This is a genomic window from Colwellia sp. SU-HH01172, assembly GCF_057553355.1.
The window spans coordinates 1-115,343 of sequence record NZ_BAAJMB010000003.1; the positions used below are offsets into that span (position 1 = coordinate 1).

At 39.1% G+C, this 115,343-nt stretch carries 101 protein-coding genes, 4 tRNA genes and 1 riboswitch (1 of these 106 running past the window's edge); of the genes, 41 read left to right on the forward strand and 64 right to left on the reverse strand.

The window, feature by feature from the left end; genetic code table 11:
* Positions 1-67: 67 nt before the first annotated feature.
* The 6 genes from gmhB to AC27JP_RS09485 form a co-directional block, all read right to left on the reverse strand.
* Complete coding sequence (gene gmhB / locus AC27JP_RS09460; RefSeq protein WP_487114389.1) at positions 68-616, reverse strand: D-glycero-beta-D-manno-heptose 1,7-bisphosphate 7-phosphatase; 549 nt, start codon at positions 614-616, stop codon at positions 68-70.
* Between the two features lie 99 nt (positions 617-715).
* Positions 716-1,477: an SDR family oxidoreductase gene (locus AC27JP_RS09465; RefSeq protein WP_487114391.1), complete on the reverse strand. Its 762-nt coding sequence runs from the start codon at positions 1,475-1,477 to the stop codon at positions 716-718.
* A gap of 123 nt (positions 1,478-1,600) precedes the next feature.
* The gene (locus AC27JP_RS09470; protein ID WP_487114393.1) at positions 1,601-2,725 is read right to left on the reverse strand and encodes an enoyl-CoA hydratase/isomerase family protein; all 1,125 of its coding nucleotides are present in this window, start codon (positions 2,723-2,725) and stop codon (positions 1,601-1,603) included.
* Between the two features lie 20 nt (positions 2,726-2,745).
* Positions 2,746-3,762, reverse strand: coding sequence for an oxidoreductase (locus AC27JP_RS09475; protein WP_487114395.1), 1,017 nt, complete (start codon positions 3,760-3,762; stop codon positions 2,746-2,748).
* Between the two features lie 181 nt (positions 3,763-3,943).
* Positions 3,944-5,737 (reverse strand): acyl-CoA dehydrogenase C-terminal domain-containing protein, encoded by a 1,794-nt coding sequence (locus AC27JP_RS09480; RefSeq protein WP_487114397.1) that lies wholly within the window; start codon positions 5,735-5,737, stop codon positions 3,944-3,946.
* A gap of 17 nt (positions 5,738-5,754) precedes the next feature.
* On the reverse strand, positions 5,755-9,150 hold the full coding sequence (locus AC27JP_RS09485) for a methylmalonyl-CoA mutase family protein (protein WP_487114399.1): 3,396 nt from the start codon (positions 9,148-9,150) through the stop codon (positions 5,755-5,757).
* Between the two features lie 259 nt (positions 9,151-9,409).
* Here AC27JP_RS09485 and AC27JP_RS09490 point away from each other — a divergent pair, with 259 nt between their 5' ends.
* On the forward strand, positions 9,410-10,276 hold the full coding sequence (locus AC27JP_RS09490) for an AraC family transcriptional regulator (RefSeq protein WP_487114401.1): 867 nt from the start codon (positions 9,410-9,412) through the stop codon (positions 10,274-10,276).
* Between the two features lie 92 nt (positions 10,277-10,368).
* On the opposite strand, the gene AC27JP_RS09495 is transcribed toward AC27JP_RS09490, so the two are convergent.
* Entirely contained in the window at positions 10,369-11,553 is a 1,185-nt protein-coding gene (locus AC27JP_RS09495; RefSeq protein ID WP_487114403.1) for an acetyl-CoA C-acyltransferase, read from the reverse strand.
* A gap of 371 nt (positions 11,554-11,924) precedes the next feature.
* On the opposite strand from AC27JP_RS09495, the gene AC27JP_RS09500 reads away from it, so the two are divergent.
* The 10 genes from AC27JP_RS09500 (at position 11,925) to AC27JP_RS09545 (ending at position 22,913) form a co-directional block, all read left to right on the forward strand.
* Entirely contained in the window at positions 11,925-12,317 is a 393-nt protein-coding gene (locus AC27JP_RS09500) for a MerR family transcriptional regulator (protein ID WP_487114405.1), read from the forward strand.
* Between the two features lie 114 nt (positions 12,318-12,431).
* Positions 12,432-13,601, forward strand: a complete 1,170-nt coding sequence (locus tag AC27JP_RS09505) for an isovaleryl-CoA dehydrogenase (RefSeq protein WP_487114407.1) — start codon at positions 12,432-12,434, stop codon at positions 13,599-13,601.
* 313 nt (positions 13,602-13,914) lie between these two features.
* Positions 13,915-15,522: a carboxyl transferase domain-containing protein gene (locus AC27JP_RS09510; protein WP_487114409.1), complete on the forward strand. Its 1,608-nt coding sequence runs from the start codon at positions 13,915-13,917 to the stop codon at positions 15,520-15,522.
* Positions 15,523-15,535: 13 nt separating this feature from the next.
* Positions 15,536-16,399, forward strand: coding sequence for an enoyl-CoA hydratase/isomerase family protein (locus AC27JP_RS09515; RefSeq protein ID WP_487114411.1), 864 nt, complete (start codon positions 15,536-15,538; stop codon positions 16,397-16,399).
* A 4-nt stretch (positions 16,400-16,403) separates the two neighbouring features.
* The gene (locus AC27JP_RS09520) at positions 16,404-18,416 is read left to right on the forward strand and encodes an acetyl/propionyl/methylcrotonyl-CoA carboxylase subunit alpha (RefSeq protein ID WP_487114413.1); all 2,013 of its coding nucleotides are present in this window, start codon (positions 16,404-16,406) and stop codon (positions 18,414-18,416) included.
* Positions 18,416-19,333 carry a hydroxymethylglutaryl-CoA lyase gene (locus AC27JP_RS09525; RefSeq protein WP_487114415.1) on the forward strand — a complete coding sequence of 306 codons (918 nt, stop codon included), beginning with the start codon at positions 18,416-18,418 and terminating at the stop codon, positions 19,331-19,333. Before AC27JP_RS09520 ends, AC27JP_RS09525 begins: the two co-directional genes overlap by 1 nt.
* Positions 19,334-19,392: 59 nt before the next feature.
* Positions 19,393-20,097, forward strand: coding sequence for a CoA transferase subunit A (locus AC27JP_RS09530; RefSeq protein WP_487114417.1), 705 nt, complete (start codon positions 19,393-19,395; stop codon positions 20,095-20,097).
* A 26-nt stretch (positions 20,098-20,123) separates the two neighbouring features.
* Positions 20,124-20,780: a 3-oxoacid CoA-transferase subunit B gene (locus AC27JP_RS09535; protein WP_487114419.1), complete on the forward strand. Its 657-nt coding sequence runs from the start codon at positions 20,124-20,126 to the stop codon at positions 20,778-20,780.
* A gap of 246 nt (positions 20,781-21,026) precedes the next feature.
* Positions 21,027-21,125: riboswitch (cyclic di-GMP riboswitch) on the forward strand.
* Positions 21,126-21,190: 65 nt separating this feature from the next.
* A complete protein-coding gene (locus tag AC27JP_RS09540; RefSeq protein ID WP_487114421.1) occupies positions 21,191-21,550 on the forward strand; it encodes a DUF3718 domain-containing protein in 360 nt (119 codons plus the stop codon).
* A gap of 211 nt (positions 21,551-21,761) precedes the next feature.
* Entirely contained in the window at positions 21,762-22,913 is a 1,152-nt protein-coding gene (locus AC27JP_RS09545; protein ID WP_487114423.1) for a patatin-like phospholipase family protein, read from the forward strand.
* Positions 22,914-23,017: 104 nt separating this feature from the next.
* Here the strand turns inward: AC27JP_RS09545 and AC27JP_RS09550 are convergent, their stop codons facing one another.
* Positions 23,018-24,985 carry a monovalent cation:proton antiporter family protein gene (locus AC27JP_RS09550; protein ID WP_487114425.1) on the reverse strand — a complete coding sequence of 656 codons (1,968 nt, stop codon included), beginning with the start codon at positions 24,983-24,985 and terminating at the stop codon, positions 23,018-23,020.
* Between the two features lie 410 nt (positions 24,986-25,395).
* On the opposite strand from AC27JP_RS09550, the gene AC27JP_RS09555 reads away from it, so the two are divergent.
* Positions 25,396-26,298: a GGDEF domain-containing protein gene (locus AC27JP_RS09555; RefSeq protein ID WP_487114427.1), complete on the forward strand. Its 903-nt coding sequence runs from the start codon at positions 25,396-25,398 to the stop codon at positions 26,296-26,298.
* A 9-nt stretch (positions 26,299-26,307) separates the two neighbouring features.
* On the opposite strand, the gene AC27JP_RS09560 is transcribed toward AC27JP_RS09555, so the two are convergent.
* The 18 genes from AC27JP_RS09560 to AC27JP_RS09645 form a co-directional block, all read right to left on the reverse strand.
* Entirely contained in the window at positions 26,308-26,946 is a 639-nt protein-coding gene (locus AC27JP_RS09560; RefSeq protein WP_487114429.1) for a hypothetical protein, read from the reverse strand.
* A 38-nt stretch (positions 26,947-26,984) separates the two neighbouring features.
* Positions 26,985-28,313 (reverse strand): DEAD/DEAH box helicase, encoded by a 1,329-nt coding sequence (locus tag AC27JP_RS09565; RefSeq protein ID WP_487114431.1) that lies wholly within the window; start codon positions 28,311-28,313, stop codon positions 26,985-26,987.
* Between the two features lie 108 nt (positions 28,314-28,421).
* A complete protein-coding gene (locus tag AC27JP_RS09570) occupies positions 28,422-29,858 on the reverse strand; it encodes an alanine/glycine:cation symporter family protein (protein WP_487114433.1) in 1,437 nt (478 codons plus the stop codon).
* Positions 29,859-30,121: 263 nt separating this feature from the next.
* Positions 30,122-32,650 carry a PAS domain S-box protein gene (locus AC27JP_RS09575; protein ID WP_487114435.1) on the reverse strand — a complete coding sequence of 843 codons (2,529 nt, stop codon included), beginning with the start codon at positions 32,648-32,650 and terminating at the stop codon, positions 30,122-30,124.
* A complete protein-coding gene (locus tag AC27JP_RS09580; RefSeq protein WP_487114437.1) occupies positions 32,647-33,813 on the reverse strand; it encodes a response regulator transcription factor in 1,167 nt (388 codons plus the stop codon). Before AC27JP_RS09580 ends, AC27JP_RS09575 begins: the two co-directional genes overlap by 4 nt.
* A 73-nt stretch (positions 33,814-33,886) precedes the next feature.
* Complete coding sequence (locus AC27JP_RS09585) at positions 33,887-34,801, reverse strand: diguanylate cyclase (RefSeq protein WP_487114439.1); 915 nt, start codon at positions 34,799-34,801, stop codon at positions 33,887-33,889.
* Positions 34,802-34,823: 22 nt separating this feature from the next.
* Entirely contained in the window at positions 34,824-36,548 is a 1,725-nt protein-coding gene (locus AC27JP_RS09590) for an ATP-binding SpoIIE family protein phosphatase (RefSeq protein WP_487114441.1), read from the reverse strand.
* A gap of 3 nt (positions 36,549-36,551) precedes the next feature.
* The gene (locus AC27JP_RS09595; protein ID WP_487114443.1) at positions 36,552-36,863 is read right to left on the reverse strand and encodes an STAS domain-containing protein; all 312 of its coding nucleotides are present in this window, start codon (positions 36,861-36,863) and stop codon (positions 36,552-36,554) included.
* 51 nt (positions 36,864-36,914) lie between these two features.
* Positions 36,915-38,093 carry a methyl-accepting chemotaxis protein gene (locus AC27JP_RS09600; protein WP_487114445.1) on the reverse strand — a complete coding sequence of 393 codons (1,179 nt, stop codon included), beginning with the start codon at positions 38,091-38,093 and terminating at the stop codon, positions 36,915-36,917.
* Complete coding sequence (locus AC27JP_RS09605; protein WP_487114447.1) at positions 38,080-39,168, reverse strand: protein-glutamate methylesterase/protein-glutamine glutaminase; 1,089 nt, start codon at positions 39,166-39,168, stop codon at positions 38,080-38,082. Before AC27JP_RS09605 ends, AC27JP_RS09600 begins: the two co-directional genes overlap by 14 nt.
* Before the next feature lie 15 nt (positions 39,169-39,183).
* A complete protein-coding gene (gene cheD, locus AC27JP_RS09610) occupies positions 39,184-39,849 on the reverse strand; it encodes a chemoreceptor glutamine deamidase CheD (RefSeq protein ID WP_487114449.1) in 666 nt (221 codons plus the stop codon).
* 29 nt (positions 39,850-39,878) lie between these two features.
* The gene (locus AC27JP_RS09615) at positions 39,879-40,727 is read right to left on the reverse strand and encodes a CheR family methyltransferase (RefSeq protein ID WP_487114451.1); all 849 of its coding nucleotides are present in this window, start codon (positions 40,725-40,727) and stop codon (positions 39,879-39,881) included.
* A gap of 6 nt (positions 40,728-40,733) precedes the next feature.
* Positions 40,734-43,391: a methyl-accepting chemotaxis protein gene (locus tag AC27JP_RS09620; protein WP_487114453.1), complete on the reverse strand. Its 2,658-nt coding sequence runs from the start codon at positions 43,389-43,391 to the stop codon at positions 40,734-40,736.
* 25 nt (positions 43,392-43,416) lie between these two features.
* A complete protein-coding gene (locus AC27JP_RS09625; RefSeq protein ID WP_487114455.1) occupies positions 43,417-43,920 on the reverse strand; it encodes a chemotaxis protein CheW in 504 nt (167 codons plus the stop codon).
* 10 nt (positions 43,921-43,930) lie between these two features.
* On the reverse strand, positions 43,931-44,458 hold the full coding sequence (locus AC27JP_RS09630; protein WP_487114457.1) for a chemotaxis protein CheW: 528 nt from the start codon (positions 44,456-44,458) through the stop codon (positions 43,931-43,933).
* Positions 44,458-46,602, reverse strand: coding sequence for a chemotaxis protein CheA (locus AC27JP_RS09635; RefSeq protein ID WP_487114459.1), 2,145 nt, complete (start codon positions 46,600-46,602; stop codon positions 44,458-44,460). Before AC27JP_RS09635 ends, AC27JP_RS09630 begins: the two co-directional genes overlap by 1 nt.
* 5 nt (positions 46,603-46,607) lie before the next feature.
* The gene (locus AC27JP_RS09640; RefSeq protein WP_487114461.1) at positions 46,608-46,970 is read right to left on the reverse strand and encodes a response regulator; all 363 of its coding nucleotides are present in this window, start codon (positions 46,968-46,970) and stop codon (positions 46,608-46,610) included.
* A 35-nt stretch (positions 46,971-47,005) separates the two neighbouring features.
* Positions 47,006-47,281: an STAS domain-containing protein gene (locus AC27JP_RS09645; RefSeq protein ID WP_487114463.1), complete on the reverse strand. Its 276-nt coding sequence runs from the start codon at positions 47,279-47,281 to the stop codon at positions 47,006-47,008.
* A 263-nt stretch (positions 47,282-47,544) separates the two neighbouring features.
* Here AC27JP_RS09645 and AC27JP_RS09650 point away from each other — a divergent pair, with 263 nt between their 5' ends.
* Positions 47,545-48,351 (forward strand): hypothetical protein, encoded by an 807-nt coding sequence (locus AC27JP_RS09650; protein WP_487114465.1) that lies wholly within the window; start codon positions 47,545-47,547, stop codon positions 48,349-48,351.
* 77 nt (positions 48,352-48,428) lie between these two features.
* Here the strand turns inward: AC27JP_RS09650 and pntB are convergent, their stop codons facing one another.
* Both pntB and AC27JP_RS09660 read right to left on the reverse strand, forming a co-directional pair.
* On the reverse strand, positions 48,429-49,832 hold the full coding sequence (gene pntB / locus AC27JP_RS09655; protein WP_487114467.1) for a Re/Si-specific NAD(P)(+) transhydrogenase subunit beta: 1,404 nt from the start codon (positions 49,830-49,832) through the stop codon (positions 48,429-48,431).
* A 10-nt stretch (positions 49,833-49,842) separates the two neighbouring features.
* Positions 49,843-51,381 (reverse strand): Re/Si-specific NAD(P)(+) transhydrogenase subunit alpha, encoded by a 1,539-nt coding sequence (locus AC27JP_RS09660; RefSeq protein ID WP_487114469.1) that lies wholly within the window; start codon positions 51,379-51,381, stop codon positions 49,843-49,845.
* Between the two features lie 279 nt (positions 51,382-51,660).
* On the opposite strand from AC27JP_RS09660, the gene AC27JP_RS09665 reads away from it, so the two are divergent.
* Entirely contained in the window at positions 51,661-52,182 is a 522-nt protein-coding gene (locus AC27JP_RS09665) for a gamma carbonic anhydrase family protein (protein ID WP_487114471.1), read from the forward strand.
* A 41-nt stretch (positions 52,183-52,223) separates the two neighbouring features.
* Here AC27JP_RS09665 and AC27JP_RS09670 read toward each other — a convergent pair whose 3' ends face one another.
* From AC27JP_RS09670 to rnm, 9 genes are all read right to left on the reverse strand, one after another.
* Positions 52,224-52,772, reverse strand: coding sequence for a YcgN family cysteine cluster protein (locus AC27JP_RS09670; RefSeq protein ID WP_487114473.1), 549 nt, complete (start codon positions 52,770-52,772; stop codon positions 52,224-52,226).
* Positions 52,773-52,805: 33 nt separating this feature from the next.
* The gene (locus AC27JP_RS09675) at positions 52,806-53,864 is read right to left on the reverse strand and encodes a lytic murein transglycosylase (protein WP_487114476.1); all 1,059 of its coding nucleotides are present in this window, start codon (positions 53,862-53,864) and stop codon (positions 52,806-52,808) included.
* Positions 53,864-54,169 (reverse strand): YcgL domain-containing protein, encoded by a 306-nt coding sequence (locus tag AC27JP_RS09680; protein WP_487114478.1) that lies wholly within the window; start codon positions 54,167-54,169, stop codon positions 53,864-53,866. The genes AC27JP_RS09675 and AC27JP_RS09680 overlap by 1 nt, the downstream gene beginning before the upstream one ends.
* 130 nt (positions 54,170-54,299) lie before the next feature.
* Complete coding sequence (gene rnd / locus AC27JP_RS09685) at positions 54,300-55,451, reverse strand: ribonuclease D (protein WP_487114480.1); 1,152 nt, start codon at positions 55,449-55,451, stop codon at positions 54,300-54,302.
* Between the two features lie 126 nt (positions 55,452-55,577).
* Positions 55,578-56,447: a 23S rRNA pseudouridine(2605) synthase RluB gene (gene rluB, locus AC27JP_RS09690; RefSeq protein ID WP_487114481.1), complete on the reverse strand. Its 870-nt coding sequence runs from the start codon at positions 56,445-56,447 to the stop codon at positions 55,578-55,580.
* Positions 56,448-56,589: 142 nt separating this feature from the next.
* Positions 56,590-57,150: an SMC-Scp complex subunit ScpB gene (gene scpB / locus AC27JP_RS09695; RefSeq protein ID WP_487114483.1), complete on the reverse strand. Its 561-nt coding sequence runs from the start codon at positions 57,148-57,150 to the stop codon at positions 56,590-56,592.
* Positions 57,151-57,181: 31 nt separating this feature from the next.
* Positions 57,182-58,051: a segregation and condensation protein A gene (locus AC27JP_RS09700; RefSeq protein WP_487114485.1), complete on the reverse strand. Its 870-nt coding sequence runs from the start codon at positions 58,049-58,051 to the stop codon at positions 57,182-57,184.
* Between the two features lie 42 nt (positions 58,052-58,093).
* Positions 58,094-58,714, reverse strand: a complete 621-nt coding sequence (locus AC27JP_RS09705) for an L-threonylcarbamoyladenylate synthase (RefSeq protein ID WP_487114487.1) — start codon at positions 58,712-58,714, stop codon at positions 58,094-58,096.
* Between the two features lie 39 nt (positions 58,715-58,753).
* Positions 58,754-59,626: an RNase RNM gene (gene rnm / locus AC27JP_RS09710; RefSeq protein ID WP_487114489.1), complete on the reverse strand. Its 873-nt coding sequence runs from the start codon at positions 59,624-59,626 to the stop codon at positions 58,754-58,756.
* Between the two features lie 387 nt (positions 59,627-60,013).
* Between rnm and AC27JP_RS09715 the strand changes: the two genes are divergently transcribed.
* The 6 genes from AC27JP_RS09715 to trpA are packed head-to-tail and all read left to right on the forward strand — an operon-like array spanning position 60,014 to position 66,891.
* Positions 60,014-61,714, forward strand: a complete 1,701-nt coding sequence (locus AC27JP_RS09715; RefSeq protein WP_487114491.1) for an anthranilate synthase component 1 — start codon at positions 60,014-60,016, stop codon at positions 61,712-61,714.
* Positions 61,714-62,397 (forward strand): aminodeoxychorismate/anthranilate synthase component II, encoded by a 684-nt coding sequence (locus AC27JP_RS09720; RefSeq protein WP_487114493.1) that lies wholly within the window; start codon positions 61,714-61,716, stop codon positions 62,395-62,397. Before AC27JP_RS09715 ends, AC27JP_RS09720 begins: the two co-directional genes overlap by 1 nt.
* A gap of 2 nt (positions 62,398-62,399) precedes the next feature.
* Positions 62,400-63,422: an anthranilate phosphoribosyltransferase gene (trpD, locus tag AC27JP_RS09725; protein ID WP_487114495.1), complete on the forward strand. Its 1,023-nt coding sequence runs from the start codon at positions 62,400-62,402 to the stop codon at positions 63,420-63,422.
* A 1-nt stretch (position 63,423) separates the two neighbouring features.
* Positions 63,424-64,815 carry a bifunctional indole-3-glycerol-phosphate synthase TrpC/phosphoribosylanthranilate isomerase TrpF gene (gene trpCF, locus AC27JP_RS09730; protein ID WP_487114497.1) on the forward strand — a complete coding sequence of 464 codons (1,392 nt, stop codon included), beginning with the start codon at positions 63,424-63,426 and terminating at the stop codon, positions 64,813-64,815.
* Position 64,816: 1 nt separating this feature from the next.
* On the forward strand, positions 64,817-66,058 hold the full coding sequence (gene trpB / locus AC27JP_RS09735; RefSeq protein ID WP_487114499.1) for a tryptophan synthase subunit beta: 1,242 nt from the start codon (positions 64,817-64,819) through the stop codon (positions 66,056-66,058).
* On the forward strand, positions 66,058-66,891 hold the full coding sequence (gene trpA / locus AC27JP_RS09740) for a tryptophan synthase subunit alpha (RefSeq protein WP_487114501.1): 834 nt from the start codon (positions 66,058-66,060) through the stop codon (positions 66,889-66,891). Before trpB ends, trpA begins: the two co-directional genes overlap by 1 nt.
* Positions 66,892-66,972: 81 nt before the next feature.
* Here the strand turns inward: trpA and AC27JP_RS09745 are convergent, their stop codons facing one another.
* From AC27JP_RS09745 to AC27JP_RS09765, 5 genes are all read right to left on the reverse strand, one after another.
* Positions 66,973-67,434: a hypothetical protein gene (locus AC27JP_RS09745; RefSeq protein ID WP_487114503.1), complete on the reverse strand. Its 462-nt coding sequence runs from the start codon at positions 67,432-67,434 to the stop codon at positions 66,973-66,975.
* 135 nt (positions 67,435-67,569) lie between these two features.
* The gene (locus AC27JP_RS09750; protein WP_487114505.1) at positions 67,570-68,421 is read right to left on the reverse strand and encodes a DUF6236 family protein; all 852 of its coding nucleotides are present in this window, start codon (positions 68,419-68,421) and stop codon (positions 67,570-67,572) included.
* A 291-nt stretch (positions 68,422-68,712) separates the two neighbouring features.
* Positions 68,713-70,395, reverse strand: a complete 1,683-nt coding sequence (gene glnS / locus AC27JP_RS09755) for a glutamine--tRNA ligase (RefSeq protein WP_487114507.1) — start codon at positions 70,393-70,395, stop codon at positions 68,713-68,715.
* 103 nt (positions 70,396-70,498) lie between these two features.
* Positions 70,499-71,551, reverse strand: a complete 1,053-nt coding sequence (locus AC27JP_RS09760) for a M48 family metallopeptidase (RefSeq protein WP_487114509.1) — start codon at positions 71,549-71,551, stop codon at positions 70,499-70,501.
* 427 nt (positions 71,552-71,978) lie between these two features.
* A complete protein-coding gene (locus tag AC27JP_RS09765; RefSeq protein WP_487114511.1) occupies positions 71,979-73,061 on the reverse strand; it encodes a YjgN family protein in 1,083 nt (360 codons plus the stop codon).
* Positions 73,062-73,378: 317 nt separating this feature from the next.
* On the opposite strand from AC27JP_RS09765, the gene AC27JP_RS09770 reads away from it, so the two are divergent.
* Positions 73,379-74,317: an alpha/beta fold hydrolase gene (locus AC27JP_RS09770; RefSeq protein ID WP_487114513.1), complete on the forward strand. Its 939-nt coding sequence runs from the start codon at positions 73,379-73,381 to the stop codon at positions 74,315-74,317.
* 225 nt (positions 74,318-74,542) lie between these two features.
* Positions 74,543-75,583: an energy transducer TonB gene (locus AC27JP_RS09775; RefSeq protein ID WP_487114515.1), complete on the forward strand. Its 1,041-nt coding sequence runs from the start codon at positions 74,543-74,545 to the stop codon at positions 75,581-75,583.
* Positions 75,584-75,738: 155 nt separating this feature from the next.
* Here AC27JP_RS09775 and AC27JP_RS09780 read toward each other — a convergent pair whose 3' ends face one another.
* Positions 75,739-76,422 (reverse strand): hypothetical protein, encoded by a 684-nt coding sequence (locus tag AC27JP_RS09780; protein WP_487114517.1) that lies wholly within the window; start codon positions 76,420-76,422, stop codon positions 75,739-75,741.
* Between the two features lie 134 nt (positions 76,423-76,556).
* Between AC27JP_RS09780 and AC27JP_RS09785 the strand changes: the two genes are divergently transcribed.
* A complete protein-coding gene (locus AC27JP_RS09785; protein WP_487114519.1) occupies positions 76,557-77,060 on the forward strand; it encodes a VOC family protein in 504 nt (167 codons plus the stop codon).
* 75 nt (positions 77,061-77,135) lie between these two features.
* Here the strand turns inward: AC27JP_RS09785 and AC27JP_RS09790 are convergent, their stop codons facing one another.
* Complete coding sequence (locus AC27JP_RS09790; protein WP_487114521.1) at positions 77,136-77,696, reverse strand: DUF4136 domain-containing protein; 561 nt, start codon at positions 77,694-77,696, stop codon at positions 77,136-77,138.
* A 572-nt stretch (positions 77,697-78,268) separates the two neighbouring features.
* Between AC27JP_RS09790 and AC27JP_RS09795 the strand changes: the two genes are divergently transcribed.
* Together AC27JP_RS09795 and ilvN are read left to right on the forward strand one after the other, a co-directional pair.
* Complete coding sequence (locus AC27JP_RS09795; protein WP_487114523.1) at positions 78,269-79,993, forward strand: acetolactate synthase 3 large subunit; 1,725 nt, start codon at positions 78,269-78,271, stop codon at positions 79,991-79,993.
* On the forward strand, positions 79,993-80,496 hold the full coding sequence (gene ilvN / locus AC27JP_RS09800; protein WP_487114525.1) for an acetolactate synthase small subunit: 504 nt from the start codon (positions 79,993-79,995) through the stop codon (positions 80,494-80,496). The genes AC27JP_RS09795 and ilvN overlap by 1 nt, the downstream gene beginning before the upstream one ends.
* A gap of 80 nt (positions 80,497-80,576) precedes the next feature.
* On the opposite strand, the gene AC27JP_RS09805 is transcribed toward ilvN, so the two are convergent.
* The 4 genes from AC27JP_RS09805 to rlmKL are packed head-to-tail and all read right to left on the reverse strand — an operon-like array spanning position 80,577 to position 86,638.
* Positions 80,577-82,373, reverse strand: a complete 1,797-nt coding sequence (locus AC27JP_RS09805; protein WP_487114527.1) for a DUF3466 family protein — start codon at positions 82,371-82,373, stop codon at positions 80,577-80,579.
* Positions 82,366-84,273 carry an ATP-binding cassette ATPase Uup gene (uup, locus tag AC27JP_RS09810; protein ID WP_487114529.1) on the reverse strand — a complete coding sequence of 636 codons (1,908 nt, stop codon included), beginning with the start codon at positions 84,271-84,273 and terminating at the stop codon, positions 82,366-82,368. The genes AC27JP_RS09805 and uup overlap by 8 nt, the downstream gene beginning before the upstream one ends.
* A 3-nt stretch (positions 84,274-84,276) precedes the next feature.
* The gene (locus AC27JP_RS09815; protein ID WP_487114531.1) at positions 84,277-84,507 is read right to left on the reverse strand and encodes a glutaredoxin family protein; all 231 of its coding nucleotides are present in this window, start codon (positions 84,505-84,507) and stop codon (positions 84,277-84,279) included.
* 1 nt (position 84,508) lies between these two features.
* Positions 84,509-86,638 carry a bifunctional 23S rRNA (guanine(2069)-N(7))-methyltransferase RlmK/23S rRNA (guanine(2445)-N(2))-methyltransferase RlmL gene (gene rlmKL, locus AC27JP_RS09820; protein WP_487114533.1) on the reverse strand — a complete coding sequence of 710 codons (2,130 nt, stop codon included), beginning with the start codon at positions 86,636-86,638 and terminating at the stop codon, positions 84,509-84,511.
* 350 nt (positions 86,639-86,988) lie between these two features.
* Here rlmKL and AC27JP_RS09825 point away from each other — a divergent pair.
* The 11 genes from AC27JP_RS09825 (at position 86,989) to AC27JP_RS09875 (ending at position 91,846) form a co-directional block, all read left to right on the forward strand.
* Positions 86,989-87,065: transfer RNA gene (locus AC27JP_RS09825), tRNA-Met, on the forward strand.
* A gap of 191 nt (positions 87,066-87,256) precedes the next feature.
* Positions 87,257-87,333: transfer RNA gene (locus tag AC27JP_RS09830), tRNA-Met, on the forward strand.
* Positions 87,334-87,511: 178 nt separating this feature from the next.
* A tRNA-Met gene (locus AC27JP_RS09835) sits at positions 87,512-87,588 on the forward strand.
* 191 nt (positions 87,589-87,779) lie between these two features.
* Positions 87,780-87,856: transfer RNA gene (locus AC27JP_RS09840), tRNA-Met, on the forward strand.
* Between the two features lie 355 nt (positions 87,857-88,211).
* Entirely contained in the window at positions 88,212-88,703 is a 492-nt protein-coding gene (gene moaC / locus AC27JP_RS09845; protein ID WP_487114535.1) for a cyclic pyranopterin monophosphate synthase MoaC, read from the forward strand.
* A gap of 10 nt (positions 88,704-88,713) precedes the next feature.
* On the forward strand, positions 88,714-88,962 hold the full coding sequence (gene moaD / locus AC27JP_RS09850) for a molybdopterin converting factor subunit 1 (protein WP_487115191.1): 249 nt from the start codon (positions 88,714-88,716) through the stop codon (positions 88,960-88,962).
* A 1-nt stretch (position 88,963) separates the two neighbouring features.
* On the forward strand, positions 88,964-89,419 hold the full coding sequence (moaE, locus tag AC27JP_RS09855; protein WP_487114537.1) for a molybdopterin synthase catalytic subunit MoaE: 456 nt from the start codon (positions 88,964-88,966) through the stop codon (positions 89,417-89,419).
* Positions 89,420-89,457: 38 nt separating this feature from the next.
* Positions 89,458-89,673, forward strand: coding sequence for a DUF1653 domain-containing protein (locus tag AC27JP_RS09860; RefSeq protein WP_487114539.1), 216 nt, complete (start codon positions 89,458-89,460; stop codon positions 89,671-89,673).
* A 164-nt stretch (positions 89,674-89,837) separates the two neighbouring features.
* A complete protein-coding gene (locus AC27JP_RS09865; RefSeq protein ID WP_487114541.1) occupies positions 89,838-90,080 on the forward strand; it encodes a hypothetical protein in 243 nt (80 codons plus the stop codon).
* A 265-nt stretch (positions 90,081-90,345) separates the two neighbouring features.
* The gene (locus AC27JP_RS09870) at positions 90,346-90,921 is read left to right on the forward strand and encodes a GNAT family N-acetyltransferase (protein ID WP_487114543.1); all 576 of its coding nucleotides are present in this window, start codon (positions 90,346-90,348) and stop codon (positions 90,919-90,921) included.
* 16 nt (positions 90,922-90,937) lie between these two features.
* Positions 90,938-91,846 (forward strand): tetratricopeptide repeat protein, encoded by a 909-nt coding sequence (locus AC27JP_RS09875; protein WP_487114545.1) that lies wholly within the window; start codon positions 90,938-90,940, stop codon positions 91,844-91,846.
* Here AC27JP_RS09875 and AC27JP_RS09880 read toward each other — a convergent pair.
* Complete coding sequence (locus tag AC27JP_RS09880; protein WP_487114547.1) at positions 91,843-92,826, reverse strand: NAD(P)H-quinone oxidoreductase; 984 nt, start codon at positions 92,824-92,826, stop codon at positions 91,843-91,845. The genes AC27JP_RS09875 and AC27JP_RS09880 overlap by 4 nt on opposite strands.
* A gap of 96 nt (positions 92,827-92,922) precedes the next feature.
* A complete protein-coding gene (locus AC27JP_RS09885; RefSeq protein ID WP_487114549.1) occupies positions 92,923-93,192 on the reverse strand; it encodes an acylphosphatase in 270 nt (89 codons plus the stop codon).
* A gap of 156 nt (positions 93,193-93,348) precedes the next feature.
* On the opposite strand from AC27JP_RS09885, the gene AC27JP_RS09890 reads away from it, so the two are divergent.
* From AC27JP_RS09890 to nhaD, 3 genes are all read left to right on the forward strand, one after another.
* The gene (locus tag AC27JP_RS09890; protein ID WP_487114551.1) at positions 93,349-94,539 is read left to right on the forward strand and encodes a class I SAM-dependent methyltransferase; all 1,191 of its coding nucleotides are present in this window, start codon (positions 93,349-93,351) and stop codon (positions 94,537-94,539) included.
* A gap of 229 nt (positions 94,540-94,768) precedes the next feature.
* Complete coding sequence (locus tag AC27JP_RS09895) at positions 94,769-95,017, forward strand: hypothetical protein (protein WP_487114553.1); 249 nt, start codon at positions 94,769-94,771, stop codon at positions 95,015-95,017.
* Between the two features lie 93 nt (positions 95,018-95,110).
* A complete protein-coding gene (gene nhaD / locus AC27JP_RS09900; RefSeq protein ID WP_487114555.1) occupies positions 95,111-96,355 on the forward strand; it encodes a sodium:proton antiporter NhaD in 1,245 nt (414 codons plus the stop codon).
* 286 nt (positions 96,356-96,641) lie between these two features.
* On the opposite strand, the gene AC27JP_RS09905 is transcribed toward nhaD, so the two are convergent.
* The 6 genes from AC27JP_RS09905 to AC27JP_RS09930 all read right to left on the reverse strand — a co-directional run bounded on the left by AC27JP_RS09905 (position 96,642) and on the right by AC27JP_RS09930 (position 104,175).
* Positions 96,642-96,941 carry a PilZ domain-containing protein gene (locus tag AC27JP_RS09905; protein WP_487114557.1) on the reverse strand — a complete coding sequence of 100 codons (300 nt, stop codon included), beginning with the start codon at positions 96,939-96,941 and terminating at the stop codon, positions 96,642-96,644.
* Positions 96,942-97,021: 80 nt separating this feature from the next.
* On the reverse strand, positions 97,022-100,954 hold the full coding sequence (gene hrpA / locus AC27JP_RS09910) for an ATP-dependent RNA helicase HrpA (RefSeq protein WP_487115193.1): 3,933 nt from the start codon (positions 100,952-100,954) through the stop codon (positions 97,022-97,024).
* 218 nt (positions 100,955-101,172) lie between these two features.
* On the reverse strand, positions 101,173-101,586 hold the full coding sequence (locus AC27JP_RS09915; protein WP_487114559.1) for a CBS domain-containing protein: 414 nt from the start codon (positions 101,584-101,586) through the stop codon (positions 101,173-101,175).
* Between the two features lie 169 nt (positions 101,587-101,755).
* Entirely contained in the window at positions 101,756-102,538 is a 783-nt protein-coding gene (locus tag AC27JP_RS09920) for a hypothetical protein (RefSeq protein WP_487114561.1), read from the reverse strand.
* A 46-nt stretch (positions 102,539-102,584) separates the two neighbouring features.
* Positions 102,585-103,043, reverse strand: a complete 459-nt coding sequence (locus tag AC27JP_RS09925) for a CreA family protein (protein WP_487115195.1) — start codon at positions 103,041-103,043, stop codon at positions 102,585-102,587.
* Between the two features lie 85 nt (positions 103,044-103,128).
* On the reverse strand, positions 103,129-104,175 hold the full coding sequence (locus AC27JP_RS09930) for an isoaspartyl peptidase/L-asparaginase family protein (protein WP_487114563.1): 1,047 nt from the start codon (positions 104,173-104,175) through the stop codon (positions 103,129-103,131).
* A gap of 198 nt (positions 104,176-104,373) precedes the next feature.
* On the opposite strand from AC27JP_RS09930, the gene AC27JP_RS09935 reads away from it, so the two are divergent.
* The gene (locus AC27JP_RS09935) at positions 104,374-105,183 is read left to right on the forward strand and encodes a crotonase/enoyl-CoA hydratase family protein (RefSeq protein ID WP_487114565.1); all 810 of its coding nucleotides are present in this window, start codon (positions 104,374-104,376) and stop codon (positions 105,181-105,183) included.
* A gap of 63 nt (positions 105,184-105,246) precedes the next feature.
* Positions 105,247-105,702, forward strand: coding sequence for a GNAT family N-acetyltransferase (locus AC27JP_RS09940; RefSeq protein WP_487114567.1), 456 nt, complete (start codon positions 105,247-105,249; stop codon positions 105,700-105,702).
* Positions 105,703-106,177: 475 nt separating this feature from the next.
* On the opposite strand, the gene AC27JP_RS09945 is transcribed toward AC27JP_RS09940, so the two are convergent.
* The 8 genes from AC27JP_RS09945 to recB form a co-directional block, all read right to left on the reverse strand.
* Entirely contained in the window at positions 106,178-107,041 is an 864-nt protein-coding gene (locus AC27JP_RS09945) for a TolB-like translocation protein (RefSeq protein ID WP_487114569.1), read from the reverse strand.
* 519 nt (positions 107,042-107,560) lie between these two features.
* A complete protein-coding gene (locus AC27JP_RS09950; RefSeq protein WP_487114571.1) occupies positions 107,561-108,076 on the reverse strand; it encodes a P-loop NTPase family protein in 516 nt (171 codons plus the stop codon).
* A gap of 59 nt (positions 108,077-108,135) precedes the next feature.
* Positions 108,136-108,336: a DUF2986 domain-containing protein gene (locus AC27JP_RS09955; RefSeq protein ID WP_487114573.1), complete on the reverse strand. Its 201-nt coding sequence runs from the start codon at positions 108,334-108,336 to the stop codon at positions 108,136-108,138.
* 131 nt (positions 108,337-108,467) lie between these two features.
* Positions 108,468-108,728, reverse strand: coding sequence for a DUF5062 family protein (locus AC27JP_RS09960; RefSeq protein ID WP_487114575.1), 261 nt, complete (start codon positions 108,726-108,728; stop codon positions 108,468-108,470).
* Between the two features lie 96 nt (positions 108,729-108,824).
* Positions 108,825-109,211, reverse strand: a complete 387-nt coding sequence (locus AC27JP_RS09965; RefSeq protein WP_487114577.1) for a VOC family protein — start codon at positions 109,209-109,211, stop codon at positions 108,825-108,827.
* A gap of 103 nt (positions 109,212-109,314) precedes the next feature.
* Positions 109,315-109,887 (reverse strand): DUF3087 family protein, encoded by a 573-nt coding sequence (locus AC27JP_RS09970; RefSeq protein ID WP_487114579.1) that lies wholly within the window; start codon positions 109,885-109,887, stop codon positions 109,315-109,317.
* Positions 109,888-109,957: 70 nt separating this feature from the next.
* Positions 109,958-112,057 carry an exodeoxyribonuclease V subunit alpha gene (recD, locus tag AC27JP_RS09975; RefSeq protein ID WP_487114581.1) on the reverse strand — a complete coding sequence of 700 codons (2,100 nt, stop codon included), beginning with the start codon at positions 112,055-112,057 and terminating at the stop codon, positions 109,958-109,960.
* Positions 112,050-115,343, reverse strand: the 3' portion of a protein-coding gene (gene recB, locus AC27JP_RS09980) for an exodeoxyribonuclease V subunit beta (RefSeq protein WP_487114583.1). The gene runs 366 nt beyond the window's last position; only the last 3,294 of its 3,660 coding nucleotides appear in the window; the start codon falls outside the window, past its right edge; it ends in the stop codon at positions 112,050-112,052. The genes recD and recB overlap by 8 nt, the downstream gene beginning before the upstream one ends.

Genomic DNA, 115,343 nt, shown 5'->3' on the forward strand with positions numbered 1-115,343 from the left:
TTTGAAATTAGTTACTAGATACTAGTTCATTGGAGTAAAAAACGCACAATAAGATGAGAAAATAATCTTAATTTATAAATGGACTAGCTTCGGTAAGTTTATTTATTCTAATCACACCTGCAAGTTGCTCTGAGGCATGTTCATCCGTGTAACGACTATCAACTAATATTTTACATTCTATACCGGCATTACTCGCTGCCTGCATATCAGAAATTTTATCACCAATAAAAATGCTTTCTTTAATATCAATAGTAAACTCTTGCTGTGCTTGCAAGATCATCCCAGGCGCTGGCTTTCTGCATTGGCACGGCATGACAAATTCATTAACACCTTTAGATGGGTGATGCGGACAATAATACACTTTAGTAACTGCTACGCCATGCCCAGCAAAAGCAGCAACCATCCACTGTGTTAGCTTTTCAAACATCGCAATATCATAAAAGCCTCGAGCAATACCCGCTTGGTTGGTAATAACAAAAATTTGATAACCTTTCTTGACTGCAGATTGACACAGTTCAAAAATACCATCAACAAATTCAAAGTCTTCTACTTTGTGGACATAACCGTGGTCGACATTAATAATGCCGTCTCTATCTAAAAAAAGTGCTTTGCTCATTTTAATTCAACTCAAAATTAACACGTAAAATAAATAAAAGACGAGAATAACTCGCCTTTTGTTTTGATTAACATGCTGTATCGAATGTAATACTCGAAACTACATGCAAAGGCCACCATCAATTTCAACAACACGGCCGGTGAAAAATTCGTTTTCAAAAATATAGTTAACCGTATGAGCAATTTCATCTGCTTCACCTAAACGCCCTACAGGTTTCATTTTCTCTAAGCGTTCACGCATTTCAGGTTTCATGGCGTCAGTCATGGCAGTGCGAATAACACCAGGGGCAATTGCGCCAACACGAATACCATGGCGTCCAAGCTCTCTAGCCCAAGTTACTGTCATTGCCACTACACCCGCTTTTGAAGCAGCGTAATTAGTTTGCCCCATATTACCGCCACGAGCAATTGATGACATGTTAATGATAACGCCTTTACGATTACCTTCGATCATATGAACCGCTGCTTCACGACCACATAAGAAAACACCCGTTAGATTTACATCAATAACCGATTGAAATTGATCTAACGACATTTTTTTACTAACAACGCCATCTTTGGCTTTAACGAACATACCGTCACGTAAGATACCGGCATTATTGATTAAACCATCGATGCCTGAGAAGTCTTGATTAATTTTTGCAAATGTTGTTACTACTTCGCTTTCATTGGTGACATTAGCTAGATAATACTTTGCTTGTGAGCCAGCTTCTTCAACCATAGCTACCGTTGCTTGCAGCTGCTCTTCGTTTAAATCTATCAAGGCTAATTTTGCGCCTGTTTTAGCTAGGCTTAATGCCATTGCGCGACCTAAACCTTGACCACCACCGGTGACAACAATAGTTTTATTGTTTAAATTCATTTCTAATCCTCTATATTCAATTTTATTTATATGTCGAACCCGCCTTAGCTAAACTTATATAAGAAGTTATTTACTATTATGTTGAGTAAGGCCAATTCAAACTAATTTATTTTGCTCGCTTGTTTATTCTCGAGCTATCGGGATAAAAAACCAATCGAGTAATTCTATTGGAATTTCTTTAATATCATCATATGCCCATTGCGGCCTTTTATCTTTATCCACCAATAATGCCCGCACGCCCTCACTAAATTCTTGATACTGACAACAGCGAAGGCTTAGATTTAACTCTGAAGAAAAACACTCTGCTAAGGTGAAGTGCTTACTCATCATTAATTGGCGGTAGATTATCATAGCTGAAAGTGGGCTGCCTTTTTTTAATTTCGCTTGTGCTCGTTGCAACCAATCATTATCCGTATTTAAAGCTAAAATGGCGTTATATACCTTAAGGCCACTATCAAATTTAGTGAGTTGTTCAATGGTATTTTGATGTTGTTTAATATTAGAAGGGATTGTTTTAAATGCTTCCAAGCTTTGCTTAGTAAAATGCTCAAGTGTTTGGTCAAGTAAAGTAAAGTTTTCATGCTCGCTCTGCCAAACTACTTCGCTTAAGCTTTGTAAGAAAGCCTCTTTCAAGCTGCTATTAATGGCAATATTTGCTAAACCAAGATCAAGCGCATCTACAGCGTTAAAAATTGCACCAGTCACTCCTAAAAATAAGCCAACATTATTAGGTAATTTATTGAGAAACCAACTTGCCCCTACATCAGGATATAAACCGATAGTAATTTCAGGCATTGCCAATAAAGATTTCTCGGTCACCACTCTATGGCTAGCGCCAGCGAATAAACCTATGCCTCCACCCATAATATAGCCATCACCCCAAACTAGAATGGGTTTGGTAAATTCATGAATAAGTTGATCAAGTTGATACTCTTTTGAAAAGAACTCTTGGGCAAGACTTTCAACAATAACTTGGTCACTAATAGCGGTTTCATTCGCGTCTCTTTCAGACTTTAGTGCGTGATACAAACTTACGACATCGCCACCGGCGCAAAACGCTTTGCCACCCGCACCTTGTAAAATCACCATCGCGATTTCTTCATCACTTTGCCAAGCGAGTAGTTGCTTGAGCAATAATTCAATCATAATCAAACTAAGCGCATTGAGTGATTGTGGTGAATTTAACTCAGCAATGGCTATTTTTTTATTATTACCAGCAGCGAGTTCACTAAAATTTACAAGTGACATAATTACTCTATATTCAATTGTTACTTATCTAGACTTGCATCAATTTCAACAACGGTTCTACCAGTAACTGTGCCATCAACATAAGCATCGAAAGCATTAGGTAAATCGGCGAACTTAATTGTTGTTGGTGAAATCAATGCCAACTTGCTAGGTTTAAGATCAGTGGCTAAGCGCTTCCAACCTTGCTCTCGCACGGATAATGGCATTTCAACTGAGTTAATACCCAATAAGCTAACACCACGTAAAATAAACGGCATCACGGTAGATTCCAATTTAAAGCCACCAGCTAAGCCAATCGAAGCAATATTGCCCCAAACATTAGTGGTACGAGTTAACCATGCCAGTGTATCGCCACCAACATTATCAATTGCACCACCCCACTGCGCATTTTCAAGTGGTTTTGAGCCCATATCGATATCATGACGATTGAGTAACTGGCTAGCGCCAAGCTCTTTCAAATAGGCTTCTTGCTCTGTTTTTCCAGTAAAGGCAATAACGTCATAGCCGATATTAGATAACATGTTGATGGCAAAGCTACCGACACCACCTGTAGCGCCAGTCACCACTATAGGTCCTCGCTCAGGAATTTGGCCATTATCTTCCATACGTTGGATGGCAATAGCCGCGGTATAACCTGCAGTGCCTAACGCCATAACATCACGTAAACTCATGCCATCAGGTAAATTCACCACAGAATTAGCTTTAACGCGGGCATATTCTGTATAACCGCCATCATATAGCTCTGATAATTGCGCACCACAAACTAAAACTTTATCACCTGATTGAAAGCGAGAATCCTCTGAACTTACCACTACGCCAGATAAATCAATACCACCAACCAAAGGATAAGTTCTCAGTATTCGACCTTTACCTGTCGCAGCAAGGGCATCTTTATAGTTAATATCTGAATAAGCCACTTTAATAACGACTTCACCTGCCGTTAAATCATCTAGGCCTATTTGTTCAAAGCCACTGCTAATGGTTTTATCATTTTTATGAATTCGAAATGCGGTAAACTCTTCAGGAACTGTTGACATGTGCTCACCTTACTTATCTTTATTTTTATGCTTCTGACAATTTTTTTTTGCCGATAAACAACTTCATTAACGTCTTATCAGCTAAACAAGACGTAATAAAACGGCATGGACTATGTTGCTATTAGCATTCTCTAAATTGAAGGCTAGCGCAATTAGACATTAGTCCCGCTTACCCTGCTTCTTAATGGTTATAATTAAACAACCCTTCCGGCATCGCCATCAAGGTTTTGCTACCTGCTTCAATTGACTTAATATGGCTATCAATTTTAGGTAATAAGCGCTCAATGAAAAACGCACCAACATACATTTTTGCTTGGTAGAATTCTTCACTCGGTTGCGACACTGACTTTTCAGCCATCATCGCCCACATATAGGCATAACTAACTAAGCCAAACGCGGCTAAATAATCAGTTGCTGATGCGCCCACCATATCTTTATCATTACTTTGCTCAGTAATAATTAAATCAGTTGCCGCCTTTAATTTTGCTAACGACTCACTTAACGGGTTAAGGTAAGGCAATAGTGCTTGATTACTAATATTTGCATTAACAAAAGCGTTTATTTCAGCGAAGTAACTTTCAAAAAACTGGCCTTTATTGGCAACAACTTTACGTCCAAGTAGATCAAGTGCTTGAATACCGTTGGTACCTTCATAAATTTGCGCAATACGGACATCACGAACCAATTGTTCTTGGCCCCATTCACGCACATAACCGTGACCACCAAAAACCATCTGCCCTAAATTACAGCTTTCATAAGCCATATCGGTCATAAATGCTTTTGCAACAGGTGTTAATAGTGCCACCAACTGTTCAGCTTGCTGTTTATCTTCTTGGTTCTCAGAAAACTTAACAATATCTAATTGTTTAGCAACGTAGGTTGAAAAACAACGCCCGCCTTCATTGTAGGCACGCATAGTTAACAGCATTTTACGAACATCAGGGTGAACGATAATTGAGTCGGCTTTTTTATCAGGTGATTTTTTACCGGTAGCGCTGCGACCTTGAATACGTTCAATAGCATATTCTGCGGCTTGTTGGTATGAGGTTTCAGCAGCGCCAACGCCCTGAATTCCCATACCTAAACGTTCATAGTTCATCATAGTGAACATGTAGTTTAAGCCTTTGTTTTTTTCGCCAACTAAATAGCCTTTAGCACCGTCAAAATTCATCACACAAGTTGCTGAGCCTTTAATGCCCATTTTGTGTTCAATTGAACCACAACCAACGGTATTTCTTTCGCCTAAACTGCCATCTTCGTTCAATAAAAACTTAGGTACCACAAACATTGAGATACCACGTGGCCCTTCTGGCGCACCCGGAATTTTAGCTAGCACTAAGTGAATAATATTCTCGGTTAAGTCTTGCTCGCCACCGGTAATAAATATTTTAGTACCGGAAACAGCAAAGCTACCATCGTCTTGCGCTTCGGCTTTAGCCGTCATAATGCCTAAATCACTGCCCGCGTGCGGCTCAGTTAAACACATAGTGCCAGCCCACTGCCCCGAATACATATTTTCTAAATAGGTTTGCTTCATTTCCGCTGAGGCATGAGCTGATAGCGCTAAGCAAGCGCCAGCAGTCAACATTGGATAAAGTGCAAATGAAATAGACGCAGACTGTGTCATTTCTTCAACAAATGATTGCAACATTTTCGGCATACCCATGCCGCCATGCTCTGGGTCGCCACTTAAAGCTCCCCAGCCACCGTCACAATAAAGCTGATAAGCTTTAGAGAAACCATCAGGCGTTGTTACTTCACCATTGTTCCACGTTGCACCTTGCTCATCACTATTGCGATTTAACGGCGCGATAACTTCAGAGGTTAACTTTGCCCCTTCAGACAAAATAGCATCAGCGGTATCTTTATCAATCATGTCTGCAACGGCAGGCATAGTTGCCCACAATTGCTTAGCATTAAAAACTTCATGTAATAAGAACTGCATATCGCGCATTGGCGCTTGATAATTACTCATAGTTAGTACTAATCCCCTTACATGTTACGGCGGTATTGACCACCGGCGTCAAATAGTGAATTAACGATTTGACCTAATGAACAAACTTTACAAGCGTCCATCATCAACTCGAAAATATTTTCATGATTGATTGCTGCTGTTTGTAAGCTTTTTAATAACGCTTTTGCTTCAACTTCATTAGCTTTATTTAAACTAGCTAGCATATCTATTTGATAAGTTTTTTCTTCTTCTGTTGCGCGAATAACTTCATCAGGTACTACCGTTGGTGAGCCTGTTGAACTTAAGAAGGTATTGACACCAATAATTGGGAACTCACCTGAATGCTTCAAATGCTCGTAGTGCATACTTTCTTCTTGAATTTTGCCACGTTGATACATGGTTTCCATTGCGCCAAGTACACCACCACGTTCGTTGATACGATCAAACTCTGTTAATACGGCTTCTTCAACTAAATCCGTGAGTTCTTCAATAATAAAGGCACCTTGAATTGGGTTTTCATTTTTCGACAAACCTAATTCACGGTTAATAATTAACTGAATCGCCATAGCACGGCGCACACTGTCTTCCGTTGGCGTGGTGATCGCTTCATCATAAGCGTTAGTATGTAATGAATTACAGTTATCATTTATCGCGTAAAGTGCTTGTAACGTAGTACGAATATCATTGAAATCAATTTCTTGCGCATGCAGAGAACGGCCAGAGGTTTGGATATGATACTTCAACATTTGCGCACGAGCATTAGCACCATATTTATTCTTCATCGCTTTCGACCAAATACGACGAGCAACACGACCAATTACCGCATACTCTGGGTCAATACCATTTGAGAAGAAGAACGATAAGTTTGGACCAAATTCATTAATATCCATACCACGGCTTAAGTAGTATTCAACAAAGGTAAAGCCGTTCGCTAAGGTTAACGCCAATTGGGTAATTGGGTTAGCACCTGCTTCTGCAATATGGTAACCAGAAATAGACACTGAGTAGAAGTTACGTACGCCTTTCTCAATAAAGTATTCTTGTACATCACCCATTAAGCGAAGGGCAAATTCCGTAGAGAAAATACAGGTGTTTTGCGCTTGATCTTCTTTAAGAATATCGGCTTGAACCGTACCACGCACTAGCGTTAATGTGCGGGCTTTAATTTCTTCATAAACCGCTGGTGGCAATACTTGGTCGCCCGTAACACCTAAAAGCATTAAACCTAAACCGTCATTACCTTCTGGTAATTCACCTTGGTAACTTGGCCGTTCACAGCCTTTGTCTTTATAAATCTTTTTAATGGTTGCGTTAACTTCTTTTTCTAAACCATTTTCAGTGATAAAACGCTCACATTGTTGGTCGATTGCCGCGTTTAAGAAAAAGCCTAACAACATAGGTGCTGGGCCGTTGATGGTCATTGATACTGATGTCATGGCGTGTGCTAAATCAAAACCTGAATAAAGTTTCTTGGCATCATCTAAACAACAAATAGACACACCGGCATTACCAATTTTACCGTAAATATCTGGGCGAATGGCCGGATCGTTACCGTATAAGGTTACTGAGTCGAATGCCGTTGATAAACGTTTCGCCGGCATGCCTTTAGACACATAATGGAAACGACGGTTAGTACGTTCTGGGCCACCTTCACCTGCGAACATACGTGTTGGGTCTTCACCTTCACGTTTGAACGGGAATAAACCGGCAGTATACGGGAATTCACCTGGTACATTTTCTTGTAAGTTCCATTTTAAAATATCGCCCCAACCTTGGTATTTAGGCATGCTAATTTTTGGAATTTCACTGCCTGATAACGACGTTGAATGGGTTTCTATTGATAACTCTTTATTACGTACTTTAAATTTAAATTCAGAGTCCTTATAACGCTGAACCTTAGTTGCCCATTCTTCAAGTAATAGTTTATTTTTCGGATCTAAATCTAATTCAACTTGGCTATATAAGGCTTCTAGTTGTGTAACTAAGCCTGATGATGCGTCTGAGTCAGTTTCTTTCGCTGTTTCAATCGCCTTATGAATACCATAAAGTTTTTGTGCCACCTTAGCTTGTTTTTCAACCCAAACATCATAGCCACGGTTATTTTCTGAAATTTCAGATAAATAACGAATACGAGCACCAGGAATAACACTGCTCTTATTCGCTAAGGTGCCGTCAACCGATAACAAATCGCCAACGGTTAAGCCAGCTTTATTGTTTAGTTCAGTGATCACGGCATTGTATAGTTCAGTCATGCCACGGTCATTAAATTGTGAGGCAATAGTACCGTATACTGGTACTTCATCATCACCTGCTTCAAACATGCCACGGTTACGCTTATATTGTTTTTTCACGTCACGCAACGCATCTAATGCACCACGTTTATCAAATTTGTTTAGTGCAATGATGTCAGCAAAATCAAGCATATCGATTTTTTCTAGCTGAGTCGCTGCACCGTATTCAGGTGTCATTACATATAAAGAAACATCTGAATGTTCTTCAATTTCTGTGTCTGATTGGCCAATACCTGAAGTTTCTAGAATGATTAAGTCAAAGTCTGTCGCTTTTAGAATATCTAAGGTGTCGTTGACATAAACAGATAACGCTAAGTTTGATTGGCGAGTTGCTAATGAGCGCATATAAACACGGTCATTGTTTACCGCGTTCATTCGAATACGGTCACCAAGTAGTGCACCACCCGTTTTACGTTTTGACGGGTCAACAGAAACAATGGCAATTTTGCTATCATCTGTCGCCATCAAAAAGCGGCGAATTAATTCATCAACTAATGATGATTTACCAGCACCACCGGTACCGGTAATACCGAGCACAGGCGTTTTACTAACCGCCGATATTTTACGAATTTTCTCAAGTGCTACTTTATTTTCTTCAGGTGCATTTTCGGCGGCTGAAATTAAACGAGCGATGGCCTGCTTTTTATCTTGCAAAGGAATTGCTTTTTTCAGATTTGCTACATCATCTTTTTTAACATCTAAGCCAGTTTTAAAGTCACAACGCTCTAGCATGTCATCAATCATACCTAACAAGCCAAGTTCACGGCCATCATCAGGTGAGTAAATACGGGTAATGCCGTAATCTTGCAGCATTTTAATTTCTTCAGGTAGAATTACACCACCACCACCGCCAACAATACGAATATGCTCACAACCACGTTCTTTTAAAAGATCGTACATATATTTGAAATATTCGTTATGACCACCTTGGTATGATGTCATGGCAATAGCGTTAGCGTCTTCTTGAATAGCGGTATTCACCACTTCTTCTACGCTACGGTCATGGCCAAGATGAATAACTTCTGCACCACTTGATTGTAAAATTCGACGCATAATATTAATAGCTGCATCATGACCATCAAATAACGATGCCGCCGTTACGATACGGATCTTATTCTTTAACTGATATCTTTCAGTATTCATCTTAAACTCTCTTAATTTGTCCAAATCGCTTTTTTATAAAGCAATACTTACCAAAACAATTGCAAATAGACGCTATAAACAAGTTACTAATGCACTAGTTTTAGTCGTAAAAATTGATAATAGAAACCTAATGATAAAATTAGACCATACTAGAAACGTGATGAACATTGATTTTATTGTTAATTTAATGGACTATATTGTGATTAGACCAGCAAGTAACATTAAACGATAATTTTAAAGAAAAGTGTCCAATAGCACCATGAAGAAATCACCCGACATCCGGCTATTCATTCCGGTATTCTTGTTGAAAAAGCTGTCAAAGCATCGTTTAACTGACGGCTTATATCCTATTTCTTTAGGGATGACACAAGCCACTGATAACTATAAATTACAGCAAGACAACAGCCATTGTCATACTTTAATTTACTGTGTATCTGGCTCTGGAGAATTAGATTACCAAGGCAGAACAAGAAATATAGAACGTGGCGATCTTGTTATTATCAACCCGAATACGCCGTTTACTTTTACCATTAACAATAAAACTGCTGACAATACGCTTTATTGGATTAACTTTACTGGTGGCTTAGCACAGGACTTTGCCGAACGGTTGTTAATGAAAATGGACGCAGGTGTCGCTCATGCTGGTGTATTGAATAACATTGTCAGCGATTTTGACCATTTACTTGCTTTGGGTGCTAGGGGTTACACGGCAACCAACGTAATACATGCTGTACATATTTTACAGCAAGCGTTAAGTTTTTTAGCGCTGCAACTGCGTTTAACCATGTTTAATAACAGTTCAAGTTTCGACCTTGAAGCTGTAGAAGCCTTAATGCGCAATAGTTTGCATCAAGAGTTGAGCTTAGACACCTTAGCTCACTACAGTCAGTTATCGAAGTTTCACTTTGCGAAAAAATTTAAGGAGCTAACAGATAGCTCCCCTATTCAACATTTTATTAATATGAAAATTCAACACGCCTGTTCACAACTAGATAATAGCGATATCGCGATTAAAGACATTGCCAGCGGCCTTGGCTATAGCGATCCCTATTACTTTTCGCGACTGTTCAAAAAGTTAGTCGGTATTTCACCTAAGCAATATCGAGACTCTCGCCATAGCCTCTAGTACAACGTAATTATTCGATGGCATTATTAAGACATAAAAAAAGCCGCTAATGCGGCTTTTTAAATTATCTAAATTTTATTGAAATAAAGTAATTACATCATTTCAACTGCAATTGCTGTCGCTTCACCGCCACCAATACATAAAGAAGCAAGACCTTTGCTTAAACCTTTATTTTTCAATGCGTGAATTAGCGTAACCATAATACGAGCGCCACTAGCGCCTAACGGATGACCTAGAGCACAAGCGCCACCATTAACGTTAACTTTCGCTACGTCTAAATCAAGCTCTTTAATACCTAACATAGTTACCATGGCAAAGGCTTCGTTGATTTCAAATAAGTCAACATCAGCAGTTGTCCAGTTAGCTTTTGCTAGTACTTTTTTCATTGCGCCAACGGGTGCAACGGTGAATTCAGCTGGCTTTTGTGCGTGCATGGCATGGGCAACAATTTTACATAATGGTGTTAAGCCACGTTTTTGTGCTTCTGACAATTTCATCATGACTAGTGCTGCAGCACCGTCAGAAATTGAGCTAGAGTTAGCCGCGGTAATGGTACCGTCTTTCTTAAACGCTGGACGTAAGCTAGGAATTTTATCAGGGCGCGCATTACCAGGCTGTTCATCAATAGCAAATACTGAATCGCCACGGCGTGATTTAATCGTTACCGGTGAAATTTCGTTATCAAAAGCACCGTCAGCAATCGCGGCATTAGCGCGTGCTAAAGAGCGAATAGCATAGGCATCCATATCTTCACGAGTAAACGCTGACTCATCAGCAGTTTCTTGTGCGAAACAGCCCATAGCAATACCGTCATAGGCATTTTCTAAACCGTCAGTCATCATATGATCAAGAATTTGACCATGACCCATTTTAATACCTGAGCGACCTTTTGGCATCAAGTGCGGTGCATTGGTCATACTTTCCATGCCGCCAGCAATAGCAACATCAATAGAGCCAGCTAATAAAGCATCATGTGCTTGCATTGCCGCTTTCATGCCTGAGCCACATACTTTATTAATGGTGGTACAAGCCGTAGCAAGGTCTAAGTCAGCTTCTAAAGCCGCTTGACGCGCAGGAGCTTGCTTTAAGCCAGCAGGCAGCACACAGCCCATGATCACTTCATCTACTTGATCATTTGATAAATTAGCCGCTTCCATAGCGCCACGAATAGCAGTAGCACCTAAACTGGTAGCTGTAACAGCTGACAAACCGCCCATAAAACCGCCCATAGGGGTACGTTTGGCAGCAACAATAACGATAGGATCTTGAGTAGACATATAGCTCTCCGACAAAGTGTTGTTCAATATTTTTCGATATCTATTTACGCGATATAAACAGCAATCGATAAGAATTGCGCCACAGATTACCCCATATTTACCTTTACGCCAACGTAAACTTAGTGGACCTTTAGTCTAATAAGGCAAAAATTTCGTCAAATTGACAATCATTCTTTACAACTCAGTAGAAAACCTTTGATGGTATTTTGACAAACTCTAATAGAATCAGGATTGATACTGTTAATTATGCTATTTAGCCATCATCGCTAACACACTATTTACATTCTTGCTTACTTGCACTTTACGTTAACGTAAACTTATTGTAAGGTATCTAATAGATAAAGTAAGCGAGTTAACTGTGAGCAACAAGAATGAGCGATAAGACCATAGTCACCTTCTCCATTGGCGAATTAGCCCGAGAGTTTGATATTACCACTCGAAGTATTCGTTTTTATGAAGACCAAGGGCTAATACTCCCTACTCGCAAAGGACAAACAAGAATATACAACCAAAGAGACAGAGTTCGACTAAAGTTAATTCTACGCGGTAAACGCCTAGGTTTTTCATTAGCAGAAACCGGTCGTTTGTTTGAACTTTACGATGCTGATAAATCAAGTGCAACGCAATTAAATACCATAATGGATTTAATTGCGAATAAGAAGAATGATTTAAACCAACAATTAGAAGATATTCAAGCCGTGTTGATTGAATTAACCGGCTTAGAAAACAACTGTCAAGACGCGTTAGCCGCTATCACTAAATAGAAGTGAAAAATAGCACTTAAGCATCCTCGTCAGTGACATAACAAATAAAAGTAAGCATTAGCGCCTATAGCAAATAATCGCGTTAATAAGACCAACAATTATTAAGGTAACACTATGATTTCTACTTTCTCATCAATGAACTTTAACTTAGGCGAAACTGTTGACATGATCCGTGACACAGTTAATGCATTTGCTCGCGATGAAATTGCTCCGCGCGCAGAAAAAGTTGACCAAGACAACGAATTCCCAATGGACTTATGGCGCAAATTTGGTGACTTAGGCTTATTGGGCATGACAGTAGATGAGCAGTACGGTGGTTCTAACTTAGGTTACTTAGAACACATGGTTGCTATGCAAGAAATTTCACGTGCTTCTGCTTCTGTTGGTTTAAGTTACGGCGCTATGTCTAACTTATGTTTAAACCAATTAAACAAAAATGGTAGCCATGAACAAAAAGCTAAGTATTTACCAAAACTTTGTACTGGTGAGCATATTGGCGCATTAGCCATGTCTGAGCCAAATGCCGGTTCTGACGTGGTAAGCATGAAGCTTCGCGCTGACAAAAAAGGCGACAAATACATTCTAAACGGCAACAAAATGTGGATCACTAATGGTCCAGACGCACATGTTTATATTATTTACGCAAAAACAGACACTAGCGCAGGTTCAAAAGGCATTACAGCGTTTATTGTTGAACGCGACTCCCCTGGCTTTTCTCGTCACCAAAAACTAGACAAATTAGGTATGCGTGGCTCAAATACTTGTGAATTAGTGTTCCAAGATTGTGAAGTGCCCGCTGAAAACATTTTAGGTGAAGAAGGTAAAGGCGTGCGCGTACTTATGTCTGGCTTAGATTACGAACGTTTAGTATTAACCGGTGGTCCATTAGGCATTATGGATGCATGTATGGACTTAGTTGTGCCTTACATTCACGACAGAAAACAATTTGGCCAATCAATTGGTGAATTCCAATTAATTCAAGGTAAAATTGCTGACATGTACACGCAAATGAATGCAGCTAAATCATACGCTTACATGTGTGCTATGGCAGCAGATCGCGGCGAAACTACCCGTAAAGATGCTGCTGGTGTTATTTTATATTCTGCTGAGCTTGCCACTAAAATGGCACTAGATGCTATTCAACTACTTGGTGGTAACGGTTATATCAATGAATTTCCTGCGGGTCGTTTATTACGTGATGCTAAGTTATATGAAATTGGCGCCGGTACTTCAGAAATTCGCCGTATGCTAATCGGGCGTGAGTTATTCAACGAATCTGTTTAATAACTGATTTGAGCTTAGCCATTTACTCGATACTATTGTCAAAAGTGCTCACTTACACTTGTAAGCTCCGCGCATTTTTCCTCAGTCTCAAATAAATGGCTTTGCCAATTCAATTATTGAATTATCAATGAATAATTCGATTACTAACAAATTATAAACCTCAGTGACTATTGCTATTGAATACGTTTAACACTTTTGTCTCTTAACAAGTCTAATGTTAAAGCGTTCAAACAATACCAATGTGCATTGTTAACTTACTGGCATTAACAACGCCAACAATTAACAAAACGATCAACAAATAAAAGGTTATACCGTGGCTAAGATAATATCGAAAATCAATCCCCGCAGCCCTGAATTCATCGAAAATGCCGAGCATATGCAACTGCAGGTTGATGACTTAAAAGTAAAGTTAGAAGAAATTAAACTTGGTGGTGGCGAACGTAGCCGTGAACGTCATTTATCTCGCGGTAAATTATTACCACGAGACCGCGTATACGCCCTACTTGATCCAGGTTCAGCATTTCTTGAATTATCACAATTAGCAGCCTACGAAGTTTATGATGATAACGTACCTGCCGCTGGTATTATTACCGGTATTGGCCGTGTCGGTGGTCAAGAATGTATTATAGTAGCCAACGATGCCACGGTAAAAGGTGGTACGTATTACCCGCTTACTGTTAAAAAGCATTTACGCGCGCAAACAATCGCACAAGAAAACAATTTACCGTGTATCTACTTGGTTGACTCAGGTGGTGCAAACCTACCAAACCAAGATGATGTTTTCCCAGACAAAGAACATTTTGGTCGTATCTTCTTTAATCAAGCCAATATGTCAGCGCAAAGCATTCCACAAATAGCCGTTGTAATGGGTTCATGTACTGCTGGTGGTGCTTATGTACCTGCCATGGCAGACGAATCTATTATCGTCAAAGAGCAAGGCACAATTTTCTTAGCAGGTCCACCATTAGTGAAAGCAGCAACAGGTGAAGTGGTGAGCGCTGAAGACTTAGGTGGTGCAGATGTTCACTGTCGTACTTCGGGTGTTGCCGACCATTATGCCCAAAATGATCATCACGCGTTAGAAATAGCGCGCAATGCTGTGAGCAATTTAAATCGAGTTAAGCCAGTACAAATGGCCATTAAAGAAGTTGCTGAGCCCGCTTATGCCAGTGACGAAATTTACGGCATAGTGCCAAAAGACTCTCGCCAACCATTCGATGTACGTGAAATTATCGCGCGTGTTGTTGATGGCAGTGAATTCGATGAATTCAAAGCCTTATACGGCACCACTTTAGTGTGTGGTTTTGCGCGTATCTACGGCTACCCTGTCGGGATTGTGGCGAACAACGGCATCTTATTTGGTGAATCAGCGCAAAAAGGTGCTCACTTTATCGAACTTTGTGCACAACGAAAAATTCCATTAGTGTTTTTACAAAATATCACCGGTTTTATGGTTGGCCAACAGTATGAAGCTGGTGGTATCGCAAAACACGGCGCTAAAATGGTAACAGCCGTGGCAACAGCACAAGTGCCAAAATTCACTATTTTAATTGGTGGTAGCTTCGGTGCTGGTAACTACGGCATGTGTGGCCGAGCTTACGACCCACGTTTCTTATTTATGTGGCCTAACTCACGTATTTCAGTAATGGGCGGCGAACAAGCCGCAGGCGTACTTGCACAAGTTAAACGTGACCAAAAAGACAAACGTGGCGAAACATGGAGCGAGCAAGAAGAAGCAGACTTCAAACAACCTATTATTGACAACTACGAACATCAAGGTCATCCATATTACGCCTCTGCTCGATTATGGGACGATGGCGTGATTGACCCAGCAGATACTCGCCAAGTGTTAGGTTTAGCGATTTCAGCTTCATTAAATAAACCTATTGAAGAGACCAAGTTTGGTCTGTTTAGAATGTAGGGAGAAGTTGACTATGTTTAGCCATCAAAATATTAAAAGTCCGAGCGAGCAAGTTTTGTTCGACGTTGACAATCGCGGCGTAGCAACCGTTACCATGAATAATCCTGATAAGCACAATGCCTTTGATGACAGTATTATTTTTGCCTTAAGTCACCTATTTCATGAAATTGCAAAATGTCATGACATCAAAGTCATGGTGCTGGCTTCAACCGGTAAAAGCTTTTCAGCCGGCGCTGATTTAGGTTGGATGAAACGTATGGCGTCATATTCTTATGATGAGAATTTAGCCGATGCTAATGCCCTAGCCCATATGCTTAAAAACCTTAACTTTTTACCTCAACCGACTATCGCTAAAGTACAAGGTGCAGCTTTTGGCGGCGCTGTTGGACTAGCAAGTTGTTGTGACATTGTGCTAGCAAGTGAAAAAGCTAGCTTTTGTTTGAGTGAAGTAAAACTTGGCTTAATACCTGCCACTATTAGCCCTTATGTGGTTAATGCCATTGGTCAAAAAGCCAGTCGACGTTACTTTCAAACCGCCGAGCGATTTTTTGCTGATAAAGCTCAACAACTTGGCTTAGTTGATGAAATTCTACCATTGGAAGCTCTAGATTCAGCCGTTGAAAAAATGATAACAACGTTACTGGCAAATGGACCATTAGCAGTGCGCCAAGCTAAGCAGTTGGCCCTTGATGTTGCTTATCAAGATATCGACGAAGCATTAATTACAATTACCAGTGAACGAATTGCATCAATTCGTGTATCAGCTGAAGGCCAAGAAGGCTTAAGTGCCTTTTTTGAAAAACGCCAAGCTGCTTGGCAAGCTCCAATACAACAAGAAGCCCCGCAAGAAACATCAATAAATAAAGGCGAAGGATAAATCCATGTTTACTAAAATATTAATTGCCAACCGTGGCGAAATCGCCTGTCGTGTTATTAAAACTGCACGAAAAATGGGTATCCTAACCGTTGCTGTTTATTCTGATGCTGACGCTGATTCCTTACATGTCAATATGGCCGATGAAGCTATTCATATTGGAGGTTCTCCATCGCGTGAAAGTTACCTGTTATCTGAAAAAGTTATTGAAGCGGCAAAACGTACTGGCGCTCAAGCAATTCACCCAGGTTATGGTTTCTTATCTGAAAATGCCGATTTTTGCCGTATGTGTGCCGCACAAGGCATTACTTTTATTGGCCCACCTGTTGGCGCAATTGAAGCCATGGGTTCAAAGTCTGCTGCTAAAAATATTATGGAAGCGGCACAGGTACCACTAGTACCAGGTTATCATGGCGATGACCAATCAGAAGCTGTTATCAAAAAAGCTGCCGATGATATGGGTTATCCTGTACTACTTAAAGCTACTGCCGGTGGTGGTGGTAAAGGTATGCGCCAAGTATGGAGCGAAGCAGAATTTTCAGAAGGTTTCGCAGCAGCAAAACGTGAAGCTAAATCTTCATTCGGCGACGATACCATGTTGGTTGAGAAGTACTTAACACAACCACGTCATGTTGAAATTCAAGTATTTTGTGATAATCATGAAAATGCGGTTTACCTTTTCGAACGTGACTGTTCAGTGCAACGTCGTCATCAAAAAGTGATTGAAGAGGCACCAGCCTTTAGCATGAGTGAAGAACTACGTGCGAAAATGGGTGAGTCAGCGATAAAGTCAGCACAAGCAATTGGTTATCAAGGCGCTGGCACAGTTGAGTTCTTACTTGATATTGACGGCTCATTTTACTTTATGGAAATGAATACTCGACTACAAGTTGAGCACCCAGTTACTGAATTAATTACTGGCCAAGATTTAGTTGAATGGCAATTACGTGTTGCTGCAGGTGAAGTATTACCTAAAGCTCAACATGAACTAAAAATTAATGGTCATGCGTTTGAAGCCCGTATTTATGCTGAAGACCCAAACAACGATTTTTTGCCAGCAACCGGCACCTTAGACTTTTTGCAACCACCGGTTGAAAGTGAGTTCGTGCGTGTTGACACTGGCGTTCGTCAAGGTGATGAAGTGAGCGTATTTTATGATCCTATGATTGCCAAACTTATTGTTTGGGACGAGAACCGTGAAAAAGCCTTACAGCGTATGGCAAAAGCGCTTTCTGAATACCGTATCAATGGCGTAACAACTAATATTGACTTTCTCTATAACTTAGCGACCTGTGCACCATTCGTTAATGCCGATATTGATACCGGCTTTATCGAGAAAAACCAAGAAATTATTTTCCATGAAAGTGAGCAAGCCTTAGCGGGTGAGTTGCCAATGGCAGCGCTTTATTTAGTATTATCGCAAGAACTGCAAGCTCAAACAGAAGCCGCGAAAACTAATGACCCATTTTCGCCTTGGAATATGACTAATGCTTGGCGCTTAAATGAAGCGAATGTTCATCACATGGTACTAGCGCATAACGACACTGAGTACCCAATTGTTGTTGAGCAAAAACGCCAAGGTAGCGGCAGCTACTATTTGATCACGGTTGATGGTCAAACGGTTGATTGCCAAGGCCGAATTGAAAACGATACTTTATACGTCAGTATTGATGGCTACCGCAGTCACGCAACGATTGCGAAAAATGGCACACAAATCAGCCTTTATCATCAAAATGGCGTCTTCAATTTCACCCACATTTTACCTGATTGTGGTGACAACAGTGGTGACGACAACCATGGTGGCTTAGTTGCACCAATGAACGGCACTATGGTGTCAGTATTGGTAGCCGCTGGTGAAACTGTAACAGCAGAGCAGCCGTTAATGATCATGGAAGCGATGAAAATGGAACACACTATTCGCGCGCCAAGCAATGGTGTTGTTGACACTATTTACTATAAAGATGGTGATATGGTTGATGGCGGCGCCGAGCTTATTGCCTTCACGGCGGAGGACGCATAATGACAAATGCAGCAAGCTTACCAACACAGGTAAAAATTGTTGAAGTTGGACCGCGCGATGGCTTACAAAATGAAAAGCAGCAGATCAGTGCCGAAGATAAAATATCCTTAATTGAGCAGTTAGCAGATGCTGGCGTTAGCTATATTGAAAGCGGCAGCTTTGTTTCACCTAAATGGGTGCCACAAATGGCAACGTCTACTGACGTCTTTAACGGTATCAAGCGCAAAGAAAATGTTACCTACGCTGCCCTAACCCCAAATATGAAGGGTTTTGAAGCAGCGATGGCGGTCAATGCCAGTGAAGTGGCGATATTTGGCGCTGCATCAGAAGCCTTCAGTCAAAAGAACATTAATTGCTCGATTGAAGAAAGCTTGCAGCGCTTTGAGCCTATTATGCAAGCAGCCAAAGCCGCTAATATTCCGGTGCGCGGTTATGTTTCCTGTGTTGTCGGTTGTCCTTATGACGGCTTTATCGAACCAGCGCAAGTCGCCATGGTTGCTGAAAAACTATACCAAATGGGCTGTTACGAAATTTCGCTTGGTGACACCATAGGTGTTGGTACCCCTGCTACCGTAACTAAAATGATACAGGCCGTTAGCGCCCGAGTACCCGTAGAAAAACTTGCTGTGCACTTTCACGATACCTACGGCCAAGCGTTAACTAACATTTACAGTGCTTTACAAACGGGTGTCATGGTAGTCGATAGTGCTATTGCAGGCTTAGGCGGATGTCCATATGCTAAGGGCGCTTCAGGCAACGTCGCAACCGAAGATGTTTTATACATGCTTAACGGTTTGAATATTGATACCGGTATTGATTTTGAGAAACTATTAGCGGCAGGTTGGTACATTAGTGACAAATTGGGCAAAGCGCCGGTATCTAAAGTATCAACAGCATTCCGGAGCTCAGTAAGCTAATTATATTTTAGATACAGAAACTAAGAACAACGACAAAAATTTTTAATGAGGAACAAACGATGGCAGGATTTGACAAGGTAGTGTCAAGCTATGAAGAAGCGATGGCCGGTCTTGAAGACAATATGACCGTAATTGCCGGTGGTTTCGGCTTATGTGGCATTCCAGAGAACTTAATTAGTGAAATTAAGCGTAAAGGCACCAAAGGCTTAACCGTGGTTTCAAACAACTGTGGTGTTGACGATTTTGGTTTAGGTATTTTGCTTCCTGACCGTCAAATCAAAAAAATTGTTGCCTCCTACGTTGGTGAAAATGCTGAGTTTGAACGCCAAATGATGAATGGTGAATTGGAAGTTGAACTAACGCCACAAGGCACTTTAGCTGAAAAAATGCGTGCTGGCGGTGCTGGCATTCCTGCTTTTTATACCGCTACAGGTTACGGAACGCCTGTTGCTGAAGGTAAAGAAGAGCGAGAATTTGACGGTAGACATTATATTTTGGAGCCAGCGATTAAGGGTGACTTTGCCATTGTTAAAGCGTGGAAAGCCGATCGTTACGGTAACTTAGTGTTTAGAAAAACAGCACGTAACTTCAACCCTATGGCAGCAACAGCAGGCAAAATTACCGTCGTAGAAGTAGAAGAAATTGTTGAACCTGGCGAGTTAGACCCAGATCACATTCATACACCAGGTATCTATGTTAACCGCTTAATTTTAGGCTCATTTGAAAAACGCATTGAACAACGTACTGTTCGCAGCGATACATAATTATAAGTGTTAGTAAGGAGTAATTTATGGCTTTATCAAGAGAGCAACTAGCACAGCGCGTTGCACAAGAATTACAAGACGGTTATTACGTTAATTTAGGTATAGGTATTCCAACCTTAGTGGCAAACTATGTGCCTGAAGGTATGGAAGTGATGCTACAATCTGAAAACGGCTTGCTTGGTATGGGGCAATTTCCTAGCGAAGCGGAAATTGATGCTGATTTAATTAATGCCGGTAAGCAAACCGTTACTATGGCTACCGGTGCATCAATTTTTGACTCAGCAGAATCTTTTGCCATGATCCGCGGTGGTCATGTTGATTTAACCGTTTTAGGTGCTTTTGAGGTCGATGTTAACGGTAACATTGCCTCATATATGATACCGGGTAAATTAATTAAAGGCATGGGTGGCGCAATGGACCTGGTAGCCGGTGCTGATAATATTATCGTGACTATGACTCACGCATCAAAACATGGCGTTTCAAAGTTATTAAGCAATTGTACACTGCCACTGACGGGCAAAGGCTGTATTAAGAAAGTGTTAACTGATCTTGCCTTTATTGAAATAAAAAACGGTAAGTTTCACTTATTAGAACGCGCACCTGGCGTATCAGTAGAAGAAATTATTTCGTTAACCGAAGGTGAACTCATTGTTGATGGCGAAATTCCTGAAATGAGCTTTTAAATAGTTAACATTTTATTGACATTTAGAGGTTGAATTAAGGGGCGTTAGCCCCTTTTTTATACGACAATATCGCACAAATGCACAGATTCCCTCTCACACCCCTGCAATATTTGACTAAAACCAGAAAAAACTAAAACACACCACCTTATTGATATAAAAGAGTTTTCACCAGAAGTCTGATTGATTTAGCAACAATTATTAACAAATCTGTTGCATTTACCTATCGTTTTGGTAATACTGAAATTGACAAAGAAAAGGCAAGACACGCGAAAACGTGTTACGCAAAACCACCGGTCTAAGGGTAAATATAATACTGTATTTATCTATGACAGCGGAGTTACCGTGTTATTAGGTACATCCTGTGGTTTTTTCTTTTACTAACTCTATTTGCATTATAAAAGGTTATTAAAATGAAAAAATTATTACTAGTTACTACCATTACTGCTTTAACTATGACGTCTATTGTATCTGCGCCGAAAGCGCAAGCCGCGAACATTGCACAAAGTGTATGTGAGTATGTTGCAGCTGACGACAAGAAACGTATGCGTTCATTCTTAAAGACGAACAAATTAAAAATTCGTAATATCTTCGCGGGTATCCAGTGTAATGGTAAAAACTTGTTAGAATTCGCTGCCACTAAAGGTTCAGTGAAAACCGGCTCTTTGATGATTAGTAAATTACCAAAGAAAACAGTTTCAGCTAACTTGGCACTAATTCAAAGTGGATCGCAACCATTAATCGACGCTGCTAACAAACGCGTAAGCAGCTAGAAATTTATTTTCCAGTAGGCGTTAATACTTATTGTAAGTTCAATGTTTTACTAGTTAATAATTCTTATGTCATTAAAAAGGCCAGCATTAGCTGGCCTTTTTTTCTGCCTCAAATTTTAGCGGTGAAAAATCATAAAATTCAACTAGCTACAATGAGTAAAACTGATTAAAATCATTTTAGCACAGTAATTTTCATTAACTGGTTATCTTAATGCCCCATAAACGAAGTTATATAGACAGAAATAACGCTTTAGTGTTAACGGGAGGTGGCGCCCGAGCCGCTTACCAAGTAGGAGTTTTATCGGCTATTGCTAAGTTTATACCAAGAAACCATGGCATCCCCTTTCCAATAATTTGTGGTACGTCAGCTGGCGCTATTAATTCAACAGCATTGGCCTGTTATGCATCTTGCTTCCAGTTAGGGGTTAAAAAACTAGAATGGGTATGGAAAAACCTAGATCCAGGGCGCATTTATCATAGTGATGCGATGCGGGTATTAAGTCATTTATCAGCGGGTTTACTCGGCAGTTTTCAAGCAGATTATGCTAACAAAAGTGCTCGAAGCTTATTGAACAACGCACCACTTCGTGATTTGCTCGATATGGTGATAGATTTTAATCGTATTGATACTAACATTAGACGTGGTTATTTGTCCGCGGTTTCCGTTACTGCATCAAGCTACACCAGTGGTGATTCCATCAGCTTCTTCCAATCACAAGACTCAATATCACCTTGGTTTCGAGCAAAACGTCGGGGGGAGCCAACGCAACTTAATAGCCAACATTTGATGGCGTCCGCGGCAATTCCACTAGTTTTTCCTTCGGCAAAAGTTAGGCATGACCACCTTGGCGACGGTTCTATCCACCAACTTTCTCCGTTAAGTCCGGCGATACATTTAGGCGCGGAAAAAATATTTGTGGTCGGTGTCGAACAGCCAAAAGAGCCGATTCACGCTCGGGAGAATAATCCTCATCCACCAACCACGGCAACCATTGCCGGCCACTTACTCGATACCATTTTCTCTGACACATTACAAAGTGATATAGAGCGTATGGAGCGGGTTAATCATACCTTATCACTAATACCTGAAAATTTAAAAAATCAAACGGCAGGATTAAAGAACATCGACTCATTAGTCATTAACCCTAGTCATGACTTTAATGCCATAGCAGTCAAGTACTACAACAAATTACCACTAAGCATCCGGCTACTGTTACGCAGTGTCGGTATTACTAACGACGCAGAATCGAGTTTGGTCAGTTACTTATTGTTCGAAAAAAACTATTGTAAGGAGCTGATAAATCTTGGTTTTAATGATGCTCTTGAACAAGAAAGTAAAATCAGAACATTCTTAGAACTGTAAAATAATAACTAAATTATTTTACAGTTAATTTCACTTTCCTTCCAAGTATTCAGTCGTTTTAACAATGAGCTGTAGCCAAAGTACAACGATTTTTTAGCAACTAATTAATGTCCTTCTTGCACAAAGCGTTCAGCACGCTCAACGCGACGAGGTTTGCCTCGAACAATTAAGGTATCTTGAGGTTGTAGAATAGTTTCCGGAGTGGGCTCTTCAGTTTCGATATCGTTACGCCTCAATGCCACAACAATCACTCGTCGATCGCCTAATTTTAACGACGCAATACTGCGGCCATTGGCAAAAGAATCGTCAGCTAACAAAATAGCATGAGCAAATTCAATACGATCAATCGCATCTGGGCTCATATCAGTATGTTCACCTTGAAAGAAGCCATGTAAATGGTTGTAGTGATTCTTACGTTCTTTTTGTACTCGGCGAACAATTCTAGAAAATGGCACACCGGTTAGCGACAATACTTGTGACACTAACATCAAACTCCCTTCTAAGCTCTCAGGAACAACTTCGTTGGCACCAGCAGCATGCAATTCATCTAGTTGATCATCATTACGGGTTCTAACCAAAATAGGGACATCTGGCGCTAAAGAGCGAACTCTCTGAATAACATCCAATGACTGTTTGTCTTCACCAAAGGCAATAACCACCAGTTTTGCCTTGGAAAGCTTTGCCGCATGCAATAATTCAGCCTGCCGCGAAGAACCAAATAAAACGTTTTCTCCGGCTTCACGGGCTTTAGTTGCGCGCAGAGGGTCAATATCTATGGCAACAAAATCAATCGACTCCTGCTTTAAAAAACGACTAACCGTTTGCCCGATACGGCCAAAGCCACAAATAATGACATGATCATTCAAACTAGCACTTTTAGGCAGCTGCTCTAATGACTTAGTATCTACTTGCTTTTCTCGACTGAACCATAACGCCCAACTGCGTGCATGCGCCACCATATAAGGCGTTATCGCCATACTTAAAACACCGGTGCCTAATAATATAGAAGCCGTAGTTTCTGGCAATATTTCAACTTGGCTAGCCAAGGCAATTAAAACAAAACCAAATTCGCCCATTTGTGCCAGCATGATCCCCGCAGCCCAAGCATCTTTCGGCGACTCGCCCGCGCGTTTGGCCAAGGTGGCAATAACCACCACCTTAACGGCCATAAAACTAATTAGCAGCAAAATAATAGTTAACGGCGACGAAAACACCACATTAATATCGAGTTTCATGCCGACAGTAACAAAAAATAAACCAAGCAATATATCGCGATAAGGTCTGATATCCGCTTCTAACTGATGTTTGTATTGGCTTTCCCCTAACATCATACCGGCTAAAAATGCCCCTAGCGCCATTGAAAGTCCAAACCACTGGGTTAACGCTGATGCCACTAAAGTAACTAGTAAAGTAGTTAAAACGAACAATTCATCCGTTCTAACTTGTGCAACTAAATTAAATAATCGAGGTAATAACCACTTACCTGCAAATAGTAAAATTGAAACCACAAAGACACCTTTTACTAAGGCAAATAGCAACGCCAAAATAAAAGATGAATCACCGCCTTGAGCTAATAAAGGAATAACGATTAATAACGGTACGACAGCAACATCTTGAAATAATAATACCGCGACAGAAAGTTGCCCGGACTTTTTCTTCATGCCGCCACTTTCACTGAGCTGACGAATAACAATGGCCGTTGATGACAACGCAAGAATGCCACCTATGGTCAAAGATGCAGCAAAACTTTGTCCCATCAACATCGCGACAATAAGAAATAACAACAAAGAGATACTTACTTGTAGGCTACCAACAGTAACAACTAAATGTCGCATCGCCATCAATTTAGGTAAAGAAAACTCAAGGCCAAGAGTGAATAATAAAAAAACAATACCCAGTTCGGCAAAGTGTTCATAGTCTACATGCTCTTGCGCAAGCGCCAAGCCATGTTCTCCAACTAACACACCGGCAACTAGATACGCGAGAATAGCTGGCAATTGCAGTCGGCGAAATAACCAAACAATAAGTACGGCACTGGAAAGTATTGCGAGTAATTCTAGGTGACCTGTCACATGTGTTCCTTACAAAAAATAATCAGATAATGGCTGAAACGCCTATAATGAGTTTAGCCCCCTAAATGGCTGTTTGTCTAAGCTTTTCTGTTATTTCAATTAAAACTCAATATCTGTCGCTCTATCGTTATTCTTAATGCTGATATGCAATAGGTTGCTCAGCAGCAAACGTCCACTTCAACTTACATTTTATCAATAGCAATAAAAGCCAATCATTTGACATCCTCAAGATTTTCAAATTTCAAAAATTGGCTAAAAGTAATTACATTAATTATTTTTTCAATAAAAGCAAAGGCTTACAGCATAACAGTAGGCAATATATTTTTAATCCGTATATTTCATGAAAACAGGTATGCTTTTTGCTTTTACAAACATGTAGTTACAGCCCCCAAAACGAAACGGAACACTATATGCGCACAGTAAATATTGTTAATCATCCAAATTCTAAGTTTAACGCTTTTACGTTATTCCAACATAGCGATCAACAAAGTCAGCGTAATCTTGCATTATTAGAACAATTACAAACAACACTGGACGTCAAACAATTGATCGATATATTTGCTATTGAAGCAGCCAAATATGTTGATTTTACTGGGCTTTACTTTAAGCACGACGAAATAAGTGCAACGGCTCGTGGTAGTCGTCAGGCGAAAGCAGAACGACAATTTGACTTAAAAATTAATGGCAAATTTCTTGGCATTTTGAGTTATTCGGTTAACACACCTATCAGCATCACTAATTTCAAAGTTTTAACTGAGTTGCATCAACTACTAGTTCATCCGTTAAATAATGCCATACGCTATCATCGAGCCATGCAATTGGCGATGCAAGATGCCTTAACACAACTTGGCAACCGTCGAAGCTTTGACGAACAACTTAAACGTACTATGGCACAAGCTACCCGTCGTCATGCACGAGTTGGACTGATCTTATGTGATTTAAATAAGTTTAAGGCGATCAACGATTCATTTGGTCATATCGTTGGTGACAATGTCTTAGAGCATTTTGCCAATGCTTTAAGACAAAGTGTCAGAGACACCGACAGTATTTTTCGCTTTGGTGGTGATGAATTTGCCATTATTGTCGAAGATGCCTGTGAACAATCATTAGCGGCAATCGAACATAGAATATACTTGGCAATGTCAAATGACGCTTTATTGGCAAAATATAACGTTACCAGCAGTTTAGGCCTAGCATTTATGAATAGAGCCGATACCGCCTCAAGCTTTTTCCAACGGGCTGATACGGCATTATATTCACAAAAAATGAACATGCCTCGAAAGTTAAGTGTCGTCGCTCAAAAAACTAGTTAAGTGCTCGATCTAAAGTTCATGCAGTGCGCGTGACTTTTCATCAGGAGTAGCACCAACGTACAAGCGGCAAACTCTTACCGCTTGTGCAAATTTTTCTAGACCAATTTTTGCCAATACTCGTCGAAGAAATGTACTATCTAAAGCAAAGTTGTCACTGTAATGCTCAATGGCTGCTTCAATGCTTGGATAACAAACACCATCAAATTTAAAGCTATCACTACCGTCATCTTTTTCAATTTCATTGCCATCAAGTACTAGCGGCCAGCCACGAAAATTAACCCGCTCTTTCGCCACTTCATACATAAACCAAGCACTTTTTTGAAAACCAGCAAAATTGCCATCTTCAAAACCGGAATTTGCTAACTCTTCTTGTGTCCAGTTCAGACCAATAGCCAAATCTTTTTTGTACTTTTTCATAAGAAATGTTTTAACGTATAGCTTTACTTGCCAAATATTTCGTACTTTCGCTTTCAGTGCTGCACTAACGCATTCACCACAGCCCGGCACAGTTAAAGTTGAATGCTGACAATCAAAAACAAGATGATGTTGATGGGGAAAGGTAAAATAGCGCCCGGCTGGCTCGCCACAAAACCAGCACTGGTGTCTATTTTTAAATGGTACTTCAATAAGGTTATCGTATTCGTCCATGACGCACTATTTTTAGATTTTAATGCAAAGCAAAATAATTAGCGCCTTTTACCTAGGCTCTTATTTTGTTGCTTTTTAGCTTTTGCTCGACGCTTAGCGGCAGGTGTTGCATTTTCTTTTTTACGCGCTAACATTTGATTTTTTTCTTGCGTCGCTTTATAACGACTTTTCTTTAGTGGCGCGTCTTCTTTAGCATCATATTGCCCAGGTAGTGCTCGATCTAATTCATAACCTGGTACTATAATGCGCTCAAACTTACGACCAATTAACGCTTCGATGTTATCTAAAAACTGCTCATCTTTCGGGCTTACTAGCGAAATAGCAGTACCTGATTTTCCCGCTCGGCCGGTACGACCAATACGATGTACATAATCTTCCGCTAAGAACGGTAAATGAAAATTCACCACATAAGGTAGGTTTGGTATATCTAAGCCTCGAGCAGCAACATCGGTTGCCACTAATACTCGCACCGTACCATCAACAAACTGTTCAAGTGCCTTATTACGTGCGCCTTGTGCTTTGTCACCATGGCATAATGCCGATTTTATACCATCAAGCTTTAGCTCTTTCGCCAAGATATTCGCACTTTCTTTAGTACCAGCAAAAACCAGCACTTGTTGCCAATTATTGACCCCGATAAGTTCTGATAGCAACTCAGCTTTACGAGTTTCTGAGACCCAATAAACTGACTGCTTCACTTTACCTGACGTTGAATTTTGACGAGCAACTTCGATAGTTTTCGGTGTTTTTAAAACCTTTTTTGCCAGCGTTTTAACTTTATTAGAGAAAGTTGCGGAAAACATCAAAGTTTGATGACTAGCTTTGATCATTGCTGAAATACGTTCAATGTCGTTATAAAAGCCCATATCTAGCATACGATCGGCTTCATCAAGTACTAAAAATTGCACTTGTGACAAGTCTAAATTTCTTTGTTCAAGATGCTCAATTAAGCGCCCTGGTGTTGCCACTAAAACATCAACGCCATTTTTCAACATTTTAGTTTGCGGTGGCATATTCGCACCACCAAAAACAGCACCACTGCGCAGAGGTAAAAATTCACTATACGCTTTGATGTTATCTGCAACTTGTGCCGCCAGTTCTCTTGTCGGCGTTAATATCAGTGCTTTAACTGTTGTGGTGGTATCAAAACCATCAGCAGAAGGCTTTACCTTGCGTGCCAATATATCTAATATGGGCAATGAAAAAGCGGCTGTTTTTCCGGTGCCAGTTTGAGCACTGGCTAAAATATCAACGCCAGTACGAATCATCGGAATAGCTTGTTGCTGAATTGGGGTTAAAGTTTTATAACCACATGCTTTTACCGCTTTTAATACATTAGCCGATAAACCTATTGCATCCACACTCATCACATCACCATCTTTTCATTGTAAACAGCGCTGTTATAAAAACGCGCCCAAAATATTAAGGCGCGGATTATAGCAGCTTTATTAGCGCTTGTTGGTATTTATCTAGCACTACTTTTTATCCCAGATACCTTTAGTCAAATTAAACTGCTGTTGTTCGGTATCATCTGGCTGGTAATGGGGTAATTTGCCTTTATCGTGTTGCAGATGATAGTCTTTAGCAATAGCAATAACCACTTTAGAAAGCATAAATAATGCAGTCACATTAAAAATAGTCATTAAGCCTGTTGATAAATCTGCCAAGGCAATCACCTCAGGTAAGGTTGCCACTGAGCCAAACACTAACATTAATAGAAAGCCAATACGCAAAAACCATCGACCTAACAAATTATCCATATTCAAGTACTTGAGATTATTGTCGGCATAAGCAAAGTTGGCCACTATTGAGGTAAAAGCAAATAGTAATATCGCGATAGTAATAAAATCGCTGCCCCAGGCACCAACTTGATAAGCCAATGCTTGTTGAGTTAATTGAATTCCTTGGGCTTGGCTGCCGGTATCTTTAAACAGTAATATCAAAATTGCCGTACAAGAACAAATAACAATGGTGTCAAAAAATACCGCTAACATTTGAATATAGCCCTGCGATACCGGGTGTGGAGGGAAAGGCTCCGCTGCGGCAGCAGCATTAGGCGAACTGCCCATGCCCGCTTCATTCGAATACAGTCCACGTTTTACACCTTGCACTATAGCAGCACCAACCAAGCCACTCCCCGCTTCTTTTAAACCAAACGCCGAAGCAAATATATTGCTGATAACCGAAGGAATTTTTTCAACATTGAGTAAAATAACACTAATACAAACCAGTAAGTAAAGTAGGCCCATAAAAGGTACGGTCAATTCGGCAAAGCGGGCGATATTCTTTAAACCACCAAAAACAATAAAACCGGCCGCTAAGGTAATAACAATACCGGTATATAATGGCTCAAAACCATAAGAGCCATTAAAAGCATCAGTAATAGAGTTTGCCTGTACTGCACTAAAAACAAAGCCATAACCAAAAAATAAGCATAATGAAAAAGTAACCGCCAGTTTTTTATTATTCAGGCCTTTACTCATATAGTAGGCTGGGCCTCCACGAAAATTGCCATTGCTATCACGTTCTTTATAAAGCTGGCCTAAGGCACTTTCTGCAAATGCGGTCGCCATGCCCACTAAGGCAATTAACCACATCCAGAAAACAGCCCCTGCACCTCCTAAAGAAATAGCCACCGCCACCCCCATTAAGTTGCCGGTGCCGACGCGTGCCGCCAGTGATGTACAAAGTGCTTGGAAAGAGGAAATACCTTGGCTTGAACTTTTACGACTAGACTTTAAGATACTGAACATATGAAAAAAACGGCGAATTTGCAGCCCTTTCAATCGAATTGTAAACCAAATGCCACAAGCACTTAGCAGATAAATTAAAACGCTCCCCCACAAATAACCGTTAATAGTTCCAATCCATACTTCAATAAAGCTTGGTGCTATTACACTCGGTTCAACCACATTGTTCTCCAAAGGTATTATTATTTTTATAAAGATACGACAGCTTAACAAAAATATTAGAGATAAGTAGCTTTCTTAAATAAATGAGGAGAAAATAATCTTAGCGCAGGCTGAATTGGGTTTAATAGTATGGTGTCATGTTTAAATTTTTAAGATCAGCGTACAGATACTTACACGCTATATGACTAATTGAAAAATATTAGTACCGTTAGCAAAGCTTATTATTTTTTTATGTTAGCCAAATAGTTATCGCAAATTCTAGTTTAATACTGCTCAACTAAAAAACTCCCTAACTCTTTTGAATTAAACGGTTTGCGTAAAACTGGGTATGGCCACTGTTTATCTTCTTCGGCAATATAACCGCTAATAGAATATATCGTGATACTTGGAAATTTGGCTTTAACTAAATCTACCGCCTCACGACCTGACATGTCAGGTAGGATCATATCAGTGATAAAAATATCAAACACTTCATTTCCCGCTAATGTGCTAAGTAAGCTGGTTTTATTCGTAATGTGATTTGCTACTACCCCCTCACTTTCTAAATAAAGTGAAATAAATTCAGCAATGCTTTCTTCATCATCAAGAATTAACGCCCGCTTTCCCGGCATATATAGCTTAGGTTTATTTTCAACAGAAACAATACTTAAGTGTGCCTTGCCATCACATTTAAATATTAAGGTAAAATGAGCACCACCAAGGTCTCCTTTGCCTTCCACTTGTATCTGGCCATTGTGCTTATAAATCGTACTATAGACATTAGCTAGACCTATTCCGTTACCTTTATTAACCGATTTACTGCTATAGAATGGGTCAAATATTTTTGAAACATTCTCATCATCAATACCAATACCGCTATCTTGCACATGAATCTCTAAACGATTTTCTGACACTAAATTTGCGGATATTTTAATTTTCCCAATTAAGCCCCCCTCTTGAATTGCGTCTTGAGAATTAAGTACTAAATTCAAAAGAATATTAATAAACTCACCTTGAGGAAATTTAATTGCGCAAATTACATCTTTAATATCTAAACTAAAATCAATGGTAGGCAGCAGCAACTGCTTAAATAAATATTGGTTTTCTTCAATCTCTTTAATGGGATCAAATTCAATGACTTTCACGGTTGGTTTACGCGTGAAGGCTAATAACCGTTCTGTAACACTTTTGCCTTTATCTATAGCATTCTTAACTCGTTCTATATAGCGATAAATTTCTCTTTCACCTTGATTAAATTTCAACTCAAGCATTTCAGTTGCACCAAGAGCAACACCCAGTACATTATTGATATCGTGTGAAACATTACCAAAAGTATTGCCCAGTAAAGCTAGTCTATTGCTAATGATTTGTTGCTGATCTTTACGAAATTTCTCAGTAATATCTTCAACAATCCAAATATATATCCCTTCATCTCGTTCATAACTTATCGATAAGTCAAATACAGAGTTGTATTTATCAAAGCTAATGTTTGTCCGTTTAACATGCCCTTGAGCTTTAGCCTTACGTTTATATTCAATGTAGTCAGTAATACTAAAGTTGATATAATTAAATAGTACAGAATTTTCATCATTATTTTGTGGAGACAGATCTTGATAAACAATATTATCCTGTTCATCAATAAAAAATATTGGCACTTTAATGGTATTATTAACTAGCGCCAATAGTTTAAGTTTTTCTATGGTTTCTTCTGATTTTGTTATATCTCGGCAAACACCAAAAACACCGACAACCTCACCATCTGAGTCAATTTCTACTTCAGCTAAAACCTCTACTTTTACTAGCTGTCCAGAAGCATGTTTAATCACACTTTTAGTATAAAAGCCTTGCTTTTGCTTGACGGCATTTGCCATTTTCTGATTAATAAGTGACTGTTGTTCTTCAATGTAAAGCTCTGTCGCACTGTTTATAGTAGGCTTATAGTTGCTAGGGTCTAAACCGTGAATACGATAAACACCAGTTGACCAAAATAATTCTTGTGTAAACAAGTCATAACGCCAATGGCCTGAATTAATCAGATCTTCTGCTAACACCAGGTAATTATTTTTTTCTTTTAATCTATCAACTAATTGATAATTTTCTGTAATGTCTTTTACAGAGCCAAAAACTTTATGAGGCTTATTATCTTTATAGGAAAATATTTTTCCAACAATACTTAGCCATTTGGTTATGCCATATTTAGTTTTAATCGGAAATGTTATATTCACACAAGGTGTACGACCGCTTAGGTGCTCATCAAACATACTATAAATATTTTTTAGCACATCTCGAGTAACCATTTCTTTCCCTAGCGTTGCCGGTCCAGTGTATGCTTCTTCTCCATAATCAAGAATGGCCATCATATGAGCGGAGTAAAACATTATATTTTTCTCTATGTTCCATTCCCAAAATGCTTCTTCGATACTACCTAGTACTTTCTTTACATCCTTTGTCGATGGATCATGATCAAAACTTGCCGCTTCTAAATATTCAGTTAGAAAAACAATATAACCATGTTCTTGCTCTTGTACCCGAATTGTACAAGGTATACTTTGCTCAGATTGATTAAGTAATAAGCTATGTCGAGGATGGCTAATTACACTAGCGTTACCTTGGTATAACTGTCGATGTTCAACATGAACACCTACCATCGAATCAGGTAGTAATAATTCAACAGGCTCTCCAATCAATTGCGCATGGCTGTATCCTGATAGACAAGAAAATTGAGAGTTGCAATCAATAATAATACCGTTTAAATCGGTGCATAAAACGGCAAATGGAATATCAGCAAGGCTTACACTTTCGGTAATATTCAAAATAACTCATCCTCTTCCTCAAGTGTTTCAATCTCTTGTTCTTTTACAGCGTTTAAAGACTTAAGTTCGTCAACACTTTGTAAAGCACTATCAAGTAACTGCCCTACTTCTAAAAAGTTAATATCATCTTGTGTGTGCTTTTTTAGAGCCTTATGCACTAAGTCTGTTAGGTATTCTTCCTGTTCAAAACTCATATCTAAAATATGAAAGCTTTGCCCTATGTTAGTGACAATTTCGTTCATTACTTCTTGTTGGTGGTGCTTTGAAACCGCCAACATTTTTTTAGTTTGAATCACTGCTTGTTGGATTTTGTCTTGTACTGTTACCAGGGAGTTTTGATAGCTAATAAAAGCAATTCTAGCGCCAACGCACTCGATAACGGATGCTAAGGCATCAATATAAATATCCGTATCAATGGTGCCATCTTCTAAATTGAGAATAAGAATTGAAACTAAGTGATGATTAAAAATAGTTCTGGCGCCAAAGCGATACAACCTAGGTTTTATTTTTAATAACTTCATAACATCAATTTCAACAGGAGAACAAACGCCATTTTTTGAACTATAAAAGCTATCGTTGTCATTAATAGGATAAAAAGCTATACAGCCTTGCAAGTTCATACTGTAAAGATATGAGAAAACTTCATCGCGAATTTTTTCTAATGTAAAACATTGATTTAATTTCGACGTTAATTGCATGCAACTGCCATATTTAGAGGCTTGCGCCATCGAAATATTAATGACACGATCTTTTGATAAAATTTCACTCTCAAAAGAATGCATTTTTGCTTGGTAGTCAATCAGTCGCTTTAATTTTTTGATCAGCGCTAGTAACGAGATTGGTTTTGCTAAAAAGTCATCTGCTCCACACTCTAGCCCTTTTAAAATAGCATCTTCAGTTGCCAAACCAGAATACAAAACAAACGACTTGGCAACTTTGCCACCATATACTTGTTGTTTTATCCAATCAGAGCCTTTCTCTTCGCCAATATTTTCATCAACTAAAGCGATGTCAAAACTTTCGCTACTCATTTGGTTGATTATGCTTGCAACTTCATTTAAATCAACAGCGCACTGTACAGTAAAATCTTGCTCTAATGCTTCCTGTAGAAGTTCTAAATAAGTGCTATCATCGTCAATAATTAAAACTCTTGGTTTTGACATAAAAATCCCTCTAAATACGCGTTCCTATAACATAATCAATTTTCATGATTAAACTTTTCAATTGCCTTAAAAACTAGGCTGCACTGTATACCGCACATTGATTACGGTTATTTGCTTTAGCCTTATATAGCGCGAGGTCTGCTTGCTCTATAAGTTCACTGATGTTTTTTGCTGATAAACTCGTTGAAGAAACACCAATGCTAACTGAAACATAAGGTAAAACAGTGGAGTACTCATGCTCTATTTTCTCTTCGAGTAATGCTGTGATAATTTCTTGTGCCTTAAAACGAGCACCTGAGATTGGTGTATAGGGCAATGCAATGATAAATTCTTCTCCGCCAAAACGACCAATAACGTCTGTAGAGTGGTCAAGCTGATAGTTAAGTATCTCGGCAACTTTTGCCAAACATTTATCTCCTTGCTGATGGCCATAGTTATCGTTGTAAAACTTGAAACAATCAATATCTATCATAAGCAAAGATAGCTCGGCCTCATCCGAGACGTTCTTATCCCAGGCGATTTTGAGCATATTATCTAAACCTCTACGGTTAAGTATTTGTGTTAAAGGGTCGATACTACTCAATACTTCAAGTTGTTTATTAGCACGCTCTAAAGCAAACTTCATTTGAGATATTCTCGCCATTGCTCTAACTTTGGCTGCTAATACTACCTGTTTAACCGGTTTGGTTAAGTAGTCATCACCTCCAGCATCAATACCTTTCGCCAAAAAGCTTTCGCTATCATTGGCACTTAAAAATATAATGGGCATCCACTCTAAATATGTTGTGCGAATAATTTTGGTCAGCTCGAATCCATTCATCTCCGGCATTTCAATATCCATTAAAATTAAATCAACTTGGTTTCGCTCTAAAATTTCCAACGCCTCTTTATGTCCGTTTGCACATACGGCTTTAAAACCACTGTCTTCGATCATGGCAATAATGATTTGTCGTTGGTAACTGCTATCGTCAATGACTAAAATTTCCAATATAATTCCTCAATATTTTAGGCTATTTAATCCACAGGTAACTTGCTTCTACTCGGCTACCCTCATCAAAATACGCTAAATTTTCCGCTAACTGTTTTACCAGTTCAATACCTCTACCACAGAGCTGTAAATCAACGCTTGACTGGCCTTTATTGGGCTTTAATGCATTACTAATATCGAAACCATCGCCACTATCTTGCATATTAATTTTTAAGCGTCCGCCATTTGACAGAGAGTAATATTCCAAGGTGATATCAACAAACCCCGACTTTAGGGCTTTTAATCGAACTTCTCTTTCTTGATAATATTGAGTAAAACCATCTGGATACGTTTTCAAATCAGAGCTTAGCCGCAATACTCCGTGCTCTAAAGAATTAGCATAAAGTTCTGTTAATATAGTTTGAAGCCCTAACCATTGTTCACCACTTCCTTCAATTTCATGAATGTGGTTCATAATCATAGGAATAGGGTTAACGGTCGCTAAACGCTCATCAGTTAGCGATAAGTGCCACTTCCAAGATGGATGGATATTTGCTTGATTGTTTTCAATATGATCGTCATCAACCCGACACATTTTTAAATAACTTTGTTGCCAACCATTACAAGGAATGTCAACCAAGGAAATATCATCTTCTTGCTCCATACCTTGACAAAAGCACTCAACACTAGCTTGTACTGTTCTTGCAATATTGCCTTCACTAAGCCCTGTTTTAACTGCCTTTTCAAACCGTTGATAATCGTACATTTGATCAAGTTTGTTTCTTGCTTCAACAATACCATCACTTATTAGTATTACCCGATCAGAGTCTTGCACTGATACCACAGACATCGCAACATCTGTCAATAAGTTAGCGATTACCCCTATTGGCGGGTGATTTGACGATATTTTAAATTTTATTTCTCCATACTCAGAAAATACATAGGCATCAGGCAAGCCAGCATTTAAAACGTGTATGGAGCCTTCATGAGAAGATATTGTGACAAACGTTGCTGCTAGGAATAAATCGGAAGGTAATAAGCAATACAGCTGACTATTAATTTGCGTAACTATATCGAGCAATGAAAAACCTTTTCTGGTCATGGTTCGAAATGTTTCAGCTAATGGAACCGCACCGATTGATGACCGTAATCCATGGCCGGTAAAATCACCTAAAAGCACATTGATATCGCCATTAGGACATAAAGCACTTAACTGTATATCTCCACTAAATAACGCCGCTGGCTTTTTAATTATGCCTATTCTTTCCAAGCCATAATTACGAGACTCGATAACGTCAGACATGAGCTTTTCAGCAATTTCTGCGTCAGCATCTTGGACTTGTTGCAATATTTTTAATTGCCCATACAAGTCACTAATTCGTTGGATAGATTTAATTTTGGCTTTGAAAACTTGAGAAGAAAATGGACGAACAAGTATTCCGTCACCGCCAGCATCAATACTTTCAATATATGCACTGTCTGCGCTTTCATTGGTAACAAAAATTATTGGGCATAAACTATATTTATCTGAATGAATTTTAATCTTTCGCGCCGCGTCATAGCCATTCATAACGGGCATATTAATATCCATCAACACTAAATCAGGTTGGTATTGAATATATTTTTCAACACCTTCCTGACCGTTACATGCAGATATAACTTTATAATTTTGTTCAATTAATAAATTACTTAAAACACTGCGTTGTAAACTAGAGTCATCTACAATCAAAGCTAATTTAACATCAAGGTTTATGGCGACTGCTTCCATAATTTACGCCTCAATAGTCAGTAAGCGATGGAATTGGGCAATTTCTAAAATTTTATTTACTGTCTCATTTGGCTTTTGAATAACGATTTGATTGGCACTTTTTTCAGCATGATCTTTTAGTAAAAGAATCATCCCTAATGCGGAACTGTCCATGTAAGTAGTTTTAGATAGATCCAAATTAATCACAACATTACTTCCTTGAAAATCCGCATAGGCATCTCGGAAGCTTTGATGTAACGAAAAGTCAAATTTACCATCAATTGTAATTGAGAGTTCGCTACCGTCATTGGTTACAAATCGTTCTACTGTCATCATTATTCCTTATATTTATAGTTAAAAATTAAAATAAACTATGCAGGTGAAAAACTAAAATAGCTCAACTTCGCCTTCTTCCATTGTTAGTTGAGAAACACTACGCTGATCATCTTTTTCTTCTGTTTTATTAATAATTTCATCGCACTTAGTTTGCAAATGAACTAATTGTTCAGCAATACAATCAGGATTAACTTGCATCTCTTCTAATATCTGACTGAGCATCCCCACCGAGGCCAAATTACTTTTAATAGAAGTTAGTGTTTGATTGGTTAAGTCTTCAAACTGCAATGACCGAATAGCACTCGTGACATGAGTGGATATTTGAGGGGTAATTTGCGATAGTTTTTGAATAGCACCACCTGATTCAAGGTTAGTATTCGCCATATACTCAATCATCTCTCCCACCTTCTCTTTTGCTTCTAAGGTTGGAGTCATATCGGCTGAGGCCATCGACTCAACTGATGTACGTAGTTGGCTAATAATACCTTGTGCACCCGATATTTTATTTCGAATATCTTCATTCAACTCTGTTGAGTTAATCGATAGCTGTCTGACTTCATTAGCAACCACAGCAAATCCTCTTCCTGTTTCTCCTGCACGGGCCGCCTCTATGGCCGCATTAAGCGCTAATAAATTCGTTTGACTAGCGAGGTTTTCAACTTGGCCAAGTAAGGAAAATATGCTGTCAAACTGAGCAATCATCTCATCGGTATATGACAAGGTTTCTAAGCTTTTTTTGCTAGTGCGAATGATGATTTCAACAAAATCTTCCAGCGTGCTATTAGTTTGCTGAATAAATGATTCAATTATCGACTCTTCACCTCCTTGCTTTGCCGCTATATTAGCAACCACCTGACTAATTAACGTTTGCTGTTCATCACATAGGCTTTGTAAACTTTTAAAACTGGTCGAAATATCAACCACCGCAGATCCGACAAACATATTCGCGCGATTTACTTCGTTATCAACTATGATGACCTGTTTAGCAAGCAGGCGGTTCATATTCTTGAAACTCGCGCGCAGCTGTTGAATATGATCCGAGCTAAACTCAGTGTTTTGGACTGGGCTATTGTTCTCCCACTCTCTATGGCGTAGTTGCCAAACAAAAATACTTAGCAGTCCTAGTGTTAGTGCAGCAGAAAAATAGTTAAGCCTAAGCACCAACGACTCAATCAATAAGGCGCAAGAGATTGCAATTCCTGAAAATATCAGTACTTTATTCATTTTCATACGCTTTCTCTCTAGCTGAATTCCAACCACAACTTGCATTATTCAGAAGCGCACTTGCAATATGAGTTAGAGGTAACTCTGCTCGATAAGCATCAATTTTATGGGCGTAGCCTGGCATTCCCCAAACAAGGCTAGTATTTTTATCTTGAATAATAGTCATCGCACCTTGCTCTTTTAAAGCCAGTAATCCCTTGCCCCCATCTTGCCCCATGCCGGTCAAGACCACTGCCTGAACGTCTTTAGCAATTGGTAACAAAGAGTTAAAGAGCACATCAACTGAAGGCTTATGCCTATTTACCGCGATTGAGTCGCTTAATTGACAGCTTAATACGCCTGATTTTGACACGACTTTTAAATGTTTTCCGCCTGGCGCAATATAAACATGACCTTTTTTAATTTGCTCGCCATGCTTAGCCTCTTGTACAGTCATTAACGAGTTTTTATTCATTCTTTGGGCAAAACGCAGACTAAAGACATTAGGAATATGCAGGGTTATAACCATCGCGGGGGAATTTTTCGGCATTTGTGAAAGTAAACTTTTAATCGCATCAGTGCCGCCTGTAGAGGCACCAATTGCTATAATTTGGTTTTGTTTCTGTGCACCACTGAAAACAAGTGATTTAGCTGTATCAGTAGTTGATATCTGCTTAGTAAAGGAGAGGTCTTGCGGTTTTACCAACCCAGCAGAACGAATTTTCTCAATTATAGTTTCTTTAAACGTGCTTTTATTGCCCGTTAAGGCTTCGAAGCTAGGTTTCGCAATAAAGTCAATTGCACCAATTTCAAGTGCTTTTAATGTGGTATCAGCACCTTGCGTCGTCAATGTTGACAACATAACAACTGGCATCGGCCTTAAACGCATTAAATTATTTAAAAACGTTATGCCATCCATTTTAGGCATTTCAACATCTAACGTTAAAACATCTGGATTTAATTTCTTTATCAGTTGGCGGGCAACAAATGGGTCTTTAGCTTCACCAATGACTTCAATATCTTCAACATCCATTAGCAATTCTTTTATAATATTTCGAATAACGGTTGAATCATCAACGATTAGCACTGTGATCTTTTCCATGTCACTTACCTTCCTTTAAAATAGCTCTATCTCGCCGTCATTAGCCAGAGCGTGAAGTTGACTTTGATAGTCGCTTTCTCTTTTGCTTATCGTGTCATTATGTAAACTATCTATAGTTTTCATTAATGCTCGACCCGTCTGCGGCTCAAACATCACTTTTCTTGGGTGAATGGAACCTAAGTCCGAACTTATTAACGGAATATTTTCATCTTCTAAATAACCTAGAACAAAGTTAATATTTTTTGCACCAATATCAGACATGTTCTCTAAAACTCTAGCGCCACCAAATGCTTTCGCTTTTAAATGACTTCTTTTACCGCCATTTTTTAGAATTAAATTAATAAGGTATTCCATGGCAAAATTTCCATAGCGTGTGGCGTCAGAATGCATACCTCGCTGACCCCAATCGACTTCATGTGCTTCTTTATCGGTGAGTGGTAACATAAAGTGATTCATGCCACCTATCTTGTTCTTTTCATCCCAAATACAGGCGGCAACGCATGAGCCTAATGTCGTCGCAATTGGAATATACTCTTTAGAGACATAAAACTCGCCTGGAAGAATTTTCGCAACGACAGCCCCCCTTTGGTTGTCCCAATAATGATTTACATGAGCAAATTCTGCCAAGCACTGAGCCTTAAAATGTTCGACATCTGCACTCTTAGTTTTTATCAGCGCCATAATAAATTTAACTCATCCTTGAAACTAGACTAATTTGGCCGACGAAAAATAGTTCTTCCGACACATTCAAAATACTGTTGGTAAGCACCTAAATTCTCGCTATGGCCTAATATAAGTAAGCCACCTGGTGCTAACATATTGTAGTAACGTTCAAATAGTCTTGACTGAGTATCCTTATCAAAATATATAATCACGTTACGGCAAAAAATAATGTCAAACGGACCTCGCATTGGCCACGAAGCCAATAAATTTAGTTGCTTAAAGGTTATATATTTTTGCAACTCATTACTGACTCGACTTTGCCCTGTTTGCTGTTCACATCCTTTTCTAAAGTATTTGTTTTTTAGATTTTTCGGTACACCTTCAATGCTATCAAGCGAGTAAATACCACTTTTGGCCGTTTGTAATACATTGCTATCAATATCGGTTGCTAGTATTTTCGCATCCCAATTTGACAATGTTTTGCCTAACGCTTCAGATAGCATCATGGCAATACTGTATGCTTCTTCGCCAGTTGAACTTGCAGAGGACCAAATTCGAATGCGTTTATTCGCTTTGTTTGCCTGTAATAGACTTGGCAACTCATGTTGACTCAAAAAGTCAAAATGATGCTGCTCGCGAAAAAAGCTCGTTAAGTTTGTGGTAATAGCATTAATAAAATAACTTTTTTCTTGCTCTGGCTGAGCTTGTAATAATCGGCAGTAAGCTGAAAAAGACGGTAACTTTCGCTCACGAACAATGCGCGTAAACCGGCGATACACCATTTCCTGCTTCGATTGATTTAAAACTATGCCAGCATTGTCATAAGCAAACTGACAAACATAATTAAATTCATCTGCCGTTAAACTTAGCGTTTCCTGCCGTTTCAATGCCATCATATCGACTTAAAACTCTTCCCATTCTTGGTCACTATTCACTAGGTTCGCATTTGATTTTTCTTTAAATACCGGTCGAATAGTCTCTTCAACGGCCGACAATCTTGGTTTAACGCGACGACGGCTATGACTTGGCGTGGCAGTGCTTTCTCGGCGCCTAACGGGCTCGTGATGTTGCTCTTCTTCTTGCGTGAAAAACGATACTTGTTCAAGTAACACTTGTGCTTGCTCTTCCATTGATTTACTTGAGGCTGCAGCTTCCTCAACCAGAGCGGCATTTTGTTGTGTCATTTCATCCATTTGACTTACCGCTGCACTCACTTCACCAATACCAGCAGATTGCTCTTTCCCGGCACTATCAATATCACCAATCATTTTACCAACCTCTTCAATCGCCGAGGCTAATTCACTGAAGGTTTTACCGGTTTCATCGACTAATTTAGTGCCTTGACCTACAGCTTCGACACTATCATTTATTAGTCCTTTAATTTCTTTGGCAGCACCTGCAGAACGCTGAGCTAAATTGCGCACTTCTGCAGCAACGACAGCAAAACCTCTACCTTGCTCACCAGCTCTTGCTGCTTCAACTGCAGCATTAAGTGCTAATAAATTCGTTTGAAATGCAATTTCATCTATAACACTAATAATATCGGCAATTTTTTTACTTGACTTGTTAATATCACTCATAGCGGATATTGCATTTTGTACAACTTCACCACCATTACTCGCTTTATCCATAACAGATGTCGACAATTTGCTGGCTTCTGTGGCATTTTCTGCATTTTGTTGAACGGTACTTGTTAACTCCTCCATTGCTGAAGCCGTTTCTTCTAAAGAGGAGGCTTGTGATTCTGTTCTGTGACTTAATTCATTATTACCTTGGGCTATTTCACGTGATGAGTCGAAAACATTGGTAGACGCATTTCGAATATCACTGACCATTTCATTTAACACATTAATAAAGTCATTTATTGAATCACCAATAATGCTAAATTCGCCAACTAAATCGGTTTCAATTCCGCATGATAAGTCGCCTTGTGACATAGTAATTAACGTATCTTTAATTTCAGAGATAGCTTGCTTGCGTGCAGTAATGTCAGTAGCGTATTTTACTACTTTAAATGTATTGCCGTTGAGGTCGAGAATGGGATTGTAAGATGCTTGAATCCAAACTTCTTTACCTCTTTTCCCCAAACGTTTATATTCACCAGAATCATATTCGCCTCGGTTTAATTTATCCCAAAACTGTTGGTATTCAAGGCTATTTTTATCATCCGCTTCAACAAAAATACTATGATGTTGCCCTTGAATTTCAGTCAAGGTGTAACCAACAGCATTTAGAAAATTATCATTGGCGGTAATAATGGTGCCATCCATATTAAATTCTATTACCGCTTGTGATTTGCCAATAGCATTGATCTGCCCTGAAAAATCAGCATTGCTGAGTTTTTGTTCTGTGACATCAGAGGCAAATTTAACCACCTTCATAGGCTTACCATTTAAATCTAAAATTGGGTTATATGAGGCCCGTATCCAAATTTCTTTACCGCCTTTGCCTAGTCGTTTGTACTCTTTTGCATCATACTCTCCGCGGTTCAAACTCTCCCAAAACAACCGATATTCTGCACTTACTTTAAATTCTGGCTCGACAAAGATACTGTGATGCTGGCCTTGTATTTCTTCTAATGCGTAGCCTACCGTTGCTAAAAAGTTATCATTGGCGGTAATAATAGTGCCATCCATATTAAACTCTATTACTGCCTGAGATTTACTTATGGCATCAATTTGCCCTTGATAGTTTGCATTTCTTAATTTCTGTTTAGTTACATCAGTGGCAAATTTAATAACTTTTTTAGGTTTGCCACTTTCATCAAAAATCGGATTATAGGAAGCTTGTATCCAAATTTCTTTACCGCCTTTGCCAAGACGTTTGTATTCTTTCGACTCAAATTCACCACGATTTAAACTGTCCCAAAATAACTTATACTCTGCGCTTACTTTAAACTCGGGCTCTACAAACATACTGTGATGTTGGCCTTGTATTTCCTCTAACGTATAACCAACAGCGGCTAAAAAATTATCATTGGCGGTAATTATTGTACCGTCCATGTTGAACTCGATAATTGCCTGAACTTTATTGATTGCACTTAGCTGTGCAGCCATATCTGCATCTTGTAAATCATTATTTTCCGTTGCTAAAACATCATTACTTTGGCTCATTGTCGTTAAATTCCCTGTCGATTGAATATGTTCAAATAATTGCTTTGGTAGTGTTGACTTGATAAGCGGCATAGCTAAATGTTGAATTGTCGCTGTCCACGCCCGCTTAAGCGCAAACGGCATGTTTTCCTTATGAACTTCAGTTACCGCTTCAATAAATGCTTCTACAATACTGTTTTGTAAATTAAGTATTTCTGGGCAAACCTGTTCTGCTTTTATTTTTGCAGAGTTCCTTTTAACTGCAGTCAAATTAGAGATTTCAATACTTAGCATTTCTATAACGCAGTGTTTTTCTGCTTTTGCTTTATTTATTAAAACGTCTTTATAATTCGGCTGTGCTTTAAATAAATGTTGATAGAATATTGCATTAAGTTGCGATAATTCACTTTGCAAACTTTGCAAACTTTGCCAATGCGCTTGTACTAAACTAATTTGTTTCGGTGTCATTAACATTAACTCCAAACGTTGCCAATTAAACAGCTATAGCACTGTTATCCACTGTAGGTTCATCAAGTGGTTTGCTTATTTGATAAAGCGCATTTTGATCAAGTAATGAGCTGCTATTTAGCAAAATAACAAGCTTGTTATCGACTGAGGCTAACCCTTCTAAAAAGCAAACATCAATTTGCTGGCCAAAGGCCGGAGGTTTTCGAATGGCATTCATTGAAAGTTTATAAACTTCAGATACTGCATCAACCACAACACCGACAACCATAGGCACTGAACTGTCAGGGTTACGTAAAATAATGGTTACGGTTTGCTCGTTATACGGCAGCGGTGTTAAACCAAAGCGTTGGCGAAGGTCAATAATAGGAATAATAACCCCTCTTAAATTAATTACCCCTTTAATATAATCAGGTTTATTTGGCAATTCAGTCACAGAACTCCAAACCCTGAGTTCTTGCACACATAAAATATCAACGCCAAACTCTTCGCCATTTAGAATAAAAGTCAGATATTCCTTTTCTCGCTCCATTGCTACACCTTTACTGTTTTGTTTGATGGCTTTGTATAGTTTGTAATGTTGTAACATCAAGTAACGTGACAATATTTTCGCCAACATTTACTAAACCTGTTATATAGTGAGGTGCTAAACTACCGCCAAATGCTGGCGTAGTTTTAATATCATCTTCTTCAGCGTTTAATACGTCTGAAACAGCATCTACAACAAATCCCATCGTACGATACTGATTCTCATGCTGGGCTTTGAGGACAATGACCACAGTCGTTTTGCAATATTTTGCTTCACCAATGTCAAATCTAATACGCAAATCAATAATAGGAACGATGACGCCACGCATATTGATAACGCCTTTGACAAAGCTAGGCGCATTTGGAATATGTGTTGGTTGCTCCCAACTTCTAATTTCTTCAACAGATAAAATATCCACCGCATATTGTTCAATACCTAACGAAAAAGTCAGGTATTGCTCACCGCTGGCAATAAAATCTAAACCTTCCAGTGCGTATTCGCCTTCTACTGGAATTTCATCAACTAATGCTTGAATGTTCACTAATGTACAACCTCTTCTGCTGCCAGATGATTTTTCTGTTGTGTTTTTGCTAACTTCAGTGCCATGGTGATCATGCTAGGTACATCCAAAATCATGGCGACAGAGCCATCACCTAATATTGTAGCGCCGGAAACGCCTTCAACTTGTTGGTAATTATCATTTAAGCTCTTTACCACCACTTGTTGTTGAGCAAGCAAGTCATCAACCATTAGGCCAACTTTTTGTCCTTCAGCCTCCACAACAACGAGTAAAGCATTACTAATTTCTTTATTTTGCGCAGGAATATTGAAAAGCTTATAAATAGGAATTACCGGCACGTTATCTTCGCGAAGTCGATATAACACCATATCGCCTGATATCCTGTTAATTTGAGCGTCTTGAACTTGTAATGATTCAACAATGGTAATGAGTGGAATAATGTAAACTTCACTTCCAACTTTAATAAGCTGTCCATCAAGAATAGCTAATGTTAATGGCAGGAAAACTTTAAAATTACTGCCTTGGCCTAATGTTGACTCAACTTGTATTCTGCCTCCCAAAGATTGAATATTACGTTTAACAACATCCATACCAACACCGCGTCCTGATATATCGCTAAGCGCTTTTGCTGTAGAAAAACCAGGTTCAAACAATAAATCATAAACTTGGTTATCCGTTAACGAGCTAGAGTCGTCAACTAACCCTTTTTCAATAGCTTTAGTTAGGACTGTATCTCGGTCAATACCACCGCCGTCATCTTTAATCTCAATAACTATACTGCCCCCTTGATGGTAAGCATCTAACGTTATCGTGCCTTTTTCAGGTTTACCGTTAGTCAATCTAATATCAGTCGCTTCAATACCATGGTCAACAGCGTTTCGTACGAGGTGAACAAGTGGATCACCAATTTGCTCCATAACCGTTTTATCTAACTCGGTTTGTTCACCGCTGATCACCAATTCAATCTCTTTAGCCATTTTCTTAGAAAGATCATGAATAAGTCGAGGGAAACGATTAAAGGCAAAGCTAATCGGTAACATGCGAATACGCATGACGCTTTCTTGTAGCTCTTTAGTGTTTTGTAATAGTTGCTCTAAACCAGAATTTAATCGTGAAATTTTAGATGGTTCAAAATCATTACCTAATTCAGACAACATTGATTGCGTGATGACCAGTTCACCGACTAAATTGATCAAGCTATCCACTTTATCAACACCAACACGAATAGAGCCTGACTCTACTCTTGATTTACTTACCGCATTGCTGTTTTTCTTACTAGCATTGCTAGCAGGTTCAGCAGCAACCTCTTGTTCAGGCATTGTTGATGACCTATCTGCAGTAATGTTGCTATCATCAAGGTTGATATTCTCATCTATAGTTTCAATCTTGCTAGCTGGCTGTACTTCCTTAATGGTCAATTGACATTCATCTTCAACCCATTCAAATATTTCCGCAATATCTTCATAATTTGCATCAGTAATTAATTCAACTTGCCATGAAATATGTAGTTCAGTGGCATCAAACTCCGTTAAACTAGGTATGGCATTACAATTAGCACTAATCGTTATATCGCCTAGCTCTTTTAATGCATTTAGCAGTAATAAGGGGTCATTACCCGTTTGTACTAAATGATGTTCAGGTACAAAACTAATGGCCCAATGACATTTATTACTATCCGTATCACTTGCTACAACGACTACTGAACTTTCCTCTAGCTTATTGGCAGCACCTTCGGTGACATCACCAGTTGTATCTTCCTGAGAATTTATTGTAGATGTTTGTTCACTATTTAATGTTTCAGTTAACAAGGCCGACGTTGCGATGATTTTACTATCATCATAATCACTATTATCTCGAATTGACTCTATTAACAATCGCATGCAATCGACAGAATCAAGAAGAATTTCAACATCTTTTTGCGCAACTTCTCGGCGACCATCACGCATTTCATCAAGTAGTGTTTCAACTAGATGAGTAAATTCAGTAACATGATTAAATCCAAACGTTCCAGCACCTCCTTTAATAGAATGCGCAGCACGAAAAATAGCATTAATAGTTTCATTGTCTCCTTGCGCTAAGTTAAGTAGGCTCGACTCCATTAACTCGATGCCTTCAAAACTCTCCTCTAGAAACGTTGGAATAAATTGTGACAGGTCAATACTCATAGTAATTACCGCACAACACGTTTAATTGTTGCAATTAGCTTATCGGGATTAAAAGGTTTTACTAACCAACCCGTTGCGCCGGCAGCTTTACCTCTTTGCTTCATGTCAGTTGAGCTTTCAGTGGTTAACATTAAGATTGGCGTATATTGAAAACTTGCTAACTTTCGTAATTCTTGGCAAAGCGTAATGCCATCCATATTTGGCATATTGACGTCAGTGATAACAAGATCAAATGCATCTGTTTGTGCCTTTGATAGGCCGTCTTGGCCATCATGTGCTTCAACGGTTTGATAACCTGAATTTTTCAAGGTAAAACTAACCATGTCGCGTATAGAGTTAGAATCATCCACAACTAAAATCTTCGACATTTCAATTCCTTTACAAATGTTAAAAATAATAAAAACTATGCTGCAAAATATTGCTGCAATATTGCGTCTTTAAAACCTAATTGTTCAAAACTTTGTTTAATAATTTTCGAGGTAGATTGCCAAACAAGCTGTTTATTTTGTGCAGCAATGTAGATAACACTAGCTAAGATAAGCTGTGCGCCTAATGTATCAATTCGCTCAATAGCACTATCATCAAATTCAATAATGTCGGTATTGTCTATTTCTTCGAGAAGAGCAATACGGCAGGCTTCTACTTGCACAATTGTTAACTGAGAGGGAAATTCAAACATGCATATCCTTAGCGATTGTTATTGTTCTTCACTGAACTTATGTACTAATTAAAGATATGCCATGAAAATATTTTTGCAAGTAATAAATTGAAAAATATATTTATTTTTTATAATTTACAACTTGTTACCTTTTACTATTATGAGGTTAGTTATTTTGTTTTGTAATATTTCGTTAGCTAATATAAGCTAGAAACGCAGTTGTATTAGATAAATAAAACGCAGATAAAATAGTGTTGTTAGAGTTAATAAACAAGGAATGTTTTATGTCAGGCAGCAACGAGAAAGCGCCGAGCCAAATATTTAAATGGTTCGAGAAAATGAAAGAAAATTACGATAAAAATGTCTTAGCTATTATGCATAGGTTTGAACAAAGTAATAGCCAACAACAAAGCCGCTTAGATGATGCACATAATAATCACATCAATCTGTTGCAAGACAATCATGCAAACCAAACCTCCCAACTGAATAAGCAATTAGAGAAAAAAGAGCAAGAAATAGCTTATTTCAAGCAACAAATAGCCGCACAACAACAAACCATAGCTCAACTAACAAATAAGTACGATAACGTGATATTTGAACTTGTTACATTGTCGAAAAACTCGGGAAATTATAAAGAAATATTTAATGAGGATGTTATCAATATAGATAGTAACATCAACGATATTGCCGATAAAAACGCAAAAAGTGATGATGTTACATTAGATATGCAAATTGATGACACAGCATCAGTAAGTTCTTCTTACGACGGTGAAATTGAGCAACTCTATCAACAAGCACTTGCTATGCGAGAGCATAATGATAAAGCACAAGCATTTCTAGTTTTTAAAAAAGCAGCCACGCTCGGGCATGTTCAAGCAATGGGCGCCTTAGGTCGAGCATATTTTTTGGCTGAAGGTGTTGAAGAAGCGCCCGTATTGGGTTTAGCCTGGTTAATAAATGCAGCAAATTTGGGTCTGCCACAAGCGATTAAACGGGTAGAACACTTTAAGCTCAATGAGGAAGAGCTATATCAAGAAGCTATATTACTTGCACAGGAAGTGGCAAGCGAATGTTTGGCCGCTTTAGTGTAACACCCTAAAGTACTTAAAATAGTAGCAATAAAAAAGTGCCGCTAAAAAATGGCACTTTATTGTTTTGTTGACGATTATTAAAGCGCTTTAAATATTTGCTCTACTGAGTCCTTGGCATCACCAAACAGCATTTGCGTATTTTCTTTAAAGAACAATGGATTTTGCACACCAGCATAACCTGTGTTCATAGAACGTTTAAATACCACAACATTTTTGGCCTGCCATACTTCTAACACCGGCATGCCGGCTATCGGGCTGGTTGGATCTTCAGCTGCCGCAGGGTTGACCGTATCATTTGCACCTATCACTAACACCACATCGGTATCCGGAAAATCATCATTGATCTCATCCATTCCTAACACAATATCGTAAGGCACTTTTGCTTCCGCCAAGAGTACATTCATATGTCCTGGTAATCGCCCAGCGACCGGATGAATAGCAAAACGCACATCTATGCCTTTATCTTTTAATGCTTGCGTCATTTCATAAACCGGATATTGCGCTTGAGCAACGGCCATTCCGTAACCTGGGGTAATGATCACTGATTTTGCACCACGCAACATATCGGCAACCGCATCGGCATTAACTTCGATATGCTCACCGTAATCAACATCGGTATCAACAACCACATCGGTACCAAAACCACCCGCGATAACACTAATAAACGAGCGGTTCATTGCCTTACACATGATATAAGAGAGAATAGCCCCTGATGAGCCAACTAGCGCCCCAGTCACAATTAACAAATCATTATTTAACATAAAGCCAGCTGCGGCTGCTGCCCAACCAGAATAGGAATTGAGCATAGAAACAACTACCGGCATATCTGCGCCACCAATAGATGCCACTAGGTGCCAGCCAAAAGCAAAGGCAATAAAGGTCATTAAAAATAATGCGCCATTACCGCCCCCTTGTTGTACAAACATCACCATCAAAATAAATGACACCACACCGGCAGCTAAATTGAGTTTATGACGATGAGGCAACATTAACGCGGCAGAATTAATAATGCCTCGTAACTTACCAAAAGCAACAATAGAACCCGTAAAAGTTACTGCGCCAATAAAAACGCCAAGAAATACTTCCACTAAATGAATATTGGTTGCCATTTGCTGGCTAGCTGTAAAGCTTGCCATCACCGAATGGTCCATTTCGAAATAACTGTTGAACCCTACAAGTACCGCTGCTAAACCAACAAAACTGTGCAATATTGCCACCAATTCCGGCATTTGCGTCATCTCAACTTTTTTAGCAAGTTGTAAACCGATACTGGCACCTATCACCATAGTGACCAAAATGATCCAAACATTATCAACACGAGGATCGGCAATCGTTGCGATAAGCGCAATTGCCATACCGACAATACCGTACCAATTGCCCGTTTCAGCTGTTTGCTGTTTGCTTAAGCCCGATAAACTAAAAATAAACAGTAACGCAGCAATAATATACGCTGCGCTAATTAAACCTTGAGAAAATTCCATTGCAGCGCCCTTATTTTCTAAACATTTTTAACATGCGTTTAGTGACTACAAAGCCACCAACAATATTGATAGTGGCAATAAGTATTGCGATACCGGCAAGCAATTGTATTAAAGGGTTGCTATTGCCGACCTGTAATACAGCCCCGACGACAATAATGCCGGATATTGCATTAGTGACACTCATTAACGGTGTATGCAGTGAATGGCTAACATTCCACACGACGTTGTAACCGATAACACATGCAAGCACAAAAACCGTGAAATGTGATAAAAAGTCAGCAGGAGCAACACTTGCTACCCAAGCAAACAATAATGCCCCAACCGCCATAAAAGCATGCTTTTTACTTTGGCTTACCGGCTCTTCAACTTTAGTTGCAACTGGTTGCTTTGCTTCTACTTTTGGTGCTGAGGGTGCCGCACTCACTTGGATCGGCGGTGGTGGGTAAGTAATTTCATTTTGTTTAACGACCGTCATATTGCGAATAACAACATCATCAAAATCAATATTCAAACTACCGTCTTTTTCTTTACACAAAAGTTTTGTCAAACTCACTAAGTTATTTGCATAGAGCTGTGAAGATTGATTCGGTAAGCGAGAAACAAGGTCGGTGTAACCTATGATTTTAACGCCATTAGCATTAACCACTTTACCTGCTTGGGTTAATTCACAGTTGCCGCCACCCGCTGCGGCTAAATCAACAACAATACTGCCTGTTTTCATTGATTCAACCATCTCAGCAGTGATCAGCTTAGGTGCTGGTTTGCCAGGGATCATCGCCGTGGTGATAATAATATCAACATCTTTTGCTTGCTCAGCGAATAATGCCATTTCTGCATCAATAAAAGCTTGGCTCATTTCTTTTGCGTAACCATCACCTGAGCCAGTGTCTTCAGGCTCTTCATAATCAAGCTCTAAAAATTCTGCCCCCATACTTTCAATTTGTTCTTTTACTTCCGGGCGGGTATCAAATGCTCTCACTATCGCGCCTAAACTACCCGCAGTGCCTATTGCCGCCAGCCCGGCAACACCAGCACCAATAATCATCACTTTCGCCGGTGCCATTTTACCTGCGGCGGTAATTTGACCGGTTAAAAAGCGTCCAAAATGATGGGTGGCTTCAATAACTGCACGGTAACCAGCAATGTTTGCCATAGAACTCAGCGCATCCATTGACTGACTTCGTGTCATGCGCGGCACCATTTCCATTGCCAAAGTGGTAATTCCTTTATCTTTTAACGCTTCTAAAATAGCGGTATTTTGTGCAGGGGCGATAAAACTAACCAGATGAGCACCGTCTTTCATTGCCGCTATTTCTTCAATGTTAGGGCAGTTAACTTTATAGATGATATCGGACTGCCAGACATTCTTTTTAGTTGCTAGACTTGCACCTGCATCAACAAACTCTTGATCGGTAAAACTTGCTTTTGTGCCTGAGCCTTTTTGCACTTGCACTTCAAAGCCAAGTTTAACTAGCGCGGTTACGGCGGTTGGCGAGCTTGCGACTCGATTTTCACCGCTAACGGTCTCTTTCGGTATACCAATAATCATAATTCACCCTTTTTATCACAACCCTTTCGCAAAAAGCACTTAGTTAAATCAACACGATTTGTGGCTAGGTAATTCAATCAACAGATCCTAAAACAGATATATTTATTTTTATTCGCTTAATGTTTTACCATTATCCGTCTACTTTTCATACATTAAGCTTAGTTATTTTCAATATAACTTAGCGAAAATGATTGTTGTTTGATCTCAACCAAAGGTCTAGTTTGCTGTGATGTATTTATAGATTAAGATGAAGAGGTTAATAATGATAAGGACGAAAAAATGATCTACCGACTCGCTGACGTAGCACCTAACTTAACCGACAGTAATTTTATTGCGCCAAATGCTACACTAATTGGTGATGTAACACTCGGCGCGCAAGCGAGCATTTGGTTTAATGTTGTTATTCGAGCCGACCTTGCTAGCATCAATATTGGCGAAAACACCAATATTCAAGACGGTTCAATTTTACATGTTGATGCTAAGTTCCCGATGTCAATCGGCAGCAATGTTACCGTCGGGCATAAAGTGATGTTACATGGCTGTACCATAGGCGAGAATACGTTAATAGGTATGAATGCGGTGATACTAAACGGCGCTAAAATTGGTAAAAACTGCTTAATTGGCGCCAATAGCCTGATCACGGAAAACATGGAAGTTCCAGACGGACATTTAGCACTTGGCTCACCGGCAAAAGTGGTCAAAGCCCTAGATGATTCTACTCAAGCAATGTTTACCAAATCAGCCATGCATTACGTTGAAAATGGTCAACGTTATTTGGCTGAACTAACCCCACTTGAGTAAGTCGCTAAAGACAATAAAGAAATAATGCCGATTAATCTTATTTAATCTATATCGTGTAGCGGCCAAATAACAATATGATCAGGAAAGTCTTCTAACTCAACATCGTCATCTTTGACAATTTTGCCACGCACTGACATGCCGGCTTTGTGCATGGCTGATTTTTTACCTTTGTTTAACAACGGGTGCCACGACGGCATACCTCGACCTTCTTTTAATCGACGATAGGTACAGCTTGGCGGCATAAAAAATACATCATCAAGATTTTCTTGCGTTAACTGCACACAATCAGGCACTAATTCCGTGCGCTGCTCGTACTTAGAGCACTGGCAACTTTTGTCATTCAATAAATAACAAGCAATATTGGAGTAATTCATCTGCTCATTTTCGCCGATGTGCGTCGTTGGCATAAACTCCGTTTCATCGGTAGTATTTTCATCATCAATGAACTTATGCAGACAGCACTTAGCGCAACCATCACAAAGCGACTCCCATTCTGGTCGGGTCATTTCATCTAATGATTTCGTTTCCCAAAAGCGCTCAATAACAACTTTTTTCACCTTGGCCGCTGAACGATTATTTTTCTTGCTCATAGTGTTAGCTCATTCCCATTTACTGAATGCCGTTTACTGAATAGGTGGAAATTTAATATGATCGGATAAATGTCCAACCGAGCTGACAAAATAATAGGATAAGTTCCAATGCATTAAACTTTTGTAGTTATTATAAGCAAGATATGCACGGCCATTAGCATCATCAGGAAATACCAATGCCGCCTTTATATCAACATTAGGTAAATTAGTGCCATCTGTGCGACGTATACCTAACGCTTGCCATTGCGCCAAAGTTTTTTCAGTTTTCGCCCAAGCTTTAAGCCAATTTTTACGGCCACCTGTATTTTTAGGTATCGCTAATGCCGTATCAAAATCACTTGGTAATTTAACCTGACGGCCCCAGGTCAATTCATCGTTCCAGCCTTCTTTCTTTAAATAGTTAGCCATTGAGGAAAATATATCTGCTTGGTTAGCCCAAATGTCTTTTTTACCATCGCCGTCACCGTCAACAGCATAAGCTACAAATGATGTTGGCATAAACTGATTTTGTCCCATTGCGCCAGCCCAAGAGCCTTTCATATTGGCTATATTAATATGGCCTTCTTTTAGAATTTTTAACGCCGCCCATAATTGCTTTTTAAAGAATACTTCTCTACGTCCTTCATAAGCCAAAGTTGATAAAGCAGAGATAACATTGTAGTTACCCATAATTTTACCAAAGTTGGTTTCTAAGCCCCAAAGAGCCACAATAAAACGTGCTTGTACGCCGTATTCGGTCGCTACTTTTTCTAACAATACTTGATGTTTTTTGTACATATCACGAGCACGCTTTACCTTCCACTTAGGTAAACGTTTCGGTAAATAAGTATCCAGTGTTTCAACTTTTTCAGGTTGATTGCGGTCCGCTTTCACTGCGCGCTTGTGAAAAGTCACATTAGCAAAAGACTCATCAATTAATGCCTGTTCAAAGCCTTTCGCAATCGCTTCTTGCTTTAGACTTTGAATATATTGTTCAAAACTTGCTTTGCCCTTTGCTGCAGCAACTTTTTCGTCAGCCGCTAAGCTCGATTGAGAGAAAAACGCCAAACAAAGCGAAAGCGTAAGTGTTCTTACTGATTTGATATAAGGCATTACTCACCCTCACTTGCAGCTTTGCTCTTATTATCACTTTTCATTTTTTCTTTATGTTCTTTTAACATATCTTCTTCTGGTGGCGTTAGCTGCAGGTAGTAACCTTGGGAGGATAAGTTCTCTTTCACTTTATCAAGATCTGCAAAACCCAATTTTGTTTTGGTGGCGAGATTAAGTACGGTCACCATCACAGGCGTACCAAACATTTTCATTAGCGCTTCAGGAACGTCAGAGAAATCATCTCGTTTATTAATAAAAAGATAAGTTTGTGCTTTTTTTGAACTTTTATAAACACTACACAGCATAATGGAGACCTATGATAAAAATGGTTTATGGAATTTTGTTAAAATATTTTGCTTAACTTTAAATTATTAAGCTATCACAACAATATAAAAACAGATGAACTGTTATGTAAAAATTTATTCGAAACGAACGCTATTTGAAATCATTTTCCGCAAAAGCTAATAACTTATCACCTAATAGCGGCTTGCGCCAACCTTGCATAATGTCGACTAAATGGACATTATTTTCAGTACCGTTAAGCTTAAAGTGCCAAGAAAGAAATTGATTAATTTGTTTTTTCGAGGCCAAGTTTTCAACTAACAAATTAGCTTCGGTGCCGACTAAACTAATAAAACTTTTAACTTTTTTGAAGTTTTGTTTGTAACCTGGATATTCATCAAGGCGAACAATTTGCTCAGGTAACTTGGCATCAACGTTATCATTTGCACGTTTTAAAACCATCAGCATGGCTTTACCTTTATGTCTAACATCCAGTAGTTCAACCCCTTCAATACTTGCCATGGCACCAACACTGCTTGGGTTAATTTGCGCCAAAGCTAATAGCGTGTGATCTTTGGCGATAAAGCCAATAGGACGATCTTTTTGTTTCGCTTGCTGATAACGCCAAATCGCTAATTGCTGCAATCGGTAAAGTTGCACGGGGTTTAAACGCCATGCCATTTTGATATTTTTATAGAGTTGCGATTCATCAACAGCGCTAAACTTACGCTCAATCATCAATTCACTTTCTTGCTTCGCGGCAGGTAACCAACCAGAAGCCTCTATATCCGCCATTAACTTAGGCAAAATGTTAAATAAGTGTTCAACATCAGCTTCCGCATATTTAAGCTGCTTTTCGGTCAGCGGCCTTTTCATCCAGTCAGTGCGAGACTCGGACTTATCTAATTCAATGCCGGTATAGTGGGCGATCATCGCTGCATAGCCCAAAGATAAACCATGGCCCAAAAATGCCATGATAATTTGACTATCAATTAAATTAACGGGTCGACAATTACCCGCCGTTAGAAATACTTCCAAGTCTTCTGAACATGCATGCAGCACTTTGACAATATTGGCATTTTCCATTAACTGCCAAAACGGTGTTAAATCTGCTATTGCCACAGGGTCAACTAATGCCAGTGTTTTGCCGTCATTTATCTGGATAAGGCCCAACTTAGGGTATAACGTGCGCGTACGAACGAATTCAGTATCAATCGCGAGAAGTTCGGCTTGCGTATATGATTGGCAAATTAGGTGTAATTGTTGAGCATCTTCGACATAAATTTTTTCAAGAACTGCTTGCACTTAATATCCTATTTAAGCTGTTTATCCGGCTTTAAAAACTGTATCACTATACACGGACACTAACATTGTAAAATGACAGACTAACTGAAATATGAAAATATTTCTAACAATCTGTCATTGTTAAATTTACTTTTTGTTAGGTCGACGTCGTGTCGCTTGCTGGCTGCGATGTTGATGTTTTTTCACTGAACGACGAATTCTGCGACTTTTGGCATTATCCATCGCTTTTTCGTCAACCTTAACCTTGCTTTGCGTTTCAAGCGGTAAATCAACTAATTTACGGTAGTAGTTAACGTCTTTTAAATTTAGTTCAGTCCAACCACCTAACGGTAATTGACGCTTCATTTCCAAGTCACCATAACGCACTCGAATTAAGCGACTCACTTGTACATCTTGGCTTTCCCATAAACGACGAACTTCACGATTACGTCCTTCAGAAAGCACCACATGGAACCAATGGTTACGCCCTTCACCGCCACGATAGGTTATTTTTTGAAACTTAGCAGGGCCGTCTTCCAACTTCACACCATGGCGTAAGGTTTGCAACATAGCCTCATTAACTTCACCAAATACCCGCACTGCGTATTCACGTTCAACTTGTTTAGATGGATGCATTAAACGGTTGGCAAGTTCACCATCGGTAGTGAAAAGCAACATACCTGAAGTGTTAATATCTAAACGCCCTACTGCAATCCAGCGGCTACCTTCAAGTTTAGGTAAACGATCAAATACCGTTGGACGGCCTTCAGGATCTTTACGAGTACACATTTCACCTTCAGGCTTGTTGTACATCAATACTCGGCACAAATCATCTTCTAAAGGTTTAAGTTTAATTTGATGGCCATCAACACGGATCAGTTCATTACCTTCAACACGGTCGCCTAAATAAGCGGTCTTACCATCAACGCTAACTCGACCAGCACTGATATAAGTTTCCATTTCTCGGCGTGAACCTGCGCCTGCGCGCGCTAATACTTTTTGCAATTTTTCAGACATCTGTCTTAACTCTCTTACGTCAGTAACTTTATAAAAGTAATTTGCTAGCCATTACTTTCACTACGTTTCTGTCTCTCTAAGTTTCGAGGAATTATACTCTTTGTATAAGCCCCTGCGTTTTAATTCTGTGCTAATAAAAGCTTTAGCCAGTTAACTCTGCCGTTGGCATCAGTTCTGGTAATTGGTCAAGTGAGGTTAGTGAAAAGTAATCAAGAAATTCTTGCGTACTTGCGTATAACACTGGTCGACCGGGAACTTCCTTATGCCCAACTGTTTTAATCCAATTTCGTTCCGTTAGCGTTTTAATGATATTACTACTAACGGCAACTCCACGAATATCTTCAATTTCACCACGCGTTATCGGTTGTTTATAGGCAATTAATGCCAAAGTTTCCAATATTGCCCGTGAATATTTTGGTGCTTTTTCCTTGTAAAGGTGAGCTAAGTCTTCACTTAACTCGGTCGGTGTTTGAAAACGGTAACCCGAGGCAACCTTGTTTAACTCAACACCGCGACCTTTATAGTGTGCCTGAAGTGCGATAATGATATCACGAATTCGAAGGTTACTAACACGATATTCGACTAAAAAATCACGTTTAATTAGCTGTACAGATAGCGGTTTATCGGCAACAAATAGTGCCGCTTCAACTAAGCGCTGTAATTTGTCATCATCAATGTCTTTAAAACGTATTCTATCGTTCATAGGGCTCGGTTATTTAGTCGCTGTAAGTATTTCATTCTGCAAGTTTAGGTAAACATACCCGTAATCGACCATAAACTTGTGTTTGTAAACAATCAATTAGCGATTCTTTAATTAGTTCTAATATAGCCAAAAATGTAACTACAACACCGTGTTTACCTTCTTCTACGGTGAATAAGTCGCTAAAATCAATATAAGTATTTTTATCTTTGGCATTTTTCAAAGTCGCTAAAATATGTGCCATACGTTCACGAGTTGATAACGACTCTTTTTGAATGTGATGATGCTCAAACGCTTGTGTGCGTTTAATAACGCCCTGTAAAGCCGCAACTAACTCCGCCATGTCTACCTTAGTGTTTTCAATTTTCGGCACAAAATTATCGGCTAATTCTACTTGTGCAATAAAGTTATCTCGGCCTAAACGTGGCAGCTCGTCAATATTTTCTGCGGCGTTTTTGATGACTTCATATTCTTGCAGTTTTCTAACCAGTTCAGCGCGCGGATCGCCTTCTTCCTCTTCCACTGCTTGTTTAGGCAGTAACAACCTTGATTTGATCTCGGCCAATATTGACGCCATTACCAAATATTCAGCGGCCAATTCCAGCTTAATATCTTTCATCAATTCGACATAGGCCATGTATTGCGTGGTAATGGGAGCAATAGGAAGGTCTAAAATATCAAACTTTTGTTTACGAATTAAATACAGCAGTAAATCCAACGGCCCTTCAAACATTTCTAGAATAACTTCTAGCGCGTCCGGCGGAATAAATAAATCTTGCGGCTTTTCAACCACAGCTTCACCACGAATAAAGGCAAAGGGTAATACTTGCTGTAGCATCACCCCTGACGCTTGTTCATCATCGGATTTTTTGCTGATTTTTGGCAGTTCAGTGGTATCTGACATTTTATTATTTTAAGCGCTAAATAGTTTCAGAAAACGTCTATGTTATTGAAATGGCGTTGGATCGCCTTCACCCACACGAATAATTTCAACATCATCATTGGAAAAATCAATCACGGTTGTTGGGTGTTCGCCTAAGTGGCCACCATTAATAATTAAATCAACTTGGTGCTCTAATAAATCGCGAATATGTTCAGGGTCAAACTCTGCCATATCTTCACCCGGCATGATCAAAGTAGTCGACATAATTGGCTCGCCGAGCTCAGCTAATAATGCTTGGGCAATATTGTTATCAGGTACGCGGATACCTATGGTTTTACGTTTTGGGTTCAACAAACGTTTTGGCACTTCTTTTGAGCCTTTAAAAATAAAGGTATAAGGCCCTGGGGTATTATTTTTTAACAACCGAAACGCACTATTATCAACGCGGGTATATTCAGACAGCTCGGATAAATCACAACACATTAAGGTAAAGTTATGTTCTTTATCGATATCTCTAATTTGACAAATACGCTCTAGGGCTTTTTTATCACCAATATGGCAACCTAAGGCATAGCCAGAGTCGGTTGGGTAAACAATAACACCACCTTGACTAATAATAGCCGCGGCTTGCTTCATTAATCGCCCTTGCGGATTATCAGGGTGAACATAAAAAAACTGACTCATGGTGTGCTCCAATGCTTAGTAAAGTTATTGAGTATCTGCTTACCATATTTGCCAAATAGGGTTTGCTTGTTCAGGCATAGTTAAATTACGCCCTAAATCACTCCAACGACTGGGTTGATGAAAATCAGATCCCATAGATGCATGCAAATCATATTCTAAACAAAAGCTTAGCATTAATTTTCGTTGTTCGTTGTTCATTTGCGGCAAAACCACTTCTAAACCATTGCCATTTGCCGCCTTAAAGTCAACTATCAGGCGCCGTAACCATTTAGTTGATAAGTCATATCGTATCGGGTGTGCCATTACCGCAACACCGCCAGCAGCGTGAATTGTTGCTACCGCATCAGCTATGCTGCACCAATTAGGTTTTACATAAGCTCGCTTGCCTTTGCCGATATATTTATCAAACGCCGCCTGCATTTTACTAACCGCGCCTTGCTGTAATAATACTTTTGCAAAGTGGGCTCGAGTAATCGACCCTGCCCCTGCTAATGCTTTTGCTTGCTGATAAACATCAGCAAAACCACATTTAGCTAACTTTTCTCCCATGGTCAGCGCACGTGTTTCTCGGCGTTGCTGTTGTTGGCTGATCAACTCAGTTAACTCAGCATTACGGGTATCAATATTCAAACCAACAATATGAATTTCAAAACCTTGCCACTCGGTTGATATTTCAATGCCATCAATTAAGGTTAATGGAATATTTTTATCTAAAATAGTTTGTTTTGCACTATCAAGACCGGCAACGGTATCGTGATCGGTAATGGCTAACACATCAATTTGAAAGTTAACTGCCCGCTCTATAAGCTCTTGCGGCGTAAGCGCACCATCAGAACAATTTGTATGGCTATGTAGGTCAACCCGCAAGCTTGATAAATCTTTATCATTTTTAAAATCAGTGGTTGACAACATAAGTGTAATCGGTTCTTCTATAGGGACTTAAAACTACCTAAGGTATTGGCAGCAGCTAAATTTAGGTAAGTGAATAAAACAATTTTACTGAGATAAAACAGATAATGATACAAGTAAAACAAACTATTTCTCTGATTTGGTGGTGGCATAACTCGACATAAGTGGGTTGTGATGTTTACTTGTAAGTAAAAAATTCCGAAAACCCGCATTTTATTGCGGGTTTTTTGCTTTTATCTGACTAAGAATAAGTTGATTTTTTAAGTTGTAAATTAAAATTTTAGAGAGATAACATGTTAAGAATTAAAGTTAAACGTTGGTTTTTGTGGTGGCTTTTGCCTATTTACGCTGGATGACCGTATTTAAAACTATTTAGGAATACCAATAACAATGAACAAGAACAACCAACAACATAAAAGTGCCGAACAACACCTGCAGTTAGGTGCGGTTACAAGTTTTACCGAACACTTGCCTTATCAAAGCGATCCACTTGCTGTTTTTCACACCTTATGTGGTGATGAAGGTGACAATAAAAGCGGCGGTAAAAATGGCAGCCTAAAGGCAAATACCTTATTGCTTGAGTCAGCCGAAATTGACAAAAAGCATCAACTAAAAAGTCTATTGCTAACAGATACTGCCGTTAAAATTGTTTGTCATGGCAATTCAGTCACTTTTACTGCCTTAAGTATAAACGGCGAGCATGCCTTAGCATTTGCTAAACAACAATTAAGCGCTGAAGCCGCTATCTCTGTTTCTGCTAACGCCAATATCGATACGCAAGCCTTTACAGCAACCTTTTCAGACGTTGCTGAGCAATTAGATGAGCGTTCTCGATTACTCGCAACTAACCCCTTTCAAAGCTTACGCCTTTTTCAACAGTTAACTAATTTTACTGGTCACCCTTTCTCAGTATTTCTTGGTGGCGCCTTTGCTTTTGATATGATGGCAGTAAGCGAAGCATTACCTAGCGTGGCAGATGGCGAAAACACTTGTCCCGACTTTGTTTTCTACCTGGCAGAAACCTTAATTGTTATTGATCATGAACAGCAATCAAGCGAAGTGATTACCAATATTTTTACTGGTGAAAATTACTCTCAGGCTAAGCAAGCGCAAATTGCCAGAATAGAAGAAATTAAAGCAACATTAGCTAATAATGTTAGTGCCGCACTTGTGTCAAAAATATCAGCGCAGCGCACTGCAACCGATAATTTAAGCACTGATATTGACGACCAAGCCTATTGCCAAATTGTTAACAATTTAAAAGAAAACATTCTAGCTGGTGATATTTTCCAAGTTGTACCTTCTCGTACTTTTAGTTTGCCTTGTACCAATACCCTTAACGCCTATAAAGCGTTAAAACGCCGTAATCCAAGCCCTTATATGTTCTATTTACAAGACAGTGATTTTTGTATTTTTGGCGCATCACCAGAGTCGGCATTGAAATATCAACAAAGTAATCGCCAAGTTGAAATTTACCCTATCGCGGGTACACGACCACGCGGCTTTAACGCCGATGGCAGTTTGTCACCTGATTTAGATAGCCGCATAGAGCTTGATTTACGCCTCGATAAAAAAGAGTTAGCTGAGCACATCATGCTGGTTGATTTAGCGCGTAACGACATAGCAAGAGTAAGCCAGCCGGGAACTCGCCACGTTGCTGATTTACTCAAAGTTGATCGATACTCGCATGTTATGCATTTAGTATCTCGTGTTTGCGGCACATTAGAACATGAACTTGACGCATTACATGCCTACCAAGCCTGTATGAATATGGGCACACTTTCAGGCGCACCAAAAGTAAAAGCGACGTCACTGATTCGCCAAGTAGAAGGTAAACGACGCGGCAGCTATGGCGGCGCTGTAGGTTACCTAACGGGTGATGGTGACATGGACACCTGTATTGTTATTCGCTCGGCTTTTGTTAAAGATAATATTGCCCAAGTACAAGCTGGAGCGGGTGTGGTTTTTGATTCTGATCCACAATCAGAAGCCAATGAAACCAGACAAAAGGCACAAGCGGTAATTAGCGCCGTTAATGAAGCGGAAAACAAAGAACTTATTATTAGCTTCAACAACAAGGAGGTTAAATAATGACAACATCAACTATCACCAATGACGCTTTACCAAGTTATCTTCCAGAAATAGTCATGCTAGATAACCTCGATTCATTTACTTATAACTTAGTCGATGAATTTCGCTGCTTGGGCTACCAATTAACCATTTATCGCAATACCTTAAGTGCTGATTTTATTTTTCAAAAGTTACAAGAAAAACAGCAAAAAACCCCAAATGGGGTAATTTTAGTATTATCACCTGGGCCAGGCACACCAGCGAATGCCGGCTGTTTAATGGCGTTAATCAAGCTTACTGTTGGCCAGTTCCCAATATTAGGTATTTGTCTTGGCCATCAAGCGCTAATTGAACATTATGGTGGCAAGGTTGGTAGAGCACCTGAAATCGTGCATGGCAAAGCCTCAAATATTACCCACACAGCACAAGATGAATTTAGCGATATTCAACAACCTTTACCTGTTGCTCGTTACCATTCGTTAGTGGCGTTAACTATGCCAGACGCTTTAGAAACAACGGCATATTTAACCACAGATAACGGCGAAAAATTGCCAATGGCAATTGCCCAAAAGCAAGATAATATTATTGGTTTTCAATTTCATCCAGAATCAATTTTAACTACCTATGGCAGTACCTTGTTAGCGCAAAGTATTCAATATTTATCGAATGCTAAAACAACGAGCAACAAGCAGGACACGGAGTAATCATGGAAAATATTCTACAAAAATTAGTCGATGGTCAATCATTGTCGCAGTCACAAGCACAAACATTTTTTGCCGATGTTATGCAAGGTAACATTGCTCCTGAATTGCTCGCGAGCGTACTTACCGCGCTAAAAATTAAAGGTGAAACGCCTGAAGAAATCGCCGGCGCAGCGGTTGCTGTTCGTGAGTATGCCACAGCATTTCCACTACAAACCCATGCGGTTAGCGATTGTGTTGGCACAGGTGGTGACGGCGCAAATACCATTAACATTTCAACCACGGCAGCGATATTAGCCGCCGCTTGTGGCTTACCTATGGCAAAGCATGGTAACCGCAGTGTTTCCAGCATGTCAGGCTCTGCCGATTTACTCGAAGCATTTGGCGTTAATTTAACCATGTCACCCGAAACGGCCAGTAAATGTTTAGCGCAAGCCAACCTTTGCTTTCTTTATGCACCTGCTTACCACCCGGGTTTTAAATATGCTGGCCCGGTGCGAAAAGCCATGGGCATTCGAACGTTATTTAATATTCTTGGCCCGTTAGTGAACCCTGCTGCGCCAAAAGTGATGTTAATGGGAGTTTATACACCAACATTAATTCCGACTATGGCAAAAAGTTTAATGCTTACCGGCGTTGAACGTGCTTGGGTTGTTCATGGCAGTGGCTTAGACGAAATTGCCTTACACGGTGAAACGCATGTCTGTGAGATCAACCAAGGTAAACTCGAACATAAAGTGGTAACGCCTGAAGACTTTGGTTTAAGCCGTTATGAACTTGAAGATATCAAAGGTGGTACACCACAAGAAAATGCCGATATCATCAAAGCTATTTTGTCTGGCAACGGCCAAACCGCCCACAACAGTGCGGTAATTATTAACTGTGCAGCCCTACTTTACTTACATGGTAAAGCTGACAATTTAAAAGCGGCAGCTGAATTAGCAAAAACGGTTCTAGCATCAGGTGAAGCATTGAAGAGTTTAGAACTATTAGTTGAAATTTCAAACAGCAACGAGAGTGATCAATAACATGGCCAATGTATTAGAAAAAATTGTTGCAGATAAGCGCATTGAAGTGGCACAGCGAAAAATTGATATGCCATTAGAAAGCTTTAAAAGTGCATTAATTCCAACAGAAAAAGATATGTACGCTGCACTCGATAGAAACAGCGGCAAGTCAGATGCGGGTTTCATTTTAGAATGTAAAAAGGCGTCACCGTCTAAAGGCCTAATTCGGGCTGACTTTGACGTTGCCAGCATTTGCAAAACTTACGACAAATATGCCGCCGCTATTTCTGTATTAACCGATGAAAAATACTTTCAAGGCACATTTGACTACTTAAAAACAGTCACTGACATTGTTAACTGCCCAGTATTAAATAAAGACTTCTTTGTTGATACTTACCAAGTATATTTGGCTCGTCACTACGGCGCTGACGCAATTTTACTGATGTTAAGCGTACTTAACGACGAAGAATATCAGCAGCTAGAAAGCGTTGCTAAATCATTAAATTTGGCGATTTTAACGGAAGTGTCAAACGACGAAGAACTAACGCGTGCTATCAACCTTAATGCAAAATTAATTGGCATTAATAATCGTAACTTACGCGACCTTTCAACCGATATTTCGCGTACTTTTGATTTTGCGCCAAAAATTCCTGCCGACAGAATTGTTATTTCAGAATCTGGCATTTATACCAACGAGCAAGTGCGGGAACTTGCCCCCGCGGTTGATGGCTTCTTGGTTGGCAGTTCAGTGATGGCGCAAGACGATATTGACCTCGCCTGCAGAACGCTTATTTATGGCAACAATAAAGTCTGTGGTTTAACCGCCGCAGAATTTGCCCAATCTGCTGTTGATACCGGCGCACAATTTGGCGGACTTATTTTCGCAGAAAAATCACCTCGTTGTATTTCATTTTCACAAGCTGAAAATATTGTTAGCAACGTGCCAAGCCTAAATTATATTGGTGTTTACGTTAATGAAAACATTAACAAGATAGTTGAGCATGCAAACACCTTAAGCTTATATGCTGTGCAATTACACGGTGATGAAGATCAGGCTTTTATCAATGAACTAAGAGCGGCACTACCAGAAAGTTGTCAAATTTGGAAAGCGGTTAAAGTTGAAAATGACATTCCTCCATTAACTCTTGAGCATGTTGACCACTGGATACTCGACGGTAAAAATCCGGGCAGTGGTGAGGCATTTGGTTGGCGAGCGTTAGCAGAAAGCGAGCAAGACTTGTCGCATTGTTTGCTCGCCGGCGGATTAAATCAAGACAACATTAACAGCGCATTAGCGCAATTAACCACACAAGATTTATTTGGCCTAGATATCAACTCAGGTGTTGAAGACAGCCCAGGTATAAAAAGCCGTGAAAAGCTAACAAAAGTTTTCACGCATATTCGGAATTACTAACATGACTGTAAAAAATACAACAGAAAATAAAACCTTACCCGCCTATTTTGGTGAATTTGGTGGCATGTTCGTTGGCGAACTTTTAGTACCCGCCTTAGAACAATTAGAGCAAGCTTTTATCGAATCACAAAGCGATGAAGCTTTTATCAATGAATTTAATAAACTACTAACCAGCTATGCTGGCCGCCCTACGCCGTTAACTTTGTGCCGAAACATTGTTAAAAACCCACTAGCAAAAATTTACTTGAAACGTGAAGATTTACTGCACGGTGGCGCACACAAAACTAACCAAGTACTTGGCCAAGCTCTTTTAGCAAAGCGCATGGGTAAAACTGAAATTATTGCCGAAACAGGTGCGGGTCAACATGGTGTTGCTACCGCTATTGCCTGTTCGTTACTGGGCTTAAAATGTAAAGTTTACATGGGCGCGGTTGATTGTCAGCGTCAACAACCTAACGTATTTCGCATGAAACTCATGGGCGCAGAAGTTATTCCTGTTACTGCTGGTAGTGGCACGTTAAAAGACGCGGTGAATGAAGCGCTACGTGACTGGTCTGCCAATTATGATAAAGCGCATTATCTATTAGGCACAGCGGCTGGTCCTCATCCGTTCCCGACCATAGTGCGTGAATTTCAAAAAATGATCGGTGAAGAAGCCAAACAGCAACTACTAGCCGAAGAAGGTCGCCTGCCAGACTACGTTATTGCCTGTGTTGGCGGCGGCTCAAACGCCATTGGTATGTTTAACGACTTTATTCCAAATGAAGACGTTAAATTAATCGGCGTAGAAGCGGGAGGTAAAGGTATTGATACTCATCAACATGGTGCAACGCTGGTCGCTGGCAGTAAAGGCATGTTACACGGTAACTACACCTACATTATGCAAGATGACAATGGTCAAATTGAAGAGTCTTATTCAGTATCCGCTGGTTTAGACTACCCTGCTGTTGGCCCACAACACGCACAATTAAAAGACTCAGGTCGTGCGCAATATGTGCCAATTAATGACGATGAAGCATTAGAAGCATTTCAATTATTGGCTCGTAATGAAGGTATTATTCCGGCACTTGAGTCTTCGCATGCGTTAGCACAAGCATTAAAAATGGCTGATGAAGTGACAGAAAAAACAGTATTTTTAGTTAACTTATCAGGCCGTGGCGATAAAGACTTAGCACACGTAAACGCCATTATTTCTCCAGAAACGGCAGAAAAGAGTGATGTAAAACACAGAGGAGAAGCATAATGAGCCAAGTTAACCAAATTACAACCCGTTATGATCAAGCCTTTAAAAATTTAGCTGAGAAAAACGAAGGCGCTTTTATTCCCTTCGTAACCATAGGTGACCCAAATGCGGAGCAGTCATTTGAGATCATTAAAACCCTGATCGACGCTGGCGCTGATGCCCTTGAACTCGGCATTCCATTTTCTGACCCAAGCGCAGATGGCATGACCATTCAAATGGCAGCCCTACGAGCCCTAAATGCCAATATTAATACTGATGTTTGTTTAGAAATATTAGCGCGTGTTCGTGCTTATGCACCTGATATGCCGATTGGTTTATTACTCTACGGTAATTTAGTGTTTGCCCGTGGTATTGATAATTTCTACCGAGATGTTGCCGTAGCAGGCGTTGATTCAGTATTAATCGCCGACCTGCCAATTCGTGAGAGTAAGCCTTTTAGAGCAGCGGCAATAAAACATGGTGTTGCCCCTATTTTTATCGCGCCACCGAATGCCAGTGCAGCAACGTTAGAGAAAGTCGCACAACTAGGTGCAGGCTATACTTATGTGCTTAGCCGTGTTGGTGTGACAGGTACCGAAACTGAAGCGGAAATGACCGGCCATAAACTGATCAGCGCTTTAGGTAATTTTCAAGCTGCGCCATCAGTGATTGGTTTTGGTATATCTAAACCAGCACAAGTAACCGAAGCATTAGCAACAGGTGCAAAAGGTGCAATTAGTGGCTCTGCCGTGGTTAAAATCATTGAAAATCATCTTGATGATAATAACGCTATGCTAACAGCATTAGCTGAATTTGTTACAGCCATGAAAGCAGCGACTAAGCTTAAGTTATGACTTAATGAGATAGCCTAATCAAACAGGTTTTGATTAGGCTAATTTTGATTTAGCGACTTTGAAGCAAAAGCTAGCTGCTCATTATAAACTTGTACCGCTTGAACTGCTTGTATGGCGATTAATCTCTGAAGTGATCTTTTGATATACACTATTGTACTCAGGTTTTACACAATCTGATGAATCAAATTTCTGTGACTTTACAGTAAAGCCTGCATGAAACTTTGAACTTTTACCTATGAAGGTTGAATCATCAAAATCTTTAAATTGATCTCCTGTAATATCAACAATTTCTTGATTTACAATTAACCAAGCGTGTCCAATTTTTTTATGAACTTCATAGTTATACATATCATCTAGTATAGTTTTATATGCACGAACAATTTGCACATTAAAACCTTTTCTTAATAGGTAATTACCAAGTAACACACTAGATATTTCACAGGAGCCGTTAGGGAAGTGTTTAAGCTGAACTGCAACTTTCTCTTCTTTTGAAGCTATTTCTAATTCCTGACGGAAGAATGCGACTATTTCAATTAATTCCAAAACTCACCATTGCATTTAACGCTCCAATAAGGGACTGATAATAGCTTGCTATAATGTGCAACATAACTGGAGCGAGTAAGCTTTTAGTAATCCTGTCTAATTAGCTTATTAAGTTTATCAGCGCATAAACCAAATTTAAAACAACTCATTTTCTATTTTTGTAACATATGTCAGTGGGTGCATTCCTGTATTTGGTGGTTGTTCAGTAAGAATACTTTGGATTGCAAATGATGCAGAGCCAACCATTACACCCGCGCCTAAAGCAGGTAAACCTATAGACGGAGCTAAGCTAGCAGCACCCATTGCCATACCCGCTGACGTGATTAACGAGCGGTCAAGTACAACTCTTAACGAGCTTAGTAAACGATTCTGAAATTTTTCTTGCACTGTATTATTATAATCTGATATCGCAGATTCTAGTTTTGCTAATTCATGAGTTTTAGATCTTGGGATATCTTTAGATTCAGAAATACGAAAATATATATCTTCTAAATAAGAATGAAATGCTGACAATTCATCTCTTCGCTTTTCTTTAAATTCTAATATTTCATTTATAGGAGTTGCCCTATCTGGCAACTGAATACTATTAATTAACTCAAAAACTAAACATGCTGAGGTATCTTGCGCGCAACTTTGCCCTTTAATGATTCCTTCAGATTGTGCTATAGACCATTTCCCGGGCTCCTCTGCATTTTTTTGCATGTAAGTTACTTCTTGCGCAGCAAGAAATAACTTTCCAAAATCACCACTAGAAATACCACCAGAAAACGGGACTCTATTTCTAGTTAGAAGGTTTTGTTGTTGCAAATAGTCCAGTTCCGGCGGTAACCCTGTAGATATAAAGTTATTGTCTGGACATATAAATTCATCCCAGAACATAACCCAGTTACGAATTAAAGCTGGATCAATACCGCCACCTATTTGGCTGCTATTTTCTGAATCAGAAATTATCACACCTGATGGTATTATTAGTCCTTTTCTACTCATAATTATTTCCCTATCTGTTATTTATACTCTGGTAACTAAATAAACTTATCAGCTTATTATGTAGATGTATCAGTAATTACCACCTACAACAATATGACTCAAAATAACTCAATATTTTTTATTTTCAAAGATTTATTTTGTTAACTTTTGTTGTATTTATAGAGGCTTATGTATATTTATAACAAGTACCAAACTCTATGTGATGCCATGGCTAATGCCTGAACATAAAAAAGCTCATAAGCGTTAACTTATGAGCTTTTATAAATCTATAGTTTTCTTGTTCTACGTTGATTAGCCTGAGATTTTCGCCCAAGTATCACGTAAACCAACCGTGCGGTTGAATACTAACTTACCAGCAGCTTTATCTTCTGCTGAAATTTTATTATCAAGACAGAAGTAACCTTGACGTTCAAACTGAAAGGCTTTTTCTGGTTCAGCATTAGCTAAGCTTGGCTCTACTTTCGCGTTCGAGATAGTAATTAACGACTCAGGGTTCATTACGGTATGAAAGTCTTCTTCTGCACCTGGATTTGGCACTGTAAATAAACGATCATATAAACGAATTTCAGCGTCAAGGCTTTGCTCCGCGGCAACCCAATGAATAACCCCTTTTGGCTTAGTACCGTCAGTTGGGTTCTTACCTAAAGTGTCTTCATTGTATTGACAATAAACCGTTGTTACATTGCCTGCGTCGTCTTTATCACAACGTGTTGCGGTTACCACATAAGCGCCACGTAAACGCACGGCTTTATCAAGCACTAGGCGTTTGTATTTTTTATTTGCTTCTTCACGGAAGTCTTCTGCTTCAATGTAAAGTTCTTTAGCAAATGGCACAACACGAGAGCCTTGGCTTTCATCACTTGGATGATTCTTAACATCAAGATTTTCAACTTTCCCTTCTGGGTAGTTCTCAATCACTAATTTAATAGGGTCAAGTACTGCCATTGCGCGTGGCGCGTTGTCGTTTAGATCTTCACGGATACAAGCATCTAATACGCTCATTTCCACGGTGTTATCCATTTTTGTGACACCAATGCGCTTGGCAAACTCACGCATAGAATTGGGTGTAAAACCACGACGACGAAATGCGGCAATGGTTGGCATACGTGGGTCGTCCCAACCGCTAACTAAGTTTTCTTCAACTAAGCTATTAAGTTTACGCTTACTCATTACCGTGTATTCAAGATTTAAGCGTGAAAACTCATATTGACGAGGCGTACATTCAATAGAGATATTTTCAATGACCCAGTCATATAAACGACGGTTGTCTTGGAACTCTAACGTACAAATTGAATGCGTAATACCTTCAATCGCATCAGAAATACAATGGGTAAAATCGTACATTGGGTAAATGCACCATTTGTCACCTGTTTGGTGATGGTGAGCAAATTTAACACGATAGATAATTGGATCACGCATACACATGAAGCTTGATGCCATGTCTATTTTTGCACGTAATGCACATTCGCCTTCTTTGAAGCCACCGTCTTTCATTTTTTCAAATAACGCTAGGTTCTCTTCAACTGACGTATCACGGTACGGGCTATTTTTACCCGGGTGCTTTAATGTGCCGCGGTATTCTCGAGTTTCTTCGGCATTTAAGAAACACACATACGCCAAGCCTTTTTCAATCAACTCAACAGCATAACCATATAAACGGTCAAAATAATCTGAAGAGTAATGAATGTCGCCAGCCCATTCAAAACCTAGCCATTTTACGTCTTCTTGAATTGAGTTTACGTAATCAATGTCTTCTTTTTCAGGGTTTGTATCGTCAAAGCGTAAATTACATAGACCTTGGTAATCTTGAGCAATACCAAAATTTAAACAAATAGATTTCGCATGACCAATATGTAAAAAACCATTTGGCTCAGGCGGAAAACGTGTTTGCACACTGTTATGCTTACCACTAGCAAGATCGGCATCAATAATTTGACGAATAAAATTGGTTGGACGGTTTTCTACTTCCGACATCCACAAACCCCTAAAATATGAAAATTTAAATAATATTATGCCGGCATTATATCAGCAGATTTAACCAGAGCGCACCTAAAGATTACCATAAGCGCGCAATTAGTTATCGCGTTGTTTCCGTGATTGCACTAGCTCTCGCATGCTCAGCCCGTTCACGCAGAAGTGGATGAGTGCTAAATAGCTTATCTAAATCCGATTCATTTTTATCAGCCAGAATTAACTCCATGGCCTGCGCAAAACTTTCGGGATTTCTGCCATGCGCGGAAAGTTTAGTTATTGCGAAATCATCCGCTTGCCATTCTAACTCTTGTGAGAATTGATTGCCGATAATGGTTGCTCCAGTTCCAACAAATAAATCGATTAAACCGCTAATATCACCGAGCAAATAATTCACCACCATAGTAGTCGCCAATGTTTGTGCGATATAGCGCATTGAGTGTCGATGTTCAATATGGCCTATTTCATGTAATAAAATAGCAATTATGGCCTCAGGGTAAGGTTCCATAAGCTCGACAAGCTCATCGGTTACTACTATGGTGCCGTCTGGAAGTGCAAAAGCATTAGCACCAAAACTTGATGATGAGCGCAACAGTATTTGATATTGAGCAGTGCTAACAAATAAAGGCGCTAAGCCAGCACGCCAGGTTTTCAACAATTCTTCTTGCTTTGAAGGTGCAATGGTAGAAGCGGAAAGTAAGGTTTCATCAAGCGACAATAATGTTTGCCTAGATGATAACTTTACAATTGACTCAGGCACCATCTCACTAAACTCTATCGCAATATATGGAATACCCCGAGTAAAAATAAGAAAAATCAGCAAAGGTACCACGAACAATGCGCTAGCAATCATCACTTTGCTTTTTTCAAATTGGCCAATATGCGACTTATTTCCTCGCTGTGCCAACCATGCTTCTACAGTTTCATTGGCGTGAAAAGAGAAAAACTCACCAGACGAAAATAGCATTTCCCTCGGGGTATTGCCTAGTTTGCTCGACACCTTAACTTCACTGATGTTGCATGAAACAATCACATCGTCGGTTTCAGAATCAAGCTCTCTAACAATGATATCGCCGTTAATATTAAACTCTGCAACGCCTTCAATATATTGCGAAGAGTTTTTCCGGTAGCATTGCCCTTTTACGATAATATTACTCATACATTCCTTGTTCAATTTAATCACCATTAAACTGGCGCCGTAATAATACTTAATAACGATAGATAATAAAAAGCACCTAGGGGCTGTTGGTCTTTGTTTATTAATTCAGCTGAAAATTAAAATTGCCGTAATTAAGGCGAAAATGGTGCAATTTAGTCATCTAAATCAGTCATTTTCAACGCAAAGTAAGGCAATTTTAGACTCAGCCCTTTGGGCAATGACTATTTTTAACGCTAGCAGCATTAGAATCTCACTTATTTGGAACAACCAAACATCGTTCATTCTGCTTTACTAACGTTAAAAATAACCTATCGCTGAAAATATAAACAAAGATCAACAGCCCCTAATATTTACCGCCACATTGAGCTAAAACATTAAGTGCAATTTTATGATTTTTCTCAGCAATATTTAAAACTTAAGCTGTGTTTTATGATACCGCAATATCAAAATCGAAAACTTCAGAAATTTCATCACCTATTGCACTAACACCATCATTTTGATCAGCAATAACGGCATTTGCGCCAGCTAAGACAGTAACATCAGTCACTTGGCTATAATATTGTGCAGTGCGAATTTTTACCCAAGGTAGCGCTAATCCTAATGTACAGATTAATACCAACAAATTTGTCCCTGTTAGAAAGATTAAACCGCCCAAAGTAACAGTAGACTTAAATGACGCAATATCAGCTATCTCACTATTGTCATAAAGGTGATTACGAATGATCTTGGTATAAAAAGCACCTGCAACGACGAAAACAGCCAAATAGGTTGCCATAAATAACAACTGCACCGTAATGGCCATTTGCCCATCTTCCCCCACTAAATTGGACATGTCGAGGCCAAAGGCAATCATAGATAAAGCAAATAATGCGATAGCAATAAACACCGCACCAAATGAAGCTTTGTAATAGCTAGAAGCTTTTAAGTTAGTCGATAACGGCTTATCACCATAACTGATATTGTCGTAAATAAACTTATCCATAGTCTTAAGTGCAAGCGGCATCGCTAGGTAAAAAGTAAAAACACTTAAAATCGGATATAAAATAAAGGCCAGAAATGCTTGGCCATATTTGCCATGAAAATTAAAGCGAATATTGCGATAGCCAATCATTTGCATATTAAATTTAATGCTTTTACATAAAATCCACGGTACTAATGCAAAGTAAAGTATGACTAGAACAATCGCGCCTATTGGAGAAAAAGCGGTAACAAAATAAAAGCCAGCAAATATAAGTAAGGCAATAATTCGCCCTTTCAATATCTGCAAAGGTTGAGCAAGATAGCTTAATCTATGGCCATCAATTTCAGTATTCGCTTTAAAATATCGCTCTGTTCTGACTTTCGCCCAAGCCGAATAAATACCCAAGGTAATAATAGTCAGCAAAATATTTACCAACCAAATAGCGTAATACTCGCCTGTTTTACCATGAAATTTAACCGTAGAGGTACGGTTACTCATTGCTGAGTTTGCTTCATCTGCAACGGTTGAAGCTGTGTTGTGGTTATCCATAACAATCCTTTTTTATTATTAACTTATCCAAAGCTGAAAACTTAACTTCCGAAATGAGTATCTCATATCAATCAGAATTAACCAATATTATAGCGCTCTTATATTGTCGTTAATTGCTTGAAATTGTTAAATGAAATCACAAAAGGACATTGCGATAATGATATATGCTTAGGCGGAATCCAACGATGAAGGTCATAACGACGGGTTTACGCTTTCAACATTTTTATCGCAAATGACACCAACAACACCATTCACATCAGACCAGTTAATTGTTATGTTAGCTGAATAAAATCTAGAACGTCATTTAAATACTCACAATGTCTAAAACAATAATTTCAAACCCTATGCTGACTTCGCACCCTTTGATATTTGAAGGCCTGAAAAAATGGCAACAAAAATCAAAAAGCCAAATGACCGTTAATGGTTACTATCGAGCAGGTGAAAAAACAGGAAAGCGTATTCACTTGTTACATGGCACCGGCTTTTCAGCCATGACATTAGCGGCTATGGCGTCGCAATTACCCAACGACAGCTCTATTTGGCTAACCGATGTGCCGGGCCACGGGTTGTCAACTCAACCCTCTAAACGCATGCCAAACTGGCAAAAAATGGCCGATACTGTCGCTGATGCTATCTATCAGCAAGCAAATGTAAAAGTCGATGGGCCTTTGATTGGTATTGGCCATTCTATGGGGGGAGTTTTAACATTATTAGCCGCTGCTAAATACCCTGACTTATTTAGTGAAATAATTCTCTTAGATCCGGTACTTTTTAAAAACGAAATGATAATTGCGCAACAGCTGATGCGAGCAACCGGAGCATGGCGTCAGCGCGCTCTAGTTAAATCGGTTGCCAATCGCACCTCAAGTTGGCCAGATTTAGACAGTATGAAAGAAAATATTGCTGAAAAGTCATTTTATAAAACATGGCACCCACAAGTAATTGACGACTATTGCCAATACTCTAGTACGCCCAATAGCGATAGTTCAGTACAACTGAGTTGCTCACCAAAATGGGAAGCTTCAATATTTGGCTCTTACCCGAAAGGACTTTGGCAGGCAGTAAGAAAAATTCAGTTACCTGTAAATATACTTGTCGCCAAAAATACCTATTTCTTTATTCCTAGCGCCGTTAAACGTGCTGCGAAAGAAAATAGCCAAATAAAATGGCAAGAGTTTGGCGAACGCCATTGTTTCCCTATGGAACAACCGCTTGAAACCGCCAGTATATTAACAAGATTAATTGGCAACGAATAAAGTGAAATTTTTTTTCAAAAAACGAAAATTGATGATCTCAGCTACTAGTGAAAGTATACTAAAAGTAAACATTGTGTAGCAGAAAATAAGACCATGGAGGCTATTCTTATAAGCTATAGAAGCTAGATTTAACCTATGAACAAGTAAGTGCGCCTAGTATTATAAGCTTCAATAAATATTAGCTTTATGATATGTTTTAGCTATTAAAACAACACGGAAGTTAAAATGAAAAATATCTGCTTACTTAGCTTATTACCCGCTACCTTTCTCTGTAATAACACCTCAGCTATTGAATTATCAAAACACTTAAGTACTACAACAGAGCCAGTCCCTAAAGTTCGAGTTAACCCTAAATACCCTGTCAACGCGGCCCGAAGTAATCGTGAGGGTTGGGCGAAATTTAGCTTTATTATTGAAAAAGATGGTAGCGTTTCTAACGTTATTGCTATCGATAATTCAGGTAGTAAAGACATAACTTTGGCGGCAAAAAAAGCGGTGATGAAATGGCAATATGAACCTGCAATGGAAAATGGTCAACCTATTCAACAATGCGTTAATAATGTTCGACTAGATTTTAGAATGCACAAAAACGGTACAACAAAAGTTACTCGAAAGTTTAATAGCATTTATAAAAAAGCAAAAAAAGCACTCGAAGAGAAAAACTACACTAAAGTTGATGAGTACTTAGCTAACCTAAAAAAAATAAAATATTTGCACATGTCAGAAAACAACTTTTTGCAGTTACTTCACGCACAATATGCCAAAGATATTGGTGATGACGCATTGCAACTATCTCATCTATATAAAGTAAACTTTATCGAAAATGAAAAAAATAGTAAGCACGCATTATCAATTTTGGAACAACGATTTAATTTAGAACTAAAATTAAATCGATTAAAGCAAGCCTATAGAACTTTTAAAAGGATAGAAAAACATCCCGTAGCAAAGCCTTATTTAGAAAGCTATAACACGGTAATAAAACGTGTTGATGAGTTTGTGAATTCAGATAAAGATGTAGTAGTAAGTGCAAACATTCGCAATGATAGTTATTGGCAACATTCTCTAGTACGCAATGAATTCACATTAACCAGTATTAAAGGCAAGTTGTCAAAAATGGATATTCGCTGTGCGAATAAACGTCACGTTTATTCTATTGAAAATAACAATACTTGGCAGCTACCAGAGTCTTGGAAGCAATGTCATATTTTCGTGTTTGGCGAAAATAATGCAACATTTAACTTAGTTGAGCATCCATTTAAGGTATAAAGCTCTGTTGTCGCAGTCCTTTTTATAGCTTATTGAACGACCCCAGCTCGGGATAATAAATTGCTCGCTAGCGCCTGTTTTCTCCGATACCCATGCTAAATTCACTTGCAAACTCATAACCCGAATTAAGACGATGTAACACAGAGAAATTACTATCAATCCATATAAATAATTAGGAACTGACAATTTAATGCTGGTAATTCAATTGTATTTTTTGTTGGCTTAAAAACATCAGCTGGACGTTCACCAAATTGCGTCACCTTCATTTTTTTTCGCAAAATAAAAGCCTGAAATAAACCAGACTCAGTAGTTAATTTAGCTACCTTGCCATCAAAACTATATCGACCGTTGACAAGTGCTAACCCTTCATCAAATTTGCCTTTTTCATACTCTAATACAAACTCCCCAGTGCGGCCAAACATAATAGTCGCATCAGCAAATTGGCAATATTGCGTTCTTAGATAACTTGGCATCTCTGGTTGAATGTTATTGTTATTTTGCAAATAAATACCAAGGTTATTAGCATTGTAAAAATGCTTGCCTTGTGCGAACGTTAAATGAGACGGTGTTTCGATACCTGATTCCAAAAGAATAGACTCAACATCTCGTAGCAACTCAAGATCAGTAAAATTGGGATTAGTTGCCACAACAGCAAAAGGAAACGTTGCTGGAATGCTAACAGTTGAACGTACTACTTTAACCGGTAATTTCTCAAGCTTGCTAATTATCTTAGCAACTTGTTCTTCTGAATAACCTTTACTTACCAAATGCAAATATGTGTTACTACAAGCAGATAAACAACACATAAAGCCTAATGCTAGTACGATATTAAATTTCATTTAAACCCTTGATATATTTTCCTTTTAACAGCAATTCTACAAAATAAGCATTTGAAATAATAGAAATAAAAATATATTGAATAGCTAATCAGCTTATCTTGGTCATTTACTAAAACAATAATTTGGAATCTATAATGCTCAAAAATAAATGGATGCCATTAATATTACTGCTGACTTTTGCTAGTTTTGTTAATGCCACAGAAAACAACAATCAGCGACCGATGCACAAGCAAGTCATGACCAAAGGTTTGAATCACCTAGGGTTAACGGTTAAGAACTTATCTGCCTCTGTCGATTTTTTCGTTAACACCTTAGGCTGGAAAAACGTTGGAGGTTACCCAGATTACCCTTCAGTATTTGTCACCGATGGCGAAATCTTTTTAACCCTTTGGCAAACTAAACAAGCTAATAAAGTGATTGCATTTGATAGGAAAAATAATGTTGGTCTGCACCATCTAGCGCTAACCGTTGCAAGTAGAGAAATATTAGATGAACTGTATAAACGCTTTCAGTCGGTGCCTGACCTAGTGATAGAGTTTGCTCCTGAGCTCAATGGCAAGGGACCAACTATTCATATGATGATACGAGAGCCGAGCGGTAATCGGATAGAGTTCGCTTACAATCCGCCTAGAAAATAATACTGCTATTTAATGAGATATAAAAAAGCGCAGTAAACTGCGCTTTTTTTAACAAACTCTAGGTAAAATTGCTGATTAGAATTGCGCAACAACCTGCTCAACAACCGTTTTTATTGCTTTAGTCGGATTATCTTTATCTGCTGATTTTATCCGTTTAACCGCCCAACCATGCCATACCGGTTGATGACTTTTAACATCGTAGACATCAATTGCCAGTTTACCTTCGGTATAATTTCTAACATGAGTGTCGTGACTAATGCCAATACCACCATAATATCTATGGCCCCAAACAAAACCTGTTCGATAGCTAGTCGGCAAAGAATCAACTTTCACCTTATCTCGGCTGCCCATAGTATAAGAGATGGTAAAATCTGCTTGTTCAGCATTATCGACTAGTTGATAACCTTTCGCGATAAAAGCCTGTTCAATGGCGTTATCAATCCTGACTTTCATTACCGGATTAACGTCTACTGGCTCTGCCAAAATTTTAGTCTCTTTTAACCAAGCGAAGGTTTTATAGCCCGTGGTTGAGATTTCACTATTACGGTCAAAGTCAACTCTAGCTTGCTGGGTAGATGCACAACCAGCAATACTACCAATGAGCACTAATAGAATAAGTAATTTATTTTTCAACATACGTCCGTCCTGTCAACTTCGATGAATGGCAATTTATAAGCAACAGATTAACATATCAATGATAAAAATCTGTTGAAATATGTAACTTTAAACTCAGTGAAGCATATTAATCAACAATGCCTAATAGTAACAGAGAATTAATAAATAATATCAACTATTTGACTCATAATTCCTCATCTAAAATTGTCACTTAATTTGTTCGTAAATATGGTATTACATTTACTATATGACCTGAAAAAGAGTGAATATAGTGCAACACATTTATTTTTATCATAACTCAGATAAGAAAATTATTAGCGAAATAGTAACTTTCCATTGACACTTGTCGTCAAACCCCTTAAAACTATAGCTACTACTTTTTAAACAATTTTACCTTTTACCGATAAAAAATTTAAATGATTAAATTAAACACTCTTAATTCACTCCTCATAGTCGTCATGGTCTTTAAGTCTATGCGTGGGCGATATTGTGTGTAAAAAGTAAACAAAAAAATATCAAAATAAAACCCTCGCTCTGTAAAGACTGAGGGTTTTTTTATGGCAATTAATAAATGTAGAATAAAGGAATTATATATGAGCACAGAGCTATATACAGGTGCTGAGTTAGTGGTAAAAACACTATCCGCACTTAACGTTAAATATCTATTTGGCTACCCCGGAGGGACGGTATTAGATATTTATGATGCACTATTTCGACAACAAGATGTTGAACACATTCTAGTGCGCCACGAGCAAGCAGCCACACATATGGCTGACGGTTTTGCTCGTGCAACCGGAGAAGTCGGTGTCGTTTTAGCAACCTCAGGCCCAGGCGCAACCAATTGTATTACTGGCATAGCAACCGCTTATATGGATTCAATCCCTATGATTGTTTTATCAGGCCAAGTACCTACGGGTTTGATTGGTGATGATGCTTTTCAGGAAACTGATATTGTTGGCTGTTCACGCCCTATTGTTAAACATAGCTTTAATTGCCGTAACATCGCCGAGATCCCAAACATAATTGCCAAAGCCTTCTACATTGCTAGCACAGGTCGTCCTGGCCCGGTCGTTATCGAATTACCAAAAGATTTATTAATGCCAGGGCAAAGTGCTGAGTTTATTTTTGATAGTGAAATAAAAATGCGCTCTTACAACCCAACCGTTAAAGGCCATCATCGACAAATTAAAAGAGCCGTACAAGCCATATCACAAGCTAAAAGACTGGTGGTATATTCAGGTGGAGGCATAGTTATTGCCAATGCTGCTGAATTACTGACAGAGCTGGTTGAAAAACTAAATGCCCCAATCACAAACACCTTGATGGGTTTAGGTGGCATATCAGGGTTACACGATAACTTTATTGGAATGCTAGGTATGCACGGCAGCTTAGAGGCGAATAAAGCCATGGCAAATGCTGATGTTATTTTGGCTTTAGGCGCTCGATTCGACGATAGAGTAACCAACAATGTTAATAAGTTTTGTCCAAATGCCACCATAGTACATGTCGATATCGATCCAACGTCAATATCCAAAACCATCAATGCGCATATTCCTGTTGTCGGTCTTGTCGACATTGTCATTCAGCAATTATTGGCGGAACTTGAAGAAACTAATTTCTCGGTTAGCACCGAAGAAAATCAACGCTGGTGGCAACAAATAAACCAATGGCGTGATGTTAAAAGTGTTAGTTACGAGCAAGTGGGTGAAAAAATCAAACCACAACGTGTTATAGAAGCCATGTACCAAGTAACGAAGGGTGAAGCGTATGTTTGTTCTGATGTTGGCCAACATCAAATGTTTGCAGCGCAATATTATCCATTTGCTAAGCCACGCCAGTGGATTAACTCTGGTGGTTTAGGCACTATGGGCTTTGGTTTGCCAGCCGCTATGGGAGTAAAAATGGCATTCCCTGAAAGTCACGTTATTTGTATTACCGGCGATGGTTCAATTCAAATGAATATTCAAGAGCTATCAACCTGTATGCAATATAACTTGCCTGTGGTCATTATTTCATTAAATAACCGCTCCTTAGGTATGGTGCGTCAATGGCAAGATATGGTTTATGGTGGACGCCATTCGTCATCATATATGGAGTCCTTACCAGATTTCGTTAAATTGGCTGAATCTTATGGTCATGTTGGTATTCAAATTAATACCTTAGACGAGCTAGATGATAAGTTGGCTCAAGCCTTCGCTATCAAAAACAGACTGGTATTTGTTGATGTGTTAGTTGATGAAAAAGAGCATGTTTACCCTATGCAAATACGCACAGGTGCAGTTGATGAAATGTGGATTAAAAAAGGAGTAAAAGCCTAATGCGCAGAATATTAGCAATATTATTGGAAAACGAGGCTGGTTCGCTGTCTCGTATTATCGGTCTTTTCTCTCAACGCGCTTTTAATATTGAAAGCCTAACGGTTGCACCAACCGAAGATGCCAGCTTATCTCGTATAACAATAGCAACAAAAGGTGATGATAAAATTCTCGAACAAATTGTGAAACAAGTGAATAAGCTTATAGACGTTATTAAAATTACCGACTTAACAGAGCGACAGCATGTTGAGCGAGAGCTATTGCTGATTAAAGTTTTAGCGATGAATGATAAATCACGTACGGAAGTAAAGCGCATTACAGATATTTTTCGCGGTGCTATTATAGATATCGGCAAGCAAGTGTACACCATTCAATTAACTGGCGACGCAGATAAGCTAAATGCCTTCACTAATACCTTAGCGAATGAGACCGAAATTATCGAATCAGTACGTTCCGGTTGTGTCGGCATTGCTCGTGGTGAAAAAGCTTTACGCGTAAAGCAATAATGACTAGCTAGCAAATTAATTCTCACACAAAAAAGCCAGCTATTTCGCTGGCTTTTTCAATAATTAATTAAGACTAAAGGTTAACTAAAACGGCGTCTTAATCCTGCAAACATTAACAGCATTAAACTTGTCAAACCGAAACCAGCCCCCTGCCTTTCGATTGTTTCTTCGACTTCACTACAATCTTCAATTTCACCATCAATCGGTTTTAATGTCACAGCACGAACAACATCTTCAGTCAGTTGCTCTCCTTTATCGTCAAGCATTAGCTCCCCCTTTGAATCACGACGAGGAACTTTTATTAAAGCGGTTGCTGAAATTTCATTAGCATCATTAATATCACGTGCTTCTATTACTGTGTAATTGCTCTCACATTCTAAAAAGTCATTTAAATCGCTAAAAACTTTACTGGTAATATCATAAACAAAGCCATGGGTGCGTCTGGGGTTAGAACCGTTGTTATCGTTATGAGTTTCCACCTCACCTTCACCAACAATCATACCATTTTCATTAATTGCCCTTGCCGTACTCGAACTACCGACAAAGAAATCATCTGGAAACACCATTTCCATGTTTTCAGCATTAGTATCAACATGATAAAACTTAGTTCTTTGATTACCATTTACGAATGTATTCACGTGACCAACAGCAATGCCAGCATCATTTATATCATAAGCGCGCGAGTCAAAAAACTCACTATGATCTTCAGTAAAGTCGGTTACTTCGCCATTTTTATACACCACCGCATACAAACTTCTTGACTCATTTTCGCTTGGTTCAGTTTCATTCTCATCCACCCAACCATGAGCAAAGCCAACAACAACGCCACTATTATTAACCGCTTGAGCAAAATTAACAAATTCACGATCATCATCTTCATGTGGCGTGACTAAGTGCCCTAAGGTTTCAGACGTAACAGTTCCCTGTTCATCAATAGTCCACTTTATGGCTTCTGTATTATAGACATCGGCAATGATACGTTGTACACAAACTTCAAAAGGCAAATCATCAAGCACGTCTGGGTCAGCACAGCCACCAGTATCATCGGTAATAAAATCAATGGCATTTTGATCAATACTAGTACTGCCATAGCCTACTGCAATATGAGACTCACTAATATCTAATATCGCCGACTCACCACCAAAACGCTGTTCTTCAGGCAAATCAGTCTCACTCGGAGGAATAATCTCAATAATACTGGCGCCGCCATCTGGAGAGAAAAAACCACGAGTAGTAAACTCACGGACCCAGTGAGTTACTTCTTCATCATCACTTTCAGTAAAGTCAAGCGGCAAATAGGGCGCAGAGGCATTACCGTATACCCAACCTTCATCAGTTATGCCACTAATAAACTCCTTAGTTGAACGAGTATAGGTATCTGTACCTGGAAATTGCGTATCAAAAACATTAAACAATTCCGTTTGACCAGTAAAATTTGTCATAGCAAAGACATCACCAACTTCTTGGTAGAGAGTATTACCGGCTCTGGCACTTAAAAAACGAATAGCCCAAGAAAGATCATTCGCCGTAGGGTTACCCGCCCTTAAAGCCGCTTCATCTTCTATATCATTTAATTCATGAACACCCTCAAAAGAATTATTTGCTAATGATACGATAGCGTCAAAATCATCTTCATCTAAATACTGAAACTGTACCGGAAAGTTATAAATGTCTGTCCCTGAAATAGCGGCTTCACCATTATTATTTTCTTGCTGTGAATAAGTATACTTTAATGAAGAGACATCACCTTTATCGATAACTTGGTATGTGGCAGCATTAACGGCGGATATTCCTAATGCACTAGTGATACCTAATGCTAAAATCGATTTTAAAAATTTGTTCATGTAACTACTAAACTCACTATCGTTATTATTCATCTAATTCTTGCCACCTAGCATAGGCAACTTCGAGTTTGGACTCAGTTTCAGCTAACTGGTTCAATATTTTATTGGTTAGCGCTTTTTCTTGGCTAAAAAAATCACCTTGATTCACTTGCTGTTGCAAGTCATCAATCAAGTTTTCAAGTGTATCTATTTGTTCAGGTAAGCTTTCTAATTCTCTCTTTTCATTAAAAGAAAGTTTCTTCTTACTAGCCGGTTCCGTTTTCACAGCGGCGGTTGCCACTTTTACTTTTTCTTCTTTTATTACTGGCTTTGCCATTGCTTCACGCTGTTTATCTTTATATACAACGTATTCGTCAACATCATCGTAACCGCCAACAATTTGTGTAATATGTCCTGTACCATCAAAATACAAACAACTACTGACACAATTATTAACAAAATCACGATCATGGCTGACTAAAATAACGGTTCCTGCATAATTTGCAACGACTTCTTCCAATAATTCTAAGGTTTCAATATCCAAATCATTGGTTGGTTCATCTAGTATTAAGAGGTTACTTGGCCGTAAAAACAATCTCGCTAGTAATAATCGGTTCTTCTCTCCACCCGATAAAGCACGCACCGGTGTTCTTGCCCGCTTAGGGCTAAAAAGAAAATCTTGCAGGTAACCCAACACATGGCGTGGTTTACCATTAACCATGACTTCTTGCTTACCTTCACCAACAATTTCTTGTACGGTTTTATTAACATCTAATGCATCACGGTGCTGGTCAAAATAGGCGACTTCTAAATTAACTCCTGAGCGCATTTTACCGCTAGTGGCTTCAAGTTTGCCCATGATCATTTTAATCAAAGTCGACTTACCCGTGCCGTTTGCGCCGATAAAGGCTAAGCGATCATTGCGAGTGATTAATAGGTCTAAACCTTTAATAATCACTTTATCTTCAAAAGCGATAGATACTTGCTCAGCTTCAAACACCAATTTACCAGAACGATCGCCTTGAGTAATGTTCATGGAACTTTGATTGCGCACTTCACGACGAGCTTGGCGTTCTTGTCTTAGCTTTTCAAGTGCTCTGACTCGACCTTCATTTCGGGTACGGCGCGCTTTTACACCTTGTCTGATCCACACTTCTTCTTCTGCCAGCTTCTTATCAAACAGGGCATTTTGCTGTGTTTCTACTTGTAAATCGTGCGCTTTTTGTTCGATATATAAATCATAATTACCCGGGTAACTTTTTAATATGCCACGGTCTAAATCCAGGATACGTGTCGAAACACCACGAATAAACGCCCTATCATGACTAATAAACAATATCGTACCGGCAAAATCTTTTAAGAATGATTCTAGCCACAACACACTTTTAATATCTAAATGGTTAGTTGGCTCATCTAGTAATAAAATATCTGGTGCAGTAACTAGTGCTTTAGCTAATGCCAACTTACGTAGCCAACCACCAGATAAATCACAAATGCTATCATCAGCATTTAAAGACAAGGTCGTCATCACTTGTTCGATACGCTGCTCATCTTGCCAGGCATCAGCAAGTTCAAGTTGTTCTTGAACAGCGGCTAATTTATTTAAGTTTGCTTCTGATGGGTCTTCGGTAACGTCATGAATAATCACATGATAACGTTTAATTAGGTCCGCATTTTTCTTAACACCTTGGGCAATATAATCAAAAACACTGATATTTGAAGACTCGGGAGGGTCTTGCTCTAACATCGCAACTTGCATAGTGCTAGATTTAAGTACTTGGCCATCATCTAAAACTTGCAAGCCCATTAAGACCTTCATTAAGGTAGACTTTCCTGCACCATTTCGGCCAACCAAACAAATTCGTTCACCTGTTTGTATACTTAAGTCCGCTTTATCTAAAACCTTATCTTCACCAAAGGCCAATTCACCCTGCGAAATACGAATTAATTCCATAAATTACAACAACTCCAAAACTTGTGCTTGTTCAAATGGCCAAAATAGCTTTTCTTGATCTGATAAACGTTCTAACACCGGGATGCTAATTCGGTACAATTCAAGCAACTTTTCGTCATCAATAATATCGACCACCTTAATATCTTCTGCTGGCATCAGCGCCAAACATAATGTCAATGCGTCCTCACACAAATGACAACCTTCTGTACCATATAAATTAAATTTCGCCGACATACTAACTAGCCTTACGGGTAAATAACCAACTATTGTGGATATGCTTATTGCGCTGAAAGTCCTTATCTCGGGTTTTTTCTGTCATTTCCTGCACATTTAGCCCTAATGCCGACATGGCGTCAAAATCCATTTTGAAGTTACGTTTGTTATTGGTAAATATTAATTCACCGCCCTCAGCTAAAGACTTCAAGCCATCAGTAATGAGGCTAACGTGGTCACGTTGAACATCAAAACTTTCGCCCATACGCTTTGAGTTTGAAAATGTAGGTGGGTCAATAAAAACAACATCAAATTTTTGCTCGTTATTTTTTAACCACTGCAAACAGTCGGCCTGAATAAACTGATATTTATGACCTGTTAAGTTGTTTAGTACAAAGTTATCTTGTGCCCAACTTAAATAGGTATTTGACATATCAACCGTTGTCACTGTGCTGGCACCATGCAATGCCGCTTGCAATGATACCGAGCCGGTATAAGCAAATAGATTCAATAATGATTTGTTTTTTGCTTTTTTAGCGACAATTTGCCGAGTTTTTCGATGATCTAAAAACAAACCAGTATCTAAATAATCCCAAAGGTTAACTTTAAGCTTTGCACCATATTCATCAACAACCATAGATTTTCTTGATTGTTCAACACGTTGATACTGATCTTTACCTTTTTGTTTGGCACGGGTTTTAATAATCACCTTATCTGTTGCAACATCAAGCACTTTCGGCGCGAAATAAACCACTTCTTGTAAACGCTTAGCAACTTTTTCAGGTTCTATTTTTGCCGGTGCAGCATACTCATGAATAACAAGGTGGTCGCCGTAAACATCAACGGCAACGTTATACTCAGGAATATCGGCATCATACAGGCGATAACATTGAACTTGCTCCTGCTTCAACCAACCTTTTAAGTTTTTCTTATTCTTTAATAGTCGATTAGCAAATGCTGAGTCTTTTTGTTCAAATTCAACATTAACATTACTGCTTGCCACTTGTTTTTCATCTAAATTATATAAAGCAAACTGACAATCTAAAGGACCATTTTTAAATTTATAGCGTTTAAAACTGACCATTTTCATCATGGCTAGCAATTCGACGTTTGCTGTTAGTACTGCCACACGCCAATTAACAAAGTGCGACTTAAACTTTTGTCCTAACAACGCGAAGGTTTCAACAAGCTCAGGTAGTTCACCAATTCGCTCACCATATGGCGGATTGAATAAAATTGTACCTTTAGGGCCGAAGGCATTTTTCATATCGTTGGCGCTTTTACATGAAAACTCGATAAAGCGCTGTATGCCAGCATTTTTAGCATTTTGTTGCGCCGTTTTTAACACTCTGCCGTCAAGGTCAATACCAAATACTTTGGTTTTCAGTTGCGTTAAACCAACATGAGATTGCTCAATTGCCAAAGATTTAGCCGCCTTCCATGCATCTTGTTGATGACCTAACCAATAATCAAAGCCCCATTGAGCTCTGTCTATCCCAGGAGCATAACCAGCAGCCATTAACACGGCTTCAATAACGACCGTGCCAGAACCACACATAGGATCAACTAAAGGCTTAGTCGTATCTTCCAACCAACCTGACCGAGTAATAATTGCCGCCGCTAAATGTTCTTTTAATGGCGCAGCACCCGTATTTTCTCGATAACCACGTTTAAATAAGCTACGTCCAGAAAAATCCAAATAAATAACAACTTTTTCTCTTAATAAACGTGCTTGAAAACTTACCTGCGGAGATGATTTATCAATTGACGGGCGGTCTTCGTTTAATTCACGAAAATGGTCAACAACGGCATCTTTAACGGTTAACGCGCCAAATTGGCTATTTCGAATTTCATCACTAGTACCAACAAAATCAATAGCAAAGGTTTTATCAACAGAAAAGGCTTCAGACCAAGCGATTGATTTTGCCGAGGCATACAATTCTTCTTTATTCTTTGCATCGCCCTCACCTAACTTTAGTAATACACGAGTTGCCAAGCGTAAATGAAGGCATATGTGATATGCATGCTCTATTGTAGAGTTGAAATAAACACCTTCAGGTTTTTGTACAACTTGCTCGGCTTTTAAATCTTTAAGTTCTTGTGCCAGTAATATTTCTATTCCCGGAGAGGTTAATGCTAAAAATTGCTGCATAACGGGTTTCCAATCTAATTTATGCCCGCGATTATAAACTAAAGACGTCCACTACTTATAGCCATTTTACAAATTTGCACAAACTAACAGCAAATAGCGAAAATTTAGTAAGTGTTTTATTAAAACAAGTTCAAATTGTGTGAATTACGAGTCATTCACGAACAAAAAAACAACAAGTAAAAAATAGATGACCTAAAAGCTAAAAATAATCTTAAAACCGGTTGCAAATTACCTTAGGTATCCTTATTATACGCCTCGCTTTCAGGGAAGCAGCTAAACGCTACTTTTAAAGCATTCTTAAGCTAGAATTAAACTAGTCTTGGCTTCCTAGTTTTACTAGGTCATTCGGACGCGGGATGGAGCAGCCTGGTAGCTCGTCGGGCTCATAACCCGAAGGTCGTCAGTTCAAATCTGGCTCCCGCAACCAACTCTTCTATAATATGAGAGATTAAATAAATATTATATTGGGCGTACGACCTGAGGTCGTCAGTTCACTCTCTTCGGAAATAGTGGCTCCCGCAACCAACTCTTTTCAATGTTAGAGTTTAAACAAACTTTTCTTTTAGAATGAAACAAAACTTCTAAGGCTTGTTTAAGTAATCACTTAAACCATTCGGACGCGGGATGGAGCAGCCTGGTAGCTCGTCGGGCTCATAACCCGAAGGTCGTCAGTTCAAATCTGGCTCCCGCAACCAACTCTTTCATAATATGAGAGATTAAATAAATATTATATTGGGCGTACGACATAAGGTCGTCAGTTCACTCTCTTCGGAAATAGTGGCTCCCGCAACCAACTTCGCTTAAGTATAAAAAGCAATTCTTAAGTTTGAATTAAAACAACTTGGCTTTCCTAGTTTTTCTAGGTCATTCGGACGCGGGATGGAGCAGCCTGGTAGCTCGTCGGGCTCATAACCCGAAGGTCGTCAGTTCAAATCTGGCTCCCGCAACCAACTCTTCTATAATATGAGAGATTAAATAAATATTATATTGGGCGTACGACCTGAGGTCGTCAGTTCACTCTCTTCGGAAATAGTGGCTCCCGCAACCAACTCTTTTCAATGTTAGAGTTTAAACAAACTTTTCTTTTAGAATGAAACAAAACTTCTAAGGCTTGTTTAAGTAATCACTTAAACCATTCGGACGCGGGATGGAGCAGCCTGGTAGCTCGTCGGGCTCATAACCCGAAGGTCGTCAGTTCAAATCTGGCTCCCGCAACCAACTTCACTTAAGTATAAAAAGTAGATCATCAGTTCACCCTCTACAAAATAGCGACTCCTGAAACCAATTATTCTACGATACCACTTTTCTACAATATTAAACCTCCATAAAGACTTTCATCATTTGTAAAACCGTACCCTTTTTAATTATTCTTATCTCAATATAAAGTTTTAGTGTAAATTCCAGCTCAAGCAGTAACGCAAACTCTACTCAGCACTCTATTCCCTCACATTGGAATATCTAAAGTAAATAACAAAATTTCTTAATATAAATCACAAAATACGCGCTGAGATAAGGTAATATAAAGCGATAATTTACATATAGCTGAATAGCTAACACTTTAGAGATTATTTTGATGAGCGAAGATTTTACTCATATTAATGCCGATGGTAATGCTCATATGGTTGACGTCACTGAAAAAAATGTTACTGAGCGTACGGCCATTGCACAAGCTTACATTGAAATGTCGGCTGAAACCTTAGCCATGATTATTGAAGGCAAACATCACAAAGGTGATGTTTTTGCCACCGCAAGAATTGCCGGCATTATGGCCGCAAAAAAAACCAGTGAACTTATTCCGCTTTGTCACCCTCTTATGTTGACCAAAATAGACCTTGATATTGTTGCACAACCCGAGCAAAACCGTGTCGAGATCACCGCACTTTGTAAACTTTCAGGTAAAACTGGTGTCGAAATGGAAGCATTGACGGCCGCTTCAACAGCCGCGTTAACCATTTACGACATGTGCAAAGCTGTACAAAAAGATATGGTAATAACTAATATTCACCTCTGTGAAAAACGCGGCGGAAAATCCGGCAACTACCTGCACCCAGGTACGACTAATTAAGGAGCCAATGATGATTAAAGTATTGTTTTTTGCTCGCTTACGCGAACAATTATCGACCGACAGCATACAAATTCATGCCAGTGATGAATTAACAACTGACAAAATTCGACAACAACTTGCCCAAACAAACGAATTATGGAGCAAAGTAATGAGCGCAGATAGCTTGCTTGTTGCCGTGAATCAGCAAGTTACTGATTGGTCACAGCAAGTTAACGAAGGCGATGAAGTAGCCTTTTTTCCACCAGTTACAGGCGGTTAATATGATAAAAGTACAACAAAACGATTTTGTTGTTGCGGATGAATATCAACACTTAGCAAACGACAATCAAGATGGCGCCGTTGTAACTTTTGTCGGTAAAGTTAGAGACTTTAACGAAGGTCAAGATGTACAAGGTTTATCACTAGAGCACTACCCTGGCATGACAGAAAAGGTACTAAGTGATATTGAAGCTAAAGCTCGCGAAAACTGGTCATTAAATAAAGTGACGATTATTCATCGTTTTGGTGATTTGCAGTTAGGTGAGCAGATTGTTTTTATTGGTGTAACGAGTCCACATCGTAAAGCGGCGTTTGCTGCCTGCGAATTTCTTATCGACTTTTTAAAAACCAAAGCGCCATTTTGGAAAAAAGAATTAACCAGTAGCGGTAGTGTTTGGTTAGATGCCAAAAGTAGTGATGATGATGCATCACAGCGATGGCAAGATGAGCTAAAGTAATAACGCCATTAATGACAATAAACACAAAGAGAAAATTCATGCTAAAAATCGGACGTTATCAACACTTCAAAGGTAACTTTTATCAAGTGCTAAACATAGCAACACATAGTGAAACCGAAGAAACCATGGTGGTTTATCAACCAGAATATGGTGAAAAAGCCATTTGGGTCAGGCCCCTTGCTATGTTTGATGAAACCATAGAAAGAAATGGCAAAGTCATTAAACGCTTTCAATATGTAGGTGATAACAGCTAATAACCACTATTTAGGGAATTACACTTAATTCCCTTGCTTAACTCCTTCTCTTCTTTCACCAAAAAATTTATTTCGTAGTAAAACTTTTTCCTCAAAATAACCGTCATTACTGTAATCAGGCAATTTAATTTATTCACACGAATAACTATTTTAGGAGAAACACTATGCTCAACAGAATTAATATTAAGTTAGTCGTTATGTTGATACTTGTAATAGCTCTGTTATTTCAATGTCATACTTATCAAAAAGATCGGCTAGAAACTCAACGTTTGCAAATTAAAGTTGCTAAGCTCCAAGCACAACTTGAACAGTCGGCGCTTGAACACCGTAAATTGCTGCAAGGACTTAAGCAGCTTGAAGAAAAAATGCAGCCCGAATACTATAATTTAGCTGATACGCCACATTAAAGTTAGGTAAATGTCTAATGAGGTATTTTATCTAGCTAAAATTTCACATAACTCTTTGCCAATCGCCTTTAAACTTACCGACTGTAAAAATAAACAATTTCTATTTGAAAATATTCAACTTTCCTAATGAAGTTGAATATTCAATGGTAAGTGACAATACCTTGCACGTACAAGTTAGTGGCACATTAGAAAAAACATTTACAATTCAATTATATCGTGTGCAAAATAAAACTTAGAAAAATCAATAGTGAAAAAGCACATGGCGATGAAAATACAATTAAATGAACAACATTTAGCTCCGGCATTATCAACAAAAAACATTTATCTTAGACCGGCAACAAAAGCAGATTACTCGGTTATAAAAGTTTATCGCCAAGATCCGGAAAATTGCCGCTATATACGCCCCCCAGAGAGTGATGAAGAAACGATTGCAATTGTTGAACAATTATCAAAGCCATGGCACCTCGCTTTAGGCCATTGGAATGGCTTAGTTATTTGTCTGCAAGAGGGTGACACTTTAGTTGGTGAAGTAGTTTTTCGTATCGAAGACTGGGATAACCAACGTGCTGAAATAGGTTATCGGCTTAGTAATAAAGCAGCTGGCAAAGGCATATGCACTGAAGCGGCAAAGTTACTCATTGATTACCTATTTAACGAGCTAGGCTTTTTTAAAGTTGTTGCTAAGTGCGATCCTCGAAATATATCTTCATATCGTGTGATGGAAAAATTAGGCTTTCAAAGAGAAGCCTTCTTTAAAGATCATTACCTCATTGCAGATGAATGGACAGATCAATATGATTATGGTTTATTAGCCAGCAGCTATTTAATAAATAAAACATAAAATTCAAGGAATAAGTATGCTAAAGGAAAGTGTCGTTACGCAGCTAAGGCCATTCAATTTACCCACTGTACTGCAATTTTCACGGCAGTTTTTCTTTTCAAAGAAATTATTACTCCTTCCTGTGCTATTTGCTGTTGGCTATTACAGCTATGGCATTGTTTATCAAAATCATGTTGTACAACAGCAAAGCCAAAAAATTATTGCTGCGCCTCAAATCAACGACATTTATTTTTTTGATTTCCGCATTATTAAAAAGAACCTTAGACCAAAAGAAAAATATCGCCTTGCAAAAGTGGTCGATATAACCGGAGGTATAGTCACGCTAGTTTATGGTAGCTTTTATTATCAGCACCAGCATGCCGCTATTAATAGCATTTATTATGGTCAATTAAGCTACAAAGATTATTTTGAAACTAAGCGCTTTGATTATAAACATAGCGAAATACAACAAAAGCTTACGTCCGGCGCTATTTACCAAGCTATGCGTCCAGTGCACGAAAAACTTCTAGGCCAAAGGGTTGGCCCTGAACCAAGACAGTTTCGTTCTAGTATTTTCATTCAGGGCCGAAGAGAAAACTTAAAAGGCCAGGCTTATTTAAAAGAGCTACACAGTGAAACAAACCTGCAACAGGCTTTTGAATTATTTACTAAATCTGCCAATTATGATTATGCTCAGGGGCAAGTGAACCTTGCCGAAATGTATATTAATGGTCAGTACGTCGAAAAAGACCTTAATAAAGCCCTATATTGGCTAAATTTAGCATCTTTACAAAGTAGCAAAAAAGCGATATTAAAATACGAGATTATTTGTAAACAAGTGCCTTCTTGTCAGATTTATGACTTCTTTGAAAACTTAATAGCATCAGGCGTCGATGTGAAAGTTCGACATTTAGAAACTAAATTAACTAGTAATAATAGAGCTTAAGAGCTTTCCAGAATTAAAATAATTTTACCAATATTTTCATTGTTCATCATGATTTGATGAGCTTTTTCTGCCTGGTGCCACGGGCTTTGTTGATAAATAACGGGGCCGATCGTCCCTTGCTCTAAGTATTGATAAAAATCGTTTTTAAAAGCCTTTATTAAATGGCTTTTATACTGATCTGTTCGGCTTCGTAAGGTTGTCGCCGTGATGTTAATGCGTTTTAGCAGCATTTTTGCCACATCAATACCTTCAGCATATCGCCCACCTAACATAGATAACATCACAATGTGGCCATCCAAGGCACAAACACTGATATTTTTATTAACATAATGCCCCGCCACCACGTCAACAATAACGTCATAACTCTGTTTTTGTTGTTTTGACCAAGCAACAAAATCAGTGACTTGATAATTTATCGCCTCATTAGCCCCAAGCGCTTTACATGCAGCAACTTTCTTTTCACTACCAACCGTAACCGTAACATGACAATTAAGGTGCTTTGCCAACTGAATAGCGGCACTGCCGACACCACTCGCGCCAGCATGAATCAGTACCTTAGACTTTTCTTTCAGTCCGGCAATTAGAAACAAACATTGATAAGCGGTTAAATAAGCTTCCGCGATAGCAGCGCCTTGTGCATAGGAAAACTGTTCAGGTAATTTAATCAGATGTGCCGTTTTTACTTTTACATACTCAGCATATGCACCGCCAGGTACAATGGCAAAGACCTTATCATCAAGAGCAAAGGCACCATCTAATGTTGATGCCTTACCGATGGCAACAATATCACCACAAGCTTCAATACCCAGTATTTCAGACTCTCCTTTCGGTGCAGGATACTTGCCTTGCTTTTGCAAGATATCCGCTCGATTAACACCTATGGCTCGAACTTTAATCAAGCATTCATCGCTGGCAATTTCTGGCACTTCAGTGTTAGAAAAAGACAGCGCTTGCTGTTCATCAATGGCTAAATACTTCAATTTACTTCCTGATAATACTTACTAGGTTAGTAATATTTTGCCTTATTTAACCTTTAATACCAATAGCGCTTACGTTTATCCATCAGTGTAAAGGTACTAGCTAATGGCAAAAAAATGATGTTCCTGCCAAGGGACTTGCTTAGCTTCAATATTGGCAACCTCTGCTTGCGGAGGACCATGGGCTAACCATTCCAGCATTTTGTCTATTTCATGTTCTTCACCGCACATTAATACTTCAACATCACCATCGGTTAAATTACGAGCATAGCCACTTAAACCATGGTCAATAGCAACTTGTTGACTAGAAGCCCGAAAATAAACTCCTTGTACTTTACCGCTTACATGCGCCATGTAACTTACATTCATAACTCTTCACCTTACCTTTAGCTACTTGCTATTATTTTTTGCTTTATTTCCTTATTTAACTAGTTAAATAAGAAATAGTTAACATAGAACGTTGCACGTGAGTAATGCATTGACTACACTCGCGCAATTATTATTGTTAATTATAAGTATAGGCATATGTCAGCAAGAATTTATTTAAAAGTTGCGCGTGAAAAATCACTGCGCCGAAAACATCCATGGATATTTTCTCAAGCTATCAATAAAATTAAAGGCAATCCATTACTTGGTGACACGGTCGATGTCTTTGACAATAAGGGCAACTGGCTAGCAAAAGGTGCTTATTCACCTGAATCTCAAATCAGAATTCGGGTCTGGAGTTTTGATATTGACGAAGAAATTGATGCCAATTTTTTTCGTAATAAATTGTTAAAAGCGCAAGTTCGCCGCGATTGGTTTATCGAAAAAGGCGGCTTAACAGGTTATCGTCTTATTGCCGGTGAATCTGACGGTTTACCAGGCATTACCATTGATAAATATGACAATTTTATTGTCTGCCAACTTCTTAGTGCCGGCGCAGACTTTCATCGTTATACACTTGTTGAATGTCTTAAAGAACTTTATCCGGGTTGCCATATTTATGAACGTTCAGATGTTGATGTTCGTAAAAAAGAAGGTTTAGAGCCCGTTACAGGTTGGTTAACCGAGCCTCAAGCGTCAACAGAATGTGTGATTGAAGAACATGGCATTAAAATTCATGTCGATGTTGCCCAAGGTCATAAAACCGGCTTTTATTTAGATCAACGAGAATCACGCCTTGCCGCTGGAAAATATGCTCAAAACAAAAGTGTCTTAAATTGTTTTTCATATACCGGTACTTTTTCACTGCATTGTGCCGCCAATGGCGCGAAAGAAGTGATTAACGTTGACGTGTCAGATACGGCATTAGCACTTGCTAAACAAAACGTTGAGCTTAACAATTTAGCCGATAAAAATGTTTCCTTCATAAAAGCGGATGTTTTTAAATTGCTACGCCAATATCGAGATGAGAAACGCAGCTTTGATATGATCATTCTCGACCCACCTAAATTTGTCGAATCAAAAGCGCAATTAACTGGTGCCTGTCGAGGCTACAAAGATATCAACATGCTAGCAATGCAACTGCTCAAGCCTAACGGTACGCTATTAACCTTTTCGTGTTCAGGTTTAATGGAAGCGAGTTTATTTCAAAAAGTAGTGGCTGATGCCGCACTAGATGCCAAAAGAAACGTTTATTTTGTTGATCGACTGCATCAAGCGGCGGATCATCCAGTATCATCAAATTACCCTGAAGGATACTACCTAAAAGGGTTAGTTTGCCAAGTAGAATAAACTAAACATAATTTAGCTAGAGTCATAGGCTCTAGCTAAACTTGCAATGCATAAGGCTAAGAAAATCCCCTATCATTTGATTCATTATAAGTTTCTTTGAAAATCAACTGTTCGCAAGCCTAATATCGAATATAATAAGCTATCGCACTTATATTCGCCTATTATGAATCAACAAAGCCGCTCAATAACATGCAATCAAGCTCTGAAGTGTTTGTTAGGCACGCTTTTCTTGATCATATGGCTACTAAGTTCAAGTTATTCTCTTGTCCATGCCCAAGAGCATGCGTTACTTGAAGAAGATAATTGCCATATCTGCTTTATCACTGAAAACTCTTCCTCTGAAATAACTGCCCATCAACCACTATTAATTACCCTAGAACCAATCAATTCAAATATTGATGCAAAAACAATTACCATTTTCTATATTAGCCACAGTTTTCTCAATAGCCGTGACCCACCTGTAATACTGTTTATTTAATCGTTTTAAATTCTCTTACATCAGACAGACCATATTGATACTGCCTCGATAGGTTTTGTCATATCAAAAACAATTTACAGGTAAAGAAAAATCATGATCAGCTCAGTTATTCTCATCTTGGTTATTATTAGTTTTATAATGATCATTACCGAAGATTTAATTCATATTAATAAAGCTAAAACCACTTTATTTTTTGGTACTTTATGTTGGATATTAGCCTTTATATTTCCTATCAATAGTAACAACAGTGTACAAACCAACCATCAACTAAATGAAAACTTATTAGAAATAGCAACATTATGGCTATTTTTAATGTCTGCGATGACCTTTGTCGCTTATTTAAATAGTAAGGGATTTATCTCGGCATTAGTGCAACGCATTTTACCCAAAAGCATTTCAGAAAGAGGGTTAATGTTCGTTATCGCCATCTTTGCATTTGTTTTTTCTTCTTTTGCAGATAACGTGACAGCCACCTTGGTTGCTATTACCGTGATAATGAATTTGCAATTTGAGGTAAAGAAACGCTTAAAGTACGCGACGCTGATTATTTTTGCAGTCAACAGCGGCGGCGTTTCGTTAATCACAGGTGATGTCACCACCTTAATGATTTTCCTTGAAAATAAAGTCACCATCGCTAACTTACTGATACTGATAGTGCCATCATTTATCGGCGTAATTGTATTAGCAGGCTTATTATCATTAAAACTTTCGGGAACCGTTCGTTTACCACAAACACCTTTAAAGATTGCAAAAGGTGACGTAATTATTGCCAGTATATTCTTGCTAACAATAACAACAACTTTATTACTGAACGTTTATTATCAAATCCCGCCAGTGTTAAGTTTTCTGTTTGGTCTATCAGTGATGTTTTTAGTTGCCAACAAATTGCCAAATAAAAATAACCAAGACGTAATGCATTACATTCGTGAAGTAGAATATGACGCCTTATTATTCTTTTTAGGGGTATTGCTGCTGGTGGGTATTTTAAAAGAAACTGGCGTGCTTAATGGTTTCACTAAGCTTTACCAAGTTTTACCAGCGATACAGGTTAATTACATCGTCGGCTTTATGTCGTCAGTGATCGACAATGTACCATTAACCGCCGCATTATTAAAAGCGAACGTTAACATGGAAGTAACTGAATGGTTGCTGCTAACTTACGCAACGGGTGTTGGTGGTTCTATTTTAGTGATAGGCTCTGCTGCAGGCATTATCGCCATGAGTAAACTTAAAGAGCTGAGTTTTATTAGCTATTTTCGCAATATTGGCTACTTAGCCATAGCGTATACGGTTGGTTATATCGGTGTGTATTTTGCCGCGAACTGGGCGCTTACCTAAACGGCTTATAAATATGAGATGAAACACACTTAGCAATTAGACCCTGTAGCAAAACTTTTCTCACAGGGTCTTCGCTAGGGGCTGTTGATCTTTGTTTATTAATTCAGCTGAGAGTTAAAATTGTCTTAGTTAAGGCGAAAATGGTGCAATTTAGTTATCTAAATCAGTCATTTTCAACGCAAAGTAAGGCAATTTTAGACTCAGCCCTTTGGGCAATGACTATTGCTGAAAATATAAACAAAAATCAACAGCCCCTAATAATTTTCGTATTAAAATTAATTTATTATCAATCAATTTCCGTAATGTTAACACCTATCAGGTAACAGTCTGTACCTTCTTCAGTCACCCTGACCACTTTTCCTTTAGCATCTAATGGCTGAACCGCACTGTTAGCAGATTCAACACTGATACGTACCGCAGTATTAATTTCAAGTGGATGTGGCATTTCAATGGCAATACCCGTTGCACTTAAATCACGACAAGTGGCAGATATTTTACTGTTAGCTTCATCATCAATAATGGTCACGGTTACTTCACTGTTTAACATCATCCGATAAAAGTTACGTTTATCATCGTAATTAACCATTACTACTCCAATATATTTTTATAGTTAGTGCTTTTATTTATACTCACCGTAACCATCACTGTCAAATCATTGTCTTGAATTTAACTGTATTCTTTGAGGTAGTTCAATATTCGCTTAGCCGAAATTGGAAACGGTGTTTTCAAGTTTTGCGCAAAAAGGGAAACCCGTAATTCCTCAATCATCCAATAGCCTTGCACTAACTCTTTCCTCAAAGGTTGCCCTTTGGGTTGTTGTGCCACTACCGCATCTAATGCTTTTTGTACCTTTTCAATTTCAAGCATTTTCAGTCGGTCTTGATTCGGATCAATTTGCAGCTTTTCTAGTCGACGTTCCATTGCCGTTAAGTATCGGGCAATATCATCTAAACGCTGATAACCGGCCTTGGTGATAAAGCCTTTAAACACCATAGCTTCCAATTGACTTTTAATATCACCATGCGACTGCACAACATTTAACGACATTTTGCCTTTCATTTTCTTGCGTACGTCGTGAGCTAAACTCAACACTCGTTCAACTTTTATCGCGGCACTTAATACACAATCAGCAATTTCAGCGCGAACATGCTCTTTACACGCAGCAAACTCTTGTTGTGCGCGCGGCAACTCGCCGTATTCATTTACTAAGAACTGACAACCGGCAACAATACAATCATCGAGTAAATCGTTAATGGAACCAAAAGGATTGAAATACAAACCCAATTTCGACTTATTAGGCAATTTCTGCTGTAGGTATTTTACTGGCGACGGTATGCTCAATAAAATTAAACGACTGACACCATCTAACATCGCTTGCTCTGCTAAGCTTTCATGCTCAAATAATTCAATGGCAACTGACTTATTCTTATCAACCAAAGCCGGAAATGCTTTTATGGTGATATTAGCGACTTTCTTTTCGTAGCTTTTCGGTAAGCTTTTAAAGTCCCAATTGGCAATATCACTACGCTCAATGCCCTTATCTGCCACCTTTTTAATTGACGCTTGCACTCGACCTTGCAAACCATCTTTTAGCTCGTCAAGATTTCGACCTTGTTTAAGTAATTTGCCGTGTTCGTTAACAATTTTAAAATTCATTGATAAATGCGGCACTAACTCAACACCTTGCCAAGCATCTTCTGGTAAGCGCACACCTGTCATTCTCAACAATTGCTTTTCAAGCGCCGCGGTCAACGTGCTGTCTGCATTTGATATTGCCGCACAACAGGCTTCAGCATAGTTTGGTGCGGGCACAAAGTTACGTCGTAATGACTTAGGTAAACCTCTGATCAAGGCGGTAATTAGTTCAAGTCGTAAAGCGGGAATTAACCAATCAAAACCAGTATTTTCTATTTGATTTAAAATGCCAACGGGGATCAAAACACTAATACCATCGTCAATATCACCTGGACTAAAATGATAACTTAGTGGCAAAGTTAAACTGCCCTGCTGCCACGTTTCGGGATATTCATTTGCTGAAAGTTTTACTGCGGTTTCTTTTAATAAGAATGCTTTAGTAAAGTTCAATAACTTAGCATCGCTCTGCTTTTGTTTTTTCCACCAGGCTAAAAAGCTGCGCTGACAAATAACCGTTTCAGGTAGTTTCTCGGTATAAAAATCAACTAACTGCTGCTCTTCAATTAAGAAATCTTTACGGCGAGCTTTTTGCTCTAAGGCTTCAATTTCATTAACCAGTTGACGATTATCTTTTAAGAAGGCTTCTTTAATGTTGCTATCGCCATTAACTAAGGCTTCACGAATAAAGATTTCACGACAGGTATCGGGTTCAATTTTATTGAAGTTAACTTTACGCTTACCGACAATAATTAAGCCGTAAAGCGTCACTTGTTCAAACGCCATTACAGCGCCCTGTTTCTTTTCCCAATGCGGTTCGCTATAGCTACGTTTAACTAAATGCTCAGCTAGTGGCTCAAGCCATAGCGGGTCAATTTTCGCGGCCATACGAGCAAACAAACGGCTGGTTTCAACCAATTCAGCCGCCATTAACCACTTCGGTGATTTTTTCGCTAACGCAGAGCCGGGGAAGATAAAGAATTTACTGCCGCGTGCCCCTTTGTATTCTCGGTTCTCATCTTGTTGGCCTAAATGGCTTAACAAACCAGACAATATCGCTTGGTGAACAATATCTAAATTACCATTAACTGGATTTTTTTCAGTTTCTTCAGATAAATCTAACTCAATACGGCTCATCGGGATTTTCAATTCCCGCAATGAATGGGTTAACTGACTGTAGATATCTTGCCATTCTCGAATCCGCATATAGGATAAAAATTCTTTTTGGCACAAACGACGGAACTGATTGTTAGTTAACAGCTTTTGCTGCTCTTCAACGTAGCTCCATAGCTTTAACAAACTAACAAAATCAGATGTCTTATTTTTAAAACGACCATGCTTTTCATCGGCAGCTTGTTGCTTCTCATGCGGACGTTCACGGGGGTCTTGAATACTTAAGGCACTTACAATAATAAATATTTGTTCAATACAGCCTAAGTCTGCCGCCGTTAAAATCATTTTCGCTAAACGTGGGTCGATGGGGAATTTCGATAACGAACGTCCCACTTGGGTCAACTTAACGCGGTTAGCACTGGCATCTATTGCCGCTAATTCTTCGAGTAGACGCACGCCGTCGTTAATATTGCGATTATCGGGTGGCTGTACAAAAGGAAAGTCGGATATCTCGCCTAAATCTAGCGCCAACATTTGCAAGATAACCGTGGCTAAATTGGTCCGTAGTATTTCAGGGTCGGTAAACTCAGGACGATTTAAGTAATCATCTTCAGAATATAAACGAATACAAACACCGGAAGAGACACGACCACAACGACCCGCACGTTGATTGGCACTGGCTTGTGAAATCGGCTCTATCGGCAAACGTTGTACTTTAGTACGGTAACTATAACGCGATATTCTTGCCGTACCTGGGTCAATAACATATTTAATGCCCGGCACGGTTAAACTGGTTTCGGCAACGTTAGTGGCTAATACAATATTACGACCACTATGAGGCTTGAATATTAAATTTTGCTCGGCAACGGTTAAGCGTGAATACAAAGGTAAAACATTGGTATGACGTAAGTTTGCTTTTTCTAAAGCACGCGCGGTATCGCGAATTTCTCGTTCGCCATTAAGAAATACTAAAATATCGCCGTCAGTTGTTGCACCACGGCCATCTGAACTGAGCTCATCTACCGCATTGAGAATACCGGAAATAATATCGGCATCACCATTACTTTCATCAGCCATTTCGTTCAATGGCCGATAACGCATTTCTACCGGGAATGTTCGACCAGAAACTTCAATAATCGGCGCTAGTTCACCATTCGCGCTAGCAAAATGTTTAGCAAAGCGTTCAGGGTCAATGGTTGCAGAGGTAATAATAATTTTTAAATCAGGGCGTTTCGGCAAAATTTGCCGCAAATACCCCAAAATAAAATCAATGTTTAAACTACGCTCATGGGCTTCATCAATAATTAAAGTATCGTACTGACGCAGTAGTCGATCTTTTTGCATTTCAGCCAACAAAATACCATCAGTCATCAGCTTGATATAGCTATGCTCGCTCACTTGGTCGTTAAAACGCACCTTATAACCAACAGCGTTGCCTAATTTAGTATTGAGTTCATCGGCGATACGATTTGCCACCGTTCTAGCGGCAATACGGCGTGGTTGCGTATGACCAATAATGCCGTCAACTCCACGACCAAGTTGTAAACATATTTTTGGAATTTGTGTGGTTTTACCTGAGCCTGTTTCACCGGCAATAATCACCACTTGATTTTCAGCAATCGCCTTTGCGATCACATCAACATTTTGTGAAACCGGTAAACCTTCCGGATAGCTTACTTTAGGTAAGTTTGTCAGGCGAACTTGCTTGTTCTCGACTGACTGCACAATTGACTCAGCAATCTTTTGTAGAGCTTTTTGCTGTTTGTCTACATTGGTGATTTTTTTCACGCCCAATAAGCGTTTTCTAATGCGAGCTTTATCCGATAATTTAACCCGATGTAATTGCTCAAACAGTGACTTTACCGTGACATTTTCATTGCTTTTATTAGATTTTTTTTTATTGGCAGTAGAATTAACAGAGGCTTCAGTGGACAAAACAAACTCAAAACAGATAGTAAAAAAGACAGTTTAACAGGTAAATAATAGCAAATGAATATTTAACCAATTTGAAAGTTTTCATTTGCTACTATTTTCTAATTATTTTTAATAAAATCAAACGCCCTAACTAGCTACTATGCCTTATAACCTGAGCGTAAATGTAGATCGATAGCACGCAAAACATCATTGCGCGATATCGTGCCTAATAAGTTCTCGTCATCATCAACAACGGGATAAACTTTCGGTTTATTTTTCAGCATTTGCTGACCTAACTCCATGACACTGTCATACGGTTTTACCGTTAAGACCTCTTTTCGCATTAAGTCTGCAACATCAGCAATATGCTCGTTGTAGTAAATGGTTTCGATCATTTTTGCTAACACGTCACTTTCAGATAAAAACCCTATTAGCTGATTATTTTTATCAATAACAGGACCACCGATTTGCTTGGTTTTTAAAAACCGTAAAGCTGCCTCCTCAACCACCATCTCAGGTGTAAAGGTTACTGGATAATGGTTCATATATTCTTTTACTTGTAATGATTCCATAACGGATCCCTAAAAATTAAAATAAAATCTTTATGCTCAAGCTACTTGTAGATACATCTTCAAATAGTTTAGGTATACACTATTAACTGTAGACGCATTTGCAAATAAATCATCCATTTACCGAATTTTTTCTAAAATTGTTAATTCTAGCTATCGGATCCTAAGTTGACTAATTCATCACCGCTAATAGTGCTGGTTGTGTGCTGCGAGTAAGTGACTGTTCAATTCCTTTATAGGCGTTAACAAAGTCTTTTCTTAAGTGTGATTTTAAGTGACCTTTAACATTCTTAATTGGCTCTTTTTTTAACACACAAAATAATGCCAAAGCATATAAAGTTTCAGGCTCAGTAAGTGCCGCTTGGCGATTCAAACTGGCATTATTACAAGAGCCACAGCCGCCTTTAAATTGATAAGCTGTGTTAGCAAATATAACGCCAAAGCCCATAAAACAGGCGACTAAGTCAATCGCTTGCGGTAAATATTCTTTACCACCCGGTGGTAAAACTTTATTAGAAACCACTAAAATACTGGCAAGTGCTTGGCTAATCCCGGCAATTAAATCTTGTGGCTGATTTACTTGATTAGGCGTAAAGCCTAACATCAGGGCTTCGTTCCCCGCATGTAACGCTATTTCCGCGTTATCACCTCGAACTACTTCCCCTAAGGTTAAATCTTCAATGGCAGTGTGACTTGCAGGGGCATTCGATGTTATTTGAATTGGCCATTGCTGCATGCCTGCATACTTCTTGGTATTGGTAAACATAGCTTGCGCCATTTCATCAATACTCGATACCTTGCCCGGATAAAACTCATTCGTTGGTAACACTAAGCGAGTTTCTTTTTTCAAGACATTAATATCAAAATTTTCAATTGCCCAAGCAAAAGTATCGTGGATCCAATTTTGGGTATTTTCATCAATAATTGCTTTCGGGCTAAATAGTTTTGCTAACATAATTTCTACTACTTTTATTTTTACGTTTTAGTTCAGGGTAATACAGTTAATGATCAGAATTTTCATCTTGTGCCAATGCCCAAACCCACGCCTTAGTATTATACAAGGGCACAGTCGACAAGGAATGATGGTGGCTACCCGATGATTCCTTCGTTGAATAAGACAGGTAAATAAGGGTTTTATGTTCAGCATCGTAAATACGTCTGACTTTTAGGCTTTTAAATAAAATGCTTTTTGATTCTTTAAAAACCACTTCGCCATTTTTTGAACGATCAATTTGCGCTAAAGCCTGCGCTGATATTTCACCGGTTTGTCGACACGCTATGCTCATGTCTGACGGATCAGAAAAGTCTAAATCCGCTTCAACATGGCTGATGTGACAAGTTACCCCTTTAACTATTGGGTCTTGTTTCGCGTTAATTACGACATCTTTGGTGGTGAATAAGCCTAAACTGACTTTACCAACATCATCAGAACAGCCAATGAGTGCCATCGACATCAACATTGCAGAAGCAACTTTTAAGTTAAATGCTTTTGCTAGTGTGATCGATTTTTTTGCAACCAAGCCACTTTTCGAGTTTATATTTTTATTAATCATCTTTAAATATTCCAACAAATTCTTCGCCTGTTGACGATTTACTCGCACGATACATGCCCGAGCTATTAAATGGCATGGTGATATTGCCTGCAGGGTCAATGGCTATAATACCGCCTGAGCCACCTGCTGTAACTAAAACATCATTAATAACAACATCAGCGGCTTTTTCAAGACTAATGCCCTGATACTGCATACGCGCACAAATATCTGCAGCAACATGGTAACGAATAAAGTACTCGCCATGACCGGTCGCAGAAACCGCGCAGCTGTCATTATTCGCGTAAGTACCCGCCCCAATAATAGGCGCATCACCAATACGTCCAAAACGTTTAGCGGTCATGCCGCCTGTACTCGTGCCTGCAGTTAAGGTGCCTGATTTATCAAGCGCTACGGCACCAACAGTGCCATATTTATATTCGTTGTCGAGTGTTTGATGAGCAGCTTGAAAGTCTTTCAATTCCTTTTCCTTTTCAGCCAACTTCTTTTTCGCTCGCAGTAATGACTGATATCGAGCATCAGTATCAAAATAGCTATTTTCTACACTGGCTAGCCCTTGCTGCTTCGCAAAAGTATCAGCCCCTTCGCCACTTAGCATGACATGAACTGATTTTTCCATCACCTTTTCAGCTAAGGCGATTGGGCTTTTAACAGTTTTAACACCTGACACTGCGCCAGCATTTAAGGTTTTACCGTTCATGATTGACGCATCAAGCTCATGCTCGCCATCATAAGTATATACTGCGCCCTTACCGGCATTAAATAACGGCGAATCTTCTAATATTTGAATCGCGGCAATCACTGCTGCCTGACTCGATTCACCGTTCGCTAACAAAGCGTAACCGGCATCACGTGCCTGCTTTAATTTAGTTTCATAGGCTAAGCGCTTTTCATCAGTCATTTTAGTTTTATTTATTGTGCCTGCTCCGCCGTGAATTGCGATAGCAAAAGGCTGTTTTTGATAAGCTTGCGCCACATTAACTATAAATAATTGCGTGCTAGCTAAGGTTAAAACACTGGATAAAAGTAGCTTTTTATTCATTATATTTCGCCATAGAAAATGATTGAAAATAAAGGTGTAGCGACAATGTGCGATAAATCCGCTTTATTTACAAGTATTCGCTTTAGGGTTAGCTGTTAGAAAGTAGACATCAATAACGACTTTCGCTAAGGTACTGGTCATACCAATAATTTGATAATTGCACTATTTGCCAACTAGCATTGCAATACAAGGACGCCCATGACCGAGCAACGAGTCAATGTAGAAATCATCGATAACATCGCCCACGTTAAACTTAATCGAGCCGACAAGCTTAATGCGCTTGATATGCCGATGTTCCTTGCCATTGATAAAACCATGAAAATGTTACGTAAAAACCGGGCAGTTCGTGCAGTTATTGTTTCAGGAAATGGTGACGACTTTTGTTCAGGTTTAGATGTTAAATCTATCATGAAATCGCCAATAAGCATGATTAAGCTGCTTTTTAAAGCGTTACCAGGGCGAGCCAACTTGGCACAGCGGGTTTCAACAAGCTGGCAAGACATTCCAGCTCCGGTTATTTGTGCAATTCATGGCCGTTGTTGGGGCGGAGGTTTACAAACCGCCTTAGGTGCAGACTTTCGATTTGCAACGCCTGATGCCTCTCTGTCAATTATGGAAGGCAAATGGGGCTTAATACCAGATATGGGCGGCACCATTGCCCTGCGTGACTTAATGCCGATTGACCAAGCCAAAAAGCTGGCCATGACAGCAGAAGAATTTACCGGCCAACAAGCACTAGCATTAAACCTAGTGACAGAAGTTACAGAAACACCACTCGCTGATGCACAAGCCTTTGCCGAGTCATTACTGACAAAATCACCCGATGCCCTTGCCGCCAATAAAAAGCTTTATAACAAAAGTTGGCAAGGCAGCAAAGGCTGGGCTTTATTTCGCGAATCCTATTATCAAATTAAAATTTTAATGGGCAAAAATGTTCATCGAAAAATCTACAATCAAACCCACGACGATGAACAACAAAAACCATTTTTACCGCGCAAAAAGTGGTAAGTTTATAGCTTGTTAGAATGAACTAAGTTAATAGCGGTAAAATTGGGATATTTAATTAAAAACATGGAAATAAAACGTGATGATTTAGCTGGTGGTGAAGTCATCAGCTTACTCGAAGAGCATTTAGCCGATATGTACGCAACATCGCCAGCGGAAAGCGTGCATGCACTTGATGTAAACGCCCTAAAAGATCCAAGCATAACCTTTTACAGCTGTTGGCAAAACGGTGAGCTATTAGGCTGTGCGGCCCTGCGAGAGCTTGATACAAACCATGTTGAACTAAAATCAATGCGCACCACCACTAATGCTCGAAACCTTGGTGTTGCGTCAACTTTACTACAACACCTATTAACCGTCGCAACCGAACGTAATTATCAACGAATAAGCTTAGAAACAGGTTCGATGAGTTTTTTCAAACCTGCACAAGCGCTATATAAAAAATTCGGCTTTGAATATTGTGGACCCTTTGGTGACTATCAGTTAGATGAGAATAGTCGGTTTATGATGCGTCAGGTTTAAGTAGATCAAGCTCGAACAGACATTTTGAACTCAAAAGTTTCAATCTAATCCGACAACCGTAAGCCTGAAAAAACGTCACTCATCATAAAACTGCTAGTGCTAACATTGTGCGCTAAGCGGACTGTAACAGTTAGTTAATCCTTATGCCCGCTTCAAGCTCGTTGCAGCCTTTGGAGTTTTGTCTCTGAAGTGTTACTGTTTAACACATTCGAAACATTAGGTAGTTGTTACTGAAAGCTGATTTAGATTAGATGTTGTATCGATAACACCTAAAGCACTAGTTGCTGAGGTTTGACGTTTTTCAGCCAAAGCTTCAGCAATCTGAGTGCAGATTTTTGTTATATTTTGATCGATGTGACTGGTGACATAATCTCTTATACTGAATCAATTCACTAGCAAATGTCCACAATTGATTCGTTTGTTTGAATTGACGCGCTTTCTTCAATACTTACACTCAAATTCAATTATTAATACATCATAATTTTGGCCTTAGGTTCTCAATAATATTTGCACTCACCCAGAAAATATCTCCTTTCCCTTTGCTATTAGGGGCAAAAAAGAAAAAATATTTTCCATCTGGCGTTACGTATCCTCCACGTTCTGATACGTTTGTATTAATCTTATCACCTAAGTTAATGGCAGTTCCCCAAGAGCCGTCTTCCTGTCGAAAACTAACGTAAATATCACTACCACCATAGCCATTATCTCTCGTACTATCCCACAGAATATAGGACTCATCAGGTGCAATGAAAGGGTGGACGTTCTGTTTTCCGGTATTTATCTCTTTACTAAGTAGCTTCGGGGCTTCACGTTTACCATTGATTAATCGCGAATATCGAAGAACAAAATCTCCTTCTTTAGGGTATTCATCAAAAACATAAGTACCTTTGGATGAAGTCGTAAGTCGCATGATGTCGAATTCTTCAAACGCAGAACCAAGACTTTTAAACGCTGACCATCCCTCATCGGTTCGCTCCCTATATTGGTTTTTAAAAAACATAGTTTTACCATCGGGAGAGATAGACCCACCCACACCAGGTTCCACTTCTGACTCATGCCATCGATTATTCTCGTATTTAAGAACAAAGTGCGAATCTTTTCCACTTTGGTTGTTTCTCCGACTAAAGTACAACTCTTTCATGTCGGGTGAGAAGATAGTGCCCCATTCATGATGCTTTGATGAAACAATGCCAGGAGCGAAAACTTCAGGAATCAAGCCAGGAGGCTTTTGCCCAAGATAAGGGCCTTCCAAGACTGGAAACTCATCTTGACCATAACTATTGCTACTGAAAGCTAGCATAGAAAACAGCAGAACAATTGATATACAAATAGTCTTCATAATTTACCTTTATTTTAAAATCAACGTATTATTTAACTTCTATGTTGAAGTCGCTTTTTGTTGGTATAGCGTTTAAATGTGATTGAACAAGCGGTCACTTTAAGCCAAGCAGGTTTAAAACACCTGACGTTCTAATGATTTTTTGCTGATTTTTTCTGACGAGGGTAATCAACTTATTAAGTGCATATAACGCTTTTTATGGAGGCTTATCAGTAATACGGCTCTGTATTACTAGACAATATATCGCAAATACTTTGAAGCTAACTTACGCTTAGCGCACTAATTGATCGTTTCAAGTTGAACATTGAACGTCGGCTTCGGTGGCTGAGCGGACTATTTATTGCTGTGAATTCAAGGCGAAGTTAGGTCGGCAATGTCGCAAAATTTAGCGTTCTGAGATGCCCTCTAAAGACTGCAATGAGTTTTTAACTATCTATCAATATTGGTTACCCGTAGTAGATCTGATATTTTGAATCGTTAGATAAAGTCTAAGCAACTATAATTCACAACAGTAAATTGCTATTGTTGGTTGCTTATATATTGTGTTTTCTTACCAACAAATTCATCAAATAACTGTTGATGTGCTGCCTTTGAAAAGGTGTCGTTACGCTGGTCATATTGCGCTATCCAATCTATTAACATAGTTAAATTAGCATCTTGCGCAGCTTTGCTCTCATACTTATGAGGCTCCCACGGGCGATTATTGGCGTTCTCAATACAAAGTGTAATTGGCAGATTCATAAAAACAATTTCACTGCATTTTATTAGCGTGTGCGCTAATAAATCACTGTAACAACCTTCTATCACCCAATCTTGATGCTGATTGATAAAAGCATTAATTTCGGCAACTGAAACTTCAATGCTTTTTCGTTGCGGTATTGGGTTATCAGTTGAGGTTGGTAGCCAAGCTAAGGTGTCTAAGTCTAAATGGGCGAGTTCGTGCTCTGAAGCAAGTTTTTTCGCTAGGCTAGATTTACCCGATGCAGAGTTACCAAATATGACGATTTTCTTTGCTTGGTTACTATCCGTAATCATAAAACCGCCCTACTTATATTTTTCTGCTTTATAAATTTTCAAAACTACTACGATAAGTTTTAGCTTTCTGCTGAAATTGCTTCTACGCTAGGCTCTGAACTGACTTCCGTTGTGCTTTCTTGCGCTTCAGCTTCTTTTGCCGCAATAGCAGCACGTTCAGCTTTAGAAATATACTTAGGCTTGTTCGATTTTTGGCGCTTAGCATTCATTTTTTTAACCTTAGCTTTCAAGGTCTGATTAATTTTCTTTTTACGATTCATAGAACAGCTTTACTTCTTTTGCTTTCTTGTATTTAGCTAATACAAATGGGGAAATTCAATCGGCTTATTGCGCCGATTGAGTTGGTATAATAACCAATGTTGACCTATCGAAATTACTTAACTTACTTAGCTTATTTAAGTAAAGGATGATCAGCAGGTAATTGTTTTGCAATCCATAAAGCTAATTTGTGCTTCATGCTTGCTAAGTCTTCACCGTCTTTTGGTAAAGGCTGAATAAGTTTATCATTTACTAGTAAACGATATAAGGCTTCTATTTTTTCTTTCGCGGCATTGGTGGCTGAAAAACCTTTATAACCACGATTTTTTGCGTAATTTTCACCAATAACAATAGCTTTTTTCAATAATTCACTTTCGTTTTTTAACTTCTTCATTCGCGGTATCTTTTCCTTTATTAACTGAGTCGTTTTAGCAAAATGCTTATGTATATAATTATATACATAAGCATAGGTAGATAAAGTGCCTATAGCTTACGCTGTTGGCATGTCAAAATAAAAAGCATTAAGTTTATTACCGTCTAAATCACGGAAATATCCGGCATAAAAACCTTCCATTTCACCGCGTGGCCCGGCTGGCCCTTCACACGTTGCGCCCAGTTCAAGCGCTTTTTGGTAAAAGGCATCAACTTCGTCGGTAGAATCAAGCATGATGGCAACCATAACGCCATTACCTACGGTAGCTGGCTGACCATCGAACGGTTTAGTAATGGAAATACCCGCTTGGTCTGGCCCTTTTGACCAAGCAACAAATTGCTCAGTTTCGAGAAATCGACCCGCACCTATTGTGGCAAGTAATTCATCATAAAATGCTACAGCTCTGTCTAAATTATTAGTACCTAAAGTAACGTAACCTATCATTGCATATTCCTTATTTTTGCATTTAGTATTTTAATGTATAGTGAACTAACAGCTATCAATAAAATTATTGAATACTTCGCTAATAACATTACTAATAAAGATGTTAATACGCCGTCAGCATTGTTTGCTGATATTGCTCAGTTGAGATTGTTAACTGTTTGCTTTTAATTTGCTCGTCTAATTCAGCGATATCTTTATTGAGTTTAGACATTGTTAAGGTATTGTCATCTAGAAGATATATTTGTTTCAAACTTGCATAATAAAAATTCAAAATAATCAGCGCATCTACATCGTCATTTTTAGCCGCCGCTTTTATTTTTTTCAATTTACGATAAATATAATTTTGTTGCTGCTTTACTTGCCAAACATAATAAACCTCAGTAAAAAACGTGCTGGTTTTTAAGCGGTGTAAAGTAAATGCGCAAGTTAATAAAGCCATTAATACACCAAAAAAGTTAAACTTAAAGTTGTTGGCAGGTGCTGCCTCGGGCGCTAATTCCCCAGCAACCTCAGTTACTGGCGCTGCAGACACGGGCATATTTACACTGTCAGCAAATAAGGCGATTAATCCTTGCCCATAAACTAATGATAGAACTAATAAACTGGCGATAAAACTTACAATGACGATATTCAGGCGTTTACGGTAAACGGTTTTTTCAATGTCTTTTAAAATCATGGTTATGCTAAATTCTCTTAGTTACTGCGATAAAATTTATTAATATTGACGACGTTGGTATTTGTTACTTTTAATCTAAGGCGAGCCCTGAATAACGTATCACTTGTTGACTAACGCCCCTTTGCCAAATGCCCTCAGCGCTAGCAATGCTGAGCTTTGACTTGGCTCGAGTGATGCCAGTATATAATAATTCACGAGACAATAGTTTATTGTCTTTTTGCTCAGGTAGCACCATAGCAACGTGCTCAAACTCGCTGCCTTGGGTTTTGTGGATAGTCATCGCGTATACGGTTTCAAATTTAGGTAAGCGCGATGGCATGATCCAGTCATATTCTCCTGAGGCATTTTCAAATACCGCCATCAGATGGCCTTGGCTATTGCGCCATAACAAGCCGATATCACCATTGTAAACGCCTAAGCGATAATCATTTTCGCTGATCATAATTGGTTGTGTCGGAAATAAATCATTAGTTTCGGCAAACTTCTTGTAAGGAATAAGCCCTTTATTTCTTAGTATTTCAATCACTAAGGCATTTAGGTTTTCAACACCTTGTGGGCCTTTGCGCGTTGACGATAATATTCTAAATTTCGCTAACAGTGCAAAAGCATCAGCGATATTTTTACATTCGCTCAGTGGTTGATAATATTGACTGACTAACCGCGCTAACCAAGTTTCCACTGCGCCATTTAATAACGTTATTTGTTTGTTTTGATCGTCACTATTTTGACCTTTGCTTGCCAAGGTATCCGCGCTGCTTGCTTTTAGTAATTGCCAGCTTTCTTGGTATTGCCCGTTGATAACATAATTAGCGATTCGACCTATGCCGCCCTTGCCGTCAAATCGTCGGCTTTTCATTAAAAAGGTAACGCAATCAGCAACACTATATTGTTGATTGACTTCGCTGCCAGCGCCTTGCTTAGTTAATTGTTCAAAGCCTGTAACCTGTGTTAAATATTGATGATTAACGCTACTAAAGCCGGGATGAGGACGTGGCGCAAAGTCAGCTAAAACACTGCCAACAGCAACCGACGGCAATTGGTCGGCATCACCTAATAAAATAACTTTTGTATGGGCAGGTAAAGCACGAAAAATCCGCGTCATCATAGGTAAATCAACCATAGAGACTTCATCAATCAACAAAATATCAACCGCCAGTAAATTGTCTTGATTGTGTCGAAAATTTACTTGCTCAGGAATAACGCCGAGTAAGCGATGCAGGGTTTGTGCGCTTTCAGGGATAAGGTCTAAAACATCATCATCAATATCACCGCGAAAACCTTGTACGGCATTAATAATAGATTCTGATAAACGTTGTGCCGCCTTACCGGTAGGAGCCACTAATGAAATTCTTGGCGTTTGTTCATCGCCTTTAGCATCTGCTAACGCTAACATAATTAACGCCGCTAACAATTTAGTTACCGTGTAGGTTTTACCCGTACCTGGCCCGCCGGCAATAATGGCAAAGTCTTTGTTAATGGCATTGGCGACCGCAAGTGCTTGCCAGTCAATTTCTTGATTCATGCCTGTACAGTTAGCAGAGCTGTTGTTAACTGAATCAGGAAACAGCTTAGCGATAATATTTTTAACCAGTTCTACTTGTTCTTGTGCCTGAGGCTCAGGCATTGGTTTGATAGTTCTACGCGCAGCAACCGCTTGTTTTAGCTCTTGTTCAAACTGATAATAACGTCGTAAATACAAACGGCCATTGTTAAATACGATTGGTTGTTGTGCATCTTCGCCCAAAGATAATTGTTCAAGTAAGGCAGTTAATACCGTGGTACTTTCAAACAAAAAGCCATTGTTAATTGCTGGTTGTTCTTGCTCTGCTAAGTCAAAAGGTGCTTGGCTTATTTGTTGGCAAACTAAGTCAACAAATAAGCGTTTATTCGCCACGGCATCTAGCGGTAAACAGCTATGACCATCACGTAAGCTAGCGCTAAGCGCAACAAGCAAATGAAAGCACTGTTGTTGATCTGGCGTAGATGATAATGGCAAGCATTGGATGATTTCTTTCGCAAAAAAGTAATCGACAGCAACTAAACCTGCTAAGGTTTTTGCTGCATGACTAAATGATGAATATACCTGTGTTTTATTCATATCAGTGTGATTAATGCCTGTATGATTAATGCCAGTGTCGGCAGTTGTGATATTAGCGGCTAGTTCAGGCATTGGTAGTTTCTCCGGCAAAAATATCATCAAGTTGCTGCAATTCTGATAGTGAAATTTGACGATAGTAAACGCCACAATCATGATGCTCTGCTTTATCGCTCATGCCACGTAAATATAAATAATAAACACCGCCAAAGTGCAGTTCAGGGTCATAATCAGCCATGGCGTATTTAAGATGTCGATGCAGCGCTAATGAATAAATAAGATATTGTAAGTCATAATGACTCTTCTCAATATTTTCTCGCATTGCATCATGGCTGTAGTCGCTATACTGATCACCCAAATGGCTCGACTTGTAGTCACAAACATAAAACTTACCGTCTGCTTGAAAGACTAAATCGATAAAGCCATGCATCATACCTTTTAACTGTTGATAAGACGGTAAATGTACTCGTTGATTTTTCCGTACATTCGCACCGTTATTTGGCTCTGCGTAATCATTACGATGCTCGGTCAACAGTTTTGTTAACTGCCCGCTACTTGCCGATTGCATTGGGTAGTAAAATTCAGTTTCACGCAAGGTGTCTTGTTGCTCAAGCTGCGCTAACGACAAATGAGGATTACCGGTAAATGGTGTTTGCAATACTTCTTCTAGCCACTGAACTAGCAATTCTTCACCGTTCGCTTGCGCTGATAAATTATCATCTCCAACACCAATAACGCCATATTTAAGCAATGGCCAATGGCAACTTTTTTGCCAATCTGGCGCTAAAAAGTCGGTGTGCTCTAAAATGTCATGTAATAAATTACCCGTTTGCGCGCCCTTGGTTAAGGTGAAACGCAATTCATTGCGGCTCTCCACAATTGCGCTATTGCCATAATCCAATTCGTTCGAGACAGGTGAAGCTTCTTGGTTATCACGATCTGGTGCGGAAACACCGTCGTGGCGCAAATTTTTGCTTAGCGCCGAGAATGAGCTTAGCCACCAATCGCGTTCAATTTTGCCTTTAAACTTGGCAACACTGGCTAGCGATTCACTTTTCGGTTTTACCTCATCTGCTACTTGTAGTTGAGCTTCAGCATCGCCCATGTAGTTATCTAAAACTTCTACGGCAATTTCGTTAGGGTTATCTTGTGCTAATTGCGTTAAACCAGCAGCAATATCAGTCTCAGTCGACCATTTTAAGGTTTTCCCCAGTGGCGATTTATCAAAATGTTCAAATGCGGTACTTAAAATATAGCAACGTTTTTCAGCACGAGTAACCGCAACATACAACAAACGAATGGCTTCAGCATAAGCTTCTGCCGCCATGCCCGCTTTCGCTTCTTCATTACCATCAAGGCTGTGTTGCAACACGCCATTTTTATCATGAAATTCAATCAAGCTAACGTTTTTATTACCAAACTTAAGCGGGTCTTTATGACGCGTAGCAAATGGCACGAAAACTACCGGATATTCCATGCCCTTTGAGCCATGCTGAGTGATAATACGAATTAAGTTTTCATCGCTTTCTAAACGCAGCTCAGCTTCAACTTCAGGGTTATCAACCTGACTTTGTTGTTCAAACCAAAACAATAATTCTTGCGGTTGACGGTGGCGCTGACTAGCACTTTGCAACAATTCAAATAAATGCAGTAAGTTGGTTAAGGCTCTATCTGCTGAGCTATTGTCATGCGCTTCAACATCAATATGAAAGTGCTGGTGCATTAGCTGCAACGCCATGCTGATAAAGCCTTTAAATTGCCATTCGTTACGTAACTTTTCAAAGCTAATTTTTAGCTGTTGCCATTGTTGTTCATCGTGCTGTAATTGCATTAATTTTTCACGATTAAAGCCCATCAACGGGCTAGCTAACGCCGCGGTATATAAACGGTCGTTTTCTAAAAACAAAATGCCTTGCAGCACTTGTAGCAACTGCTTAGTTTGTTCACTTTGTAATAAATTGGCTCTATTACTCATAAATACGCTGGCTAAACCGCAATCATTCAAAGCTTGCTTAATATTCGCCGCTTCGGTGCCGTCACGCACCAGTAGCGCAATATCGCCACTGGCAATTGATAATTCAGGGCAAGCTAATAAGCGCACTATTTCATTAGCACACCAGCTGGCCATATTGGCACGATAACTTTGCTTAACCGCTTTATCTTTACCGCTTTTACTTTCTTGTTCGACATTAAAGTGCACAAACTGTAGCGCATTAAACTCTTTATCTGGAAAGACTTTACCTGCCGCTTTAGGCGATGCATTAACAGGCAGATATGGAATGTTATAGCCAAAAACGTCATTAGCTTTTTCTGACAAGTTATTGCCATAAAACAAGCGATTGTAGCCAGTGATCATTTCCGCACTTGAACGCCAGTTAGTATCCATTAGCCATTGATAATCACAATCATCACGCGCCGATAAATAAGCAAATATATCACCGCCGCGAAAACCATAAATGGCTTGTTTCGGGTCGCCAATCATATACAAGGCGCTTTGTGCTTGGTGGTAATAAATCGCTTTTAATATCGAAAACTGCTGTGGATCAGTATCTTGAAATTCATCAATCAGTGCCACAGGAAATTGGTTGAAAATACTATTAGCTAATGCCTGTTCAGTTTCACTCGACTTTTCGTTAGTGAGGCAATTGTTCAACGTAGAAATAAGGTCGTCAAAACCCAAAACATTCGCTTGCAGCTTTTTACGAATAATTTGTTCGCGAATTTGGTAAATACCAGTTCTAACGATTAACAAGGCTTTCGCACGATTAATGTGTTTGGCCAATGCCGGATGCTGCTTTTTAACGGCATTCACAAAGCTAAATATTTCTACTAATTCACTTTTAACTTTTGAACGGGCGAAACGTCTACCATCAATAAAGGCGTCAGGCATTTTGCCGTGCTGGCCTTCAACATCGGCTGAAAGCTCGGCTAACCACGATAACAGTAAATCTAATTCTTGCTGGCGTTTTTCTCGTTCGTCGCCCTTTTTAACATCAATTAACGATGCGGTTAGCATGTCTTTATGTTGATTTAAGCTAGTAATGGCTTGTTCAACCAAGCTTTTAAATTCGATACTAATATTTTCTGGCGCTTGCACATTTAAGGCGTTGTGACCATTGAGTGCTTTTGAAAATTGGCTAATAAAACTATTGGGCTCAGGCCAAAACTCGGTCACTAGATTGAAGTCTGAATGGCTTGTTTTAGTTTCATCCGTTACTGATGTGTCTGTTCCTAGTGCAAGAATACGGTACCAATCTTGGCAAGCTTCTAAGGTAATATCTTGAGTGTCGGTTTCCATTTGCGCATTAAAGCTCACGCCACTGGCAAAGGCATACTGGTTTAAAACTCGTTTACAAAAACC

Bases quoted from the DNA above. Each gene is read 5' to 3' on its own strand.
- AC27JP_RS09465 (WP_487114391.1), bottom strand. From the start codon at position 1,477: ATGAATTTAAACAATAAAACTATTGTTGTCACCGGTGGTGGTCAAGGT.
- AC27JP_RS09650 (WP_487114465.1), top strand. From the start codon at position 47,545: ATGTCAGGCAGCAACGAGAAAGCGCCGAGCCAAATATTTAAATGGTTC.
- AC27JP_RS09535 (WP_487114419.1), top strand. From the start codon at position 20,124: ATGGCTTTATCAAGAGAGCAACTAGCACAGCGCGTTGCACAAGAATTA.
- rnm (WP_487114489.1), bottom strand. From the start codon at position 59,626: ATGTTGTCAACCACTGATTTTAAAAATGATAAAGATTTATCAAGCTTG.
- AC27JP_RS09615 (WP_487114451.1), bottom strand. From the start codon at position 40,727: ATGATGGCATTGAAACGGCAGGAAACGCTAAGTTTAACGGCAGATGAA.
- AC27JP_RS09635 (WP_487114459.1), bottom strand. From the start codon at position 46,602: ATGAGTATTGACCTGTCACAATTTATTCCAACGTTTCTAGAGGAGAGT.
- AC27JP_RS09640 (WP_487114461.1), bottom strand. From the start codon at position 46,970: ATGTCGAAGATTTTAGTTGTGGATGATTCTAACTCTATACGCGACATG.
- AC27JP_RS09580 (WP_487114437.1), bottom strand. From the start codon at position 33,813: ATGTCAAAACCAAGAGTTTTAATTATTGACGATGATAGCACTTATTTA.
- AC27JP_RS09495 (WP_487114403.1), bottom strand. From the start codon at position 11,553: ATGTCTACTCAAGATCCTATCGTTATTGTTGCTGCCAAACGTACCCCT.
- AC27JP_RS09780 (WP_487114517.1), bottom strand. From the start codon at position 76,422: ATGAAATTTAATATCGTACTAGCATTAGGCTTTATGTGTTGTTTATCT.
- AC27JP_RS09485 (WP_487114399.1), bottom strand. From the start codon at position 9,150: ATGAATACTGAAAGATATCAGTTAAAGAATAAGATCCGTATCGTAACG.
- AC27JP_RS09665 (WP_487114471.1), top strand. From the start codon at position 51,661: ATGATCTACCGACTCGCTGACGTAGCACCTAACTTAACCGACAGTAAT.
- glnS (WP_487114507.1), bottom strand. From the start codon at position 70,395: ATGTCGGAAGTAGAAAACCGTCCAACCAATTTTATTCGTCAAATTATT.
- AC27JP_RS09935 (WP_487114565.1), top strand. From the start codon at position 104,374: ATGACCGAGCAACGAGTCAATGTAGAAATCATCGATAACATCGCCCAC.
- AC27JP_RS09600 (WP_487114445.1), bottom strand. From the start codon at position 38,093: ATGAAAATGAATAAAGTACTGATATTTTCAGGAATTGCAATCTCTTGC.
- AC27JP_RS09750 (WP_487114505.1), bottom strand. From the start codon at position 68,421: ATGAGTAGAAAAGGACTAATAATACCATCAGGTGTGATAATTTCTGAT.
- AC27JP_RS09905 (WP_487114557.1), bottom strand. From the start codon at position 96,941: ATGGTTAATTACGATGATAAACGTAACTTTTATCGGATGATGTTAAAC.
- AC27JP_RS09805 (WP_487114527.1), bottom strand. From the start codon at position 82,373: ATGAATAATAACGATAGTGAGTTTAGTAGTTACATGAACAAATTTTTA.
- AC27JP_RS09605 (WP_487114447.1), bottom strand. From the start codon at position 39,168: ATGGAAAAGATCACAGTGCTAATCGTTGATGATTCAACCGTTATTCGA.
- AC27JP_RS09865 (WP_487114541.1), top strand. From the start codon at position 89,838: ATGCTCAACAGAATTAATATTAAGTTAGTCGTTATGTTGATACTTGTA.
- AC27JP_RS09790 (WP_487114521.1), bottom strand. From the start codon at position 77,696: ATGTTGAAAAATAAATTACTTATTCTATTAGTGCTCATTGGTAGTATT.
- AC27JP_RS09525 (WP_487114415.1), top strand. From the start codon at position 18,416: ATGACAAATGCAGCAAGCTTACCAACACAGGTAAAAATTGTTGAAGTT.
- trpD (WP_487114495.1), top strand. From the start codon at position 62,400: ATGGAAAATATTCTACAAAAATTAGTCGATGGTCAATCATTGTCGCAG.
- AC27JP_RS09515 (WP_487114411.1), top strand. From the start codon at position 15,536: ATGTTTAGCCATCAAAATATTAAAAGTCCGAGCGAGCAAGTTTTGTTC.
- rluB (WP_487114481.1), bottom strand. From the start codon at position 56,447: ATGTCTGAAAAATTGCAAAAAGTATTAGCGCGCGCAGGCGCAGGTTCA.
- AC27JP_RS09645 (WP_487114463.1), bottom strand. From the start codon at position 47,281: ATGTTTGAATTTCCCTCTCAGTTAACAATTGTGCAAGTAGAAGCCTGC.
- AC27JP_RS09920 (WP_487114561.1), bottom strand. From the start codon at position 102,538: ATGTTAGCAAAACTATTTAGCCCGAAAGCAATTATTGATGAAAATACC.
- AC27JP_RS09890 (WP_487114551.1), top strand. From the start codon at position 93,349: ATGTCAGCAAGAATTTATTTAAAAGTTGCGCGTGAAAAATCACTGCGC.
- AC27JP_RS09520 (WP_487114413.1), top strand. From the start codon at position 16,404: ATGTTTACTAAAATATTAATTGCCAACCGTGGCGAAATCGCCTGTCGT.
- moaE (WP_487114537.1), top strand. From the start codon at position 88,964: ATGATAAAAGTACAACAAAACGATTTTGTTGTTGCGGATGAATATCAA.
- scpB (WP_487114483.1), bottom strand. From the start codon at position 57,150: ATGAACGATAGAATACGTTTTAAAGACATTGATGATGACAAATTACAG.
- AC27JP_RS09530 (WP_487114417.1), top strand. From the start codon at position 19,393: ATGGCAGGATTTGACAAGGTAGTGTCAAGCTATGAAGAAGCGATGGCC.
- AC27JP_RS09860 (WP_487114539.1), top strand. From the start codon at position 89,458: ATGCTAAAAATCGGACGTTATCAACACTTCAAAGGTAACTTTTATCAA.
- AC27JP_RS09760 (WP_487114509.1), bottom strand. From the start codon at position 71,551: ATGAGTAATATTATCGTAAAAGGGCAATGCTACCGGAAAAACTCTTCG.
- trpA (WP_487114501.1), top strand. From the start codon at position 66,058: ATGAGCCAAGTTAACCAAATTACAACCCGTTATGATCAAGCCTTTAAA.
- AC27JP_RS09595 (WP_487114443.1), bottom strand. From the start codon at position 36,863: ATGATGACAGTAGAACGATTTGTAACCAATGACGGTAGCGAACTCTCA.
- AC27JP_RS09875 (WP_487114545.1), top strand. From the start codon at position 90,938: ATGCTAAAGGAAAGTGTCGTTACGCAGCTAAGGCCATTCAATTTACCC.
- AC27JP_RS09480 (WP_487114397.1), bottom strand. From the start codon at position 5,737: ATGAGTAATTATCAAGCGCCAATGCGCGATATGCAGTTCTTATTACAT.
- AC27JP_RS09970 (WP_487114579.1), bottom strand. From the start codon at position 109,887: ATGATTTTAAAAGACATTGAAAAAACCGTTTACCGTAAACGCCTGAAT.
- AC27JP_RS09885 (WP_487114549.1), bottom strand. From the start codon at position 93,192: ATGAATGTAAGTTACATGGCGCATGTAAGCGGTAAAGTACAAGGAGTT.
- AC27JP_RS09545 (WP_487114423.1), top strand. From the start codon at position 21,762: ATGCCCCATAAACGAAGTTATATAGACAGAAATAACGCTTTAGTGTTA.
- moaD (WP_487115191.1), top strand. From the start codon at position 88,714: ATGATTAAAGTATTGTTTTTTGCTCGCTTACGCGAACAATTATCGACC.
- AC27JP_RS09470 (WP_487114393.1), bottom strand. From the start codon at position 2,725: ATGTCACTTGTAAATTTTAGTGAACTCGCTGCTGGTAATAATAAAAAA.
- AC27JP_RS09945 (WP_487114569.1), bottom strand. From the start codon at position 107,041: ATGAAGACTATTTGTATATCAATTGTTCTGCTGTTTTCTATGCTAGCT.
- AC27JP_RS09720 (WP_487114493.1), top strand. From the start codon at position 61,714: ATGACAACATCAACTATCACCAATGACGCTTTACCAAGTTATCTTCCA.
- AC27JP_RS09715 (WP_487114491.1), top strand. From the start codon at position 60,014: ATGAACAAGAACAACCAACAACATAAAAGTGCCGAACAACACCTGCAG.
- AC27JP_RS09625 (WP_487114455.1), bottom strand. From the start codon at position 43,920: ATGGAGCGAGAAAAGGAATATCTGACTTTTATTCTAAATGGCGAAGAG.
- AC27JP_RS09500 (WP_487114405.1), top strand. From the start codon at position 11,925: ATGAGCGATAAGACCATAGTCACCTTCTCCATTGGCGAATTAGCCCGA.
- AC27JP_RS09540 (WP_487114421.1), top strand. From the start codon at position 21,191: ATGAAAAAATTATTACTAGTTACTACCATTACTGCTTTAACTATGACG.
- AC27JP_RS09660 (WP_487114469.1), bottom strand. From the start codon at position 51,381: ATGATTATTGGTATACCGAAAGAGACCGTTAGCGGTGAAAATCGAGTC.
- AC27JP_RS09925 (WP_487115195.1), bottom strand. From the start codon at position 103,043: ATGTTGATGTCGATGGCACTCATTGGCTGTTCTGATGATGTTGGTAAA.
- AC27JP_RS09670 (WP_487114473.1), bottom strand. From the start codon at position 52,772: ATGAGCAAGAAAAATAATCGTTCAGCGGCCAAGGTGAAAAAAGTTGTT.
- AC27JP_RS09560 (WP_487114429.1), bottom strand. From the start codon at position 26,946: ATGGACGAATACGATAACCTTATTGAAGTACCATTTAAAAATAGACAC.
- AC27JP_RS09915 (WP_487114559.1), bottom strand. From the start codon at position 101,586: ATGGAATCATTACAAGTAAAAGAATATATGAACCATTATCCAGTAACC.
- rlmKL (WP_487114533.1), bottom strand. From the start codon at position 86,638: ATGCAGCAATTTTTAGCATTAACCTCTCCGGGAATAGAAATATTACTG.
- cheD (WP_487114449.1), bottom strand. From the start codon at position 39,849: ATGGCGCTGATAAAAACTAAGAGTGCAGATGTCGAACATTTTAAGGCT.
- AC27JP_RS09620 (WP_487114453.1), bottom strand. From the start codon at position 43,391: ATGACACCGAAACAAATTAGTTTAGTACAAGCGCATTGGCAAAGTTTG.
- AC27JP_RS09475 (WP_487114395.1), bottom strand. From the start codon at position 3,762: ATGTCAACAGTTCCTGAAGAGTTTACCGCATTTCGAATTCATAAAAAT.
- recD (WP_487114581.1), bottom strand. From the start codon at position 112,057: ATGCCTGAACTAGCCGCTAATATCACAACTGCCGACACTGGCATTAAT.
- AC27JP_RS09565 (WP_487114431.1), bottom strand. From the start codon at position 28,313: ATGAGTGTGGATGCAATAGGTTTATCGGCTAATGTATTAAAAGCGGTA.
- AC27JP_RS09765 (WP_487114511.1), bottom strand. From the start codon at position 73,061: ATGGATAACCACAACACAGCTTCAACCGTTGCAGATGAAGCAAACTCA.
- AC27JP_RS09490 (WP_487114401.1), top strand. From the start codon at position 9,410: ATGAAGAAATCACCCGACATCCGGCTATTCATTCCGGTATTCTTGTTG.
- moaC (WP_487114535.1), top strand. From the start codon at position 88,212: ATGAGCGAAGATTTTACTCATATTAATGCCGATGGTAATGCTCATATG.
- AC27JP_RS09785 (WP_487114519.1), top strand. From the start codon at position 76,557: ATGCTCAAAAATAAATGGATGCCATTAATATTACTGCTGACTTTTGCT.
- AC27JP_RS09870 (WP_487114543.1), top strand. From the start codon at position 90,346: ATGAAAATACAATTAAATGAACAACATTTAGCTCCGGCATTATCAACA.
- AC27JP_RS09950 (WP_487114571.1), bottom strand. From the start codon at position 108,076: ATGATTACGGATAGTAACCAAGCAAAGAAAATCGTCATATTTGGTAAC.
- AC27JP_RS09770 (WP_487114513.1), top strand. From the start codon at position 73,379: ATGTCTAAAACAATAATTTCAAACCCTATGCTGACTTCGCACCCTTTG.
- pntB (WP_487114467.1), bottom strand. From the start codon at position 49,832: ATGGAATTTTCTCAAGGTTTAATTAGCGCAGCGTATATTATTGCTGCG.
- AC27JP_RS09705 (WP_487114487.1), bottom strand. From the start codon at position 58,714: ATGAGTCAGTTTTTTTATGTTCACCCTGATAATCCGCAAGGGCGATTA.
- AC27JP_RS09930 (WP_487114563.1), bottom strand. From the start codon at position 104,175: ATGAATAAAAAGCTACTTTTATCCAGTGTTTTAACCTTAGCTAGCACG.
- nhaD (WP_487114555.1), top strand. From the start codon at position 95,111: ATGATCAGCTCAGTTATTCTCATCTTGGTTATTATTAGTTTTATAATG.
- AC27JP_RS09815 (WP_487114531.1), bottom strand. From the start codon at position 84,507: ATGTCGGCGAAATTTAATTTATATGGTACAGAAGGTTGTCATTTGTGT.
- AC27JP_RS09955 (WP_487114573.1), bottom strand. From the start codon at position 108,336: ATGAATCGTAAAAAGAAAATTAATCAGACCTTGAAAGCTAAGGTTAAA.
- uup (WP_487114529.1), bottom strand. From the start codon at position 84,273: ATGGAATTAATTCGTATTTCGCAGGGTGAATTGGCCTTTGGTGAAGAT.
- AC27JP_RS09795 (WP_487114523.1), top strand. From the start codon at position 78,269: ATGAGCACAGAGCTATATACAGGTGCTGAGTTAGTGGTAAAAACACTA.
- AC27JP_RS09700 (WP_487114485.1), bottom strand. From the start codon at position 58,051: ATGTCAGATACCACTGAACTGCCAAAAATCAGCAAAAAATCCGATGAT.
- ilvN (WP_487114525.1), top strand. From the start codon at position 79,993: ATGCGCAGAATATTAGCAATATTATTGGAAAACGAGGCTGGTTCGCTG.
- AC27JP_RS09555 (WP_487114427.1), top strand. From the start codon at position 25,396: ATGCGCACAGTAAATATTGTTAATCATCCAAATTCTAAGTTTAACGCT.
- AC27JP_RS09965 (WP_487114577.1), bottom strand. From the start codon at position 109,211: ATGATAGGTTACGTTACTTTAGGTACTAATAATTTAGACAGAGCTGTA.
- AC27JP_RS09680 (WP_487114478.1), bottom strand. From the start codon at position 54,169: ATGCTGTGTAGTGTTTATAAAAGTTCAAAAAAAGCACAAACTTATCTT.
- trpB (WP_487114499.1), top strand. From the start codon at position 64,817: ATGACTGTAAAAAATACAACAGAAAATAAAACCTTACCCGCCTATTTT.
- trpCF (WP_487114497.1), top strand. From the start codon at position 63,424: ATGGCCAATGTATTAGAAAAAATTGTTGCAGATAAGCGCATTGAAGTG.
- gmhB (WP_487114389.1), bottom strand. From the start codon at position 616: ATGAGCAAAGCACTTTTTTTAGATAGAGACGGCATTATTAATGTCGAC.
- AC27JP_RS09590 (WP_487114441.1), bottom strand. From the start codon at position 36,548: ATGGAAGCAGTCGCCATAAACCTTGATGTTAAATTAGCTTTGATTGTA.
- AC27JP_RS09675 (WP_487114476.1), bottom strand. From the start codon at position 53,864: ATGCCTTATATCAAATCAGTAAGAACACTTACGCTTTCGCTTTGTTTG.
- AC27JP_RS09960 (WP_487114575.1), bottom strand. From the start codon at position 108,728: ATGAAGAAGTTAAAAAACGAAAGTGAATTATTGAAAAAAGCTATTGTT.
- AC27JP_RS09940 (WP_487114567.1), top strand. From the start codon at position 105,247: ATGGAAATAAAACGTGATGATTTAGCTGGTGGTGAAGTCATCAGCTTA.
- AC27JP_RS09505 (WP_487114407.1), top strand. From the start codon at position 12,432: ATGATTTCTACTTTCTCATCAATGAACTTTAACTTAGGCGAAACTGTT.
- AC27JP_RS09775 (WP_487114515.1), top strand. From the start codon at position 74,543: ATGAAAAATATCTGCTTACTTAGCTTATTACCCGCTACCTTTCTCTGT.